This is a genomic window from Sinobaca sp. TMA16-18 (assembly GCF_059510535.1).
The window spans coordinates 170,512-285,854 of sequence record NZ_JCAKFM010000001.1 but is presented as its reverse complement, the minus strand read 5'-3'; the positions used below and the strand labels follow the sequence as shown (position 1 = coordinate 285,854).

The 115,343-nt window shown below is 46.4% G+C and carries 116 protein-coding genes and 1 other annotated feature (1 of these 117 running past the window's edge); of the genes, 113 read left to right on the top strand and 3 right to left on the bottom strand.

The window, feature by feature from the left end:
* The first annotated feature begins 56 nt into the window (after positions 1-56).
* The 31 genes from mraZ (at position 57) to pyrE (ending at position 34,397) form a co-directional block, all read left to right on the top strand.
* On the top strand, positions 57-488 hold the full coding sequence (gene mraZ / locus AC5W14_RS01465; protein ID WP_496059380.1) for a division/cell wall cluster transcriptional repressor MraZ: 432 nt from the start codon (positions 57-59) through the stop codon (positions 486-488).
* 36 nt (positions 489-524) lie between these two features.
* Entirely contained in the window at positions 525-1,481 is a 957-nt protein-coding gene (rsmH, locus tag AC5W14_RS01460; protein WP_496059381.1) for a 16S rRNA (cytosine(1402)-N(4))-methyltransferase RsmH, read from the top strand.
* Positions 1,474-1,839 (top strand): cell division protein FtsL, encoded by a 366-nt coding sequence (gene ftsL, locus AC5W14_RS01455; RefSeq protein WP_496059382.1) that lies wholly within the window; start codon positions 1,474-1,476, stop codon positions 1,837-1,839. Before rsmH ends, ftsL begins: the two co-directional genes overlap by 8 nt.
* Positions 1,840-1,960: 121 nt before the next feature.
* Positions 1,961-4,303: a penicillin-binding protein gene (locus AC5W14_RS01450; RefSeq protein ID WP_496193534.1), complete on the top strand. Its 2,343-nt coding sequence runs from the start codon at positions 1,961-1,963 to the stop codon at positions 4,301-4,303.
* A gap of 156 nt (positions 4,304-4,459) precedes the next feature.
* Entirely contained in the window at positions 4,460-5,929 is a 1,470-nt protein-coding gene (locus AC5W14_RS01445; protein ID WP_496193533.1) for a UDP-N-acetylmuramoyl-L-alanyl-D-glutamate--2,6-diaminopimelate ligase, read from the top strand.
* Between the two features lie 34 nt (positions 5,930-5,963).
* Positions 5,964-6,932: a phospho-N-acetylmuramoyl-pentapeptide-transferase gene (gene mraY / locus AC5W14_RS01440; RefSeq protein WP_496193532.1), complete on the top strand. Its 969-nt coding sequence runs from the start codon at positions 5,964-5,966 to the stop codon at positions 6,930-6,932.
* Positions 6,932-8,287, top strand: a complete 1,356-nt coding sequence (gene murD / locus AC5W14_RS01435; protein WP_496193531.1) for a UDP-N-acetylmuramoyl-L-alanine--D-glutamate ligase — start codon at positions 6,932-6,934, stop codon at positions 8,285-8,287. Before mraY ends, murD begins: the two co-directional genes overlap by 1 nt.
* A gap of 40 nt (positions 8,288-8,327) precedes the next feature.
* Entirely contained in the window at positions 8,328-9,428 is a 1,101-nt protein-coding gene (murG, locus tag AC5W14_RS01430) for an undecaprenyldiphospho-muramoylpentapeptide beta-N-acetylglucosaminyltransferase (RefSeq protein ID WP_496193530.1), read from the top strand.
* Positions 9,429-9,444: 16 nt separating this feature from the next.
* Entirely contained in the window at positions 9,445-10,359 is a 915-nt protein-coding gene (gene murB, locus AC5W14_RS01425; protein WP_496059388.1) for a UDP-N-acetylmuramate dehydrogenase, read from the top strand.
* Positions 10,360-10,417: 58 nt separating this feature from the next.
* On the top strand, positions 10,418-11,422 hold the full coding sequence (locus AC5W14_RS01420; protein WP_496193529.1) for a cell division protein FtsQ/DivIB: 1,005 nt from the start codon (positions 10,418-10,420) through the stop codon (positions 11,420-11,422).
* 229 nt (positions 11,423-11,651) lie between these two features.
* Positions 11,652-12,983: a cell division protein FtsA gene (gene ftsA, locus AC5W14_RS01415; protein WP_496193528.1), complete on the top strand. Its 1,332-nt coding sequence runs from the start codon at positions 11,652-11,654 to the stop codon at positions 12,981-12,983.
* 38 nt (positions 12,984-13,021) lie between these two features.
* Positions 13,022-14,221, top strand: a complete 1,200-nt coding sequence (gene ftsZ, locus AC5W14_RS01410) for a cell division protein FtsZ (RefSeq protein ID WP_496193527.1) — start codon at positions 13,022-13,024, stop codon at positions 14,219-14,221.
* 71 nt (positions 14,222-14,292) lie between these two features.
* The gene (pgeF, locus tag AC5W14_RS01405) at positions 14,293-15,129 is read left to right on the top strand and encodes a peptidoglycan editing factor PgeF (RefSeq protein ID WP_496193526.1); all 837 of its coding nucleotides are present in this window, start codon (positions 14,293-14,295) and stop codon (positions 15,127-15,129) included.
* A gap of 15 nt (positions 15,130-15,144) precedes the next feature.
* Positions 15,145-15,837 carry a YggS family pyridoxal phosphate-dependent enzyme gene (locus AC5W14_RS01400; protein WP_496193525.1) on the top strand — a complete coding sequence of 231 codons (693 nt, stop codon included), beginning with the start codon at positions 15,145-15,147 and terminating at the stop codon, positions 15,835-15,837.
* 35 nt (positions 15,838-15,872) lie between these two features.
* Positions 15,873-16,307, top strand: a complete 435-nt coding sequence (locus tag AC5W14_RS01395) for a cell division protein SepF (protein ID WP_496193524.1) — start codon at positions 15,873-15,875, stop codon at positions 16,305-16,307.
* A gap of 12 nt (positions 16,308-16,319) precedes the next feature.
* Positions 16,320-16,574: a YggT family protein gene (locus AC5W14_RS01390; RefSeq protein WP_252313860.1), complete on the top strand. Its 255-nt coding sequence runs from the start codon at positions 16,320-16,322 to the stop codon at positions 16,572-16,574.
* 11 nt (positions 16,575-16,585) lie between these two features.
* Positions 16,586-17,365, top strand: a complete 780-nt coding sequence (locus AC5W14_RS01385) for a YlmH family RNA-binding protein (protein WP_496193523.1) — start codon at positions 16,586-16,588, stop codon at positions 17,363-17,365.
* A 21-nt stretch (positions 17,366-17,386) separates the two neighbouring features.
* Entirely contained in the window at positions 17,387-17,872 is a 486-nt protein-coding gene (locus AC5W14_RS01380) for a DivIVA domain-containing protein (protein WP_496193684.1), read from the top strand.
* 48 nt (positions 17,873-17,920) lie between these two features.
* Positions 17,921-18,134 (top strand) — a binding site (T-box leader).
* A 96-nt stretch (positions 18,135-18,230) separates the two neighbouring features.
* Positions 18,231-20,999, top strand: a complete 2,769-nt coding sequence (ileS, locus tag AC5W14_RS01375) for an isoleucine--tRNA ligase (protein ID WP_496193522.1) — start codon at positions 18,231-18,233, stop codon at positions 20,997-20,999.
* 134 nt (positions 21,000-21,133) lie between these two features.
* The gene (lspA, locus tag AC5W14_RS01370; protein ID WP_496059659.1) at positions 21,134-21,637 is read left to right on the top strand and encodes a signal peptidase II; all 504 of its coding nucleotides are present in this window, start codon (positions 21,134-21,136) and stop codon (positions 21,635-21,637) included.
* Positions 21,603-22,517 (top strand): RluA family pseudouridine synthase, encoded by a 915-nt coding sequence (locus AC5W14_RS01365; RefSeq protein ID WP_496059397.1) that lies wholly within the window; start codon positions 21,603-21,605, stop codon positions 22,515-22,517. The genes lspA and AC5W14_RS01365 overlap by 35 nt, the downstream gene beginning before the upstream one ends.
* Positions 22,518-22,736: 219 nt before the next feature.
* Complete coding sequence (gene pyrR / locus AC5W14_RS01360; RefSeq protein WP_120192313.1) at positions 22,737-23,288, top strand: bifunctional pyr operon transcriptional regulator/uracil phosphoribosyltransferase PyrR; 552 nt, start codon at positions 22,737-22,739, stop codon at positions 23,286-23,288.
* Between the two features lie 149 nt (positions 23,289-23,437).
* The gene (locus tag AC5W14_RS01355) at positions 23,438-24,769 is read left to right on the top strand and encodes a solute carrier family 23 protein (protein ID WP_496059398.1); all 1,332 of its coding nucleotides are present in this window, start codon (positions 23,438-23,440) and stop codon (positions 24,767-24,769) included.
* A gap of 42 nt (positions 24,770-24,811) precedes the next feature.
* Positions 24,812-25,756: an aspartate carbamoyltransferase catalytic subunit gene (locus tag AC5W14_RS01350; RefSeq protein WP_496059399.1), complete on the top strand. Its 945-nt coding sequence runs from the start codon at positions 24,812-24,814 to the stop codon at positions 25,754-25,756.
* A complete protein-coding gene (gene pyrC / locus AC5W14_RS01345) occupies positions 25,753-27,036 on the top strand; it encodes a dihydroorotase (protein ID WP_496193521.1) in 1,284 nt (427 codons plus the stop codon). Before AC5W14_RS01350 ends, pyrC begins: the two co-directional genes overlap by 4 nt.
* 1 nt (position 27,037) lies before the next feature.
* The gene (locus AC5W14_RS01340) at positions 27,038-28,126 is read left to right on the top strand and encodes a carbamoyl phosphate synthase small subunit (RefSeq protein ID WP_496059401.1); all 1,089 of its coding nucleotides are present in this window, start codon (positions 27,038-27,040) and stop codon (positions 28,124-28,126) included.
* 17 nt (positions 28,127-28,143) lie between these two features.
* The gene (gene carB, locus AC5W14_RS01335) at positions 28,144-31,368 is read left to right on the top strand and encodes a carbamoyl-phosphate synthase large subunit (RefSeq protein WP_496193520.1); all 3,225 of its coding nucleotides are present in this window, start codon (positions 28,144-28,146) and stop codon (positions 31,366-31,368) included.
* On the top strand, positions 31,365-32,141 hold the full coding sequence (locus AC5W14_RS01330) for a dihydroorotate dehydrogenase electron transfer subunit (RefSeq protein WP_496193519.1): 777 nt from the start codon (positions 31,365-31,367) through the stop codon (positions 32,139-32,141). Before carB ends, AC5W14_RS01330 begins: the two co-directional genes overlap by 4 nt.
* Entirely contained in the window at positions 32,138-33,058 is a 921-nt protein-coding gene (locus AC5W14_RS01325; protein ID WP_496059404.1) for a dihydroorotate dehydrogenase, read from the top strand. The genes AC5W14_RS01330 and AC5W14_RS01325 overlap by 4 nt, the downstream gene beginning before the upstream one ends.
* Complete coding sequence (gene pyrF / locus AC5W14_RS01320; protein ID WP_496193518.1) at positions 33,055-33,765, top strand: orotidine-5'-phosphate decarboxylase; 711 nt, start codon at positions 33,055-33,057, stop codon at positions 33,763-33,765. Before AC5W14_RS01325 ends, pyrF begins: the two co-directional genes overlap by 4 nt.
* The gene (gene pyrE, locus AC5W14_RS01315; RefSeq protein ID WP_496059406.1) at positions 33,765-34,397 is read left to right on the top strand and encodes an orotate phosphoribosyltransferase; all 633 of its coding nucleotides are present in this window, start codon (positions 33,765-33,767) and stop codon (positions 34,395-34,397) included. Before pyrF ends, pyrE begins: the two co-directional genes overlap by 1 nt.
* 54 nt (positions 34,398-34,451) lie before the next feature.
* Here the strand turns inward: pyrE and AC5W14_RS01310 are convergent, their stop codons facing one another.
* Positions 34,452-36,203, bottom strand: a complete 1,752-nt coding sequence (locus tag AC5W14_RS01310) for an Rqc2 family fibronectin-binding protein (protein ID WP_496193517.1) — start codon at positions 36,201-36,203, stop codon at positions 34,452-34,454.
* A gap of 166 nt (positions 36,204-36,369) precedes the next feature.
* Here AC5W14_RS01310 and AC5W14_RS01305 point away from each other — a divergent pair, with 166 nt between their 5' ends.
* The 13 genes from AC5W14_RS01305 (at position 36,370) to rpe (ending at position 49,306) form a co-directional block, all read left to right on the top strand.
* On the top strand, positions 36,370-37,248 hold the full coding sequence (locus AC5W14_RS01305) for a YicC/YloC family endoribonuclease (protein ID WP_496193516.1): 879 nt from the start codon (positions 36,370-36,372) through the stop codon (positions 37,246-37,248).
* Between the two features lie 74 nt (positions 37,249-37,322).
* A complete protein-coding gene (gene remA, locus AC5W14_RS01300) occupies positions 37,323-37,583 on the top strand; it encodes an extracellular matrix/biofilm regulator RemA (protein ID WP_120192302.1) in 261 nt (86 codons plus the stop codon).
* Between the two features lie 31 nt (positions 37,584-37,614).
* Positions 37,615-38,229, top strand: coding sequence for a guanylate kinase (gmk, locus tag AC5W14_RS01295; protein WP_496059409.1), 615 nt, complete (start codon positions 37,615-37,617; stop codon positions 38,227-38,229).
* Position 38,230: 1 nt separating this feature from the next.
* Positions 38,231-38,461 (top strand): DNA-directed RNA polymerase subunit omega, encoded by a 231-nt coding sequence (gene rpoZ / locus AC5W14_RS01290; protein WP_120192300.1) that lies wholly within the window; start codon positions 38,231-38,233, stop codon positions 38,459-38,461.
* A gap of 42 nt (positions 38,462-38,503) precedes the next feature.
* Positions 38,504-39,736, top strand: a complete 1,233-nt coding sequence (gene coaBC, locus AC5W14_RS01285; protein ID WP_496193515.1) for a bifunctional phosphopantothenoylcysteine decarboxylase/phosphopantothenate--cysteine ligase CoaBC — start codon at positions 38,504-38,506, stop codon at positions 39,734-39,736.
* Positions 39,733-42,144 carry a primosomal protein N' gene (gene priA / locus AC5W14_RS01280; RefSeq protein ID WP_496193514.1) on the top strand — a complete coding sequence of 804 codons (2,412 nt, stop codon included), beginning with the start codon at positions 39,733-39,735 and terminating at the stop codon, positions 42,142-42,144. The genes coaBC and priA overlap by 4 nt, the downstream gene beginning before the upstream one ends.
* Positions 42,145-42,232: 88 nt before the next feature.
* Positions 42,233-43,180 (top strand): methionyl-tRNA formyltransferase, encoded by a 948-nt coding sequence (fmt, locus tag AC5W14_RS01275; RefSeq protein ID WP_496059660.1) that lies wholly within the window; start codon positions 42,233-42,235, stop codon positions 43,178-43,180.
* A complete protein-coding gene (gene rsmB, locus AC5W14_RS01270; protein WP_496193513.1) occupies positions 43,170-44,516 on the top strand; it encodes a 16S rRNA (cytosine(967)-C(5))-methyltransferase RsmB in 1,347 nt (448 codons plus the stop codon). Before fmt ends, rsmB begins: the two co-directional genes overlap by 11 nt.
* A 16-nt stretch (positions 44,517-44,532) precedes the next feature.
* Positions 44,533-45,615, top strand: a complete 1,083-nt coding sequence (gene rlmN / locus AC5W14_RS01265) for a dual-specificity RNA methyltransferase RlmN (protein ID WP_496059413.1) — start codon at positions 44,533-44,535, stop codon at positions 45,613-45,615.
* 14 nt (positions 45,616-45,629) lie between these two features.
* Positions 45,630-46,385 carry a Stp1/IreP family PP2C-type Ser/Thr phosphatase gene (locus AC5W14_RS01260; protein ID WP_496193512.1) on the top strand — a complete coding sequence of 252 codons (756 nt, stop codon included), beginning with the start codon at positions 45,630-45,632 and terminating at the stop codon, positions 46,383-46,385.
* A complete protein-coding gene (pknB, locus tag AC5W14_RS01255; RefSeq protein ID WP_496193683.1) occupies positions 46,385-47,767 on the top strand; it encodes a Stk1 family PASTA domain-containing Ser/Thr kinase in 1,383 nt (460 codons plus the stop codon). Before AC5W14_RS01260 ends, pknB begins: the two co-directional genes overlap by 1 nt.
* A gap of 11 nt (positions 47,768-47,778) precedes the next feature.
* The gene (rsgA, locus tag AC5W14_RS01250; RefSeq protein WP_496193511.1) at positions 47,779-48,657 is read left to right on the top strand and encodes a ribosome small subunit-dependent GTPase A; all 879 of its coding nucleotides are present in this window, start codon (positions 47,779-47,781) and stop codon (positions 48,655-48,657) included.
* A gap of 4 nt (positions 48,658-48,661) precedes the next feature.
* Positions 48,662-49,306: a ribulose-phosphate 3-epimerase gene (gene rpe / locus AC5W14_RS01245; protein ID WP_496059417.1), complete on the top strand. Its 645-nt coding sequence runs from the start codon at positions 48,662-48,664 to the stop codon at positions 49,304-49,306.
* A gap of 93 nt (positions 49,307-49,399) precedes the next feature.
* On the opposite strand, the gene rpmB is transcribed toward rpe, so the two are convergent.
* Complete coding sequence (gene rpmB / locus AC5W14_RS01240; protein ID WP_120192291.1) at positions 49,400-49,588, bottom strand: 50S ribosomal protein L28; 189 nt, start codon at positions 49,586-49,588, stop codon at positions 49,400-49,402.
* Positions 49,589-49,835: 247 nt separating this feature from the next.
* Between rpmB and AC5W14_RS01235 the strand changes: the two genes are divergently transcribed.
* From AC5W14_RS01235 to rnc, 9 genes are all read left to right on the top strand, one after another.
* The gene (locus AC5W14_RS01235) at positions 49,836-50,198 is read left to right on the top strand and encodes an Asp23/Gls24 family envelope stress response protein (RefSeq protein WP_496059418.1); all 363 of its coding nucleotides are present in this window, start codon (positions 49,836-49,838) and stop codon (positions 50,196-50,198) included.
* Between the two features lie 21 nt (positions 50,199-50,219).
* Positions 50,220-51,893, top strand: a complete 1,674-nt coding sequence (locus tag AC5W14_RS01230; RefSeq protein WP_496059419.1) for a DAK2 domain-containing protein — start codon at positions 50,220-50,222, stop codon at positions 51,891-51,893.
* Between the two features lie 248 nt (positions 51,894-52,141).
* Positions 52,142-54,190 (top strand): ATP-dependent DNA helicase RecG, encoded by a 2,049-nt coding sequence (gene recG / locus AC5W14_RS01225; RefSeq protein WP_496193510.1) that lies wholly within the window; start codon positions 52,142-52,144, stop codon positions 54,188-54,190.
* Positions 54,191-54,260: 70 nt separating this feature from the next.
* Positions 54,261-54,815: a transcription factor FapR gene (gene fapR, locus AC5W14_RS01220; RefSeq protein WP_496059421.1), complete on the top strand. Its 555-nt coding sequence runs from the start codon at positions 54,261-54,263 to the stop codon at positions 54,813-54,815.
* Positions 54,816-54,837: 22 nt separating this feature from the next.
* Positions 54,838-55,836: a phosphate acyltransferase PlsX gene (gene plsX, locus AC5W14_RS01215; RefSeq protein ID WP_496193682.1), complete on the top strand. Its 999-nt coding sequence runs from the start codon at positions 54,838-54,840 to the stop codon at positions 55,834-55,836.
* Positions 55,833-56,774, top strand: coding sequence for an ACP S-malonyltransferase (gene fabD, locus AC5W14_RS01210; RefSeq protein WP_496193509.1), 942 nt, complete (start codon positions 55,833-55,835; stop codon positions 56,772-56,774). The genes plsX and fabD overlap by 4 nt, the downstream gene beginning before the upstream one ends.
* Positions 56,774-57,514 (top strand): 3-oxoacyl-[acyl-carrier-protein] reductase, encoded by a 741-nt coding sequence (gene fabG / locus AC5W14_RS01205; RefSeq protein ID WP_496059423.1) that lies wholly within the window; start codon positions 56,774-56,776, stop codon positions 57,512-57,514. Before fabD ends, fabG begins: the two co-directional genes overlap by 1 nt.
* Positions 57,515-57,620: 106 nt before the next feature.
* Positions 57,621-57,854 (top strand): acyl carrier protein, encoded by a 234-nt coding sequence (gene acpP, locus AC5W14_RS01200; protein WP_120192284.1) that lies wholly within the window; start codon positions 57,621-57,623, stop codon positions 57,852-57,854.
* A gap of 242 nt (positions 57,855-58,096) precedes the next feature.
* A complete protein-coding gene (gene rnc, locus AC5W14_RS01195) occupies positions 58,097-58,825 on the top strand; it encodes a ribonuclease III (protein WP_496059662.1) in 729 nt (242 codons plus the stop codon).
* A 54-nt stretch (positions 58,826-58,879) separates the two neighbouring features.
* Here the strand turns inward: rnc and AC5W14_RS01190 are convergent, their stop codons facing one another.
* Complete coding sequence (locus tag AC5W14_RS01190; RefSeq protein ID WP_496059424.1) at positions 58,880-59,107, bottom strand: DUF1128 domain-containing protein; 228 nt, start codon at positions 59,105-59,107, stop codon at positions 58,880-58,882.
* Between the two features lie 205 nt (positions 59,108-59,312).
* Between AC5W14_RS01190 and smc the strand changes: the two genes are divergently transcribed.
* From smc to AC5W14_RS00890, 60 genes are all read left to right on the top strand, one after another.
* A complete protein-coding gene (gene smc, locus AC5W14_RS01185) occupies positions 59,313-62,876 on the top strand; it encodes a chromosome segregation protein SMC (RefSeq protein WP_496193508.1) in 3,564 nt (1,187 codons plus the stop codon).
* 20 nt (positions 62,877-62,896) lie between these two features.
* Positions 62,897-63,874: a signal recognition particle-docking protein FtsY gene (ftsY, locus tag AC5W14_RS01180; protein ID WP_496059426.1), complete on the top strand. Its 978-nt coding sequence runs from the start codon at positions 62,897-62,899 to the stop codon at positions 63,872-63,874.
* Between the two features lie 109 nt (positions 63,875-63,983).
* A complete protein-coding gene (locus tag AC5W14_RS01175; protein WP_496059427.1) occupies positions 63,984-64,328 on the top strand; it encodes a putative DNA-binding protein in 345 nt (114 codons plus the stop codon).
* Positions 64,310-65,659, top strand: coding sequence for a signal recognition particle protein (gene ffh / locus AC5W14_RS01170; protein ID WP_496059428.1), 1,350 nt, complete (start codon positions 64,310-64,312; stop codon positions 65,657-65,659). Before AC5W14_RS01175 ends, ffh begins: the two co-directional genes overlap by 19 nt.
* 83 nt (positions 65,660-65,742) lie before the next feature.
* Positions 65,743-66,027, top strand: coding sequence for a 30S ribosomal protein S16 (gene rpsP, locus AC5W14_RS01165; RefSeq protein ID WP_496193507.1), 285 nt, complete (start codon positions 65,743-65,745; stop codon positions 66,025-66,027).
* A 28-nt stretch (positions 66,028-66,055) separates the two neighbouring features.
* Positions 66,056-66,286 carry a KH domain-containing protein gene (locus AC5W14_RS01160; RefSeq protein ID WP_496059429.1) on the top strand — a complete coding sequence of 77 codons (231 nt, stop codon included), beginning with the start codon at positions 66,056-66,058 and terminating at the stop codon, positions 66,284-66,286.
* Between the two features lie 103 nt (positions 66,287-66,389).
* Complete coding sequence (locus AC5W14_RS01155) at positions 66,390-66,806, top strand: YlqD family protein (RefSeq protein WP_496193506.1); 417 nt, start codon at positions 66,390-66,392, stop codon at positions 66,804-66,806.
* Positions 66,793-67,293 carry a ribosome maturation factor RimM gene (gene rimM / locus AC5W14_RS01150; RefSeq protein ID WP_496059431.1) on the top strand — a complete coding sequence of 167 codons (501 nt, stop codon included), beginning with the start codon at positions 66,793-66,795 and terminating at the stop codon, positions 67,291-67,293. Before AC5W14_RS01155 ends, rimM begins: the two co-directional genes overlap by 14 nt.
* Positions 67,293-68,003 (top strand): tRNA (guanosine(37)-N1)-methyltransferase TrmD, encoded by a 711-nt coding sequence (gene trmD, locus AC5W14_RS01145; protein WP_496059432.1) that lies wholly within the window; start codon positions 67,293-67,295, stop codon positions 68,001-68,003. The genes rimM and trmD overlap by 1 nt, the downstream gene beginning before the upstream one ends.
* 115 nt (positions 68,004-68,118) lie before the next feature.
* Entirely contained in the window at positions 68,119-68,463 is a 345-nt protein-coding gene (rplS, locus tag AC5W14_RS01140; RefSeq protein WP_120192273.1) for a 50S ribosomal protein L19, read from the top strand.
* 104 nt (positions 68,464-68,567) lie between these two features.
* Entirely contained in the window at positions 68,568-69,431 is an 864-nt protein-coding gene (gene ylqF / locus AC5W14_RS01135; RefSeq protein WP_496193505.1) for a ribosome biogenesis GTPase YlqF, read from the top strand.
* Positions 69,432-69,477: 46 nt separating this feature from the next.
* A complete protein-coding gene (gene rnhB / locus AC5W14_RS01130; RefSeq protein ID WP_496193504.1) occupies positions 69,478-70,242 on the top strand; it encodes a ribonuclease HII in 765 nt (254 codons plus the stop codon).
* A 21-nt stretch (positions 70,243-70,263) separates the two neighbouring features.
* The gene (locus AC5W14_RS01125) at positions 70,264-71,970 is read left to right on the top strand and encodes a hypothetical protein (protein ID WP_496193503.1); all 1,707 of its coding nucleotides are present in this window, start codon (positions 70,264-70,266) and stop codon (positions 71,968-71,970) included.
* The gene (locus AC5W14_RS01120; protein ID WP_496059436.1) at positions 71,967-72,254 is read left to right on the top strand and encodes an EscU/YscU/HrcU family type III secretion system export apparatus switch protein; all 288 of its coding nucleotides are present in this window, start codon (positions 71,967-71,969) and stop codon (positions 72,252-72,254) included. The genes AC5W14_RS01125 and AC5W14_RS01120 overlap by 4 nt, the downstream gene beginning before the upstream one ends.
* Positions 72,255-72,441: 187 nt before the next feature.
* Complete coding sequence (sucC, locus tag AC5W14_RS01115) at positions 72,442-73,602, top strand: ADP-forming succinate--CoA ligase subunit beta (protein WP_496059437.1); 1,161 nt, start codon at positions 72,442-72,444, stop codon at positions 73,600-73,602.
* An 18-nt stretch (positions 73,603-73,620) separates the two neighbouring features.
* A complete protein-coding gene (gene sucD, locus AC5W14_RS01110; RefSeq protein ID WP_496193502.1) occupies positions 73,621-74,538 on the top strand; it encodes a succinate--CoA ligase subunit alpha in 918 nt (305 codons plus the stop codon).
* Positions 74,539-74,625: 87 nt separating this feature from the next.
* Positions 74,626-75,504, top strand: a complete 879-nt coding sequence (gene dprA / locus AC5W14_RS01105; protein WP_496059439.1) for a DNA-processing protein DprA — start codon at positions 74,626-74,628, stop codon at positions 75,502-75,504.
* A 186-nt stretch (positions 75,505-75,690) separates the two neighbouring features.
* Complete coding sequence (gene topA / locus AC5W14_RS01100; protein WP_496059440.1) at positions 75,691-77,769, top strand: type I DNA topoisomerase; 2,079 nt, start codon at positions 75,691-75,693, stop codon at positions 77,767-77,769.
* Between the two features lie 124 nt (positions 77,770-77,893).
* Positions 77,894-79,201 carry an FADH(2)-oxidizing methylenetetrahydrofolate--tRNA-(uracil(54)-C(5))-methyltransferase TrmFO gene (gene trmFO, locus AC5W14_RS01095; RefSeq protein ID WP_496059441.1) on the top strand — a complete coding sequence of 436 codons (1,308 nt, stop codon included), beginning with the start codon at positions 77,894-77,896 and terminating at the stop codon, positions 79,199-79,201.
* 69 nt (positions 79,202-79,270) lie between these two features.
* Positions 79,271-80,194, top strand: a complete 924-nt coding sequence (gene xerC, locus AC5W14_RS01090; RefSeq protein ID WP_496059442.1) for a tyrosine recombinase XerC — start codon at positions 79,271-79,273, stop codon at positions 80,192-80,194.
* Positions 80,195-80,197: 3 nt separating this feature from the next.
* Positions 80,198-80,755, top strand: coding sequence for an ATP-dependent protease subunit HslV (gene hslV, locus AC5W14_RS01085; protein ID WP_496059443.1), 558 nt, complete (start codon positions 80,198-80,200; stop codon positions 80,753-80,755).
* A gap of 32 nt (positions 80,756-80,787) precedes the next feature.
* A complete protein-coding gene (gene hslU / locus AC5W14_RS01080; RefSeq protein ID WP_496059444.1) occupies positions 80,788-82,185 on the top strand; it encodes an ATP-dependent protease ATPase subunit HslU in 1,398 nt (465 codons plus the stop codon).
* Positions 82,186-82,205: 20 nt separating this feature from the next.
* Positions 82,206-82,988 carry a GTP-sensing pleiotropic transcriptional regulator CodY gene (codY, locus tag AC5W14_RS01075; protein WP_496059445.1) on the top strand — a complete coding sequence of 261 codons (783 nt, stop codon included), beginning with the start codon at positions 82,206-82,208 and terminating at the stop codon, positions 82,986-82,988.
* Between the two features lie 277 nt (positions 82,989-83,265).
* On the top strand, positions 83,266-83,664 hold the full coding sequence (gene flgB, locus AC5W14_RS01070) for a flagellar basal body rod protein FlgB (RefSeq protein ID WP_496193501.1): 399 nt from the start codon (positions 83,266-83,268) through the stop codon (positions 83,662-83,664).
* A 3-nt stretch (positions 83,665-83,667) separates the two neighbouring features.
* A complete protein-coding gene (flgC, locus tag AC5W14_RS01065; RefSeq protein ID WP_496059447.1) occupies positions 83,668-84,120 on the top strand; it encodes a flagellar basal body rod protein FlgC in 453 nt (150 codons plus the stop codon).
* A gap of 18 nt (positions 84,121-84,138) precedes the next feature.
* A complete protein-coding gene (gene fliE, locus AC5W14_RS01060; RefSeq protein WP_252313813.1) occupies positions 84,139-84,441 on the top strand; it encodes a flagellar hook-basal body complex protein FliE in 303 nt (100 codons plus the stop codon).
* Positions 84,442-84,468: 27 nt separating this feature from the next.
* The gene (gene fliF, locus AC5W14_RS01055) at positions 84,469-86,058 is read left to right on the top strand and encodes a flagellar basal-body MS-ring/collar protein FliF (RefSeq protein WP_496059448.1); all 1,590 of its coding nucleotides are present in this window, start codon (positions 84,469-84,471) and stop codon (positions 86,056-86,058) included.
* Positions 86,059-86,076: 18 nt separating this feature from the next.
* Positions 86,077-87,090: a flagellar motor switch protein FliG gene (gene fliG, locus AC5W14_RS01050; RefSeq protein WP_496059449.1), complete on the top strand. Its 1,014-nt coding sequence runs from the start codon at positions 86,077-86,079 to the stop codon at positions 87,088-87,090.
* Position 87,091: 1 nt separating this feature from the next.
* On the top strand, positions 87,092-87,871 hold the full coding sequence (gene fliH, locus AC5W14_RS01045) for a flagellar assembly protein FliH (protein ID WP_496193681.1): 780 nt from the start codon (positions 87,092-87,094) through the stop codon (positions 87,869-87,871).
* Positions 87,846-89,165 (top strand): flagellar protein export ATPase FliI, encoded by a 1,320-nt coding sequence (gene fliI / locus AC5W14_RS01040; protein WP_496059450.1) that lies wholly within the window; start codon positions 87,846-87,848, stop codon positions 89,163-89,165. The genes fliH and fliI overlap by 26 nt, the downstream gene beginning before the upstream one ends.
* On the top strand, positions 89,162-89,608 hold the full coding sequence (fliJ, locus tag AC5W14_RS01035) for a flagellar export protein FliJ (protein WP_496059451.1): 447 nt from the start codon (positions 89,162-89,164) through the stop codon (positions 89,606-89,608). The genes fliI and fliJ overlap by 4 nt, the downstream gene beginning before the upstream one ends.
* Positions 89,609-89,611: 3 nt before the next feature.
* Entirely contained in the window at positions 89,612-90,214 is a 603-nt protein-coding gene (locus tag AC5W14_RS01030) for a MotE family protein (RefSeq protein ID WP_496059452.1), read from the top strand.
* 33 nt (positions 90,215-90,247) lie between these two features.
* A complete protein-coding gene (locus AC5W14_RS01025) occupies positions 90,248-91,990 on the top strand; it encodes a flagellar hook-length control protein FliK (protein ID WP_496193500.1) in 1,743 nt (580 codons plus the stop codon).
* Between the two features lie 7 nt (positions 91,991-91,997).
* A complete protein-coding gene (flgD, locus tag AC5W14_RS01020; RefSeq protein WP_496059454.1) occupies positions 91,998-92,477 on the top strand; it encodes a flagellar hook assembly protein FlgD in 480 nt (159 codons plus the stop codon).
* A gap of 15 nt (positions 92,478-92,492) precedes the next feature.
* On the top strand, positions 92,493-92,882 hold the full coding sequence (locus tag AC5W14_RS01015; protein WP_496059455.1) for a TIGR02530 family flagellar biosynthesis protein: 390 nt from the start codon (positions 92,493-92,495) through the stop codon (positions 92,880-92,882).
* A gap of 79 nt (positions 92,883-92,961) precedes the next feature.
* Positions 92,962-93,753, top strand: coding sequence for a flagellar basal body rod protein FlgG (flgG, locus tag AC5W14_RS01010; protein ID WP_496059456.1), 792 nt, complete (start codon positions 92,962-92,964; stop codon positions 93,751-93,753).
* 57 nt (positions 93,754-93,810) lie between these two features.
* Positions 93,811-94,026 carry a flagellar FlbD family protein gene (locus tag AC5W14_RS01005; RefSeq protein WP_496059457.1) on the top strand — a complete coding sequence of 72 codons (216 nt, stop codon included), beginning with the start codon at positions 93,811-93,813 and terminating at the stop codon, positions 94,024-94,026.
* Positions 94,027-94,470: a flagellar basal body-associated protein FliL gene (gene fliL, locus AC5W14_RS01000; RefSeq protein ID WP_496059458.1), complete on the top strand. Its 444-nt coding sequence runs from the start codon at positions 94,027-94,029 to the stop codon at positions 94,468-94,470. It abuts the gene before it with no gap.
* Positions 94,471-94,490: 20 nt separating this feature from the next.
* Positions 94,491-95,480: a flagellar motor switch protein FliM gene (gene fliM / locus AC5W14_RS00995; protein ID WP_496059459.1), complete on the top strand. Its 990-nt coding sequence runs from the start codon at positions 94,491-94,493 to the stop codon at positions 95,478-95,480.
* Positions 95,473-96,588 (top strand): flagellar motor switch phosphatase FliY, encoded by a 1,116-nt coding sequence (fliY, locus tag AC5W14_RS00990; RefSeq protein WP_496193499.1) that lies wholly within the window; start codon positions 95,473-95,475, stop codon positions 96,586-96,588. The genes fliM and fliY overlap by 8 nt, the downstream gene beginning before the upstream one ends.
* A 507-nt stretch (positions 96,589-97,095) precedes the next feature.
* Positions 97,096-97,686, top strand: a complete 591-nt coding sequence (gene fliO, locus AC5W14_RS00985) for a flagellar biosynthetic protein FliO (RefSeq protein WP_496193498.1) — start codon at positions 97,096-97,098, stop codon at positions 97,684-97,686.
* Positions 97,683-98,363 (top strand): flagellar type III secretion system pore protein FliP, encoded by a 681-nt coding sequence (gene fliP / locus AC5W14_RS00980; protein ID WP_496059462.1) that lies wholly within the window; start codon positions 97,683-97,685, stop codon positions 98,361-98,363. Before fliO ends, fliP begins: the two co-directional genes overlap by 4 nt.
* Positions 98,364-98,376: 13 nt before the next feature.
* A complete protein-coding gene (fliQ, locus tag AC5W14_RS00975) occupies positions 98,377-98,646 on the top strand; it encodes a flagellar biosynthesis protein FliQ (protein WP_120192242.1) in 270 nt (89 codons plus the stop codon).
* A gap of 10 nt (positions 98,647-98,656) precedes the next feature.
* A complete protein-coding gene (gene fliR / locus AC5W14_RS00970; protein WP_496059463.1) occupies positions 98,657-99,430 on the top strand; it encodes a flagellar biosynthetic protein FliR in 774 nt (257 codons plus the stop codon).
* 1 nt (position 99,431) lies between these two features.
* Positions 99,432-100,511 (top strand): flagellar biosynthesis protein FlhB, encoded by a 1,080-nt coding sequence (gene flhB, locus AC5W14_RS00965; RefSeq protein ID WP_496059464.1) that lies wholly within the window; start codon positions 99,432-99,434, stop codon positions 100,509-100,511.
* A gap of 18 nt (positions 100,512-100,529) precedes the next feature.
* Positions 100,530-102,572 carry a flagellar biosynthesis protein FlhA gene (gene flhA, locus AC5W14_RS00960; protein WP_496059465.1) on the top strand — a complete coding sequence of 681 codons (2,043 nt, stop codon included), beginning with the start codon at positions 100,530-100,532 and terminating at the stop codon, positions 102,570-102,572.
* 18 nt (positions 102,573-102,590) lie between these two features.
* Positions 102,591-103,643, top strand: coding sequence for a protein-glutamate methylesterase/protein-glutamine glutaminase (locus tag AC5W14_RS00955; RefSeq protein WP_496193497.1), 1,053 nt, complete (start codon positions 102,591-102,593; stop codon positions 103,641-103,643).
* Positions 103,644-103,669: 26 nt separating this feature from the next.
* Positions 103,670-104,299, top strand: coding sequence for a chemotaxis protein CheC (locus AC5W14_RS00950; protein ID WP_496193496.1), 630 nt, complete (start codon positions 103,670-103,672; stop codon positions 104,297-104,299).
* Positions 104,292-104,798: a chemotaxis protein CheD gene (locus AC5W14_RS00945; protein ID WP_496193495.1), complete on the top strand. Its 507-nt coding sequence runs from the start codon at positions 104,292-104,294 to the stop codon at positions 104,796-104,798. Before AC5W14_RS00950 ends, AC5W14_RS00945 begins: the two co-directional genes overlap by 8 nt.
* Positions 104,799-104,822: 24 nt before the next feature.
* Positions 104,823-105,602 (top strand): FliA/WhiG family RNA polymerase sigma factor, encoded by a 780-nt coding sequence (locus AC5W14_RS00940; RefSeq protein ID WP_496059468.1) that lies wholly within the window; start codon positions 104,823-104,825, stop codon positions 105,600-105,602.
* Positions 105,603-105,805: 203 nt separating this feature from the next.
* Complete coding sequence (rpsB, locus tag AC5W14_RS00935) at positions 105,806-106,555, top strand: 30S ribosomal protein S2 (protein WP_496193494.1); 750 nt, start codon at positions 105,806-105,808, stop codon at positions 106,553-106,555.
* Between the two features lie 116 nt (positions 106,556-106,671).
* On the top strand, positions 106,672-107,553 hold the full coding sequence (tsf, locus tag AC5W14_RS00930) for a translation elongation factor Ts (protein WP_496059470.1): 882 nt from the start codon (positions 106,672-106,674) through the stop codon (positions 107,551-107,553).
* 102 nt (positions 107,554-107,655) lie between these two features.
* Positions 107,656-108,372 carry a UMP kinase gene (gene pyrH, locus AC5W14_RS00925; protein ID WP_496059471.1) on the top strand — a complete coding sequence of 239 codons (717 nt, stop codon included), beginning with the start codon at positions 107,656-107,658 and terminating at the stop codon, positions 108,370-108,372.
* A gap of 2 nt (positions 108,373-108,374) precedes the next feature.
* Positions 108,375-108,932: a ribosome recycling factor gene (frr, locus tag AC5W14_RS00920; RefSeq protein WP_496059472.1), complete on the top strand. Its 558-nt coding sequence runs from the start codon at positions 108,375-108,377 to the stop codon at positions 108,930-108,932.
* A 237-nt stretch (positions 108,933-109,169) separates the two neighbouring features.
* Positions 109,170-109,934: an undecaprenyl pyrophosphate synthase gene (gene uppS / locus AC5W14_RS00915; RefSeq protein ID WP_496193493.1), complete on the top strand. Its 765-nt coding sequence runs from the start codon at positions 109,170-109,172 to the stop codon at positions 109,932-109,934.
* Positions 109,935-109,948: 14 nt separating this feature from the next.
* Positions 109,949-110,749 (top strand): phosphatidate cytidylyltransferase, encoded by an 801-nt coding sequence (locus AC5W14_RS00910; RefSeq protein WP_496059474.1) that lies wholly within the window; start codon positions 109,949-109,951, stop codon positions 110,747-110,749.
* Between the two features lie 43 nt (positions 110,750-110,792).
* Positions 110,793-111,938 carry a 1-deoxy-D-xylulose-5-phosphate reductoisomerase gene (locus AC5W14_RS00905; protein WP_496059475.1) on the top strand — a complete coding sequence of 382 codons (1,146 nt, stop codon included), beginning with the start codon at positions 110,793-110,795 and terminating at the stop codon, positions 111,936-111,938.
* A gap of 13 nt (positions 111,939-111,951) precedes the next feature.
* A complete protein-coding gene (gene rseP, locus AC5W14_RS00900) occupies positions 111,952-113,217 on the top strand; it encodes an RIP metalloprotease RseP (protein ID WP_496059476.1) in 1,266 nt (421 codons plus the stop codon).
* Between the two features lie 164 nt (positions 113,218-113,381).
* A complete protein-coding gene (locus tag AC5W14_RS00895; RefSeq protein ID WP_496193492.1) occupies positions 113,382-115,082 on the top strand; it encodes a proline--tRNA ligase in 1,701 nt (566 codons plus the stop codon).
* 111 nt (positions 115,083-115,193) lie between these two features.
* Positions 115,194-115,343, top strand: the 5' end (the start) of a protein-coding gene (locus AC5W14_RS00890; protein ID WP_496059478.1) for a PolC-type DNA polymerase III. The gene runs 4,149 nt beyond the window's last position; only the first 150 of its 4,299 coding nucleotides appear in the window; its start codon is at positions 115,194-115,196; its stop codon lies off the right edge, out of view.

Sequence of the window (115,343 nt, the reverse complement as noted above, 5' to 3'; positions counted from 1 at the left end):
AAAGTGGTGGAATGTGGTAACTTTAGGATAGACAGTGGAGGAAGAGGGTTGCAGCCATGTTTATGGGAGAGCATCACCACAATATTGATGACAAAGGAAGAATGATTATTCCTTCCCGTTTTAGAGAGTCCCTCGGGAAAACATTTGTTATCACTAGAGGAATGGATGAATGCCTGTTTGTTTACCCCATGGAAGAATGGCAGCTGCTTGAAAAGAAAATGGAAAACCTTCCTTTCACTAAAAAAGATGCAAGAGCTTTTACCAGATTTTTTTTCTCAGGGGCTTCCGAATGTGAATTAGACAAGCAGGGAAGAAGCATGATTCCTGCGACCCTTCGTCAATACGCCGGTTTATCAAAAGAGTGTGTTGTAATTGGTGTCTCAGCAAGAGTGGAGATTTGGAGTAAAGAAAACTGGGAGAGGTATTTTTCCGCTTCGCAGGAATCTTTCTCCGAAATAGCAGAAAATATTGCAGATTTCGACTTTTAAGCCAATGAAGGGAACAATGGAGGTGCCTGAAACGTTTTGAATAATTTCACCCATGAAACAGTCCTTTTAAAAGAAGCCGTGGAAGGACTTGCTGTAAAAAAGAACGGCATCTATGTGGACGCCACCCTTGGTGGAGGCGGACACAGCGAAGAAATAGTCAAACAGCTTGATGGAACAGGACATTTATATGCATTTGACCAGGATGAGCGGGCGATTGCCTCCGCTGAGAAAAGATTAGCTCCATTTAAAGAAAACATGACGATTATCCGGGCAAACTTTGCCTCCATTAAAGAGGAACTGCATCAGCTGGGTGTTTATAAAGTGGATGGAGTACTGTTTGATTTAGGTGTGTCATCGCCGCAGTTTGACGAGGCGGATAGAGGATTCAGCTATCGGTATGACGCACCGCTTGATATGAGAATGGACCAGCGCCAAAGCTTAACGGCATGGCACATAGTGAATGAATGGAGTTTTTCTGACATACAGCGAGTGATTTCCAGGTTTGGAGAAGAAAAATTTGCCAAGCAGATTGCCAGAAAAATTGAAGCGGCACGGGAATCAAAACCAATAGACAGCACATTTGAACTTATCGACATAATTAAAGATGCGATCCCGGCCCCGGCCCGAAGAAAAGGCGGACATCCGGCTAAAAGAACATTTCAGGGTATCCGAATGGCAGTAAATGGCGAACTCGATGTGATGGAAAAAGCGTTAATTGACAGTATTTCCATACTTCGAGAAGGAGGAAGGCTCAGCGTTATTACTTTTCATTCTTTAGAGGACCGTCTTTGTAAGCGGATCATTAAAGAAAAAAGTTCCTATCCCGAACTTCCGCGAGGCCTGCCGGTTATTCCTGAAAGCGCAGAACCCGAGTTGAAAAAAATAACAACAAAACCAATTATTCCAACGGAGCAGGAACAAGAAGCCAATAGAAGATCCCATTCTGCAAAACTAAGAATAGCTGAAAAAAATCAGGAGGTCAGCAATGGATAACTTAGCCAAACAAATTCAGCGGCAGAGACATCAAAAAGTAGAAATACATAAAGAAGCGCATGAACATGTGAAAAAGAGTATTACAAAAGGTGAAAAAATGATTATTAGTACAGCTGCTGTATTAATCATGGCTGCCTGCTTTTTCATTATCTCCAATTTCGCTGCAATTTATGGCCATGAAAGAGAAATATCTTCATTATCCCAGTCGGTCAGTCAACAGTCGGAAGTAAATCAAAGTTTGGAAGTTGAAATTTCCGAGCTGAGTGCTCCAGACCGGATTATGTATTATGCCAAAGAAGAACTTGGCATGAGCCTTCAGGATGATCAGGTAAAAGTAATTCAAAGCGTCAATCAATAATCGTAAATAGGAGGCTGGCTGCGGGGGGAATCTCCTTCATGCCAGCCTCTTTCGAGGATAAGAACAAAAAAACGGGGTTGCTCCGAAAGGCCCTGAGATCTTACAGGCGGTGAAAAGTGTTATGGCAGCACGAAGAAAAAGCACAATTATGAGAGCACTGATCCTATTAGGCATTGTCAGCTTATTTTTTATGATTTTCACAGCGAGAGTAGTATATGTGCAGGTCGGCAAGGAAGTCAGGGGGCAGGACCTCGAGGAAATGGCAGAATCCAGATGGACGACGACCCAGACGCTTCACGGAGAGCGCGGCACCATCTATGACCGCGGCGGAGAAGCGCTGGCTGAAGAAGTTCAGTCTTTTACAGCTTTTGCTATTCTGGATCAGGATTATGAAGACCATATCGAAGACCCCGCCCAGACTGCCAGAGACTTATCGCCTCTAATTAATATGGAAGAAGAGGAACTGGAGAATCTTCTTTCCCAGGACGATAGATTTCAGGTAGAACTTGGAGCAGGGGCAAAGTATTTAAGTCTTTCAGAAAAAGAAGCAATTGAAGAACTGGATATTAACGGTATTCAATTTACGACAGAGCCGAAACGGTATTATCCGAACCAGACGTTTGCTTCGCACGTGTTAGGATTTACAAACCGGGATATGACAGAATCTCTTATGGGACTCGAACGCGGTCTGAACGATAATCTGGAACCTGAAGATGGAGAGTTGAGTTATGAAAGAAACCGGCAGGGTGTTCCACTTCTTGATCCGAATGAATTAGTAGACGAGCCGGAAGATGGAGAAGATGTCTATCTAACGATTGATTCGAATATCCAGACCGTTTTGGAACAGGCTATGACGGAAGTAGATGAAACATACAACCCCAATAAACTTACGGCGGTTGTAGCGAATGCAAAAACCGGGGAAATACTCGGAATGAGCAATCGGCCAAGCTTTAATCCAAACGAATATGAGTCGATTACGAACTACACCAATTTTGCTGTCTCCGATAGAATTGAGCCTGGTTCAACGATGAAAATGTTTACTTTGGCTGCAGCAATTGAAGAAGGCGTGTACGATGGAGAGGAAGAGTATAAGTCCGGACGCTATGAAATTTTGGACAGCCGGATTTCCGATCATAACAACGGAGAAGGCTGGGGCGAAATTGATTATGATGAAGGCCTGAGGCGTTCATCCAACGTGGCGTTCGCCAAGCTGGTGTTGGAGAAGCTTGGCGCAGATACTTTTTTCTCCTATATTGATGCTTTTGGCTTCAGAGACATTACAGGCATTGATCTTCCAAACGAGGCAAATAGTTCAATAGCAGATTCTGATGATTTAGACGCTGGGGTTTCCGCTTTTGGCCAGGCATCCGCCTACACGCCAATTCAGCTCGTACAGGCAGCTTCAGCAATTGCAAACGACGGGGAAATGATGAAGCCTTATGTTTTGGATCGTATTCATGATGAACAGGAAGATGTAGACACGTACAAAGCGAGCCCCGAATCAGCAGGTAACCCTATCAGTGCTGAAACGGCAAAAGAAGTGAGAGATAAGCTGGAAACAGTTGTCTCAGCAGAAGACGGCACCGGGCGTCCTTATCAAATTGACGGCATTGATGTGGCGGGTAAGACAGGAACGGCTCAAATCAGCAGCGACGATGGATCCGGCTATTTATCCGGTGAAGACGAAAATATATTCTCCTTTATGGGAATGGCCCCTGCAGATGATCCAAGCATTATCGTGTATGTGGCGGTAGACCGTCCGGAACTGGACGGTTCCGAATCCGGTTCTGCTCCGGTGTCACAGATATTTAATCCGGTAATGAAGCAGAGTCTTTCGTACATGAACATCGCTCCTGATAATGATGTTGAAAATGAAGAAGTTTTTGATGAAACAGGGATTGAAACCGTGGATTTCACTGAAATGACGACACAGCAGGCTCAGGATAAAGTAGAGTCTCTTGGTTTAACTCCGGTTGTTGTGGGAGCTGGAAACGACATTGATTCCCAGCTGCCGGAAGCCGGAAGCAATGTTATTGCCGGTGAAAAAGTATTTTTAAGAACAAATGGTGAGGCGGTTATGCCGGATATGACGGGCTGGTCGATAAGAGACGCCAAGCGTTTCAGCGAGCTTCTCGACAAACCGCTGCGTTTTGAAGGATCCGGTTATGTAACCGAACAAAATATTGATCCGGAGGCAGTCGTCCCTGAAAAAGGTGGTATTACGATTACTCTTATGACTCCGGCTGAATTAAGAGAAGAAGAAGCAGCTGCTGCTGAAGAAGAACCTGAAGAAGTTTCAGAAGAAGAATCTGGAGAAGAAACCGCTGAAGAGACAGAAGAAGGTACCAACAGCGATGAAGCAGATGAGGATTCTCCGGAAGAGCAGGAAGAGCTTCAGGAAAACGATGAAGAGACCGTGCCTGAAGAAGCTCCTCTTGAAGAAGAGGCGGCTGACACAGAATAAATGAGGTCTTCGAGCGGAAATGATAAAAACAAGGGTGACAAACTTTTATAGGAAGCTTAAAATGAAAATGGTGAAACGGCCGGGGTATTTCCTTGGCCTGTTCATTTGTCAGCCGGTTTTTACAAACAAAAAACGCAATTCGCAGGAGAGTATAAAATGATAACCCTACATGATTTACTGCCGCCGGTATTGGTTCACGGCGCCCTTCCAACGGAAAATCCCAAGATAACATCCATTCATATGGATTCCAGAGAGGTGGTTTCCGGAGGGGTGTTTTTCTGCATTGAAGGCTATACTGTCGACGGCCACAAATACGCAGAACAGGCTGTAGGCAATGGTGCCTGTGCAGTAATAGCCAAATATCCGCTTGAGCTTTCTGTGCCGGTGCTGGTCGTCCGTGATACACAAAAAACGATGGCGATAGCGGCAAGCCGCTTCTATCAGCATCCAACGAAAGAAATCAGGCTGATTGGAATTACAGGAACCAATGGAAAAACGACTACAAGCCACCTCGTTGAAGCAATTTTAAAAGAAGCTTCTATCCAAACAGGTCTTATCGGAACGATGTATACCAAAATTAATGAAGAGATTTATGAAACGAAAAATACGACACCGGAATCGGTCACGATACAGAAAATATTCCGGGATATGAACGATCAGGACGTCGGCTCCTGCATAATGGAAGTGTCTTCCCATGCTCTGGATTTAGGAAGAGTGCGAGGCTGTGATTTTAACACTGTTGTTTTCACCAATTTGACCCAGGATCATCTTGATTATCACGAGACAATGGATAAATACATGCAGGCTAAAAGCTTATTATTCAGTCAGCTGGGAAATTCCTATGATGGCGAAGAGAAAACAGCAGTCCTGAACGCGGACGATAATGCTTCCGCATTTTTTGAAAGAGTCTGTTCCGCTCCGGTGATTACGTATGGAATAGAACAATCGGCAGACATCCGTGCGGAGAATATCTCCATGTCGCCGACCGGAACGTCCTTTACGATTGTAACCCCATGGGGAGAAGAGCCGCTTTCTCTTTCGATGGCAGGTAAATTCAGTATTTATAACGCACTGGCAGCAGCCGCGGCAGCTCTTGCAGAAGGAATTGCTCTTTCTACTATCGTGTCGGCGCTTGGAAAAGTAAAAGGAGTTGCAGGACGGTTTGAACTAGTAGAGTCAGAGGAAGATTTTGCAGTTATTGTTGATTACGCCCATACGCCGGACAGTTTAAAGAATGTGCTGGAAACGGCACGCGAAATGGCAACCGGCTCTATATACACAGTGGTAGGCTGTGGAGGTAACCGTGATAAGACGAAGCGTCCGGAAATGGCGCATATCGCGGTAACATTATCCGATATGAGTGTGTTTACCGCAGATAATCCAAGAGATGAAAACCTGTCTTCCATCATTGATGACATGACAATGGGTTTGACAAATACAAACTTTACAGTGATTGAAGACCGCAGGGCAGCCATTGAATATGCAGTGGAAAAAGCAGAACCTGGTGATCTTGTATTGATTGCAGGTAAAGGACACGAAACATATCAGATCATAAAAGATCAGGTATTCTCTTTTGATGATAGAAAAGAAGCAGAAACAGCAATAAAAAATAAAACACATAAGTAAAACTGTTTGTTTTTAATAGAAAGGACGTCCAATAATGGCGCTCAATGTAATAATAGCCTGCATTTTGGCTTTCGTATTTATGATTATTCTTACTCCCTTTTTTATACCGGCTTTAAAGAAATTTAAATTCGGGCAGAGTATCAGGGAGGAAGGGCCGGAGTCCCACATGAAAAAAGGCGGTACTCCGACAATGGGCGGCATTGTCATTCTTGTCTCTCTTGTTTTAACAATGATTGTTATGACCATCTGGACCGGTTTTAGTACAGAGCTTTTTCTACTGCTTTTAGTAACCGTTGGATTTGGTACTCTCGGTTTTCTTGATGACTTCATTAAAATTGTAAAAAAACGCAATCTCGGTCTGACTTCTAAACAGAAGCTGGCCGGCCAGGCAGTAATAGCCCTGATTTTTTTCCTCGTTATTTACTCAGGGGATTTCAGTACATCTGTGGCTGTGCCGGCGACAGATTTCAGCGTGGATCTTGGATTTTTATATTTCTTTTTAGTTATTTTTATGCTTGTCGGGGCATCAAACGCCGTAAACTTAACCGATGGACTGGATGGCTTGTTGGCAGGCACAGGAGCCATAGCCTTTCTTGCTTTTGCGATTCTGGCCTGGATTCAGGGTGCATCTGATATCGCTGTCTTCTCTTTTGCTATAGTAGGCGCTTGTTTAGGATTTCTTGTGTTTAACGCCCATCCTGCTAAAGTATTTATGGGAGACACTGGTTCTCTTGCACTCGGTGGAGCGATAGCTGCAATTGCTATTCTGCTCGGTGCTGAACTGATTCTGGTTATTATCGGCGGTGTTTTTGTAATTGAGACACTATCGGTTATTATCCAGGTGGCATCTTTTAAATTAAGAGGCAAGCGTATTTTTAAAATGAGTCCAATCCACCACCATTTTGAACTTTCCGGCTGGTCGGAGTGGAAAGTAGTCACCGTATTCTGGAGTGCAGGACTTGTTCTCGCAGTAGCAGGAATAATAATTGAGGTGCTGATATAATGGAGCAATCCCTGTATAACAATAAACATATATTAATTGTGGGCCTTGCTAAAAGCGGGATGTCCGCCGCAAGGCTGCTTCATCGTCTTGGCGCTCACGTAACAGTGAACAATGGGGCTTCTTCTGAAGGAACTGCAGAAGAAAAAGAGTTAACCCAATTAGATATCCCGCTTCACAGCGGCGGGCATCCATTGTCTTTGTTGGAAGAAAAAGTTGATATGGTCGTAAAAAACCCCGGCATCCGCTATGATCTGCCGCTGCTTGAAAAGGCAGCGGAGATGAATATTCCAGTTATTACAGAAATGGAAATAGCGGGCCATTTATGTAAGGGTACGATGATAGCCATTACCGGTTCCAACGGAAAAACAACCACTTCAAGTCTCCTTCATGCTCTGCTCGAAGAAGGTGGAAAAACCTCCTATCTGGCCGGAAACATTGGTACAGTAGCCTGTGAAGTAGCAGAAAAAGTAAAACAGGATGAGTTTATGGTGACGGAGGTTTCAAGTTTTCAATTAAAAGGAAGTCCCTCCTTTAAGCCTGCTATTGGTATAATATTAAATATTTTTGACGCTCACCTGGATTATCATGGCTCGAAAGAAGATTATGTAGAGTCTAAAGGAAAGGTATTTGCCAACCTTACAAAGGAAGACTACGCTTTATACAATGCGGATGATGCCGAAGTAACGGCGCTCGCTGAACAGTCGAATGGCCGGCTTTTTCCTTTCTCTACAGCAAAGCTGCTAACAGAGGGAGCCTGCATTAAAGACGGGTGGATGATGTTTAACAACGAGCCCGTTATGGAAATGAGCAGGGCTTCTCTGCCGGGCAGACACAATCATGAAAACATGCTTGCCGCCGCCGCGGCTGCAATGCTGAGCGGTGTCAGCGGTGAAGCAGTGAAGAACGTATTAACTACATTCCAGGGTATCAAGCACAGGCTTCAATACGTAGGAGATGTGAATAGCGTTCGCGTGTACAATGATTCAAAAGCGACTAATATTCTATCGACCCAAAAAGCCATTGAAGCTTTTTCAGACCCGGTCGTTCTGATTGCAGGAGGGTTGGATAGAGGAAATGAGTTTGACAGCCTCGAATCCGCCTTTACCGGCCTGAAAGCGGTAGTAGCCTATGGTGAAACAAAATACAAACTGGCGGATACCGCAGAAAAAGCGGGATTAAATATAGTGAAAATTGTAGATACCCTCGAGGAAGCAACCGCCGCGGCCGCAGATATTGCAGAGCCGGGAGAAGTTCTTCTTCTTTCTCCGGCGTGTGCAAGCTGGGACCAGTTTAAAACGTTTGAACAAAGAGGCGACCTTTTTATCCAGGAAATAAATAAACAAAAAAAGCAGTAATATGTTTTTCGACACCGGAAAAGCAAAAAGGAGTATTTGAATGAAAATAGTAATAACCGGAGGCGGGACCGGAGGCCATATTTATCCGGCACTGGCCCTTGTAAAGGAAATAAAAAGAATAGCGCCTGAGAGTGAATTTTTGTACATTGGTACAGAAAAGGGTCTGGAAAGCGATATCGTACCGCGGGAAGGTATTCCATTTCAAACGATCGAAATAACCGGATTCAAACGGAAGCTTTCCTTCGATAATGCAAAAACGCTCTGGCGGTTTGTTAACGGGACATCCAAAGCGAAAAAAATGATTAAAGAATTTCAGGCAGATATTGTAATCGGTACCGGCGGATATGTAGCCGGCCCGGTAGTATATGCGGGTGCGAAGCTGAATATTCCGTGTATCATCCATGAACAAAACAGCGTTCCGGGATTAACCAATAAATTTTTAAGCAGATATGCTGAAAAAGTTGGAATTGCTTTTCAGGAAGCAGCTTCATTTTTCCCTGCCAACAAGGTGGAATTTGTCGGCAATCCACGGGCGTCTGAAGTGGCAAACCATTCTCCGGTTAATCCTCTGGCTTCGATGGGACTCAAGCCGGACCGTAAAACCGTATTGATCGTAGGCGGCAGCAGAGGCGCAAAGCCGATCAATGAAGCATTTCTTGGTTCATTAAAGGAAACCGCCGGGCAGGAGTGGCAGTATTTATATGTAACCGGCTCCGTTCATTACGATAATGTGATGGAAAAGGTAAAAGAGGCCGGCAGTCCGGAAAATGTTTCCATCCAGCCTTTTCTCCATAACATGCCCGACGTTCTTCACCACATTGACCTGATTGTAACGAGAGCAGGAGCTACGACGATCGCAGAGATTACAGCGCTTGGCATTCCTGCTGTTTTAATACCAAGTCCATATGTCACGAATAATCATCAGGAAAAAAATGCGCTGGCTCTTGAAATAAATGGAGCGGCCATTCTCCGCAAAGAAAAAGATGTAACGAGTGAAGTGCTCATGCAGGATATTCAATCCATACTGGCAGAGGACAGCAAATGGCAGGAAATGAAAGAGGCATCACTCAGTCTCGGTGTACCGGATGCTTCCAGCCGCCTCTACAAAGTAATGGTCTCATTAATAAAGTCAAATGCATAAAGGAGGGAGCATTTTCATGACAGCAGTACTGCAGCGTCTTAAAGATAAACAGGTAGGATATGTTGCTGAAGCCGAACCATTATCCAAACACACCACCTGGAAAATCGGCGGACCGGCTGATTTGTTTATAGAACCGGATTCGGTAGAAGGCCTGGTAGCAGCTTTGGAAGAAATTAAAGAACAACAGCTTCCTTGGCGTGCTATTGGAAGAGGGTCCAACCTTTTGGTGGACGATAAAGGAATTGAAGGGGCCGTCATCAAACTTGGCAATCGATTGAGCGGGATGGAGCTGGATGAAGAAAACGGAGTTCTTACAGTCGATGCCGGCTATTCATTAATTAAGCTGGCCACCATTATAAGCAAAAAAGGATACTCCGGGTTTGAATTTGCAGGCGGCATTCCAGGCACAATCGGAGGAGCCGTCTTTATGAACGCTGGTGCACACGGCACGGAAATAGCGGATGTGCTGGTGAAAGCGAGAATACTGTATCCTGATGGCAGATTGGAATGGATCGCTAAGGAAGACATGGGATTTTCTTATCGGACATCAAGACTCCAGAAGGAAAAAGGAATCTGCGTGCAGGCAGTTTTTCAGCTGAAAACAGGAAAAAAAGAAGATATTGTAGCAGAGATGCAAAAGCATAAGAGCTACCGCAGAGAGACGCAGCCGTGGAATATGCCTTGTGCGGGAAGTGTCTTCCGTAATCCTCTCCCGCACCATGCCGGACAGCTGGTCGAATCTTCCGGTCTTAAAGGATATTCTCATGGTGGAGCGCAGATTTCCGAGCTTCATGGTAATTTTATCGTTAATACCGGAGAGGCAAAAGCAGAAGATGTGCTGGCCATTGTGGAACATGTGAAGCATACAGTTTGGGAAAAGTACCAGGTCGTAATGAATACGGAAGTAGAAATTGTGAAAAGGCGCGAGTAATGCGTTTTTTCACGATTTCTTTACATAGTATCCGGGGCAGGATTGGAGGATGAAAAAGGTGTCTGATAAGAAAGTAGTGCCGATTGAAGAACGGATTCCCACCCTACAGGAACAGCGAAGAAAGCGTTCGAATAGGCGTTTTATAATATACCTTACCATCTTTTTGATCTTAATTGGTCTGGTGATCTATTTCCAGTCTCCACTAAGCAATGTACGTGCAATAGAAGTGGAAGGAAATCAGATTGCAGAGGAAAATGCCATCGTTGAAACGAGCAGCATCGTGCAGGGGGAAAATATCTGGGCTATTGACCGCGGAGAAGCCGAAGCGCAGATAGAAGAGCTTGAAGAGGTTCAGGAAGCGTCAATCAGCCGTTCTCTTCCCGGAAGAGTAGTTATCGATATTACCGAACAGGAACGAGTCGGCTATATCGCTTCAGAAGGGATATATATTCCCGTGTTAACGACTGGTGCCGTGCTGCGTGATAAACCTTCCGAGCAGATCCCAAGCGATGCCCCGCTCCTGCAGGGGTTTTCCAATGAAAAAAAACTGGAAAATTTCTCAGCAGAGCTGAGCAATGCAGGAGATGGTATTAGAAACAGTATTTCCGAAGTGATTTTTTCACCGACAGAAGAAGATCCCAACGAACTGAGACTTTACATGAATGATGGCCTTGAAGTAGAAAGTACCATTCCTGGATTTGCTGAACATATGGCCTCCTATCCTTCGGTGTCTGCAGAAGTTGACCGGAGCATACCGGGAATTCTGCATATGAAAATGACGCCGTATTTTGAAAGCGATGAAGAAGCTGTGGAAGAAGAAGAATCAGATGAGCTTCCGGAGGAAGAAGGCGGAAATGAAGGAGCGCCGGAGGAAGCGGCGGCAGAGGAAGCAGGAGAAGCGGCGGAGTCCTCTGAAGAAGATGGGACAGAGGATGCTCCGGCAGAAGAGTCTGAAGCTGATGAAGATTCGGTGGAAGAAACCGAAGAATCAACTGAAGAGGCCGGGGATATTTCGGAAACGGAGCCTGAAAATGAAGAAACAGCGCCCGTTAATGAGGAATAACAGTGAATTTAATTCAACGTGCTCTTTTCTGCGGAGCATAATTCATGTAAACTAGACGTTATAGTGTAAATTACCTTTTCATTTTATATTAAAAAGTGATCTCATTAAAAAAAGTAAATAATTTTCTGTTAAGATACCACAACAGCGTGTTGCTCATGTAATATAAATAGAGTAAACAACTCGGAATCTAAAACAGAGACTTGGGTGTTAGCATAGGAGGTGCCGACTAGTGAATAATGAAGATATTTATGTAAGTTTAGATATTGGTACATCTGCCGTTAAAGTGATTATTGGGGAGATGTCAGGCAAATCTTTACAGGTGATTGGCGTAGGAACCGCACCTTCAAGAGGAATGAAAAGAGGAGCTATCGTCGATATAGATGAAACAGTTCATTCTATTAGAGAAGCAATTCAAAAAGCCGAACGTATGGTAGGCCTTTCTATTACCCGCGTTATTCTCGGAGTGAACGGCAATCATATTGAAATGAAACCATGCAGCGGAGTAGTGGCTGTATCAAGTTCTGACCGTGAAATCCGCGATGAGGACATTGACCGGGTGATGGATGCGGCCCAGGTGCTCTCCATTCCACCGGAAAGAGAAATTGTAGATACGATCCCGACACAATTTATTGTAGACGGACTGGAAGGGATAACCGACCCGCGCGGCATGATGGGTGTCCGCCTGGAAGTGGAAGCCACGCTGATTACCGGTGCAAAAACAACATTACATAACCTGCTGCGTTGTGTAGAAAAAGCCGGACTGGAAATCGAGGCACTCTGCCTTCAGCCTTTGGCAGCCGGTGATTTTGCACTTTCTAAAGATGAAAAAACGCTCGGTGTGGCAATGGTCGATATTGGAGGCGGTTCTACAACGATTTCCGTTTTCAAAGATGGTATGATGCAGGCACTTCGTGTGCTGTCTATCGGCGGAGACCATATTACAAACGATATTTCTGTTGGACTGCGTACAACTTCAGAAGAAGCTGAGCGCATAAAGAGACATCACGGCTATGCATTTATTGATGATGCTTCCGAAGATGTAACCTTCAGCATGAATACAATGGGAAATGATCATTCAGAAGATTATTCCCAGTATGAGATTGCCCAGATTATCGAACCAAGACTCGAAGAGATTTTTGAGCTGGTGCATGAAGAAATTTACCGGATGGGTTATTCTGATCTGCCCGGCGGCTATATCTTTACAGGCGGTTCTGTTATGATACCTGGAACGCTTGATCTGGCAGAAGATGTGCTGCGTCAAAACGTGCGCATGACCGTGCCGGATTACATCGGCGTCAGGGAGCCTATTTATACAACTGCGATCGGACTTATTGAATTTGCCCATGAACATGTTAAAATTCAAGATAAGGAAATGGCGGTTACGTCTGCTTCGGAAGAACAGTCTTTTCAGGCTGCCCCTCTTCCACCGGCAGAAACAAAGCCCAAGAAAGACCGTAAAGAAACCAGGGAACAGCGCGAAAAAGAAAATCAATCTAATCAGTCTGATCAGCCTACCGTAAAAAGCAAAATGAAGAACTTTTTCAAAGTGTTTTTTGAATAAAATAAAAGGTCAGAATTGATAAACTAGGAGGATCATTGATGTTAGAATTTGAAATGGATATGGACCAGCTCGCACAGATTAAAGTCATCGGAGTAGGGGGCGGCGGTTCCAATGCGGTTAACCGCATGATTGAAAACGGCCTTCAGGGGGTAGAATTTATTTCTGTTAACACAGACGCCCAGGCCCTTCAGCTATCCCAGGCAGAAACAAAGCTTCAGCTCGGCGGAAAGCTTACCCGCGGGCTTGGCGCAGGGGCTAATCCTGAAATCGGTAAAAAAGCTGCTGAAGAAAGCAAAGAGCAGATCGAAGAAGCGCTTATGGGCGCCGATATGGTATTTATTACTGCAGGTATGGGAGGCGGAACCGGAACTGGTGCTGCTCCGGTTATCGCAGAAATCGCCAAAGAAATTGGCGCTCTTACAGTAGGTGTAGTAACAAGACCGTTTACGTTTGAAGGCAGAAAGCGTTCAAGCCAGGCGGCAAATGGTATTATTTCTTTAAAAGAAAAAGTCGATACATTGATTGTGATTCCAAACGATCGTCTGCTTGAAATTGTAGACAAAAGCACTCCAATGCTTGAAGCATTCCAGGAAGCAGATAACGTTCTCCGCCAGGGTGTTCAGGGTATCTCCGACTTGATCGCAGTACCGGGACTTATCAACCTCGACTTCGCCGATGTAAAAACCATCATGAGTGAAAAAGGTTCTGCTCTTATGGGTATTGGTATTGCCACCGGCGAAAACAGAGCAGCAGAGGCGGCTAAAAAAGCCATTTCCAGCCCACTGCTGGAAACCTCTGTAAATGGGGCGCAGGGCGTCCTGATGAACATTACGGGCGGCGCGAACTTAAGCCTGTTTGAAGTTCATGAAGCAGCAGAGATTGTCTCTGAAGCCTCTGACCTTGAAGTGAACATGATCTTCGGTTCGGTTATTAACGAAAACCTTCAGGACGAAATAGTCGTTACGGTTATTGCTACCGGTTTTGAAGACAACGAAGATAAAAGAGCAAGAGTGAACCCAAGAGGTCAGGCTCAGCAGCAGAGTGCTTCTCCTAGAAGAAGCCAGCAATACAGCCAGCCGGCTTCTGCAAGAAGCCGTCAGACTCCGCCGCCAATCGCCGGACGTGAAGACGAATATGCAGAGCAGCCAAGAGAAAGAGAATCCCACTCTCCGGCTGAAGAAGAATCAGATGCGCTTGATATCCCGGCATTCCTTAGAAACCGCCGTAAGAAAAAATAAATTCTAAAGCCGGACGTGTTCAACGCGTCCGGCTTTTTTCAAGAAAGGCCCATTGGGAGGGAATATGATACATGCTAAACAGCAGGGAACCTTTTGAGCAGACAGCGGATCCGTTTTTGATGCTTGCATCCCCTTCGTTTTCTGCAGAAAAAGGTGTAACAGCAGGGTTTACAGTTAGATCCGGCGGGCACAGCCCGGCTCCTTTTTGCAGCAATAATATGGCGTTCCATGTAGGCGATGATACGGATAATGTAATCAAAAACCGGGAGAAGCTTGCAGCAGCTGCAGGCCGCCCGCTTTCCACGTGGACGGCTGCAGAGCAGGTCCATAAAGCAGATATAATCTATGCTGCAAAGCAGGATGCCGGAAAAGGTGCCTGGACGAGAGAGAGCCGGGTAGGTGAAGCGGACGGAATGTATACAAAGTCTGCCGATGTAACGCTTGTCAGCTTTTATGCCGACTGCGTTCCGCTCTATTTTCATGCGCCGGATAAAGGATTAGTCGGTCTGGCCCATGCTGGATGGAAAGGAACGGCTTTAGATATTGGGTCCCGCATGGTCGACACATGGAAAAAAACAGAGAACGTGGACCCAAAAGAAATATATGCAGTGATCGGTCCATGTATTTCAGCGCAGCATTATGAAGTGGACAGCACCGTTATAAACGCAATGAAACAGGTGCTGGACCCTTCTGCACCAGAGCCGTGGACAAAGAACAGCGGAGGCGGATATCAGCTGGACATGAAAGCGGTGAACCGTCAGCTGTTGGAGCAGGCCGGTCTACCTGCAGCACAGATAGAGGTTACTTCCTACTGTTCCTACGAGCATGAACAATTATTTTTTTCACATCGCCGGGACCAGGGAAAAAGCGGCCGGATGATGAGCTTTATTGGAAAGAGTGAAGACTAGAAAGGAGCCCGCACGTTGGGAGATGTAGAGAAAAATCTAGCAGCCATCAAACAAACGATTAAACAAGCATGCAGTAAGGCCGGGAGGAATGAAGATGAGGTCCATATTATTGCTGTGACAAAATATGTATCGCTGGAAACGGCTGAAAATGCAATAAAAGCAGGAATTTCCCATCTTGGCGAGAATAGAGTAGAAGGAGCACTGGATAAATGGGAAAAACTTCAAGATAAAGCCTCATTCCATTTTATCGGGCAGCTTCAATCCAAAAAAGCCAAAAAAATTATTGGCAAATATGAATATATTCACTCTTTGGATCGTATATCTTTAGCAGAGGAGCTGGAAAAAAGGCTGGAAGACGGAAATAAAGTAAAATGCTTTGTGCAGGTAAATGTATCTGGTGAGACGTCAAAGGCGGGACTGGACGCTGCAGAAGTGATTCCGTTTATTCAGGAACTGAAAGCCTTCTCCTCTATTGAAGTAGTAGGACTGATGACAATGGCACCGTTCGAAGAAGACCCGGAAAAAACGAGAGCCTGGTTCCGTGAGCTGAGGATGCTCAGAGACCGTGTGCAGGAACTCGGCCAGCCGAATGCCCCTTGTAATGAGTTGTCGATGGGAATGTCCAATGATTATGCTGTTGCAATCGAAGAAGGCGCGACGTATATTAGACTTGGAACAAGTCTGGTAGGTAACGAAACGAACGCCTGATAGGCATGATACTATGAATGGCAGGAGGAAAAACGATGGGTTTCAAAAAAAACTTTAAGCGTTTTTTTGAATTGGAAGATGGCACGGTCGAAGACAGGGATCCGATGATTAAATATGAAGAGGACCCGGTTCCGGAAGCAGTACCGCCTGCTAAAGAAAAGTCAAATGTCGTCAGTCTTCAGAGTCTTCAGCAGTCTGCGAAAATGATACTCATTGAGCCAAGAACCTATGAAGAAGCCCAGGACATTGCGGATCATTTAAAAAATAGAAAATCGGTTATTATCAATGTGCAGCGCCTTCAGCACGATCAGGCGAAGCGAATTGTTGATTTTCTCAGCGGCACTGTTTATGCTATAGGCGGAGATATTCAAAAAGTCGGTGAAAATATATTTTTATGTACGCCGGACAATATAGATGTTTCCGGTGCTATTTCAGAAGCACTGTATGAACACGATCAGAAACAACCTTAAAGGAGAGAAAAAATGGCGCAAATTGGAGCAATTTTAGCTGCAGGAATGCAGATTTATTCATTTATCGTACTCGCTTATATTCTTATGTCCTGGTTCCCGAATGCCCGGGAAACATCAATCGGACAGATGATCGGATCCATTGTAGAGCCATTTCTGGAGCCGTTCCGCCGCGTGATTCCACCGCTTGGCATGTTTGATATTTCTCCACTTGTTGCATTGCTTGTACTAAACATGGCAAGCCGCGGCGTTGCTGCGCTATTTATGTAAAAGGAGCAGCTATGGACTATACTGAACACTTTCGAAAAGAAGAACACCCATTCATCGAACAAGTACGGGATTGGAAGCAGGCAGTTGAAACGTATTATGAAACCAAACTCACTGATTTTCTCGATCCCAGGGAACAGGATCTGCTTTCGATGATTATTGGAAAAGATGAAACGGTACGTTATCAGTTTCATGGAGGAGCGAAAGGCGCTGAACGAAAAAGAGCCTGTATTTATCCTTTCTATGAAGAGATTACAGAAGACTCATTTAATCTGGCTTTGTATGAACTTTCTTATCCTGCCAAATTTGTGACCCTCCGTCACCCTGATATCCTGGGAACGCTGACGGGTCTGGGCATTAAAAGAGAAAAGTATGGAGATATTATTGCCGGGGAAGGCTTTTTTCATTGTATTGTCAGTGAAGAGGTCGGCATATATATGGAAATGAATCTTACTAAAGCCGGCAATGCGCCGGTGCAGCTTGAAAAGAAACCAATGCATGATGCGTTGGAGGCAGAGGAAAGCTGGGAAGAAGTAAGTTCTACTATTACTTCTTTCCGGCTTGACGTTCTTATTGCAGAGATGTACAGCGTTTCAAGAAGCAAAGCTCTTCCTTACATTGAAAAGGAAAAAGTGAAAGTGAACTGGAAAACAATCACCCAGCCGGCCTATCAGGTCGCTCCCGGCGATTATATTTCGGTCAGGGGAATGGGACGTCGTAAAATTTTAAGTGACGAAGGATTAACGAAAAAAGGACGCTACCGCTTGCGGTACGGAAAAAAGAAAGACCAATAAACAACAGCAGAGGTGAAGCCAGTGCCTATTACTCCTTTAGATATCCATAATAAAGAATTTACCAAAGGTTTTCGTGGTTACGATGAAGATGAAGTTAATGAATTTTTAGACCAGGTTATTAAAGATTTTGAAGCGGCGATCCGCGAAAAAGATGAATGGCAGACAAAAGCTAAAGATCTTGAAGAGCGGGTGGAGCATTTTTCCGCTATTGAAGATACGCTGAATAAATCGATTATGGTGTCTCAGGAAACAGCGGAAGAAGTAAGAAAAAGTTCCAATAAAGAATCCGACCTGATTATTCAGGAAGCGGAAAAAAACGCCGACCGCCTGATTAATGACGCCCTAAACCGTACGAAAAAGATGGAACTGGAAATGCAGGAGTTAAAAAAGCAGGCCAGCGTCTATCGGATGAGGTTTAAAATGCTGGTCGAAGCCCAGATGAATCTCTTACATAGCGAAGAATGGGAAGACATCACAAATGAATCGCCTGCAGCCGGGACGGAGTGAAATATTGACTAACCGTATTTTCTGAATTATACTTTTTACACAACATATAAAAAAACGAAGACAGGGACATACTTTATTGTACGCCGTCTGAACAGCGAGCTGTGACATGGTGGGAGCACAGTACAACGGCAGATAAAGACATCACCCTGTAGTTCCGATACTGAAATATAGTAGGTACCGGCGGTTGTTTACCGTTATACAAACCCAAAGTGGCTGTGTGTGCAGCTATTAGGGTGGTACCGCGAGCCTTCTCGTCCCTATCGGATCGAGAGGGCTTTTTTGTATGCGTAAAGGAAGTATTTGTAAAACAAAACGACTGAAAAAAACTGCACAATTAAATGAATGGGGGAAAAATGAAATGAGTTACAAAGAAACACTGCTCATGCCGAAAACGGATTTTCCGATGCGCGGCAACCTGCCGAACCGGGAACCGGAAAGACAAAAAGAATGGGAAAGCGAAAACATGTACCAAAAAGTGCAGGAACGCACAGCCGGACGTCCGCTGTTTGTTCTGCATGACGGCCCTCCATACGCTAATGGGGATATCCATATGGGGCACGCTTTAAATAAAGTATTAAAAGATTTTATCGTCCGTTATAAATCGATGTCCGGGTTTCATGCACCTTACGTGCCAGGCTGGGATACCCACGGCCTTCCTATTGAGACAGCGCTGACAAAAAATAAAAAAGTGAACCGAAAAAAAATGTCAGTGGCTGAATTCCGCCAGGCCTGCGAAGAGTATGCATTAAAGCAGGTGGACCGTCAGCGTGAACAGTTTAAAAGACTCGGTGTCCGCGGAGACTGGGATAATCCGTATATCACTCTTACAAATGATTATGAAGCCCAGCAGATTAAAGTATTTGGAGAAATGGCCAAGCGCGGCTATATCTATAAAGGCAAAAAGCCGGTCTACTGGTCGCCTTCTTCCGAATCAGCTCTGGCAGAAGCGGAAATTGAGTATCATGATAAAAAATCACCTTCTATCTACGTGACATTTGACGTAAAAGACGGTAAAAATGTTTTGGATGGGGATGAGAAATTTCTTATCTGGACAACAACTCCATGGACGATCCCGGCTAACCTGGCGATCGCTCTTCATCCAGAGCTGACGTATGCAACGGTAAAACAAAACGGTACAAAATATATTGTAGCGGAAGGTCTGTTGGAGCAGCTAAAGACCGAGCTGGAATGGGATGAAGCGGAAACACTTCGCACCTTTAAAGGGGAAGAACTGGAGCACGTGATGACGAGCCACCCTATCTATGGCAGGGATTCTCTCGTTATTTTAGGGGATCACGTTACCTTGGATGCCGGTACAGGCTGTGTTCACACAGCACCCGGCCACGGGGAAGATGACTATATTGTAGGCCAGCAGTATGGCCTGGAAGTGCTCTGTCCTGTTGACGATAAAGGGTATTTCACGGAAGAAGCACCTGGTTTTGAAGGCCTGTTTTATGATGAGGCAAACAAACAGATTACCCAGAAGCTTGATGAATTAAATGCCCTGGAAAAACTGAATTTTGTAAAGCACTCCTATCCTCATGACTGGCGCACGAAAAAACCGGTTATTTTCCGGGCGACTTCCCAGTGGTTTGCGTCTATCAAGGATTTCAGAGAGCAGCTGCTCGAAGAAGTAAAAAGTGTAACGTGGCTTCCGGAATGGGGAGAAACAAGATTATTTAATATGGTTCGTGACCGCGGAGACTGGTGTATTTCCAGGCAGCGGGCATGGGGCGTGCCGATTCCTGTATTTTACGGAGAAGACGGCGTGGAAATTGTAACAGATGAAACGATCTCGCACGTATCGGATTTATTTAGACAGCACGGTTCCAACATCTGGTTTGAATGGGATACAAAAGACCTTCTTCCGGAAGGGTATGAGTCTGACCAGAGCCCTAACGGAGTGTTCACTAGAGAAACAGATATTATGGACGTATGGTTTGACAGCGGTTCTTCCCACCAGGCAGTGCTGGAGGAACGAGAAGAGCTTCAGCGCCCTGCTGATGTTTACATCGAAGGTTCCGACCAGTACAGAGGGTGGTTTAACTCGTCGCTTTCCACCAGCGTTGCCGTAACTGGGAAATCCCCGTATAAGGCAGTAATCAGCCACGGGTTTGCGCTGGACGGCAAGGGCCACAAAATGAGCAAATCCATTGGAAACACCGTTATTCCTAATGATGTAATGAAACAGCTGGGAGCAGACATTCTTCGTCTATGGGTATCAAGCGTAGACTATCAGGCGGACGTTCGTATTTCCGATGATATTCTAAAGCAGGTAGCCGAAGTGTACCGTAAAATCAGAAACACTTTCCGCTTTATGCTCGGTAACTTAAACGACTTTAACCCTGCAGTGGACAGGGTCGCGGTAGAGGAGCTTCCTGAACTGGATCTGTTCATGCACGTGAAGCTTCAGGACCTGATTAAGAAAGTGACGAAAGGCTATGAAGAATATCAATTTGCAGCCGTCTATCATGCCATTCATAACTACTGCACGGTAGAGCTGAGCTCTTTTTATATGGACAGTGCCAAAGACACTTTATATATTGAAGCGGCAGACAGCAAAAAGCGCCGGGCGATTCAAACGGTTATTTATGACACACTTCTCGCCCTTACCCGGCTTGCAGCTCCAATTATCCCGCATACGGCGGAAGAAGCATGGACCTATATTCCGGACACTTCAGCAGAAAGCGTGCATTTAACGGATATGCCAGAAGCTGTTAATACAGACAGCTATCAGGATTTAAAGAAAAAATGGAGTACGATCATGGATGTCCGTGATGACGTGTTAAAAACGCTGGAGCAGGCACGAGGCGAAAAGCTGATTGGCAAATCATTAACAGCAGCCATTCAACTATATCCCGTACCGGAGCTGAAAACGCTTCTGGAAGATACCGAAGACCTGGAAAAACTATTCATCGTATCCAAAGTTGATATTGAAGGCAGCAAAGAAGAAGCGCCGCCGGAAGCAGACGTGTATCCATCCATTGCCATTACGGTTCAGGCAGCAGATGGAGAAACATGCGGCCGCTGCTGGACGGTTTCAGAAACAGTAGGAGAAGATAAAGATCACCCTACGCTTTGCAGCAAGTGCAGCAGTATCGTTAAAGAACATTATTCAGAAGTATAATAAAAAGGGCTTTTCTCCTTAGGGAGGGAAGCCCTTTTAAGATACGGCCTGCCGATGCTTCTTTTCTAACGGGCGCCGGTATGCTAAAATGCATAAGTACGTACAACTTAAGATGAGCCGGAGGAAAATAGATGATGATATTTTATTATTTGCTGGCCCTGTTTATCATTGCTTTGGACCAGCTGACAAAATATGCAGTCGTTATTTATATGGATATAGGAGAAAGCATTGAGCTGATCCCGGATTTTTTATACCTTACTTCCCACCGGAATGAAGGGGCCGCCTTTGGTATTCTTCAAGGGCAGATGTGGTTCTTTTATATTATTACCGTGGTCGTAGTCGCAGCGATTATTTATCATCTGCATAAATACGGGAAAACAAGTCTTATGATTGGCCTGCCGCTGGTCTTCATACTGGGCGGGGCGCTCGGTAATTTTATTGACCGGGTGCTGTTTGGTGCAGTCGTGGACTTTGTGGACACGTATTTCTGGGGATACAGCTATCCTATCTTTAACGTAGCGGATTCTGCTTTAGTCGTAGGCGTAGGTTTATTAATTATAAAAATGATGAGTGACGAATGGAAAGAAAAGAGGAAAAGCAAACATGGAAGTAATGCAGTGGATCACAACAACAGATGAAGAAGGATCAAGAATCGATCAGTTTGTAACCAAGCAAGGGGAGGACTGGTCCCGGTCTATGGTACAGCAGTGGATTAAAGAAGGCCAGGTGCTCGTTAATAACAAAACGGTGAAAAGCAATTACAAACTAAACGCAGAAGACGAAGTCGAGGTCAGCGTGCCGGAAGCCGTTGAACCGGATATTCTGCCGGAGAATATTCCGCTTCAGGTTGTTTATGAAGATGCGGATGTTATCGTTATTAACAAAGAACGGGGGATTGTCGTTCACCCTGCACCGGGACATTACAGTGGAACGCTGGTCAATGCTCTTATGTATCATTGTAATGATCTATCCGGCATCAACGGAGAGAAGCGTCCGGGCATTGTCCACCGTATTGATAAAGACACAACCGGCCTGTTGGTAGCGGCCAAGCACGATAAAGCACATGAGCAGCTGAGCCGCCAGCTTCAGGATAAATCAATGAAGCGCGAGTATGCAGCGATTGTACACGGCGTGGTGGAACATGATAAGGGAACCATTGACGCACCGATCGGGCGCGACGAAAGAGACCGCCAGAAAATGAAAGTAACCCAGCGCAATGCGAAAGATGCGGTTACGCATTTTGACGTGCTTGAGCGCTTTGCTCATTATACGTATATTCATTGTGAACTGGAAACAGGAAGAACCCATCAAATCCGTGTCCATATGAAATATATTAACCACGTGATTGCGGGAGATCCGAAGTACGGTAAGAAAAACACGCTGCCGATTGATGGACAGGCTCTTCATGCCCATACGCTCTCCTTTATCCATCCTATGACCCAGGAGCGGATGACATTTAAAGCACCACTTCCAGAAGAAATGGAGTCTCTGCTGGAAAGTCTTCGAAAAATAACTTGACCCGGACAGCCGCTGTTTGTCATAATAGCAACAGATCAACAATCGAATAGTTATTCCTTTAACGACAGTCCCGTGAGGCTGAGAAGGACTTTGCCCTGCATAACAGCTTTCCTGTGAGAAGTCTGTTTTGTTATGACGCAGTAAATCCATCCTCTCATCCCACCGGACGAGGGGATTTTTTGTACGCTGTAAAGTGGAAGATAACAGGAGGTGCAGGCAGTGGAAACGACAGAGCGGGTGCTATTGGATGAACAAGCCGTAAGAAGAGCGTTAACACGGATTTCACATGAAATGATTGAAAAAAATAAAGGAATGGATGAATGCATTCTTGTCGGCATCAAGACGCGAGGCGCTCATATTGCAAACCGCATTGCTGAGCAGATCGAAAAAATCGAAGGCCGGCCGGTAGCGGTGGGAGAAGTGGATATAACGCTGTACAGAGACGATCTCAGCCACCGGAGCCAAAATGAGGAACCAGAACTTAAAGGGACCTCTATTCCGCACACTGTTAAAGATAAGCGGGTCATCCTGGTTGATGACGTTTTGTATACCGGAAGAACCGTTAGAGCAGCGATGGATGCCGTTATGGACATTGGGCGTCCTTCTCTTATCCAACTTGCTGTCCTGATTGACCGGGGACATCGTGAGCTTCCGCTCCGTCCTGATTATATCGGAAAAAATGTGCCTACTTCCAAAGATGAAATTATTGCTGTAAAGCTTAAAGAAAGTGACCAGGCAGACGAAGTAAGCATTCGCCATCAAACTTCATAAAGTACTCTTTAAATCAGTCCAGTGAGACAGGTAAGAGGCGATTGGAACGAAGCAGGCCCGATAAGGAAGCCTGCTTGCTCCTGCGCACCTCTTTGTCTGACGATAAAGAGGTTTTTTGTATAAATTAAATCAAAGCGGGGGTAACCACCATGAATAACGATGTGAAATTAGATGTACAGGAAAAACCAAAATGGAATCAGTGGCTGATACTCAGCATGCAGCATTTGTTTGCGATGTTCGGCGCGACCGTGCTTGTGCCGATTCTCACCGGACTCAGTCCATCGGTTGCTTTAGTATCAAGCGGACTCGGCACGCTTGCCTATCTTGTTATTACAAAAGGCCAGGTGCCGGCCTACCTTGGCTCCTCTTTCGCCTTTATTATGCCGGTCATTGCAGCGATGGCGATCGGAGGGCCGGAGGGCGTGATGATTGGAACCTTTACCGCCGGCATCATATACGGCATTACCGCCCTCATCATTCAGCGTACCGGAGTAAACTGGCTCATGAATGTACTGCCGCCGATTGTTGTCGGTCCGGTCATTATCGTTATCGGACTTGGGCTGGCCGGCACTGCAATTGATATGGCGATGAACTATGACGAAGCATCTGGTTCATATATTAATCCGGCTCTGCATTTTTCGGTAGCGCTCGCTACGTTGTTTATTACAATCATTGCTTCCGTATTCTTCAAAGGGTTTCTGAATTTGATTCCGATTTTGCTCGGAATTACGGGTGGATACCTGGTAGCAGTTGCAGCAGGGCTTGTGTCCTTTCAAAGCGTTCTTGATGCCCCCTGGCTGCATGTGCCCGACTTCGTCATCCCATTTGCAACATTTACCCCGCAGTGGTCGTGGACGATCGTGCTGATTATGGCGCCGATCGCCGTCGTTACGCTGGCAGAGCATATAGGAGACCAGATGGTGCTTAGTAAAGTAGTAGGCCGCAATTTTATCAAAAAACCCGGCCTGCACCGTTCGATTATGGGGGACGGTGCTGCGACGATCGTTGCTTCGCTCCTCGGGGGCCCGCCCAACACGACGTACGGAGAAAATATAGGCGTACTCGCGATTACAAGAGTATTCAGCGTATATGTCATCGGAGGAGCAGCGCTTATGGCGATAGCCTTTGGATTTGTAGGGAAAGTAGAAGCACTGATCGCTACAATTCCCGGGGCTGTTATGGGAGGCGTCTCTATCCTATTATTTGGAATTATCGCCTCCTCGGGCCTGCGGATGCTGATTGACAATCAAATTAATTTTGGCATCAAGCGTAATTTAATTATCGCTTCCGTTATTTTAGTAACCGGAATCGGCGGAGCATTCATTGAAGTAGGCGACCAGCTGGAAATCGCCGGCATGGCGTTTGCGACCTTTATCGGTATTCTGCTGAATGCAGTACTTCCTGGAAAAGAGCATGGGTTTGGAAACAGGGCAATGTTTAAGTCTCTTGATAAAGCAGCCAATGAAGACGACGCGGCCTGACCAACTGGATTCTGCGTTTCGATATGAATAGGAGGACTGGTGATGAAGAGTATGGCGGAAGAACAAAAAAGCACAGCAAAATCCGGGAAACAGGGACATTTTTTAACCCTTGATGAGTGCAGCATAGAGGAAATTGAAGCTCTTCTCCAACGAGCACAGGCTTTTGCCGAAGGGGAAAGATGGGAGCCTGAAGGAAAAGTGTTTGCAGTCAATCTTTTTTTCGAGCCGAGCACAAGAACAAAAATCAGTTTTGAAGCAGCAGAAAAAAGACTCGGGCTCGATGTCCTGCAGTTTGATGCAGATACATCAAGTGTTAAAAAAGGAGAAACGCTCTACGATACGGTACGAACGCTGGAAAGCATCGGAGCGGATGTAGCAGTGATCCGCCACAGCAAAGAACGCTATTTCGACGAACTGAGAGAACAGATTGGAATTCCGATTATCAATGGCGGCGATGGCTGCGGTCATCACCCGACCCAGTCAATGCTTGACCTGCTCACGATTAAACAGGAATTTGGATCGTTTACCGGCCTGAATGTTGTGATCGCAGGGGACATCCGCCACAGCCGGGTCGCCCGTTCCAATATAGAGGTGTTGGAGCGTCTTGGTGCGAATGTATACGTAAGCGGGCCGGAAGAATGGATGGATAAAGAAATGATCCGCCGTTTTCTTCCGATAGAAGATGCAGTGGAACAGGCAGATGTAATGATGATGCTTCGTATTCAGCATGAAAGGCACACTGTGAAAATGGTGGCAGGCGCATCGGAGTATCACCATTTATACGGCCTGACACCGGAGCGGGAAGCGAGAATGAAGCCAAACAGTATCATTATGCATCCCGCTCCGATTAACCGAAATGTGGAAATTGCAGACGAACTGGTGGAGTGCAGACGCTCTCGTATTTTTAAACAAATGACTAACGGCGTGTACTCCAGAATGGCTGTGCTGGAAAAAGCCCTTACTACGCAGAAGGAGAGATCAATATGAATGGATGGATAACAAACGCTAAGGTAATGGATGAAACAGGAGAGCTTCATACAAAAGATGTACTAATTAAAGATAAAAAGATTGCCGCAATTGGCAGCAGGCCGGAGGCAGAAGAAGCGGTGGTTGATGCAAAAGGAGCCTTTCTTTCCGCCGGCCTCGTAGATGTCCACGTTCACTTGAGAGAACCAGGTGGGGAAAAGAAGGAAACGATTGAAACAGGAACAAAAGCGGCCGCAAAAGGCGGATTCACCACGGTATGCCCCATGCCCAACACCAGGCCGGTACCGGACTCCGCTGAACATATGGATGCCCTCCAGCAAAAAATCGCTGAAACAGCGGTAGTGCGTGTGCTGCCATATGCTTCGATCACGATACGGGAGCTCGGGAAAGATATCGTTGATATGAAAGATCTTAAAAGCCGCGGAGCGTTTGCCTTCACGGATGACGGAGTCGGCGTACAGGACGCCTCGGTTATGCTTGACGCAATGAAACAGGCAGCGGCTTTAAACATGCCGGTTGTGGCCCACTGTGAAGAAAATACATTAATCAACAAAGGCAGCGTACATGAAGGAATATTTTCAGAAAAACACAGCCTGCGGGGCATTCCATCGGTATGCGAATCCGTACATATTGCAAGAGACGTGCTGCTGGCAGAAGCTGCAGGAGCCCATTATCATGTCTGTCATGTAAGCACTAAAGAATCCGTCCGGGTGATTCGTGACGCCAAGCGCGCCGGCATTCACGTAACGGCCGAAGTAACGCCGCATCACCTGATTTTGTGCGAGGATGACATTCCTTCTGTGGATGCCCAGTACAAGATGAATCCACCGCTGCGCGGCAAAGAGGACCGTGACGCACTGATCGAAGGACTGCTTGATGGCACCATTGATTGTATTGCAACCGATCATGCCCCACATACAGAAGAGGACAAAAACCAGCCCTTGGAAAAAGCACCATTTGGAATTACGGGAGCGGAAACCGCCTTTCCCCTGTTGTATACGTACCTGGTGAAAAAAGGAACGCTGACTTTTAAGCAGCTGGTGGACGGCTTAACGAAAGACCCGGCCGGAGTGTTCGGGCTGGAGTCCGGCATACTTGCACAGGGGGCAGCCGCAGATCTTACTTTGATTGACCTGGAAAAAGAAGACAAGATCCGCCCGGAAACATTTGTCTCCAAAGGAAAGAATACACCGTTCAAAGAGTGGAAGGCGAGCGGCTGGCCGATATGGACCATGGTAGATGGAACCGTAGTATATCAAAAAGAAGGAGTGTTCCAGTAGGATGAAAAGAAAACTAATCTTAGAAGACGGCACGGTATTTACCGGCCATGCAATAGGAAGCACAAAAGAAACGACCGGAGAAGTTGTGTTTAATACGAGTATGACAGGGTATCAGGAAATCCTCTCCGATCCTTCCTACTGCGATCAGATTATTACTTTAACCTATCCGCTTATCGGAAACTACGGAACAAACCGCGACGATTTTGAAACGCTGCTTCCGTCAGCGGGCGGCCTTATTGTAAAAGAATCAGCCATCCATCCAAGCAACTTCCGCAATATCGGGACGTTGGATGACTGGTTGAAAGAACATGATATTCCAGGTCTCACAGGAATTGACACAAGAATGCTCACCCGCCTTATCCGGGACCGCGGCACGATGCACGGCAGGCTGGCTGCCGAAACAGCGGATGAACAGTCGATTATTGACTCCCTGCAGTCGTTCGTACCATCAAAAGATAAAGTGGCAAAGGTTTCTACAAAAAACGCCTACCACGCACCGGGAGCAGGGCGCCGGGTTGTATTAATGGATTACGGTGCCAAACACGGCATTGCGAGAAATCTGATTAAACGAAACTGCGATGTGTTTGTACTGCCTTACAATGCGACGGCTGAAGAAATTCTAAAACTGGATCCTGACGGCGTTATGCTGAGCAATGGCCCGGGAGATCCGGAAGATGTTCCGGAAGCGGTACAGACTGTGAAGAACCTTCTCGGCAGGGTGCCGGTCTTCGGCATTTGTTTAGGCCATCAGCTGCTGAGCCTGGCGGGGGGCGCGACCTCCTCCAAATTGAAATTCGGCCACCGCGGCGCGAACCATCCGGTAAAAAACATTCGTACCGGCAAAGTTGATATCACTTCTCAAAACCACGGGTATACGATTGACCGGGATTCACTAATGGGAACGGATTTAATGCTGACGCACGTTAACGTCAATGACAATACGGTAGAAGGCGTCGCCCATGAATATTATCCGGCATTCAGCGTGCAGTACCACCCGGAAGCATGTCCGGGACCGAATGATTCCAATGAACTGTTCGATCAATTTATGAGCATGATAGACAAACATAAAAAAGCATCTACAGCCGTTTAAGAGAAGGGGAGACTATAATGCCGAAAAGAACAGATATTCATAGAATTTTAGTGATTGGATCAGGACCGATTGTCATTGGACAGGCAGCTGAATTTGATTATGCAGGGACACAGGCCTGCCAGGCACTGCAGGAGGAAGGATACGAAGTTATTCTAATAAACTCCAATCCGGCAACGATTATGACAGACACGAATATGGCAGACCGGGTGTACATCGAACCGATTACGCTCGAGTTTGTGAGCCGGATTATCCGCAAAGAACAGCCGGATGCCCTCCTGCCGACACTTGGAGGACAAACTGGATTAAACATGGCAATGGAGCTTCACCGCGAAGGCATTCTGGAGCGCTACAATGTAGAACTGCTCGGGACAAAGCTTGATTCCATTGAAAAAGCTGAAGACCGGGACGAATTCCGGAATCTGATGTATGAATTAAATGAGCCGGTGCCGGAAAGCCGCATCGTAAATAAACTCGAAGAGGCCCAGGCTTTTGTAGAAGAAATCGGATTTCCAATTATCGTACGTCCAGCCTACACGCTTGGCGGCACAGGAGGCGGACTGGTTGATAACGAGGCAGAGCTGATTGAAATCGTTACATCCGGCCTGAAATACAGCCCGGTTACCCAGTGCCTGATTGAAAAAAGCATCGCCGGCTGGAAAGAAGTAGAATACGAAGTAATGCGCGATAAAGACGACCAGGCCATTATTGTGTGTAACATGGAAAATATTGATCCCGTCGGCGTGCACACCGGAGACTCGATTGTGACAGCTCCGAGCCAGACGCTTTCCGATCGCGAGTACCAGATGCTGCGCGAGTCCTCCTTGAAAATCATCCGGGCCCTCAAAATTGAAGGAGGGTGCAACGTTCAGTTTGCACTGGCAACCGACAGCTTTGACTACAATATTATCGAAGTGAATCCAAGGGTAAGCCGATCCTCGGCACTTGCTTCAAAAGCGACCGGGTATCCGATCGCCAAGCTGGCAGCCAAAATTGCAGTTGGCTATCATCTGGATGAATTAATCAATCCGATCACTGGTAAAACGTATGCCAGCTTTGAACCAGCGCTTGATTATATCGTAACGAAAATACCAAGATGGCCTTTTGATAAATTTGAAGCGGCCAACCGCCGTCTCGGCACGCAGATGAAAGCAACCGGCGAAGTGATGGCAATTGGACGTTCGTTTGAAGAGTCCATTATGAAAGGGATCCGCTCACTCGAGCTTGGGAAAAATCATTTGTATGATGACACGCATAAACACTTGAGCGATGACGAAGTGGAAAGCCAGCTTCGATACGCGGAAGACGAGCGTTTATTCATTATCGGGGAAGCCCTCCGCCGCGGCTGGTCGTCGGAACGAATTCATGAAATCACAAAAATTGATATGTTCTTTATTGAAAAGTTTCTCGGTATCGCCCGGGTGGGGGAAATGCTGCAGGGTAACACCGGAGATTTTGATATTTTAAAGATGGCTAAAGAAACAGGCATCGTTGATGAAGTAGTCGCACAGAGCTGGGGCTGGACTGTCGATGAAGTCGAAACATTCCGCCGTCAGGAAGGGCTGGTGCCGGTCTATAAAATGGTCGACACGTGTGCAGCTGAGTTTGAATCGGCTACTCCGTACTATTATTCTTCCTACGAACAGGAAAATGAAAGCATTCGAACAGACAAGCCCTCTGTGCTCGTGCTGGGCTCGGGACCTATTCGAATCGGCCAGGGTATTGAGTTTGATTACGCCACGGTACACACCGTCTGGGCGATTCAGCAGGCAGGCTATGAGGCGATCATTATGAACAATAACCCGGAAACGGTTTCCACGGACTTCAGCATCTCCGATAAATTGTATTTCGAGCCGCTGACAATTGAAGATGTCATGCACGTGATCGACCTGGAGCAGCCGATGGGCGTGATCGTGCAGTTCGGCGGCCAGACCGCCATTAACCTGGCAGAAGACCTGGACCGCAAAGGAGTAAGAATCCTTGGAACATCGATGGAGGATATGGACCGGTCGGAAGACCGCGATAAATTTGAAGCTGCCTTAAGAAAGCTTGAAATCCCAATGCCGCTGGGACAGACAGCTGTCTCGTCAGAAGATGCAGTAAGAACAGCTTCAGAAATTGGTTACCCTGTTCTTGTCCGGCCTTCTTATGTTCTCGGCGGACGGGCCATGGAAATTATTGAAAAAGAAGAAGAACTGCTTTCGTATATGAAACGGTCGGTGAAAGTAAATGAGAAGCACCCTGTGTTAATTGACCGTTACATGGTTGGAAAAGAAATTGAAGTGGATGCGATCTCCGACGGGGAGACCGTGGTCGTTCCGGGAATTATGGAACATATCGAACGGGCGGGAGTACACTCCGGTGACTCTATCGCCGTCTATCCGCCTCAGTCGCTCTCCGAGTCCATAAAAGAGAAGCTTATCGAACGTACGATAGCGATCGGAAAAGGGCTTGGCATTATCGGACTGCTGAACATCCAATTTGTTATCCACGAAGACGAAGTGTACGTATTGGAAGTTAATCCGAGAGCAAGCCGGACGCTGCCTTTCCTAAGTAAAATTACAGGGGTTCCGATTGCAGCGGCAGCAACAAACGTTATGCTGGGCACTTCTTTGAAAGAGCAGGGCTATAAAGAAGGCGTGCTTCCGGAAAAGGACGAAGTGTTTGTAAAAGTGCCGGTGTTCTCTTTTGCCAAGCTGCGCCGGGTGGATATTACGCTCGGTCCGGAAATGAAGTCAACCGGAGAAGTAATGGGACGTGACGTCACGCTTGAGAAAGCCTTGTACAAAGGACTTATTGCCTCCGGCATGAACATACCGGAGCACGGCTCGGTGTTGTTTACGATTGCAGATGACCGTAAGGCGGAAGCACTCTCGCTCGCTCACCGTTTCCATAAAATCGGCTACACGCTGATGGCAACAGCCGGAACGGCAGAAATGCTTCATAAAGAGCACATTCCTGTTAAAACGGTCAGCAAGGTAGAAGAAGCATCACCAAATATTCTTGATGTGATCCGTGAAGGCCGGGCCCAGTTCGTTATTAACACGATGGATAAAGGCAAACAGGCGGCTAAAGACGGATTCCGCATCCGCCGGGAGGCCGTTGAAAACGAAGTCGTCTGTATGACATCGCTTGATACAGCAGGCGCTCTTCTATCGGTACTGGAAATGATTACCTTCTCGGCAGAAGCTATGCCTGCCATGATAGAAACAAAGGCACCGGCCCCAGAGGTGAGCCATAAATGATCAAAGAAAATATGCGGGTCGAATCCCAGCAGGAAATTGCCCCGGCTATTTACGAAATAACACTTTCCGGCGAGCTGGTGACCCACATCAGCGCTCCCGGGCAGTTTCTTCATATTAAACCGGCACCTGGAACTGAGTTTACGCTGCGACGGCCTTTAAGCATCAGCCACGTAAACGAAGCCGACAAAACGCTGACGGTTATTTACCGCGCAGATGGACAGGGAACAAAACGAATTTCAGAAAGACGGCCGGGAGATGAAATAAATGTGTTCGGTCCACTTGGCAATGGCTTTTCCACGAGCGGAATCCAGCCGGGCGATAAGGTGCTGATCGTAGGAGGCGGGGTCGGCATCCCCCCTCTGTACGGCCTTGCAAAAGAGATTTTAAAAAAAGGCGCTTCCGTTACTACGGTGCTTGGGTTTGCAGATAAATCCGCCGTATTTTATAAAGACGTGTTTGAAGCACAGGGCCGGTTGTTTATCAGCACGATGGACGGCAGTGAAGGAACAAAAGGTGTTGTCACGGATGTGATCCGCGAGCAGGGTCTGAGCTTTGATTACTTGTTTGCATGCGGGCCGAATCCGATGCTGCGCGCGTTAAATAAAGACTATTCCAAAGCCCGTGGATCGGTGTCGCTGGAAGAGCGGATGGGCTGCGGTATTGGTGCCTGTTTTGCCTGTGTGTGTCATCCAACGGATGACCCGACTGGAACCGGCTACCGTAAAATATGCAGCGACGGCCCGGTATTTAACTGGGGAGAGGTGATCATATGAACCGAACAGCTGTCAATCTTCCAGGACTGCCGATGAAAAATCCAATCATGCCGGCTTCCGGGTGCTTTGGATTTGGACGGGAATTTGCCAAGCTTTATGACTTAAACAAGCTCGGTGCCATTGCCATTAAAGCGACTACCCGGGAATCCCGCTTTGGAAATGAAACCCCGCGGGTGGCGGAAACGTCTGCCGGGATGCTGAATGCAATCGGCCTGCAGAATCCGGGAATGGAAAAAGTCACGGCAGAAGAAATCGACTGGCTGACAAGCCGGTATGAGACGCCGCTTCTCGCTAACATTGCGGGATCGACGATGGAAGATTACGAAGCCGTAGCGGCGCACCTGTCCGAAAACAACAAAGTATCTGCGTTCGAACTGAACATTTCCTGCCCGAACGTAAAAGAAGGCGGAATTGCATTCGGTACAGATCCAAAACTGGCCTATGAGCTGACAAAACGAGTGAAAGCTCTCTCTTCGGTGCCTCTTTATGTAAAGCTTTCGCCGAACGTAACCAATATTAAAGAAATTGCAGACGCGGTGGAGACGGCGGGAGCAGACGGACTCAGTATGATCAATACGCTCTCCGGTATGAAACTCGATGTGAAAACAGGGCGTCCCGTACTAGCCAACCAAATTGGGGGGCTGTCCGGTCCGGCCATTAAACCGGTAGCGGTAAAAATGGTCTATGAGGTACGCCAGCAGACCAATCTTCCGATTATCGGAATGGGAGGGGTAACCACACTGGATGATATTATTGAGTTTTTTATGGCAGGAGCGGATGCAATCGCTGTGGGCACAGCCAATTTCACCAATCCGTTTGCCTGCCCGGAGCTGATTGATGAGTTTGAAATGTGGATGGAACAGAAAGGCTACAGCAGTCCGGCCGACATCCGAAAAGGGGTGGAGGCATTATCATGATAAACCAGCCAATCGTAGCCGTCGATGTTGAAAATGCGGATAAAGCGGGAGAGCTTCTGGCAAAGCTTCCTCAGGAGCCGTTATTTTTAAAAGTAGGCATGGAGTTGTTTTATCAGGCCGGCCCGGCGTTTGTAAAAGAGTTAAAAAAACAGGGCCACCGTATTTTTCTTGATTTAAAGCTGCACGATATTCCCCACACCGTAGAAAAAGCGGCTTTGCAAATTGCTGCGCTTGATGTAGATTTGTTTACGGTGCATGCCGCCGGCGGGCAGGCGATGATAGAGGCTGCCGTCCGAGGGGCTGAAAAAGGGACCCGGGAAGGAACTGCCCCTCCTGTTTGCCTGGCGGTTACACAGCTGACCAGCACAACAGAGAAGGTTATGCACGAGGAGCTTCTTATTAGAGGGTCCCTGGCAGACGCAGTTCGTCATTTTTCCAGACTTGCGGCGGATGCCGGTGCCGGCGGAGTCATCTGCTCTGCATGGGAAGCGGCTGTCGTCCGCCGGGAGCAGTTTCCGGACTTTATGGCGGTTACGCCTGGTATCCGTATGAAAGATGATGACACCGGGGACCAGAAACGGGTGGCTGATCCAGCCCGGGCAAGAGAGATAGGAAGCAGCGCGATTGTCGTCGGCCGAAGCATTACCGGTGCTGCTGATCCAGCCGCAGCTTATCATACAATTGAGAAAGCTTGGAGGAATGCCTGATGGAACATGAAATTGCAAAAGAATTATTAAAAATACAAGCAGTCTCCTTAAGTCCGGCCGCTCCTTACACCTGGTCTTCCGGAATGAAATCACCGATTTACTGCGATAACAGACTGACTTTATCATATCCTTCACTGCGCACAGCCATAGCAGAAGGGCTGGCAGAGAAAATAACGGCTCATTTCCCGGAAGCAGAAGTGCTGGCGGGTACTGCTACAGCCGGTATTGCCCATGCCGCGCTTACTGCAGATAAAATGGAGCTTCCTATGGTCTATGTACGCAGCTCTTCAAAGTCACACGGCAAAGGCAATCAAATTGAAGGGCAGATTAAAAAAGGACAGAAAGTAGTCATTGTGGAAGACCTGATTTCTACAGGGAAAAGTATTATTGAAGTCCAGCGGGCTCTTGAATCGGCAGGTGCGGTTGTTCTTGGGGCAGCAGCGATCTTTACATACGGCCTTCAAAAAGGAACAAGCCAGCTCCAGGAAGCAGGCCTTTCGGTAGAAGTGCTGACTGGATTTGATGCACTGGTGGAAGCGGCAGAAAAAGAAAACTACATTGAAGCCTCTGATATGGAGCGACTGAAAAAATGGAAACAGAATCCAGAGTCGGAAGACTGGATGAATGCATAATTTATTTACTGCAAAAAAAAGAGGAAGCCCAGTCGATGCTGGCTTCCTCTTTTTTTAGCTTTCCTGTTTGGATGGATTATCCCGGTGCTGCTTCTCGTTTTCACGAAGCTGGAGCACCAGTTCTTCCGTTGGGGTAACAAACAGGGTGGACTGGTTGTCATAGGTTACAAAACCTGGTTTAGCTCCGCTTGGTTTTTTCACATGCCGGATCAGCGTGTAGTCGACCGGTACGGAGCCGGATTCGCGTGCTTTGGAATAAAAGGCAGCAATAGAAGCGGCTTCTTTGAGCGTCTGTTCGGAAAAGTCCTCTGCCTGAATCACTACATGGGACCCGGGAATATCTTTTGTATGGAGCCATGTATGGGAGGCGCGGGAGAGTCTATTCGTTAAATATTCGTTTTGTTTGTTATTTTTGCCGACAAAAATCAAGGTGCCGTCTGTGGAAAGATATTTCTCAATAACCGGTGCAGCAGGTTTTTTGCGCTTCTGGCCTTTTTTCATCTTTCGTTTCATATAGCCCTGTTCCGCAAGTTCTTCGCGGATATCTTCAATATCTCCAGGAGAAGCGGATGCAAGCTGCTGGAGAATTTGATCCAGGTAGTTCATTTCCCGTTTGGCATCCCTGATCTGTCGTTTTACAAAGCTCAGCGACGTTTTCGCTTTGTTGTAGCGCTTGAAATATTTCTGCGCGTTTTCAGAAGGCGACAGTCTTGGGTCCAGAGTCAAAGTAAGAGAAGCACCATCCGGATCATAGTAGTCCATTACTTCAATTTCCTTTTCGCCTCCTTTAATCAGGTGAAGGTGAGCCGTCAGCAGTTCGCCGTATTTTTGGTAGTCCAGCGAATTTTCCGATTGCTGCAGCGTTTTTTCGAGTTTTTTTATTTTTTTCTTATTTTTCTGCCATTCGTTCTGCAGAAACCTCTGCATATCATGGGACTGCTGTTTCACACGGTCCCGTTCTGCTTTTCCGGTATGAAAGCGTTCGAGCAGTTCACTTGTTGAAGCAAACCTCGTAACGTCCCCTTTTAAATGGTCAAGAGGAAGGACAGAATAATATTCCTTACCGCCGGCAACAATCATCTGCGGCTGAAAGCGCAGATGGGAAACGTCGTCCATCATCCGGACAAAGGTGTCTGCCACCTGGGAAACAGAACCAAGGCCTGCCTGGTGGATCACTTCTTTTGTTACCTGCGGGGAAATGCCGGTATACGCCTGGAGAAGCTGCTTATCAAGGCGTCCCTGATTGGAGTCGAGGTGCCGGAGCACATCATCCCGGTCCGCTGCGAGCGGGTCGGCTTTTTCCTGGGAAGGAGGTTCTATATAAGGGCGTCCCGGGAGAATCGTACGATAGCTGTTTACTGAAGGCGGAAGGTGCTTCAAACTGTCGAGAATCAGATTGGACCCGGCATCCAGCAGAATGATATTGCTGTGTTTGCCCATTATCTCCACAATCAGCTTTTTTTCCTGCTTTTCTCCTATTTCGTCTTTTCCTTCGATATAGAGAGTAATAATCCGTTCCATTCCATGCTGTTCTATCCGACGGATAAATCCGCCTTCAAGGTGCTTTCTTAAGAGCACACAGAACATCGGCGGCTCAGGCGCATTTTCATAGCGCTGGGAAGTGAAGTGAAGCCTTGCAAAATTGGGATTTGAAGATAAAAAAAGCTGATGATTTACGCGCTCGGCACGAATCGTCATGCTGATATCCATTTTATACGGCTGTTTAATTTTAGAAATACGACCGTTCAGGACGGTGTCGTTTAATTCTGCTGTAATGGCTCTTGCCATAATTCCGTCAAAGCTCATCTTACCTACATCCTTTCATCTTTTACAGTATATCACGCACGTGGAACCGGAAGATACCGGCAGGACCGGTGGAGCTGTTCGTTTTTAATGGAAATAAGCTTTATTATTTCCCTTAGTTGTTAGGAATGATAAAATTAGGTAGAATATATGAGCGGATGTGATAAAAATGGCTGTAAGCATGACAGGGTTTGGAACGTCAGCAGTATCTATTGGAGACGCCACCATACATATTGAAATAAAAACAGTGAACCACCGTTACAGTGATACTGTGCTCCGTATGCCCGGCGTCTTTCATTCGGCGGAGCACGTAGTCCGGAAACATATAGCCGCAGGCATCAGCCGGGGCAAGGTCGACGTGTTTATGTCGATTGAAGGAATTCTTCCCTCCGCCAAAAAAGTCTTCGTAGACTGGGGACTTTTAGCTGATTATCTCAGTGTTGCCGAAAAAATGGACCGGATGGAAATGTTTAGGCCGGCGCTGTCAGCAGAATCGTTTATCCTGCATTCGGATGTAGTGCATGTGACGGAAAATCCACAGCTTGGCGAAGCGTGGCAGGAAGCCCTTCTTTCCGGGGTTCAGCAGGCGCTTGATGCCGTTGTGCTGATGAGAACACATGAAGGCCATGCGCTCACGCAGGATCTTCAGGACCGGCTTTACCTGCTTGAAGATTTTACAAAGCAGCTTGAGGAAAGAGTGCCGGCTATCGTGGAAGGATACCGTTCCAGGCTGGAGCAGCGTTTAAAGGAAGTCGATACCTCCCACCTTCCCCATGAGGACCATCTGTACCGGGAAGTGATCCTGTTCGCTGAGAAAATCAGCATAGCGGAAGAGATCACCAGGCTGTACGCCCATATTAAGCAGTTTACCTACATTTTAAATGAGCAGACGGCGGTGGGAAGAAAGCTTGACTTTCTGCTGCAGGAAATGAACAGGGAAATGAACACAATCGGCTCCAAAGCAAGCGATGCCCCATCAAGCCACATTGTGGTGGAGATGAAGAGTGAGCTTGAAAAAATGAGAGAACAAGTTCAAAATATAGAGTAGATATCGAACGCATTTTCGTCTATACTCAAACAAGCAGGAAAGAGCACGGTTGACCAGAATAGGGGGGTAACACATTGAGCATAAAACTAATAAATATAGGTTTTGGCAATATTGTTTCAGCAAATAGAATTATATCCATCGTAAGCCCTGAATCGGCACCGATTAAACGAATCATTCAGGAAGCGCGCGACCGGAGCATGCTGATTGATGCTACGTACGGCAGAAGAACAAGAGCGGTCATTATTACAGACAGCGATCACGTTATTTTGTCAGCCGTACAGCCTGAAACGGTTGCACAGAGGCTTCACACGAAAGAAGAACTCTCCGAAGATTAATTTTTGAACAGAAGGAAGGACGTTGTGTACTATGAAAGACGATAAGGGGCTGCTCATCGTATTATCGGGCCCGGCCGGTGTAGGCAAAGGCACGGTCTGCAGCGCTTTGAGAAAAAAAGACAGCAGCATTGAATATTCTGTGTCCGCTACAACAAGAAAGCCGCGTGAAGGAGAAATAGATGGCGTAAACTATTTCTTTAAGACCCATGAGGCTTTTGAAGAGATGATAGCGCAGGATAAGCTGCTGGAGCATGCCAAATACGTAGATAACTATTATGGTACACCGATTGATTACGTACTGGATACGATTGAAGAAGGACGCGACGTCATTCTTGAAATTGAAGTCCAGGGCGCAAAGAAAGTAAGGGAAAAACATCCGGAAGGGATATTTATTTTCCTGATTCCGCCGAGTCTGGCTGAACTTCGTGATAGAATTACAAAGCGGGGGACGGAAACCGCGGATATTATCAACAAGCGCATGGATATCGCGAAAGAGGAAATCGAGATGATGGACTATTACGATTATGTCGTGCAAAATGATGAAGTAGAGAAAGCAGTTGAACGTGTGCAGTCGATTGTCACTGCGGAGCACTGCAGAAAAGAACGCCTTATAGACAAATACAAAAAAGCAGTGGAGGTCGAATAATATGTTATACCCATCAATTGATACACTTATGACTCATATTAATTCAAAATATACGCTATGCACTATCTCAGCAAGACGGGCAAGAGAACTTCTGGAACTTGAAGAAGCGGTGCCGATGATTGATAACATCAAGTCTGCGAAGTACGTAGGCGTGGCTCTGGAAGAAATTGAACGTGGAAAGCTGGACTATACAGCTTCGGACGATCCTTCCAAACAGCAGCAGGATAAGTAAAACACAGCGGCCTTCTTCACAGGGGGCGGCTTTTTTTTTCAAATGGATGAACGGCAGGAGGAAAACCAGATGCAGGGAAAAAATATAGTACTGGCAGTAAGCGGTGGAATTGCTGTTTTCAAAGCAGCCGCCCTGGCCAGCAGGCTTAAGCAGAGCGGGGCTCATGTGAAAGTGATGATGACCGGCCACGCCCAGGAATTTGTTACGCCGCTGACGTTTCAGGCGTTAACGAGAGAGCGGGTCTATACCGATACGTTTGCTGAAAAAGAACCGGAAGTGGTCGCCCATATCGATATCGCCGACTGGGCGGATATTTTTATTGTGGCACCGGCAACATCCAATATTTTAGGGAAGCTTGCCAATGGAATCGCGGACGACATGGTCACGACCACCGCGCTCGCTACGAAAGCTTCCATGTATGCAGTGCCGGCGATGAACGTAAACATGTACAATCATCCCGCAGTACAGCGCAGCATGAATCAGCTGAAGCAGGACGGCTATCGTTTTGTCGAGCCGGGTGAAGGTTATCTTGCCTGCGGCTGGATCGGCAAAGGACGCATGGCGGAGCCAGAAGATATTATTGCGTTTTTAACCTATCAGGAAAAAAACAAACAAACGCTCTCCGGACGGCGTGTACTTGTAACAGCGGGACCAACGCATGAGTACATTGATCCCGTGCGTGTCCTGACGAACCCGTCCAGCGGTAAAATGGGGTTTGCGTTTGCAAAAGCCGCCGCAGACATGGGAGCAGACGTAACGCTGGTCGCAGGCCCGGTTAAGCTGGATACACCGCCGGGAGTCAAGCGGATGGATGTAACGTCTGCCGCAGATATGCACCGTGAGGTGATGGCAGCAGCCGGCAGTCAGGATATTATTGTGAAGGCGGCCGCTGTCAGTGACTATCGTGCAAAAGAACGGCTGGCCCATAAAGAAAAGAAAACAGCGGGCAGCCATCAGATAGAAATGGAACGCACGGCAGATATTCTGCAGGAATTAGGAAAGCTTGCCGTAAAACCGTATCTTATTGGTTTTGCAGCAGAGTCGGAAAATATCGAATCCTATGCGCAGGAAAAATTGAACCGGAAAAACGTAAATATGATTGTGGCCAACAATATCGCTTCCGCCGGTACCGGATTTAATACGGACACAAATGAAGTATTTGTTGTACAACAAGAAAAACCGACCGTGCACCTGCCGCTGCAGAGCAAACAGGCGATAGCTGAAACCATTCTTTCGATGGCGGTTGATCAGTTAGAGGATGCGGATAAGAAATGATCGCTAAAGTGATTGTGGATGTGCCTACCGGCCAGACGAACAGATTGTACGATTATAAGATTCCGGAGGGAATGGAGGAATTTATCCAGCCCGGAATGAGAGTGAACGTGCCTTTCGGACCCCGCCAGATTCAGGGGTTTGTAACGCAGACCACAGACGCTACGGAAGTAAAAAGGATTAAAGAAATCACCTCTCTGCTTGATCCCTCGCCGGTATTAAGCAGAGAGCTTCTCCAGCTGGGCCAATGGATTGCAGAAGAAACGGTGTGCTTTTTAATTACCGCCTATCAGTCGATGGTTCCTTCGGCAATCCGCGCCAAGCCGAAAAAAAGACTGTTTCTCGCTGAAGATCCTGAAAACGTACCTGCTGAAATTGCAGCCGTGTTTGCCGGAAAAACGATGGTGGACTGGGAAGCTTTTCCGGCAGAAAAGCAGGTAATGAAGCTGTTAAATGAAGAAATTCTGGCAGGGCGAGTTATCGTTGATTATCTGCTGAAGAACCGGACCGAAAAAAAGATGCAGACAGTATTGTCTTTAACGAAGGAATATCAGGCAGTCGGAGCCGAACATAATCTGTCCGCGGGCGCCAAAAAGCAGCAGCAGATCGTTGAGTGGATGCAGCAGAAGCTCGGGGATAAAGAAATTGCCCAGCCGGAGCTGCTCGTCAATACCGGTGCCGGGCGCCAGGCGGTACGCGCTTTAGTCGATAAAGGACTGCTCGTTGAAAAGAAGACAGAGTTTTACAGGGATCCGTTTAAAGATAAAACGTTTCAACAGTCCAAGGCGCTTCCGTTAATGGAAGAACAACAGGCGGCGGTAGACAGTATTCTCGGCAGTCTCCATGCCGGCCGGACAGACTCCTACCTGCTGCACGGCGTTACAGGCAGTGGAAAGACGGAAGTGTATCTGCAGGCTATTGATGAGGTTATTTCGCAGGGAAAAGAAGCCATTGTCCTTGTGCCGGAAATATCATTGACCCCACAGATGGTTAATCGATTTAAAGGAAGATTCGGATCCGAAGTGGCCGTGCTGCATAGTGCGCTTTCCGCCGGAGAAAAATATGACGAGTGGCGGAAGATTCATAGAAAAGAAGTGAAGGTGGCAGTCGGCGCCAGATCGGCTGTGTTTGCCCCATTTGAAAACCTGGGATTAATTGTGATGGATGAAGAGCATGAAGGAAGCTACAAGCAGGAAGACCATCCGCGCTATCATGCCAAACATGTTGCCATCTGGCGGGCGGAACACCATCACTGCCCAGTCGTATTCGGAAGCGCGACACCGAGCCTTGAATCCTACGTGCGTGCTGAAAAAGGTGTCTATACGCTGCTCGAGCTTCCGCAGCGTGTGAACCGCAAAGCAATGCCGGAAGTGACCATTAAAGATATGCGAGAAGAGCTCCGGCAGGGAAACCGCTCCGTTTTTTCCACGCTTCTGCTCGATAAACTAAAAGAGCGGCTGGAGAAAAAGGAACAGAGCGTCCTGTTTTTAAACCGGCGCGGCCATTCGACATTTGTTATGTGCCGGGACTGCGGGTTTACGCCTTCCTGCCCGCACTGTGAAATTACGCTCACTTATCATCATACGAACCGACGCTTGAAATGCCATTACTGCGGGCACGAGGAGCAGATGCTGCATACATGCCCTTCCTGCCAAAGCAGCCAGATTCGTTTTTTCGGTACGGGAACCCAGAAGGTGGAAGAAGAGCTGACGAGGCTTCTGCCGGAAGCACGCATCATCCGGATGGATATGGATACGACGAGCCGGAAAGGATCGCACGAGAAACTGCTTGATGCGTTTGGAAACGGGGAAGCGGATATTCTGCTTGGTACGCAGATGATCGCAAAAGGACTCGATTTCCCGAGAATCACGCTGGCAGGAATACTGGCCGCAGATACGATGCTTCACCTTCCTGATTTCCGAGCAGCGGAACGAACGTTTCAGCTTCTGACACAGGTCAGCGGACGGGCCGGAAGGGATAAGCTGAAAGGTGAAGTAGTGGTGCAGTCGTACACGCCTGAGCATTACAGCATTCAGCATGCCAAAACCCATAATTACAAAGCGTTCTATCAGGAAGAGATGCTGCAGCGCAGGCGCGGCGGCTATCCGCCGTTTTATTATTTAACGATGGTGAACGTAGCACATGAAGATTTAGCCGAAGTGATGAAAATATCCGATAAAATTACCGGGTATATCCGCAGTTCCCTTTCCGAAAAAGCAGTAGTACTCGGTCCTACGGTTTCTCCTATTGCAAGGATTAAAGATAGATATCGGTATCAATGCATGATAAAATATAAAAATGAACCCGAGCTTACGAAAGTGCTTCAGTCTGTAGCGGAGCGCTACAATCAGGACATTGCAAAAGGGAAGCTTCAGCTTTCCATGGATATGCACCCTTATATGTTTATGTAAATAGAGCCCCGCGGACCATCGTGACAAATGGAGAGCGGGGTTGTTTGTTTGTTACAAGTACTCATCGTAATTAGAAAGGAAGACACAGCTGATGAAGATCGTTTTTATGGGAACACCCGATTTTTCCGTGCCGGTTCTGCAGGGACTGCTGGAAGAAGGGTACATGATCACCGCTGTGGTTACACAGCCGGATCGCCCGAAAGGAAGAAAAAAAGTTCTTGCGCCGCCGCCGGTAAAAGTAGAAGCGCTAAAGCAGGGACTGAAAGTGCTGCAGCCGGAAAAGCTGAAAGGAAGCCCGGAGTTAAAAGAAATTATTTCCCTTCAACCGGATCTGATTGTTACTGCGGCTTATGGACAAATCCTGCCAAAAGAGCTGCTTGATACACCGGCTCTTGGAGCAGTTAATGTTCATGCATCTCTGCTTCCAAAATACAGAGGAGGCGCGCCGATTCACCAGGCGGTTATGGACGGGGAAGAGAAAACGGGCGTAACGATTATGTACATGGTGCCAAAGCTTGATGCCGGAGATATGCTGACTCAAGTGGAAGTGGCAATCCAGGAAGACGATACGACCGGCACGATGCATGACAAATTAAGTGAAGCCGGGGCCCGGCTGCTGCTGGAAACCATTCCGCTTTTGGAGGCAGGAAAAGCTGTTCCCCGCAAGCAGAATGAAGCAGAAGCAACGTTTGCCTCCAATATTACAAGAGACCAGGAAAAAATAGACTGGAACAGGACCGCCCGGGAAATCCACAATCAAGTGCGGGGTCTGTTTCCATGGCCGATTGCTTACACAATGTATGAAGATAAGTTATATAAAATCAGAAAAACCATCCGCCTGAATGAGAAGCACGAAGGAAAACCCGGAGAAATTGCAGCTGTTAAGGAAGATGCACTCTGGATTACAGCAGGCGATGGCCTGCTTCTTGCGGTGACGGAACTTCAGCCATCCGGAAAGAAAAAAATGGCAGTAGAAGAACTGCTGAGAGGCAGGCATCCATTTGCAGAGGGGAAGCGTTTCACGAGTGAAGACTAAACAGCCGAATGACGTCAGAAGCATTGCCGTTTCTTTAATAGAGAGAGTGGAAAAGGAGGGCGCATACAGCCATTTAGTGCTTGATGCGGCCATTAAAGACCGGCTCGTGCCGGAGCGTGATACCGCGCTTCTTACCGAGCTTGTCTACGGAACGATCAAACGAAGGAATACATTAGACTACTGTCTGAATGCCCATGTAAAAAAAGGGGTAGGCTCCTTACAGACGTGGGTTGCGTCGCTGTTGAGAATGTCGCTGTATCAAATGATTTATCTGGATCGGGTGCCGGAAAGAGCTGTTTTGTATGAAGCCGTCCGCATTGCCAAAGAAAAAGGACATGAAGGCATCGGCAGTCTCGTGAACGCCGTGCTCCGTTCCTATCAAAGAGCCGGTTTTCCTGAACTCCCGGAGCAAATGAACCGGCTCGAAAAGCTGTCGATAGAATACAGCCACCCGCTGTGGCTGCTCAAAGAGTGGGAAGCAGCCTACGGCAAAGAGAATACCGAGGCAATGGCGGCGCAGAATCTGGTGCCCCCGCGCACGAACATCCGGATAAACCGTATGAAAGGTTCCAGAGAAGACGTGATGGACAAGCTGGAGCGTGAAGGCTGTGAAACCGAACCCGGCTCTTTATCCGAAGACGCACTTGTCGTGCTGTCTGGAAATGTGCTGATGACCAAAGCATACAACGAAGGTTTTTTTACCATACAGGATGAAAGCTCTATGCTTGTTGCCAGAGCACTTGACGTCTCACCGGGCATGACGGTGCTCGACGCGTGTGCGGCTCCTGGCGGAAAAACCACTCACATTGCTGAACGGATGGAAAATCAGGGAACGGTGCACGCCTTTGATCTTCATCAGAAAAAGCTGAGGCATATTGAGGAACAGGCAGACAGACTCGGTCTGTCGATTATTACCACAAAAAAGCTGGATGCCAGAAATATTCTTACCGAGGCAGAAGAGCAGCAGTATGACCGGATTTTAATAGACGCGCCGTGCAGCGGCATGGGCGTTATCCGCAGAAAACCGGAATTAAAATGGAACAAACAGCCGGATGACTTAAACTCCCTGCCTTCGATACAATATGATATATTAACAGAAGCAGCTAAAACCTTGAAAATAGGCGGCAGGATCGTGTATAGTACATGCACAGTGCGTCCGGAGGAAAACGAACAGGTAGTGGAGGCATTTTTAGAAGCCCATCCTTCCTTTGTTCGGGATGATTCCATGAAAAGGCGCTTCACTCAGGACACGGAAAGCGGAAGTGATTGGACGATTCTTCCGCATGATTACGAGACGGACGGTTTTTACATTGCGGCACTTGAAAGAAAAGGGTAAGAAAGAGGGATTTTAAATGCAGGAATTAAAAAAAGAAGTACAAGCGGAAATCGCAGGGAAAAAAGGTTCTATCTACACGCTCCAATTCGATGCTTTAAAAGCATGGCTCCAAGAAGAAGGAGAGCCGTCCTTCCGGGCGGACCAGATTTTTTACTGGCTTTATGATAAACGGGTGGAGCAGTTTGATGAAATGACGAACCTCTCCAAGCCGCTTAGAGAGAAACTAAGCAGTACGTTTTCGATTACCCCGCTGAAAGAAGTGGCTAAGCAGGAATCAGTAGACGGAACGGTTAAACTGTTGTTTGAACTTGAAGACGGCAACACGATCGAAACGGTTGTTATGAAGCATGGCTATGGCAACAGCGTATGTGTGACCAGCCAGGTAGGCTGCAGACTGGGCTGTACGTTCTGTGCCTCCACGCTCGGCGGCTTAAAGCGTAATCTGGAAGCCGGAGAAATCACGGCCCAGGTGCTCGCTTCCCAGCGTGCGCTTGATGAAAAAGGCGAGCGGGTCAGCTCTGTCGTTGTTATGGGAATTGGAGAACCATTTGATAACTATAATGAACTGATTGGCTTTTTAAAGGTTATTAATCATGACAAAGGCTTAAACATTGGTGCCCGTCATATAACGGTTTCCACAAGTGGTGTCGTACCAAAGATTTATGATTTTGCGGATGAAAAACTGCAGATTAACTTCGCGGTTTCCCTGCATGCACCGACTACAGAAATAAGAAGCCGCCTGATGCCGGTAAACCGTGCGTGGCCGCTTGATAAATTAATGGAATCTATTAAGTACTATCAGGAGACGACCAATCGCCGGGTCACGTTTGAATACGGCCTGTTTGGCGGCGTCAACGATCAGGTGGAACATGCAAAACAGCTTGCAGAACTGATAAAAGGCCTTAAATGCCACGTGAACTTAATACCGGTTAACTACGTGCCGGAGCGGGATTACGTACGGACAAAGCGTGAAGACATTTTTGCCTTTGAGAAAACACTCAAAGAAGAAGGAGTCAATGTAACAATCCGCCGTGAGCAGGGCCATGATATTGATGCAGCATGCGGTCAGCTCCGTGCGAATGAAGGAAAAAAGAAGTGAGGTGAACCGCTCCCTTGAAGCAGGCGTATAAAACCATTACCGGCAGAGTGAGAAGACACAATGAAGATGCCGCAGGTATTTTTGAAAACCAAAGCGGCGAGTATTTGGCAGTCGTTTGTGATGGAATGGGCGGACACCAGGCAGGAGACACAGCAAGTGCAGCCGCTCTGGACATACTAAAACGGGAGTGGGAGAATGAACCGCTCCCGCTGTTTCCTGAAGAAGCCAGAGCCTGGCTTGTGAACCGTATGGAGAAAGTAAATACGGCTATCTTTGAACTGTCCCGGCAGAGTACCTATCTGCAGGGCATGGGAACAACCGCCGTGGCTGCAATATGCACCCCGGGGTTTATAGCAATCGGCCATGTGGGAGACAGCCGCGCCTATTTATTTGATGAGCACGGCGTATACCAGAAAACCCAGGATCACTCACTTGTGAATGAACTTCGCCTGAGGGGTGAACTGACGGAAAAAGAAGCCGAAAACCATCCGCGAAAAAATGTGCTTACCCGTGCACTCGGCACAGAAAAAACCGTTAAATGTGATGCTTCGGTCATAGAATGGGATAAAGGGGAAGGCGTCTTTTTATGTTCAGACGGCCTTTCCAATAAAGTAACAAGCCTGGAAATCGCTGACTTTCTGCAGAATAAAGATTCTGTAGAAGAGGCGGTGGAAGGGATTGTACATAAAGCAAACGACCGGGGCGGAGAAGACAATATTACGATTGCTGCTGTTATTAATTCCTTTTCTATGGAAAGGAGGACCCAGTGATGAACCTGATCGGCAAACGAATGAATGACCGTTATGAAATCATCAGCCTTATCGGCGTCGGCGGAATGGCCCATGTGTATAAAGCCAATGACATCATCCTGGAACGGTTTGTCGCTGTTAAAATCCTTCAGCCCCAGTATAACGCAGACAATGACTTTATCAGACGCTTCCACCGGGAAGCACAGGCCGCGACGAGCCTGCATCACCCCCATATTGTGAATATTTATGATGTAGGCGAAGACGAGGATACCTATTATATCGTGATGGAATACGTAGAGGGCATGACTCTGAAAGAAAAGATGATACAAGAAGGACCGCTGCCAATAGACGAGGCCGTAGAGATTATGAAGCAGGTCCTGGGCGCCATTGAGCAGGCCCATGCCAATAGAGTGGTGCACAGAGACCTGAAGCCGCAGAACATATTAATGAAAGGCCATACTGCTAAAGTAGCTGACTTCGGGATTGCCCGGGCGGCATCTTCAGCTACAATTACCCACACCAATTCTGTACTTGGCTCCGTCCATTATTTATCACCGGAGCAGGCAAAAGGAAGCGTCATCACCCACCGTGCGGATATATACTCCCTCGGCATTCTTTTGTTTGAAATGGTTACGGGAGGGCTTCCATTTAAAGCGGAGTCGGCCGTAAGCATTGCGCTCATGCACATTCAGGAAAGTATACCGATGCCTTCAGACAGCCGGAGGGGTCTGCCGCAGAGTATAGAAAATATTATCCTGCGGGCGGTGGAAAAAGATCCGGATGACCGGTACCAGACGGCCTTTTCCATGAAAGCAGACCTGCAGACGTCGCTCCAGGAAGCCAGGAAAAACGAAGCGCCGTATATCGGATTTTATCAGACGCTGGCAATGGCTTCTGTGTATACTGGTCCTGCTGCGGAAAATGAAGAAACCAAAATACTGCCGGTTCAGGCTGTGACAGGTCCAAGAGAAGACAGCGGCGGACGCAAAAAAAGCCCGCCTAAAAAAACCAGCTGGTTTTTTTCTTTTCTCATTGTGGCGCTCCTGGTGTTTGCATCGATTATTGCCGCGTTTACGTTTGTTCCTGAAATACTAAGCGTAGAAGATGTTGATGTTCCCGAGTTGGAGGGACTGCACGCTGAGGAAGCGCTGGAGCGGCTTGATAATACAGGCCTTGCTGCAGTGCCGGAAGAAGTTGCAATTGAAGATAGAGCCAGCGGAGAAACGACCGGTCAGCAGCCAACAGCAGGCTCTTCTGTGAAAAAACATTCGGAAGTAACGATTTACATTAATGATCTTTCCACAATGGAAATGGCTGAAGACAGCAGCACCAGGCAGGAAAGCGGCTGGGCCTCTATTTGGACAGAGCTTTTGCTGCCGGGCATTGTGCAGGCAGAAGATTAAGAGGAGGAAGCATGCGAGAAGGACTTATTATAAAAGCACTCAGTGGGTTTTATTATGTAAAAAATGAGGACGGCGTGTTTCAATGCAGGGGCAGAGGATTATTTCGAAAGCAGAAAATCTCGCCTCTTGTAGGAGACCGGGTGGAGTTTGATGCCGATAATGACAAAGAAGGCTACGTTCAGGAAATTAAAGAACGCAAAAATGAGCTCGTTCGTCCATCGGTTGCAAATATCGATCAGGGAATACTCGTTTTTTCAGCAGTCGAGCCTGTATTTTCGACTATGCTGCTGGATCGCTTTCTCGTCCATTTGGAAGCCCACGATATAGAGCCCGTTATCGTAGTGACTAAAAAAGATCTGGCCTCTCCAACCGAACAGGAAAAAATAGAAAAATTTGCTGATATGTACCGCAATATCGGGTATCCGGTATATTTTCTGAGCGTCCAGACACCGGAGAGCCTCGAACAAATTTCTCATTTGTTTGCGGGCAAACTTTCCATCTTTGCAGGCCAGTCAGGAGTCGGCAAGTCTACGCTGCTTAATTATTTAAACCCGAAGCTTCAGCTGGAAACAGGTGTCATATCCGATCATTTAAAGCGCGGCAAGCATACGACACGTCACGTGGAGCTCGTGGAAGTATTTGATGGACTGGTAGCAGATACGCCGGGGTTCAGTTCTCTGGAGTTTACCGGCCTGCTTAAAGAAAACGTGGACATCTATTTTCCGGAAATGGCAGAACGGCTGCCGGACTGCAAGTTCAGGGGCTGTACGCATGTGAAAGAACCAGGCTGCGCGGTGACAGCTGCCTGGAAAGAAGGCGATATCGCCGATCATCGTTACCAGCACTACTTGCAATTTTATAAAGAAATCTCAGACATCCGGAGGTACTAAAACAATGACAAAAATAGCACCGTCTATTCTAGCCGCAGATTTTGCACGTTTGAAAGAAGAAATTGAAGAAGTGGATAAAGGAGGGGCGGAATATATTCATATCGATGTAATGGATGGGCACTTTGTACCAAATATTACTATCGGCCCGCTGATCGTAGAAGCTGTCCGCCCCCATACAAATAAAGTACTTGATGTCCACTTAATGATTGCGCAGCCGGACCAGTACATTGAAGCATTTGCCAGGGCGGGAGCCGATATTATTTCTGTCCACGTAGAAGCCTGTCCGCACCTGCACCGTACGATCGAGCTGATTAAGCAATCCGGTAAGAAAGCCGGCGTCGTATTAAATCCGGCCACCCCGGTCCAAAGTATCCTGCCGATTTTAAAAGAAGTGGACCTTGTATTGTTTATGACAGTCAATCCCGGTTTCGGCGGTCAGGCTTTTATTCCGGAAGTAATGGATAAAGTAAGAGAGCTCCGCAGTATTATTGATGAAAAAGAATATAAGGCGGAGATCGAAATTGACGGCGGCGTAAATGAAAAAACTGCAAAGCTCTGTGTAGAAGCGGGAGCCGATGTGCTTGTGGCAGGATCAGCCATCTATAATCAAAAAGACCGTGCCCGAGCAATAGCAGCTATCCGCGGCTAGTATTTCATAATAATATTATGTAAACAAAAAACGAACCAAAAAGAACAGCGGCTGTTAGGCCGCTGTTCTTTTTAATGCGCAGGCAATATATGATTATACGCGCTGCACTTTGCCGGATTTAAGAGCACGAGCAGAAACGTATACACGTTTTGGTTTGCCATCTACTAGGATTCTAACTTTCTGAACGTTAGCATTCCAGCGTCTTTTCGTAGCATTATTAGCGTGGGAACGGTTGTGGCCGGATTTAGGACCTTTACCGGTAATAAAACATTTGCGAGCCATGAAACGCACCTCCTTTATGTTTCTCTGTACCAATTAATTCATACTAAATGATTTTAGCACAACCCTTTCCGCAATGCAATCCTTGTTAAGAAAAGATCTTGACAAGCATTGCAGTGAACAACAAGTGCCGGCTATTTTACAGCTGTGTTCTATAAATATACGGCATCGTTTGTCCAACGCTTTCAAAAACCGCGGGCCTATAGTAAACTAAAAGGCAGAATGTTTAATAGACGGAGGAGGAATATGTATGGCAATAGAAGTTTCATCAACGCATGGAAAAATTGAAATCTCGGATGATGCAATATCCACTGCCGCCGGCGGAGCTGCTGTTGACTGCTACGGTATTGTAGGCATGGCTTCCCAAAAGCATTTTAAAGACGGCATTTCCGATCTGCTCAAAAAAGAAAATGTAGAAAAAGGAATTGTTCTGCGAAGAGAAAAAGAAGAAGTACATATTGATATGTACATTATAGTAAGCTATGGCATTAAAATATCCGAAGTGGCCTCCAATGTACAAAGTGCTGTGAAATACCAGGTCAAGCATATGCTCGGATTAGATGTGAAAGCTGTTAACGTATATGTACAGGGTGTTAGAGTGATTGATGCGTAATAGAAATGAGGAGGAAGCAGCGTGTTGGAAAATGAGTTAAAAGCTTCAAAACTTGCGGACATGCTTGGAGAAGGAGCAGCAATGCTTCACAAGCATGCCCAGGAAGTAGATGCATTAAATGTGTTTCCGGTTCCTGACGGTGATACAGGAAAAAACATGAACCTTACGATATCTTCCGGAATGAAGGAAGTACTGGCATCAGACAACAGTGAATCCGCCGGGAAAACCGCGAAAGCATTTTCCAAAGGCCTGCTTATGGGAGCCAGAGGGAATTCAGGTGTTATCTTATCTCAGCTTTTCCGGGGGTTCAGTCAAGTTCTTGATAAAGAAACGACCGTAACAGCTCAGAAGCTCGCTGCTGCATTTAATGAAGGGGTCCATACCGCCTACAAGGCTGTTATGAAGCCGGTGGAAGGCACTATTCTGACGGTAGCCAGAGAAGGTGCAGCTTATGCCCAATCCCGTCTGGAGGAGAGCACAACGCCGGTAGAATACTTTCGTCACTTAGTGGAAGGTTCGGAGCAGTCACTGGCGGGAACGCCTGAACTGCTTCCCATTTTAAAAGAAGTAGGGGTAGTTGATTCAGGAGGCCAGGGACTCGTTTATATTTATACAGGTATGTACAATGTACTAGCCGGTCTGGCATCGACAGATTCGAGGGAAACGGTGCCTTCTTTGGATGACCTCGTGAAGCTGGAGCATCACCAGCAGGCGCAGACTCAGCTTTCCACCGAGGACATGGAATATGGCTACTGTACGGAAGTCATGATCTGTTTTGAAGAAGATAAATTAAAGAAAATCCCATATGACGAAACAGCCTTCAGGGAAGAACTCTCTGAATGGGGGGATTCTTTATTAGTCGTGCACGATGAGGAGCTGCTGAAGATACATATTCATGCAGAGTATCCGGGTGAAGTAATCAATAAAGCCCAGCGGTATGGCTCCCTGCGTCATATCAAAGCAGAGAACATGCGCGAGCAGCACCAGGCTATCGTAGAAAAAGATGCCGGGCGTAAAACGCAGCCGGTCAGGCCGAAAAGCCGCTACGGGGTAGTAGCTGTATCCGCAGGCCCGGGAATGGACGAGTTGTTTCAAGGCATGGGGGCCCACGAGATTATCAGCGGCGGGCAGACAATGAATCCAAGTACGGAAGATTTTCTCCAGGCGATAGAACGGGTCAATGCCGAGCACGTTTTTCTGCTTCCTAACAACGGCAACATTATTATGGCAGCCGGCCAGGCTGCAGAAGTATCTGAAAAGCAGGCCACGGTCATTGAAACAAAAACGATACCGGAAGGACTAAGCGCGCTTTTGGCTCTAGATGAGTCGAAGGATGCTTCTGTAAACAGCCGGGCTATGACCGAGGCTAAAAGCCATGTAAAAAGCGGAGAAGTTACTTTCTCCGTTCGGGATACGGTTATCAATGGCCGAACGATCGCAAAAGATGACTATATGGGTATTTGCGGGAAGAATATTATCAGCGCAGGATCCGATATAAAAACAGTCACAAATGAGCTTCTTGCCAGCATGATTGATGAGGAGACAGAAATCGTTACCATCATTGAGGGAGAAGACAGCGATGAAGCGACATCGGATGCTGTCCAGGCTTTTATTGAAACGCATTACGAAGAAGCAGAAGTGGAACGCCACCGCGGCGGACAGCCGCTTTATCCTTATATAATTTCTGTCGAGTAGAAAATATATCCAAACAGCAGCAAATGAAAGCCTTTTTGTTAAAGAAAAGGCTTTTTTGCTGTGAGCGTGGTTTCTCCTGTAAAACAGAGGATAGAGAGTGCTATAATAAAGGCGAACGTACATTTCCACTTTTACTTTTCCGCAGTCCTGGAAAAGCAGGGAGGCTGACTAATGAATATGCAAATTCATTTATTATATAAAAATAAAAAAGGCTGTACCTCCAACCAAAAAGAAAGCGGGTGGGTACAATGAGCACGATTCATTTAAATGATCCGGTCGCTGTACTGCATGGAGTCGGGAAAGAAAAAGAGCTGGAACTCCAGCAGATCGGCATTCATACTGTACAGCAGCTGATTGAGCACTTTCCATATAGATACGAAAACCATGAAATTGTTCCGATTCACGAACTCGAGCATGACCAGAAAGCCACCATTACCGGGATGGTGCAGGGAGAACCGCTGCTTCGTTATTTCGGCAGGAAAAAATCAAGACTGACGGTTCGTCTCGTGTGCGACGGTATCCTCGTGACGGCCACTTTTTTTAACCGCGCCTTTTTAAAAAATAAAATCAAACAAGGAGAAGCGGTGACCCTCACAGGAAAATGGGACAAGCACAGGCTCACAATGACTGTTCAGGGGTTTCAGGAAGGGGAACCGGATCCTTCCAAAAGCCTGGCCCCGGTGTACTCCATCGGCGGCAACCTTTCCATGTTTCAGCTGAAAAAGTTCATTCAGACAGCGCTGAAAGAGTACAACAGCGGGATAACAGAAGTACTGCCGGAAGCCTATTTAAAAAAGTACAAGCTGCCCGGAAAACAGAGCGCCTACTGGAGCATCCATCAGCCGGGAAGCCATGAAGAATTAAAGCATGCCAGGCGCCGAATTGTATACGAGGAGCTGCTGTTATTTCAGCTTGGGATGCAGGCATTAAAGCGCTCCAAACGGATGGCAGCCCAGGGAAATAAATTAAGCTACGATAAGCAGCAGTTAAAAGAGTTTATTCAAACGATCCCGTTTTCTTTAACGGGCGCCCAGAAAAGATCCGTAAATGAGATCGTTACCGATATGCTTCAGCCGGGAAGAATGAACCGGCTTCTGCAGGGAGACGTAGGGTCCGGAAAAACAGTGGTAGCTCTTATTGTTATGTATGCCCAGTATTTGGGAGGGAATCAGTCCGCGTTAATGGTGCCGACTGAAATCCTTGCTGAACAGCATTTTCAATCGCTGCAGCCTTTTTTTGAACATACCGGAGTAAAGGTCGGTCTTTTAACAGGGTCTGTTAAAGGAAAGAAAAGGGAGGCAGTATATGAGGCCATTCAAACCGGCGGTGTTGATATTGTCGTAGGTACGCATGCGTTAATTCAGGAAGGAGTGGAATTCCAGAAGCTCGGACTTGTGATTACTGATGAGCAGCATCGGTTTGGGGTAAACCAGAGGCGGACGCTGCAGAATAAAGGCGAAAAGCCGGATGTTCTTTTTATGACAGCGACGCCTATCCCGCGGACTATGGCTATTTCCGTATTCGGCGATATGGATGTATCCGTCATTGATGAGATGCCGGCGGGCAGAAAGCCGATCCAGACGTTTTCAGCGAAACACACGATGCTTGAACGGGTCCTCGGCTTTATGAAAAAAGAATTGGACCAAGGGAGACAGGGATACGTAATCTGCCCGCTGATCGAGGAATCGGAAATGCTCGATGTGCAGAATGCGATTGACGTGCATGCCCAACTTAGTGCCTACTACACAAATTACGAAGTAGGGTTAATGCACGGCCGCCTGTCAGCAGATGAAAAAGAAGCCGTGATGGCTGCCTTTGCCGACGGGCAGGTGTCGGTTCTCGTCTCAACGACGGTAGTCGAAGTCGGCGTAAACGTGCCGAATGCTTCGGTGATGGTCATATATGATGCAGACCGGTTCGGGCTCGCCCAGCTCCATCAGCTGAGAGGAAGAGTCGGACGTGGAGAGGACCAGTCCTACTGTATCCTTCTGGCCGATCCCAAATCAGAAACAGGCAAAGAAAGAATGCGTATTATGGAAGACACCAACGATGGGTTTATCGTCTCAGAGAAAGACCTGGAGCTGAGAGGTCCCGGCGATTTTCTCGGCAGCAAACAAAGCGGCCTTCCTTATTTTAAACTAGCCGATGTTGTTCTGGATTACCGTGCGCTGGAAACCGCCAGACAGGATGCCCAGGACCTGATTAACAGCTCTGCGTTCTGGGAAGAAAAAGAATACAGTCCACTTCGTGATTATCTTCACAACCGGGGCGCCTTAAGAGGTGAAAAGCTCGACTGACGGTTGCAAAAACAAACCTGGAATTATATACTACCTTTATTACCTAGTCATAACATTGGATGGTGTCCTGATGAAATACACTAAAAAGCAGCGCCAGGAAAAATTAAAAAATAAAATTGTAGAAGATCCATTTATCACGGATGAAGACCTGGCTGACTTTTTCAGCGTCAGCGTCCAGACGATCCGCCTGGACCGTCTGGCCTTATCGATCCCTGAACTAAGGGAGCGTATTAAGCATGTCGCCCGTGAGCATTTAGATGATATTAAAGCACTGCCCGAAGAAGAAGTAATTGGGGAAATTATCGACCTTCAGCTTGATAAGGAAGCTATTTCTCTTCTTGATATAGGAAAAGAGCATGTGTTTTCGCGAACCGGCATTGCGCGCGGCCATTATTTATTCGCCCAGGCAAACTCGCTGGCGGTTGCCATTATTGACGAGGAAATGGCACTGACAGCTAAAGCCTCTGTCCTTTTTCACCGCCGGGTAAAAGAGGGAGAACGTGTTATCGCAAAAGCCGAAGTGAAAGGCACAAAAGATGGAAAAACCATTGTACACGTAGTAAGCAATGTGAAAGAAGAAATGGTATTTTATGGAGAATTTTCCATGTACCGTTCAGGAAAATAAATTAATTAAAGGAGCCGGTACAATGAGAATTGCTATTGATGTGATGGGAGGCGACCATGCGCCGAAAGCGCAGATTGCCGGGGCCATGGCAGCCGTCCGCTCTTTTAAGGATATAGAGTTCACTCTCATTGGAGACGAAACAGAGATTTTGAAACATCTATCCGATAAAAAGCAGATGACGATTTTACATACAACAGAAATGATTGACGACAACGATACCCCTACAAAAGCAGTCCGGAAAAAGAAAGATTCGTCGATGGTGCTTGCGGTCCGCGAAGTGAAAGAAGGACGGGCAGATGCATGCATTTCGTCAGGAAATACCGGTGCGCTGATGACGGCAGGCCTGCTTCATATTGGTCGGATTCCCGGAATTGAGAGACCGTCTTTGGCGCCAATGCTACCAACGATCAGCGGCGAAGGCTTCCTGCTTTTGGATGTTGGGGCAAACATGGATGCAAAAGCCTCCCATCTGCTGCAAAACGCCATTATGGGAAGTATCTATATGGAAAAAGTTAAAAAAATGGACCGGCCGAGAGTCGGCCTTGTTAATGTGGGCACGGAGGAAGGCAAAGGGAACGAGCTTACCAAGCAGGCCCACCAGCTCTTATCAACTGCTCCGATCAATTACATCGGAAGCGTGGAAACAAGAGGACTTCTTGAAGGCGGCTGTGATGTAGTAGTTTGTGACGGCTTTTCCGGAAATCTGCTGTTAAAGTCTATAGAAGGTACGGCAAAAACGATTTTTAACCTTCTGAAACAGGAGATGAACTCCAGCTTAAAAAACAAACTGGCAGCTGGTGTGTTAAAGAGCAGCTTTAAAGGTATCGGAGAAAAAATGAATTACGTTCATTACGGCGGGGCGGCGCTGTTTGGTTTAAAAGCACCCGTCATTAAAGCGCACGGTTCTTCGGACCATATTGCCATTTTTCATGCGATACGACAGGCAAGGCAGATGGTAGAAGAAAGTGTAACAACGGTCATTCAGAAAGAAGTCCAGCAGCAACAGGAGGAATCACAATGAAAAAAACAGCCTTTTTATTTCCAGGCCAGGGATCCCAGTATATAGGGATGGGAAAAGAATTGTACGATAGCTCCACAGATGCTAAAAACCTGCTCAATCGGGCGGATGAAGTGCTCGGCTACTCGCTGACAAATTTAATGTTTAACGGACCGGAAGAAGAACTAAAGCAGACGCAGAATGCCCAGCCGGCTCTTTTGGCAGCAAGCATTATTGCATGGAAAGAGCTGGACAAACTAGGAGTGACTGCTGACTTTACCGCGGGACACAGCCTGGGGGAATATTCAGCAGCAGTAGCATCCGGCGTTCTTTCTTTTGAAGATGCCGTACAGGCTGTGCACCAGCGCGGTCTTTTCATGGAAGCGGCCGTGCCGGAAGGAAAAGGCGCGATGGCTGCAGTGATGGGAATGGAACGGGAGGCGCTGGAAGCAGTGACCCGCTCTGTTACGGTAGGAAATGTACAGCTGGCCAATATTAATGCTCCCGGACAAATTGTTATTTCAGGTGATAAAGAAGCCGTTGATCAAGCAGGAGAAGCCGCTAGAGAGCAGGGAGCCAAGAAGGTTATTCCTCTTTCCGTCAGCGGACCGTTTCATTCAAAAGGAATGGAGCCGGCAAAAGAAAAGCTAGCAGACGTTCTGGCTGCGATTGCATTCACCGATGCAGCCACTCCCCTTGTATCCAACGTAACGGCTGAACCTGTTACAGATAAAGAACGAATAAAATCCCAGCTGATTGAACAGGTCACCTCTCCCGTACTTTGGGAAGATTCGATGAACAAACTGATCGAAGAAGGCGCCGTGACGTTTATTGAAATTGGACCTGGCAAAGTGCTGAGCGGCCTGATGCGCAGAATTCAGCGCCGCGGCCTCGACGTTATGGCAGCAGAAGATACGGACACGATAAATAAAGCAGCAGATTCATGGAAAGGAGAGGTATAATGCTAAAAGGCCAGTCCGCCCTTGTAACCGGAGGGTCCAGAGGAATTGGAAAAGCAATTGCGATTGAACTTGCCAAGCAAGGTGTTAATGTAGCAGTAAACTATTCAGGAAACAGGGAAAAAGCAGAAGAGGTGGCCAATTCGTGCCGGAAGTATCAGGTGGAAGCGTTCACCTGGAAAGCAGATATTTCCAAAGAAGACGAAGTAAAAACCATGCTTAAGGAAGTAACTTCGGCTTTTGGAGGGCTCGATATTCTCGTCAACAATGCAGGTATTACCAGAGACAATCTGATGATGCGGATGAAAGAAGACGATTGGGACGACGTGATGAATATTAATCTGAAGGGCGTCTTTTTCTGTTCTAAAGCTGCCGCGCGTACGATGTCGAAGCAGCGCAGCGGAAAGATTATTAATATCGCCTCTGTCGTAGGTATTACCGGAAATCCGGGACAGGCGAATTATACGGCTGCAAAAGCAGGAGTGATTGGACTGACTAAAACCATGGCAAAAGAATTTGCTTCACGTAATATCCAGGTAAATGCTGTAGCGCCGGGCTTTATTGCAACGGATATGACCGAACAAATGTCAGAGGAAGCACGTGATGCTGTTCTGGCACAAATCCCCGCGTCCCATCTTGGGAAGCCGGATGATGTGGCACATGCTGTAACGTTTCTGGCGTCCAGTCAGGCAGGCTATATTACCGGACAGACAATTAACGTCGATGGCGGCATGGTAATGTAAGGTTTCTATCCGCCCTTGCAGAAAAAGGGTGGTTTTTTCAGGGGACATCTTCTATAATGTCTAATAGTGTGTGAGAATGATATATTCTCTCGAGGAGGTGAAAAGCATGGCAGATGTAGAAGAACGCGTAAAAGGTATTGTAGTGGAACGCCTTGGGGTAGAGGAAACAGAAGTAACCAGAGAAGCTAGATTCAAAGAAGATTTAGGCGCTGACTCATTGGATGTAGTCGAGCTTGTAATGGAACTTGAAGATGAGTTTGACCTGGAAATTTCTGATGAAGATGCAGAAAAAATTGTTACTGTGGCTGATGTAGTAGATTACATACAGGCTCAGCAATAACATCCCTGATGATTATCCTTTTTATTAATAAAAGGTATTTGGTATGATATATATGAATAAGCCAAGTTCTTTTAGGAACTTGGCTGTTTCTATATAAGCCTGGAGAAAATGAAAAGGAAACATAGCTGCTTATCGGGCGCTGATGTTTCGCAGAGGAGAAAAGAGTGATGCCAAAAGATATGTCACATTCATCAAGCCAAAAACCGCCGGTATCAAAAAAAAGAAAAAAAACGGGGGCAAAAATGGTGTTTCCTCCTGAACAAAAGCAGCGCATTAGAGAGAAAATGACGCAGCTTGGATTTACATTTAAGACAGAACATTTGTTATTTCAAGCTTTTACGCATTCATCCTATGTGAATGAGCATCGGATCCGGTCTGTACAGGATAATGAAAGACTGGAATTTTTAGGAGATGCAGTAGTCGAACTGGCTGTTTCCCGGTATTTATTTACCCACTTCCCGGATATGAGCGAAGGGGAAATGACGAAGCTCAGAGCGGCAGCTGTTTGTGAACCGTCCTTATCGAAGCTTGCAAAAGAACAGGGATTCGGCGAACTTGTCTTCATCGGAAAAGGAGAAGAAATGACGGGAGGACGACTCCGCCCGGCACTGCTTGCCGATGTGTACGAATCGTTTCTAGGTGCTTTGTATCTCGATCAGGGAATGGAACAGGCTCAGTTATTTCTAAACGAGTCGATGTTTACAAAGCTGAAAAACGGTGCTTTTTCGCATATGATGGATTTTAAAAGCCAGCTTCAGGAAACGATTCAAAAAGAAAACGGGGGCACCCTTCTTTATGAAATTCAGGATGAACGAGGACCTGCCCACAGCCGGGAATTTTTTGCCGTGCTTAAACTCGATAATACGGTACTTGGTGAAGGCACCGGCCGCTCTAAAAAAGAAGCAGAGCAGCAGGCAGCTGAAAATGCCCTGAAATACCTGGAGCAGAACCACGGCAGCGGCTCCAAGTAAAAAAAGACCGCCACTCTTTCCCGGGAAAGAGTGGCGGTCTTCTATTCAGGCAGCTTATCTGCTTTTAGTCAATTTTCCAAGTTCGGATACGATAGCGTCCATTTCACTTACGCTGATCTTGCTTTTAGTGCTTACCATATCGTACAGTTCTTTGATTTCATCATAACGGTTCAGATCAAAGTTTTCAGCGTCAAGTGCTGCCGGGTTTACAATTTGAAGCTTCATTCTCATAACGTCCATCATTTCATGAACATTTTCTGTCGTTGGTTCTTGTAAACTCACACTATCTCCTCCAGATTGTTCGATAATTATTTATTGTAGGGGTTTTTCCCAAAAAGAGCAAAGGTAAATTACAGGATGAATGCTTCTGAACCCTGAAAGAATATGATAAAATAAAGTGTTGCAGTGAAATATCAGCGCAGACTCTGGACAAAAATCCAAAACGTGCCGGCTGAAATAAAATACGAAATAATAGAGGGGGAATTGGATGTTCCTCAAACGATTGGAAATTCAAGGATTTAAATCCTTTGCTGAAGAGATGGACATAGAATTCACACCGGGAATGACAACCGTAGTTGGTCCCAATGGAAGTGGAAAAAGCAATATTGCAGATGGGATACGCTGGGTGCTCGGCGAGCAGTCGCCCCGGTCTTTACGTGGTGCAAAGATGGAAGATGTTATTTTTGCAGGAAGCGATACGAGAGCTCCGCTGAATATGGCTGAAGTAACGCTTGTACTCGACAATGAGCAGGAAGAGCTTGGAATGGAATGGGGAGAGATCAGCATTACACGAAAGCTTTACCGCTCCGGGGAAAGTGAATACTTAATGAACCGGCAGCCCTGCCGGCGCAGGGATATTGTTGATTTGTTTATGGACTCCGGAATGGGAAGAGAAGCTTTTTCCATTATCGGGCAGGGCAGAGTGGAAGAAGTGCTCTCGAGCCGACCAGAAGACAGGCGCTCCATATTTGAAGAAGCAGCCGGTGTTCTTAAATACAAACAAAGAAAACAACAGGCAGGCCGGAAGCTCGAGGACACAGTGGAAAACCTGCAGAGAGTCGAAGATATTCTGCATGAACTTGAAAGCCAGATCGAGCCATTGAAAGAACAGGCATCGCTGGCAAAAGAATACTTGGAAAAATCTGAAGAACTCGAGCAGCAGGAAGCCGCTCTTACAGTTTATGAAATAGAAGAACGGCATGCAAAATGGGAAACACAGGTTGCTAAAGCCGAAGAATTAGAAAAAAAATATAAACAAACGGAAAAAGAATGGACCGGTCTGCAGGAAGAACGCGAGCGGTTAACAAGCAGGATGAAAAAACATGCCATTGACCTGGAAGAAAACCAGCAAAAATATATGATGCTCCGGGAGCAGCTGGAAAAAGAAGAAGGAAGACGCCTGCTGTTTCAGGAAAAAGAAAAAAATATCGAAGAAAAAAAAGCGGAGCTGCAGCAAAGAATAGAACAGCTGCATGGACAGTCTGACTCCACCCGAAAAGACTGGGAAGCGAGAAAAGAAGAGCTGGAGCAGCTCAAAGCTAAAGAAGAGCAGGTAAAAGAGTCCTTGTCGCTCATTCAAAAGCAGCTTGCCGAAAATATGAATTCTCTGCAGCCGCAGATAGAAGACATGAAATCGGATTATATCGAAAAGCTCAATGCCCGTGCAGCGATCCGTAATGAAGAAAAATACCTTCAGGATCAACAGGCGGGAATGCGCCGTAAAGCCGGGTCCGCTGATGCCGAAAATGAAGCTTTTCTAAACGAGCGCAAAGAAGCCGAAGCCGTATTTGCAGAAAAGCAGAAAGAAAGCAGCGAATGGAGCAGCCAGGATCTGGCCTGCAAAGAAGCCGAAGAACAGGCCGAAAAAAACAGCCGGCTGATAAGCGCTGAGGCATCGGAAAAAGAAAAGCAGATGTACAAAGCCTACCGCTACCTGGATGAGGCTAAATCGAGGCTTTCGCTGTTAAAAGAAATGGAAACCGATTATTCTGGTTTTAATCAAGGTGTAAAAGAAATATTACAAGCGCGCAGTGCAAAGCTCAAAGGCATTATCGGAGCCGTGGCGGAACTGATAACAGTGCCGGAGAAATATGTAACGGCCGTGGAAACTGCTCTTGGCGCTGCCATGCAGCATATTGTCGTAGAAGAGGAAGCAGACGCACGTGCGGCGATTGCCCATTTGAAGCAGCAGAAAAAAGGAAGAGCAACCTTTCTTCCGATCACCTCCATCCGCCGAAAAGAAGTACCGGCAAATACAAAAAAACAACTTGAGCAAATGACCGGCTACGAAGGAGTGGCAGCGGAGCATATTGCGGCAGATGATACCTACCACGCGATCGTCCATTCCCTTCTCGGTCATGTAATTTTAGCGGCAGATCTGGAAGCGGCCAATCAAATGGCGAGACAGTCCGGATTCCGTGTGCGAATCGTCACGTTGGAAGGCGATGTAGTGAATCCGGGCGGTTCAATGACCGGCGGGGCTCTGCAGCGTCAGGGCTCGGCTCTGCTCGGCAGAAAACAGGAAAGAATCAAGCTGGAAGAATCGTTAAAAGACATGCAGAAAAAGACCGTGCAGCTTGAAAAAGAAGCAGAGCAGGCAAAACAGGAAGCTGCAAAACAATATGAAGACTGGCAGGTTGCAAAATCAAAACGGGAACAAGCCCGCTTAAAAGCGGAAGAGGCAAGAGGACTTGCCCATGAAGCAAAAACAAAGCTGGACAGCGTCACTTCAAGGCTCTCTCATTATGACCGGGAAGCTCTTTCCCTGCAGGCGGAGCTGAACCGTATTCAGGAACGAGAAGCGCTGCTCCAGGAAAATAAAGAATCAGTGCAGGCGGCAGTTGAAAAGCTGGATGAAGATATTTCAGCAGCCGAACAGAAAGAAAAAGCCAGGACAGCTGCAGTAAGCGAAGCGAAAGAAAAAGAAACAGCCTGGAAAATGGAATGGTCGGCGCTGCACGAAACGGTCGTTAACCAGGAACGAGAAGTTGCCCGCCTTCAAAAAGAACATGAACAAAGAAAAACAGAGCTTCAACGCGCGGAAGAGGACCTGGAGTATTTTACAAATGATATTGTATCCATGCAGGGCGGCGAAAAACAGCTGCAGTCCGACATAAAGCAGGTAAAAGAAGCCATTGAAGAGCTTTCTGCAAAAATAGAAGCCGGTCGAATCGACCAGCAGCGCAGATCGGAAAAAAGTGAAGAGATCGAACAAACGCAGATAAGACTCCAAAAAAAGCAGACAGAAGAACAGAACAGCCACCATGAAGCAAAAGTACAGGTCAACCGTCTGGATGCCGAACTGGAAACAAGGCTTCAGTTCATTCAGGATCATCTGTCAATGAGCTTTGAGCGGGCAAAAGACACGTATACATTAGAAGGCGAGCCGGAAGCGGTCCGTGACCGGATTCACCTGCTCAAGCTCGATATTGACGAGCTAGGAACGGTGAACCTTGGTGCTGTGGAAGAGTACGAAAGAGTGTACGAACGATTTACCTTCCTTTCCGCCCAGAAGCAGGATTTGACCGGAGCCAAAGAATCCCTCGATGAAGTAATGGAAGAAATGGATGAAGAAGTAACCCGCAGGTTCAGCGAAACGTTTACAGCTATAAAAAAAGAATTCCACCAGATTTATGCGGAATTGTTTGGAGGCGGGGAAGCCGATCTGTACCTGACCAATCCGGACGAGCTGTTGACGACGGGAGTAGATATCATGGCACGGCCGCCGGGCAAAAAAAGGCAGCATTTATCCCTGCTGTCCGGAGGCGAAAAGGCACTGACCGCTATTGCGCTGCTGTTTGCAATTGTAAAGGTTAAACCGGCACCTTTCTGTGTGCTCGATGAAGTAGAAGCAGCTCTTGATGAAGCGAATGTAACGAGATTTGCCAAATACCTCCGGACGTTCAGCGAAACGACTCAGTTTATTGTAATCAGCCACCGTAAAGGAACAATGGAAGAAGCAGATGTGCTGTACGGGGTGACGATGCAGGAGTCCGGCGTTTCGAGAATGGTTTCTGTGAAGCTCGAAGAAGCTATGAAAGCAACAGTATAAGACAAACGAGGAGGAAGACGATGAGCTTTTTTGATAAATTAAAAGATAAATTTACCAATCAGTCAGACGGCGTGACGTCTAAATTTAAAGACGGCCTAAGCAAGACAAGAGATAATTTCACCGGGCGCATGAACGAACTATTTGCCCAGTACCGCACCGTGGATGAAGACTTTTTTGAAGAGCTGGAAGAGATTTTGATTGGAGCCGACGTAGGCGTAACAACCGTAATGGAGCTGGTCGAAGAGCTGGAACACGAAGCGCGCATCCAGAACATTACCGATACGAGGAAGCTGGCGCCGGTTATCAGCGAGAAACTGGCAGCAAAGCTGGAAAAGCGGGAAGACGATACCCGGCTTAACGTCCAGGAAGAGGGACTCACTGTCTTTTTATTTGTAGGCGTGAACGGAGTAGGCAAAACGACAACAATCGGGAAAGTCGCCCATTCCTTTAAACAGGAAGGAAAAAAAGTAATGCTTGCTGCAGGCGATACATTTCGTGCCGGAGCGATTGAGCAGCTTGAAGTTTGGGGAGAGCGGGTCGGTGTTGATGTCGTAAAGCAGCAGGCAGGATCTGATCCTGCAGCTGTAATGTATGATGCGATCCAGTCCGCGCGTTCAAAAAACGCGGACATTCTGCTCTGTGACACCGCGGGGCGTCTGCAGAACAAAGTAAACCTGATGAATGAGCTGGAAAAAGTAAAACGCGTGATCAGCAAAGAAATTCCGGATGCACCGCACGAAGTGCTGCTCGTGCTGGATGCAACGACAGGCCAGAACGCGCTGAGCCAGGTGAAAACATTCAAGCAGGCAACAAATATCAGCGGTATTGTGCTGACGAAACTGGACGGAACGGCAAAAGGCGGTATTGTCCTGGCTATTCGAAACGAGCTCGATGTGCCGGTGAAACTAATCGGCCTGGGAGAAAAAGTGGAGGACCTGCAGCCATTTGATGCCGAGCAGTTTGTATACGGGCTTTTCAAGGAGCTCGTTGAAGCATAGACTGTTAAGTTTTTAACTTGACGGAATATATTTGATGCGTTAAAATAAAATCGTCCTTTCCATCCAAAAGCTTAAAGTAATAGATATTTTGCAGAAGAAGGTGGAGACCATGTTAGAAAAAACGGTCCGAATTAATGCCCTGTTTGATTTTTACCAGCTTCTTTTAACCGACAAACAACAAAAATATGTAGAACTTTACTTTTTAGATGACTACTCACTAGGTGAAATTGCAGAGTGGTTCAAAGTGAGCCGCCAGGCTGTTTTTGATAATATCAAGCGCACAGAGGCAATGCTTGAAGAATACGAACAGAAGCTTGGTTTATACAGTAAGTATATAGCAAGGTCTGAACTGTATGAAAAGATCAAAACAGACAGCGCCCGCGTACTGCAGTATGTAGAACAGCTGGAAACAATGGAAGAGGGGGGAATAAGCGAATGGCATTTGAAGGATTAGCTGAACGACTCCAGGGAACCTTTGACAAAATAAAAAGCCGCGGCGTCGTCACGGAAGCAGATGTAAAAGAAATGATGCGCGAAGTAAGGCTTGCGCTGCTTGAAGCCGACGTTAACTTTAAAGTTGTTAAAAAGTTTGTCAACGACGTTAAAGAGCGGGCAACGGGCCAGGAAGTAATGAAAAGCCTGACACCCGGCCAGCAGGTTATTAAAGTAGTTAACGAAGAGCTGACCAACCTGATGGGAAAAGAACAGAGCAAAATTGCAGTTTCCTCCAAGTCACCGACCGTTGTTATGATGGTCGGCCTGCAGGGTGCAGGTAAGACAACGACGACGGCAAAGCTTGCTCAGTTTCTCCGTAAAAAAAATAATCGTAATCCGCTTATGGCAGCGGCCGACGTATATCGTCCGGCCGCCATTAAACAGCTGGAAACGCTAGGCACCCAGCTGAGCATGCCTGTGTTTTCCATGGGAGACCAGATAAGCCCGGTGGAAATTGCGAAACGATCTGTAGAACAGGCAAAAGAAGATCATCAGGATTATGTGCTGATTGATACAGCCGGCCGTCTGCATTTGGATGAAACGCTGATGGATGAGCTGGTTAATATTAAAGAAGCAGTAAATCCCGATGAAATTCTGCTCGTAGTTGACGCGATGACGGGTCAGGATGCAGTCAATGTGGCAGAAAGTTTCAATGAGCAGCTCGGTATTACGGGAGTGGTGCTGACAAAACTGGATGGCGATACACGTGGAGGCGCGGCAATATCGGTTAAGGCTGTTACAGATAAACCGATCAAGTTCGCCGGTACCGGTGAGAAAATCGATGCGCTTGAAGCGTTTCATCCGGAACGGATGGCTTCGCGGATTCTAGGAATGGGAGACGTGTTGTCACTTATTGAAAAAGCGGAGTTCTCGGTGGACGAGGAAAAAGCCAAGGAAATGGAACGAAAGATGCGCACGGCTGATCTGACGTTCGATGATTTCCTGGAACAGCTCGAACAGGTTAGAGGCATGGGGCCGCTCGATGAATTGTTAAACATGATTCCCGGCGCCGGAAAAATGAAAGGCCTTAAAAACGCCCAGGTCGATGAGAGCCAGATCGGCCGTGTGGAAGCCATTGTGCGTTCGATGACCAAAAAAGAAAAATCAGAGCCTTCCATAATCAACGCAAGCCGGAAACGGCGTATTGCAAAAGGCAGCGGTACGACAATTCAGGATGTGAACCGCCTGCTTAAACAGTTCGAAGATATGAAGAAAATGATGAAGCAGATGAGCACAATGAACAAAGGAAAGAAAAAAGGAAAAGGCAATATGTCCTTCCCATTTATGTAGTGAAAAGGAAAACCCCTTTACAGCGTTACAATTTTTTATTATAATAAGCAAATGTGCGAAAATAATCTAGGAGGTGCCTATATATGGCAGTTAAAATCAGACTTAAAAGAATGGGTTCAAAAAAGAGACCTTTTTACCGTGTAGTAGTGGCGGATTCCCGCGCTCCTCGTGATGGACGTTTTATTGAAGAAATCGGAACGTACAATCCTTTGGAGAAGCCGGCAGCTGTAAAGCTTGACGAAGACAAAGCTCTTGCATGGATGCAGGATGGTGCAAAACCTTCTGACACAGTAAGAAACTTGTTCTCCCGTGAAGGCCTTATGCAAAAGCTTCATGAAGCAAAAAACGAAGCAAAAAAAGCGAAATAGTTTATGAAGGCAGAAAGGCGGTAACAGGATGAAAGAACTTGTGGAAACAATTGCGCGAGCTTTAGTTGACCACCCTGAACATGTAACTGTGAGCGAAGAGCAGCAGCGCCAGACCAGAGTGATTACCCTGTCTGTACACAAAGAAGATATGGGGAAAGTAATCGGAAAGCAAGGCAAAGTAGCTACCGCGATCAGGTCTGTCGTGTATGCTGCAGCGTCGCAGCAGCATCAGCATGTCCGTCTCGAAATTGCGGATTAAACGAAACGACTGGAAAAGGGCGGGGGAGACTCCGCTCTTTTTTTGTATTTACATAGAAACAAAAGGAAAAAACCTATATAATTTTAATAGAAGAGGTGAGCTAATGAATATAATAAAAAAAGTAACAGTCAAACACGTTTTAACAGAATCTCTGCGGGAAAAAATGCTTGCGGATTTTGGAAAGCAGAAAAAAAAGCTTCAGACAGAAATTGAACAGCTGCGTTTTCAGCTGCAGAAATATAAAAAATCAAACGGCCAGGCCAACCAGCAGGCGGTAGGACGCCTCGGCCAGGAAGCGAAAAAGCGGGAAGACAAAAATGATAAACTCGATAAACAGATCACAAGGCTTAAAGATCTGGCAGTTGGTACAGAGATATCTTTCGGCCAGGTGGACCAGGTGAAGGATGTTCAGGTTGGAGATGCATGGATCGGCGGAAGCCGGGAGGAAATCATTGTAAAAGACCAGCGTGTGATCGAGATTAGAGCAGTGGAGGCAGAAGATACGAATGGAATGGTTTAATGTAGGCAGAATTGTTAATACACATGGCGTAAGAGGCGAAGTACGGGTGATCCCGGTAACTGATTTTGAAGAAGAGCGGTTTCGTACCGGCAATGTGCTTTACGTCGGCGACCGCCCCCTTACTATTAAAGCAGTGCGGCCCCATAAACAGTTTCAGCTGTTAACGTTTGAAGAAATCACTTCCCTGGACCAGGCCCGGGAAATAAAAGACACCGTGCTCAAAATTCCGGAAACCGAACGCGGAGAGCTGGAAGATGGAGAGTTTTACTACAGCGATATTATTGGATGCGGCGTCTGGAGTGATGAGGGGGATTATTTAGGAAAAATTAAAGAAATTCTCTCTCCAGGTGCAAATGACGTCTGGGTCATATCTGCCGGCCAGAATAAGAAGGACATTCTGCTTCCGTATATTGACGATGTAGTCAAAAAAATAGACATCGAATCGAAACGAATTGATGTTCATGTGATAGAGGGGCTGCTTTCCTGATGCGGATCGATTTTCTTACATTATTTCCGGAAATGTTCGAAGGCGTGCTGCATTCTTCCATGCTTAAAAAAGCACAGGAAAAAAACGCCGTTCAGTATGTTCTTCATAATTTCCGGGAGTACACAGAGAATAAACACAATCGCGTAGATGACTATCCATATGGAGGAGGAGCGGGAATGGTACTTGCCGCCCAGCCTGTCTACGATGCTCTGGAGGCTGTTAAAGAGGCGGCCGGGGACACAAAGCCGCGGATTGTTCTCTTATGTCCGCAGGGAGCCCGCTACACCCAGGAAAAAGCAAGAGAGCTTGCCGGGGAGCAGCACTTGATTCTCGTATGCGGACATTATGAAGGCTATGACGAGCGTATTCGGGAACATATGGTGACCGACGAAATCTCGATCGGAGATTTCGTCCTGACGGGAGGAGAACTGGGAGCTATGGTCATTGCAGACAGCGTAACCCGCCTGCTTCCTGAAGTATTAGGCAACGAGGAATCGGCACAAAAAGATTCGTTTGAAGAAAACAGGCTGGAACATCCCCACTATACGAGACCGGCGGAATTCAGGGGCTGGAAGGTCCCGGATGTACTGTTGTCCGGCCATCATAAAAATATTGAAGCGTGGCGCCGGGAAGAATCATTAAAGCGCACGCAGGAGCGGCGCCCGGATTTACTGGACGGTAAAATGGACTGCGAAAATAATAAAAAATAGCATTGAAGTGAAGCTTTCGCTGTGCTATGATGTAATTTGTGGCGAAAGCCGATTGAATACGATGTTCCGCTGCCGTTGAACGGGCAAGAGCATGGGGAAAAGGAGGCGAATACAAATGCAAGAACTTATTCGCGAAATTACAAAAGACCAAATTAAAACGGATTTACCAGAATTTCGTGCGGGTGATACGGTTGTCGTACACGTGAAAGTAGTTGAGGGAACGCGTGAGCGTATCCAGCTGTTTGAAGGTGTCGTTATCAAAAGACGCGGCGGCGGAATCAGCGAAACATTTACAGTTCGTAAGATTTCTTACGGCACTGGTGTAGAGCGTACATTCCCAGTCCATTCACCACGTATTGATAAGATTGAGCGTAAACGCCGTGGTAAGGTTCGTCAAGCGAAACTATTCTACTTGCGCAAACTACGCGGAAAAGCAGCCCGTATTAAAGAAATTCGTTAATAGGATGCATGTAAAGACTGCAGCGGTATACCGCTGCAGTCTTTTTTCCAATAGGCACATATACATAGAAAACCAAATGTAAGTTAAAGAGAGTAGGAATAGAGATGCATATTCAATGGTATCCCGGCCATATGGCGAAAGCGAAACGAGAAGTAACCGAACAACTGAAAAAAGTAGATATTATTATAGAACTGGCTGATGCGAGAATCCCATTTTCATCAAGAAACCCGATGCTGGATTCGATCACGCAGCATAAACCACGGCTTATTATTTTAACGAAAAGCGATAAGGCAGATCCCGTATTGACATCAAAATGGACGGATCTGTGGAAAAATGACCATACCGAAGTGCTGTCGATGAATGCGCTGGAACAGCGGGGAGTAAAAGAATTAACCAATGCCGCTCAGCGTCTGGCGGCGCCTATGTTTGAAAAAATGAGAAAAAAGGGAATCCGTCCCCGTGCAATCCGGGCAATGATTATCGGCATCCCTAATGTCGGGAAGTCAACGTTAATTAACAGGCTCGTGGGAAGAAAGACGGCGAAAACAGGCGACCGCCCTGGTGTTACGAAAGCACAGCAGTGGCTCAAAGTAGGCAGTGACCTGGAACTGCTTGATACCCCCGGTATCCTCTGGCCTAAATTTGATGACCAACGTGTCGGGTATCATTTGGCTGCGACAGGCGCCATTAAAGATGAACTGCTGGATTTTCAGGATATTGCCCTATTTATTATTAAAGAATTAAGAGCAAAGTACCCGGATGCCCTTCAGAGACGCTACAACCTTACAGAAGAGCTTCCTGAGGAAAATACGGAGCTGTTTGAAATGATCGGCCGAAAGCGCGGCTGTCTGCTTCAGGGAGGCTTTGTAGACTATGATAAGGCTGCAGAGCTGATTATTAACGACCTGCGCAAAGACAAACTGGGCGCGATTACGCTGGAGCATCCGGAAGACCTTCCCGAGGCGTAAATAAAAGTTAAAGTTATAAAGCCGGAGCCGATATAAGGAGTAGAAGATGACAGAATCCACGATAGCCCAGATAAAAACATTACTGAAAACAAACAATGCGACAAGCGAACAGCTGGAGACCTGGAAGCACGATAAACGAGCGGGTGTCCAGCATGCATTGAAAAGCTATGAAAAAAAGCAGCAGCTCATGGAAAAAGAGCGGCAGATGTATACAGATATGAGTCAATTCGAAAAAGAATACTATCAGCAGGGCATCCGATTTATTGCCGGAGTGGATGAAGTTGGCAGAGGGCCGCTGGCCGGACCGGTTACGGCAGCCGCAGTAATCCTTCCGGAAACATTAGTTATTCCGGGTCTTACGGATTCTAAAAAATTGTCAGAGGCTAAACGAAATTATTATAGTGAGATAATAAAAGAGGAAGCGATTGCTTACTGTATCCGGCACGTGGGAGCTGCGGATATTGATAAATATAATATATATCAGGCTTCCAAAATGGCGATGACGTGGGCGGTCGAAGGACTCGATGTCAAAGCGGAAGCACTGCTTGTTGATGCGATGGAGCTGCCGGTTTCACTGCCGCAGAGGTCTTTAATCAAAGGGGACTCGAGAAGCGTATCGATTGCGGCGGCTTCCGTTATTGCCAAAGTAGAACGGGACGGGGCCATGAAAAAAATGGCAGAAGCCTATCCGGGCTATTTTTTTGAAGACCATAAGGGATACGGGACAAAGGCTCATTTAGAAGCATTAAAAGCACATGGACTGACAAGGCACCACAGAAAAAGTTTTAAACCGGTCAGCGATTTATTATAAAAAGGGGAGGGCAGGAATGGCATGGTTGTACAACATATTACAGGCAGCAGTTTCCAAAGCCGGCCTGCCGCCACAGGTCTCCCCTCTCTGCAGAAAGGGGACTTGTTTCAAGCGAAAGCGGCAAAGCTTCTTCCCAATCAGCAGGTGATTCTTCAAATTGGAAAAAATAGTATATCGGGAAAGTTATCCGCGCCTTTGAATGTAAATGTAAATTACTTGTTTCGTGTAGAAAACAATCAAGAAACACTGCATTTGAAAGTGATCGGTCCCCTGCCTGCCGAAGGCCGCGGGAAAACCCCGGAGGTGATGACGCCGCTTCTCCAGAAAGCAGGCATGACCGGTCCGAAAACAACGCAGATGCTCGTGCAGTCCCTTTTGCAAAAAAATATCCCCTTTTCCCAGGCGTTTGTCGAACAAAGCACCCGGCTTTTAAAAGAAACCGGTGGAGCAGCTGCGGACAAAAGCGTAGAAGCGTTGACCGCCATGGCCGCTAAAAAAATTATGCCGGACAGGTCGCTTCTGGCTGCCGCACTCAGCCCGAAGAATACGGCGTCCGTTTTCCGTGATACACAGCAGGCCATGCAGAACATACAAAACCAGGCGGCTCCAGACAGTCGGCCTGCCGGGGCTCTTCAGCAGCAGCTTAAAGAGGTCGAAGCCCTGCTTCAGGTAAATAAAAACCAGACCCCTGTTTCTCCCGGACTTCTCGATGCAGCAAAAGCGGTCCTTTCGAAAGAATCCGACGCAGCCCTTAAAGCAGGCGCTTTTTCTCTGCTTGTGAAAGCAGGAGCCGCTGCTCCGGGACAGACACCGGCAGGATGGACGGCTGCTTTATATCGGGCAGCGGTGCCCGAATCTTCCGCTCCGGCCCAGTCTCCCGCCATGCAGCAGCAGTTTTTACATACATTTTTAAAATCGCTCGAATCCCTGCCCGCGGAAGCGCAGGCGGCACGGGCCGGAAGGTTGTTTTCGGCTGTTACGTCCAGTGAAGCCAGGCCCCTGCAGACCCTTATTCAACCGGGAAGTCCTGCCCTGCAGCCGGTAGAACAAGAAGCAATGGCGCGGCTGTTTCATGCAAAAGCGTCAGCGGATACGTTTTGGAATCCGTCGTTTGATTCGCTTTCCAAACAGTGGCTGCAGCTGCAGCAGAAGCTGGGATTATTTCACGAATCTGTACTAACCCATACTTCTGCCCAATCCCGGGAAGGGGCTGCAGAAGGGGAAGCAAAGCAGTGGCTGCTGCAGGCCCAGGCCGAGCTGAGTTCTTCAGGCAGACAGCAGCTGGATCCTCTGCTTGGACGGATTACTTCCCAGCAGCTTCAGGCATTGGAACAACCCGGCATTCTTCAGCAGCTGCAGACACAGATTCCTTTATTTCTCGGAACTTTTGCGGCTGATTTAACTATTGACTGGGAAGCCAAAAAAACACCGGAAGGCAAACTCGATCCCGATCACTGCCGGATGCTGTTACACGTAACCTTAGAAAGACTCGGGGAAACGGCGGCGGATATTACGATTCAAAACCGAAAACTGCAGCTGACGATTTTTAACGGGCAGGCGAAGCCGGAAGGTCTGTTTGAGATGCTTAAACCTTTTCTGGAAACAGAGCTTAATAATATGGACTATGAGCTGTATGCGATAAGCTGGAAGCAGACTGAAGAAATAAAAAAACAAATCCAGCCTTCTGTTATGCGGCTTGATAATAAAGGGGTGGATGTTAGAGTATGAACAGCAGAAAACCGGAAGCAAAGAAAATGGCAGCCGCTTTAAAATATGATCCGGCTCTTTGGCAGTCCCCTGTTATAAAAGCAAAAGGAAAGGGGCAGACCGCGGAAGAAATTCTGGCGCTTGCCCATGCTAATGGCATTCCGATCCAAAAAGATCCGATGCTCGTTGAAATGCTGGCGCAGCTGGAGATCAATCAGACCATCCCGGGAGAGCTGTATGAAGTGGTTGCTGAGGTGTTTTCTTTTCTATACCGCCTGGACCGGCAGTCCTATACAAAAAAATGAATAAACATTCATAAAAAGAAAATAAATAAAGTTTTGACGAATTGTTGAATTTATTGCGTTTTTTTTATACGATAATACATGTGTGCGAGATATTGTTTGTATAATTCAATGTTTCCGCCCAGTCCTTGCCCACAGGATAAATGAATGTGGTACTTCGTACAGAATCGTTAAGGAGGATGGAGAATACATGAATATTCATGAGTATCAGGGAAAAGATCTCCTCAGAAAATACGGCGTCGCTGTACCTAACGGAAAAGTGGCTTTCTCAGTGGAAGAAGCTGTAGAAGCTGCAAAAGAATTAGGAACAGAAGTCAGCGTAGTGAAAGCCCAGATTCATGCGGGCGGCAGAGGAAAAGCTGGTGGAGTAAAAGTAGCAAAAAACCTGGATGAGGTTCGTGAATACGCGAATGAAATTCTTGGTAAAACACTTGTTACGCATCAGACGGGACCAGAAGGCAAAGAAGTAAAGCGCTTACTTATTGAAGAAGGCTGCGATATTAAAAAAGAATACTATGTAGGCCTTGTGCTTGACCGTGAAACGTCTAAAGTTGTCATGATGGCTTCTGAAGAAGGCGGAACGGAAATTGAAGAGGTGGCAGAAAAAACACCTGAGAAAATTTTCAAGGAATATATTGATCCTGCTGTCGGCATGCAGGCTTTTCAGGCACGCCGTTTAGCTTTTAATATTAACATTCCTAAAGAGCAGCTTGGACAGGCAGTTAAATTCATGCTCGGCCTGTATCAGGTATTTGTTGAAAAAGACTGCTCGATTGCTGAAATCAACCCTCTTGTTACCACAGGAGACGGCGGCGTCATGGCACTTGATGCAAAGCTGAACTTTGATTCCAATGCGTTATACCGTCAAAAGGATATCGTGGAATACAGAGACCTTGATGAAGAGGATTTAAAAGAAATCGAAGCATCCAAGCACGATTTAAGCTACATTGCGCTTGATGGAAACATCGGATGCATGGTAAACGGAGCCGGTCTTGCTATGGCTACAATGGATATCATCAAGCACTATCACGGTGATCCCGCCAACTTCCTTGACGTTGGGGGCGGTGCGACTGCTGAAAAAGTAACAGAAGCCTTTAAAATCATCCTTTCCGATGAGCAGGTAAAAGGTATTTATGTAAACATTTTCGGCGGCATCATGAAGTGTGACATCATTGCAGATGGTGTTGTGGAAGCAACTAAACAGATTGGACTTGAAATCCCGCTCGTTGTCCGCCTTGAAGGTACAAACGTAGAACGTGGAAAAGAAATTCTTAAAGAATCAGGTCTTAATATTACCGCGGCTGACTCCATGGCTGATGGCGCACAAAAAATTGTATCTCTAGTAAAATAGAAAGGCGGGTCAATAATCATGAGTATTTTTATCAATAAAGATACAAAGGTAATTGTTCAGGGTATTACAGGCGCAACCGGCTTGTTTCATACCAAACAGGCTGTTGAATATGGCACGCAGATCGTAGGCGGTGTAACCCCTAAAAAAGGCGGTACAGAAGTAGAAGGCATCCCTGTTTTTGATACAGTGACAGATGCTGTTAATGCTACAGGTGCTACTGCATCCGTAATATATGTTCCACCAGCTTTCGCAGCAGACGCCATTATGGAAGCTGTCGATGCAGAACTTGATCTGGCTATCTGCATCACAGAAGGCATTCCTGTATTGGATATGACGAAAGTGAGACGTTACATGGAAGGCAAAAAAACCCGTCTCGTCGGGCCTAACTGCCCGGGTGTTATCACACCTGATGAATGTAAGATTGGTATTATGCCGGGCTACATTCATAAAAAAGGCCATGTAGGTGTTGTTTCCAGATCCGGCACCTTGACGTATGAAGCGGTTCATCAGCTTTCTACAGCAGGTGTAGGACAGTCAACTGCCGTAGGAATCGGCGGCGACCCTGTTAACGGTACGGACTTCATTGATGTTCTTAATGCGTTTAACCAAGATGATGATACAGAGGCTGTCATCATGATCGGCGAGATCGGCGGAACTGCAGAAGAAGAAGCTGCAGAGTGGATCAAAGCGAACATGAAAAAGCCTGTTGTTGGATTTATCGGCGGTGCAACAGCCCCTCCAGGCAAAAGAATGGGCCACGCAGGCGCTATTATTTCCGGAGGAAAAGGAACAGCTGAAGAAAAAATCAAAACACTTGAAGCATGCGGTGTCAGTGTAGCGGCAACGCCGTCTGATATGGGCGATACGCTTCTAAAAGCACTTAAAGAAAACAATTTGTATGATAAGTGTCTGACTCATGAATCTACAGCAAAATAAATAAAAAAAGCGGCGCTGTTTCGACAGCGCCGCCTTATTCATTATTATTCCCCGCTCGGCCACTCCCCGATAAGAAAGGAACAACCCATGACATTAACTCCTTCCGAACGACTGCTTCATTTGCATGCGGCTCCATTTATGACGTGGCACAGGCTGCGTACTTTATATTACATAGATTCATCGTTTTCGTCGGTTTATACATTCAGTCCCACCCGTCTGCAGGAAACGCTCAAGCTCTCCAGCGCACAGGCCGCGGGTCTTTTTAAGTATTTTCAGGACACAGAGCCTCACCAAATGGCAGCCTATTACGAGTCATGTAACATTCAAACTATAACCTGTCTCGATCCAACCTATCCGGAACGCCTGCTATCAATATACGATCCTCCCTGGGTGCTGTACTTTTTAGGGGACAAAGAGCTGTTTTATTCGCCTAAAATGCTGGCAATTGTTGGGTCGCGTACCCCGACGGCTTATGGGAAAGAAGTTATTTCAACGTTTATGCCCGAATTGACCAGAGACAACATCACCGTTATCAGCGGTCTCGCAGCAGGAGTCGACGGTGCTGCTCATAAAGCGTGCATCGCAAACGGCGGCCGGACAATAGCCGTTCTCGGTTCCGGATTTGAGCACATTTATCCGAAACAGCACGTTGAGCTTGCCAGGCTGATAAAAAACAGGCATTTACTTGTGAGCGAATATCCTCCGGCGGTTTCTCCGCAGAAATGGCAGTTTCCGATGAGAAACCGGATTATCAGCGCATTATCGGATGCAGTGTTTGTGGTGGAAGCAAAAGAAAGAAGCGGATCCCTAATCACTGCTTATCAGGGTCTTGAACAGGGAAAGGATATTAAAGCACTTCCTGGTTCGATTTTGTCAAAAGAAAGTGCAGGCACGAATCAGCTGATCGCAGAGGGCGCGGAACCGGTCCTGAAATATGAGGATTTAACAGCTTCCGGCTGGAAGTAATCCCAGCTGTAAATGTAAATAGCTAGACAGCTTTTAATAACTGTGCAAAAATGATGATACTTTGTAATCCTTCACTATATTAAATAGAAGAAAAACGATTTTTTTAAAAGATGTTTGACAAAGATATCTAAAGTGTTTGATAATGGTGAAGATTTTAAAAGGGAAAAGGGGGAGGAAACTCCAACTATGGCAGATTATCTAGTAATCGTTGAATCTCCCGCTAAAGCGAAAACAATCGGGAAATATCTTGGCAAAAAATATACGGTGAAAGCTTCGATGGGGCACATTCGGGATCTTCCGAAAAGTCAAATGGGAGTAGATACAGAAAACCGCTATGAGCCCAAGTATATAACGATACGCGGGAAAGGGCCTGTGTTAAAAGAATTAAAAACAGCCGCAAAGAAGGTTAAAAAAGTGTATCTCGCAGCTGACCCCGACAGAGAAGGGGAAGCGATCGCGTGGCATTTAGCGCACAGCTTGAACATTGATGAAACCTCACCTTGCCGGGTTGTTTTTAACGAAATAACAAAAACGGCCATTAAAGATGCATTTAAAGACCCAAAACCAATTAACATGGATTTAGTGGATGCGCAGCAGGCAAGACGAATTCTTGATCGACTGGTCGGGTACAATATTAGTCCCCTGTTATGGAAAAAAGTAAAAAAAGGACTCAGTGCCGGACGTGTGCAGTCCATTGCCGTCAAAATGATTATTGATAGAGAAAAAGAAATTCAGGCGTTCATTCCGGAAGAATACTGGAGTATTGAAGGAACATTCAGCACAGGAGAAGAATCTTTTGATGCCAAGTTCCATCAGCTGGATGGTAATAAAGCAACCCTTCAGACGCAGGAAGACGTTAATGAAGTAACCGGCCGGATGAAGGGCGATAATTTTACGATCCAGAAAGTAACCAAAAAGGAAAGAAAACGAAATCCCGTTCAGCCTTTTACGACTTCTTCCCTGCAGCAGGAAGCCGCAAGAAAACTTAACTTCCGTGCAAAGAAGACCATGATGATTGCCCAGCAGCTCTATGAGGGAATCGACTTGGGGAAAAAAGAAGGAACGGTTGGTTTAATTACCTATATGAGAACGGATTCAACAAGAGTTTCCGACACTGCCAAAACAGAAGTGAAGTCGTTTATTGAAGAAAAATACGGCGAGGAATACACCCGGAAAGATACGCCGCAGCCGGCGAAAAAGAAAAACAACACACAGGACGCCCATGAGGCCGTCCGTCCAACTTCTGTCACGTACGAACCTAAAAATGTAAAACCAAACTTATCAAGAGACCAGTACCGCTTGTATAAACTAATCTGGGAGCGTCTTGTAGCAAGTGAGATGGCCCCCGCTGTGATGGATACCATGAGTGTGGATCTGGAAAACAACGGCGTAATGTTTAGAGCGACTGGTTCCAAAATTAAGTTTGCCGGTTTTATGAAGGTGTATGTTGAAGGCAGAGACGATGGCAAAAAAGAAGAAGACCGGCTGCTTCCGGACTTAAAAGAAGGCCAGGAAGTACAAAAAGTCGAAATAGAAGAAAATCAGCATTTTACGCAGCCGCCTCCACGCTATACGGAAGCAAGGCTCGTAAAAACAATGGAAGAATTGGGGATAGGCCGTCCGTCCACCTATGCGCCGACCCTGGATACGATCCAGCGCAGAAATTACGTTTCCCTGCAGGACAAGCGTTTCGTTCCTACAGAACTGGGAGAAATTGTCCTGGAGCTCGTAGTGGAGTTTTTCCCAGAAATTCTGGACGTTGCTTTTACTGCCAAAATGGAAAGTGACCTGGATTTTGTGGAAGAGGGCAGTGAAAATTGGATCGAAATTATTGATGCCTTTTACCAGGGATTCGATAAGCGCTTAAAAGTAGCTGAGGAAGAAATGCGTGAAGTAGAGATAAAAGACGAACCGGCAGGTGAAGACTGCGAACTCTGCGGAAACGCGATGGTATACAAAATGGGCCGCTACGGAAAATTTATGGCCTGTTCCAATTTCCCGGACTGCCGTAATACGAAAGCAATCGTTAAAGACATCGGCGTAAAATGCCCTACGTGTAAAACAGGAAATGTGGTTGAAAGAAAAAGTAAAAAACAGCGTACATTTTATGGGTGCGACCGCTACCCTGAATGTGAATTTGTATCGTGGGACAAGCCGATTTCAAGAGAGTGCCCGAAAGGCGATCATCTGCTTGTTGAAAAGAAAACGAAAAAAGGGGTACATGTTGAATGTACCGTATGTGATTATAAAGAAGAGCCGAACTAAATCATGAAGCAGAACCACACAAGAGCAGACACCCCTTTGAAAAAAGGGGTTTTGCTATGCAGTATGTACAATGGAAGAAACACGTCGATAGTAAAAAAATGAAACGAAGAAAGGAATGGGGCGTATGAATAAAGAGCATACAGTTACGGTAATAGGGGCAGGCCTGGCAGGAAGTGAAGCAGCCTGGCAGCTGGCTAATAGAGGCATAAACGTGAAATTATATGAAATGAGACCGGTTAAACAGACGCCGGCTCACCATACAGACAAATTTGCCGAACTGGTCTGCAGCAACTCCCTGCGCGGAAACAGCCTGGCCAACGCGGTAGGCGTACTGAAAGAAGAAATGAGACAGCTTGATTCGGTTATTATTAAAGCAGCGGACTACTGCGCCGTTCCGGCAGGAGGAGCCCTTGCGGTTGACCGCCATGAATTTGCAGCTAAAGTTACGGAACTTGTCAAAGAGCACGAGCTCGTTGAAGTCCACCATGAAGAAATTACGGAAATTCCCGATGGACCTGTCATTATTGCCACAGGACCGCTCACTACCGAGAAACTGTCAAAGCAGATTCAGGAGTTAAGCGGACAGGAGCATTTGTATTTTTATGATGCAGCCGCTCCTATTATTGAAACAGACAGTATCGACATGAACAAAGCGTATTTGAAATCCCGCTACGATAAAGGGGAAGCGGCCTACATTAACTGTCCGATGACAGAAGAAGAATTCGAACGGTTTCACAAGGCACTCACCGAAGCAGAAACCGTTCCTTTAAAAGAGTTTGAAAAAGAAATTTTCTTTGAAGGATGCATGCCGGTGGAAGTGATGGCAAACCGCGGCAAAAAAACGCTTTTGTTTGGCCCGATGAAACCGGTAGGGCTTGAGCATCCGGAGACAGGGAAACGTCCGTATGCGGTTGTGCAGCTGCGCCAGGACAATCAGTCGGGTACACTTTATAACATTGTAGGCTTTCAAACCCATTTAAAGTGGGGGCCGCAAAAAGAAGTCCTGCGCCTTATACCGGGTCTTGAAAATGCAGAAGTAGTGCGCTATGGCGTAATGCACCGTAATACGTTTATTAATTCACCAAATCTAATGGAACCGACGTACCAGACGAAAGCAAGAAAAGACTTGTTTTTTGCCGGTCAGATTACAGGCGTAGAAGGATATGTGGAATCTGCAGCGGCAGGACTGGTGGCCGGTAGAAACGCAGCTCATTTAGTCAAAGGCGAAGAACCGGAAGTTCTTCCTCATGAAACGGTCATTGGCGCACTGGCTCATTATATTACGACCGCAGATCCGAAGAATTTCCAGCCGATGAATGCCAACTTTGGCCTGTTATCCCCGCTGGAGCCAAGAATCCGTAAAAAACAGGAACGAAATGAAAAGCTGGCTGATCGGGCATTGGAATCCATTCAGAATTTTATGAAAAAATAATATATTGGGTTGCGGTTACATTCTCTCCTGTGATAAGATTTAATAGCTTTTGTCAATGAGGTGACGTGAATGCAGGAATCAGCATTACACCAAGAGGTTCAATCATTTATTCGCTATTTGCAAATAGAAAAAAATGCTTCTTCTTTGACGATCAAAGCGTATAAAGAAGATATTGCGGCTTTTTTTGCATTTTTGCAGCAGGAAGGCCTTCATTATGGCGACCAGATAGATACAGCTGTTGTGAGGCAGTATTATACGCATTTGTTTTCCAAAAATTATGAAAGAGCAACGCTCGCCCGCAAAATTTCCGCTCTCCGGACATTTTATAAATATTTAAAACGTGAAGAAAAAGTAGCGGTTAACCCTTTTCAGGCAGCAGTGCTGCCAAAAAAACAGCAGAAACTGCCGCGGTTTTTGTACACAAAAGAACTGGAAAAGCTGTTTCAGTCTTTTGATACATCCAAACCTGCCGGACAAAGGGATCTGGCCTTGTTTGAACTGCTTTATTCGACGGGAATGCGTATCAGCGAGTGCACATCACTAACGGAAGCGGATGTGGATAATGCGACGCAGATGATCCTGGTGGAAGGAAAAGGCCAGAAGCAGCGCTATATACCTGTCGGCTCTTTTGCTCTTGAGGCAGTTACCAGTTACCGGGAGCAGGGCAGAAAACTGCTCGCCGCTAAAAACAACGGGGAAGATCAGGCTTTGTTCTTAAATAATAGAGGAAAAGCTTTAACAGATAGAGGCTGTCGTTACATTGTGGAGAAAAGGGTAAAAGACGTCTCAAATACTTTAAAGCTCTCTCCCCATGACCTCAGACATACATTTGCCACCCATATGCTTGATAATGGAGCAGACTTGAGAAGTGTACAGGATCTGCTTGGTCACGAACATTTATCCACCACGCAGATATATACACATGTGACGAAAGACCGTTTAAAACAGGTGTATGACAAAGCTCATCCCAGAGCGGAGAAAAGAGAGGACTGACTTATGGATCAATCTTTTCATGCAACAACTATTTTTGCAGTCAGGCATAACGGCCGCAGTGCGATGGCCGGTGACGGCCAGGTAACGTTCGGACAGGCAGTGGTCATGAAACATACGGCTAAAAAAGTAAGAAAAATTTATAACGGCCAGGTACTGGCAGGTTTTGCAGGCTCCGTTGCAGATGCATTTACTTTGTTTGATATGTTCGAAGGAAAACTCGAACAGTGGAAAGGCAACCTGCAGCGTGCAGCGGTGGAAGTTGCAAAAGAGTGGCGCAGCGATAAGGCGCTTAGAAGACTGGAAGCCATGCTGATTGTAATGGATAAAGATACGCTGCTTCTTGTAGCCGGCACCGGCGAAGTCATTGAACCGGATGACGATATGATTGCTATCGGCTCGGGCGGAAATTACGCCCTTGCAGCCGGGCGCGCCCTAAAAAATTATGCTCCGAATATGGAAGCAAAGGCTATTGCAGAGGCGGCTCTCCGGACAGCTGGAGAAATCTGCGTCTTCACAAATGACCAGCTGACAATGGAAGAAATTCACGAAGCATCTGAATAATAATGAGTTAAGGCTGGAAGGGAGAACAGAGCATGAGCATATCGCTTACCCCCAAAGAAATAGTTGAAAAACTGGATCAATATATCGTAGGACAGCACTCTGCCAAACGCTCCGTAGCGGTAGCGCTTCGTAACCGTTATCGCAGAAGCAGGCTGACTGAATCCGTCCAGGAGGAAATCACTCCAAAAAACATTCTTATGATCGGCCCCACCGGCGTTGGTAAAACCGAAATTGCCCGCAGGCTTGCTAAATTGGCCGGAGCACCGTTTGCAAAGGTGGAAGCAACAAAATTTACAGAAGTAGGCTATGTCGGCCGTGATGTGGAATCAATGATCCGTGATCTGGTGGAAACATCAGTAAGGCTTGTAAAAGAAGAAAAGATGACGAGTGTTCAGGGAGAAGCAGAGCGCGAGGCAAACAAAAGGCTCGTTAAGCTGCTCGTGCCCGAGAAAAAGAAAAACAACTCCTCTGTAAAAAACCCATTTGAAATGTTCTTTCAGCAGCAGAATGGAGAGGAGGAGGAAGAACCGGAGCAGGAAGATCAGACAATTGCGCAGCAGAGACGACAGACAGAGCATAAGCTGCGCATGGGAGAACTTGAAGACCATATCGTTGCAGTGGAAGTAGAGCAGCAGTCTTCTTCCATGGCAGATATGTTCCAGGGTGCCGGTATGGATCAAATGGGAATGAACATGCAGGAAATGATGAGCAGCATGCTTCCGAAGAAAAAGACCTCACGCAAGCTGACTGTAAGAGATGCGAGAAAAGTAATAACGGAGCAGGAAGCCCAAAAGCTTGTAGATATGGATGAAATAGGCCAGGATGCTGTATTTAAAGCAGAACAGCTCGGCATTATTTTTATAGATGAAATAGATAAAGTAGCAGGCAAGCAGCAGAGCAGCAGTGCAGATGTATCACGGGAAGGCGTGCAGCGTGATATTCTTCCCATTGTAGAAGGATCAACCGTCACGACGAAATACGGCCCTGTAAAGACCGACCACATTCTATTTATTGCAGCCGGAGCCTTTCATATGTCGAAGCCTTCCGACTTAATTCCGGAGCTCCAGGGGCGCTTTCCTATCCGTGTGGAGCTGGACAGCTTAAATATAGAAGACTTTATTAAAATTTTAAAAGAACCCGATCACGCGTTGTTGAAACAGTACCAGGCACTGCTTGCAACAGAAGGCATCAATGTGGAGTTCACCGATGCGGCCATCAGAAAGATCGCAGAGCTTGCCCTGGAAGTAAACCAGCAGACTGAAGATATAGGTGCAAGAAGGCTTCATACGCTTCTGGAGCGGCTTCTGGAGGACCTTTCCTTTGAAGCCTCGAGTATTACAATGGACAAAATAACAATAACCCCGGAATATGTAGAAGAAAAATTGGACTCAATAGCTAAAGATAGAGATATGAGCCGATATATTTTATAGGGGACAAGGAGGATGCATCAATGGATTTACTAACGAAAACCAGAAAAATTAATGAGATGCTTCAAAAAACAACAGGAGACCATGTGAATTTTAAGGATATGGCAGAGACGCTTCAGGAAGTTATCGGGGCCAACGTATTTGTAGTCAGCCGCCGCGGAAAGCTGCTCGGTTTTTCTATTAAGCAGGAAATTGAAAACGAAAGAATGAAAAAAATGCTTGAAGAAAGACAATTTCCGGAAGAATACACCACCGGCCTTTTCAAACTCGAAGAAACGTCCCCGAACCTTGATGTAGACAGTGAATACACGGCTTTTCCAGTTGAAAACAAGGAATTATTTAAATCGGGACTTACCACTGTCGTGCCAATCAGCGGCGGCGGCCAGCGTCTTGGCACACTTGTACTGGCAAGACTGAATGAGTCATTTAATGATGATGACCTGATTCTGGCTGAATACGGCGCAACCGTTGTAGGCATGGAAATTCTTCATGAAAAAACACAGGAAATCGAAGAAGAGGCAAGAAGCAAAGCGGTCGTACAAATGGCTATCAGCTCTTTGTCTTACAGTGAATTAGAAGCTGTTGAGCATATCTTTGAAGAATTGGACGGCAAAGAAGGACTGCTTGTTGCAAGTAAAATTGCAGACCGCGTCGGTATTACAAGATCGGTTATCGTTAACGCACTAAGAAAGCTGGAAAGTGCGGGAGTTATTGAATCAAGGTCGCTTGGCATGAAAGGTACGTATATTAAAGTGCTTAATGATAAATTTCTAATAGAATTAGACAAAATTAAATCCAGTAACTAAACGTTACCCCCTCCTCAACCAGGCGGGGCTTTTTTTTATGCCAAAATAGCAGTGCTTCTAAAAAACGTAGTACTAAAGGGTGGTAAATAGGACTATATATTTAAACTGGGTATTTATTAGCGACTTTATAAATAACTAAAACTCTATTAGACAAACGTCCTATTTTTTTATACAATTTGAATAGTTATCCTAGTTAAATGTAATTATTTGGAATAAATACTGTCAAAATGTCTTGATATAAAAGTTTGTTAATAACAATAAAAAAGGAGGAATGAGTATGGGATTGTTTGATTCCACCACAATTCAACAGCTGGAAAGAGGATTATCAGGAGCTGCCAATGAGCAGAAAGCTATTTCGCAAAACATAGCAAATGCTGATACACCGGGATATAAAGAGAGAAGAGCCTCATTTAAACAAAGCCTGGAACAAGCTTCTGCCGAGCAGGGTCTTCAGGCTCATAAAACAAATGCCAAACATATAAACTTTAGTAATGGGGATAAAGATTCATACATAAACGAAAAGACCCAGGAAATGTATCATGCTAATGGGAATGGTGTGGATATTGATAAAGAAATGTCCGAGCTTGCTAAAAATCAGCTTTACTTTAATGCTGTGACAGATCGTCTCAGCGGAAAATACAGCAGTTTGAAAACAGCTGTACGGGGAGGATCCTGATAAATGGGATTATTTGATGGTATTAATGCATCAGCAAGTGCATTGACGGCTCAGCGGCTGCGCATGGATGTTACTTCTGCCAACGTAGCAAACGCGGATTCCACGCGGGGCAGGCTGGTGGACGGAGAGTGGGAACCTTATAGAAGAAAAATGGTTGCTTTTGAGCCGCAGGAAAATTTTTCTTCCCACCTGTCACAGGCGATGAAAGAGGGCGGCACGGATCAGGGCGGTGTCAACGTGCGAACGATTCAGGATGACACGACGCCTTTCCGTGAAGTGTATCAGCCTGAGCATCCTGAGGCTGACGAAGAAGGATATGTGCAGCTGCCAAACGTTGACCCATTAAAAGAGATGGTAAACATGATGGGGGCCACAAGATCATATGAAGCCAACGTTACAGCAATGAATGCGACAAAAAATATGATGCTCAAAGCACTTGAAATTGGAAGAAACTAATAGAAACGAGGCAGAAAAATGAATATAGAATCCGTTATGCCTAATAGTGCCTCTGGTGCGCTGCAGCAAAAGCCGGCTGAAAATACTCCGGCGGAAGCGATGAATTCATTTAAAGACGTATTAAACGACGCCGTATCAAATGTAAATAAAGCGTCCCTGCATTCAGATGAAATGACAACAAAACTTGCAACAGGAGAAACAGACAATCTGCACGAGGTCATGGTGGCCGCAGAGAAATCAAGTGTGATGCTGCAAACGACAGTTGAAGTAAGAAACAAAGTAATTGAAGCTTATCAAGAAATTATGCGCATGCAGGTATAAGAAAGCAGGGCGAGAGCTGGGGGAGCTATGAAAGAACAATTTTCAACATTAAGAGCGAGATGGAAAGAGTACTGGTCTGCTAAAACAAAAAAGCAACGGGTAGTATTAATAAGCGGCCTTCTTGCTATTATTCTATTTTTCTTTTTGCTGCTTTTCTTCACGATGAGAACCAATTACGTTACGTTGTATACGGATCTCCCAGCCGCTGAAGCAGGGCAGATAAAAGAAAGCCTGGACGCCAAAGGCGTAAAGTCCGAGATTACAAACGATGGAACCAGCATAAGCGTGCCTAAAGAACAGGCGGATGCGCTTAAAGTAGAACTCGCCTCGGAAGGGATTCCGGAAAGCGGCGCGATCGATTATACCTTCATTGAAGACCAGATGGGCTTTGGTATGACAGATAATGAATTTTCCGTCATGGAACGGGCTGCTATGCAGACAGAGCTTCAGGGACTCATTCAAAACATAAACGGCGTGGAAGCGGCGAGCGTGATGATCACGCTGCCGGAAGAGTCAACCTGGCTTGCCGATGAAGCCGGAACAGCCACGGCTTCTATTGTTGTGGAAATGGGAACGGCAACGCTTGAAGAAGCAGAAATCAAAGCACTTTATCACCTGGTCTCCAAAAGTGTACCGAACCTCCCCGTGGAAAATGTAGTCATTATGAACCAAAATTCAGAGCAGTTTGATTATGACGGCGGCGGTTCCGGAGGAACAATGAGTGCCTTTGAAGAACAAAACGAGATCCAGAAGCAAATTGAAAAGGATCTTCAGCAGCAGCTGCACCAGATGCTGGGTACGATGATGGGAAATGATAAAGTGGTCGTTTCCGTGACCACCGATATTGACTTCACCCAGGAAAACCGGGAAGAAGCACTCGTAGAACCTGTTGATGAAGAAAATATGGAAGGGCTGGAAGTAAGTGCAGAACGAATCACCGAGACGTTTGAAGGCGCCGATCTTGAAGAAGGCGGCGTCGTTGGAGCCGGTGAAGAAGACATTGCTAATTATCCTGCAGGAGCTTTCGGCGCAGCCGGAGATTCCGAACGCACGGAAGAAAGAATTAATACAGAAGTAAACCGGATTCATAAAGAAATTGCAGAAAGTCCTTATAAAATAAGGGATCTGGGGATACAGGTAATGGTGGAACCGCCGGATCCGGAAGATCCCAACTCGCTGCCGGCTGAAAGCATAGCCGATATTGAGGATATTCTTACAACCGCCGTAAGTACGAGCATCGATGAAGAATTCCTGAATGAAGAAAATGCCGGAGATGTTGAAGACAAAATCTTTGTGTCTTCCCAGGTATTTAATGGAAAAGCAGAAGTAGAAGAAGCTGGAAACGGCCTGCCATGGTGGGTTTATGTAGTAGGAGGGGTTCTTGCTGCCGCAGTCGTTGTTCTTGTCATTATTCTCGTCCGCCGCAGAAAAGTGGAAGAAGAAGAGGAAGCAGACATTGATGAACTGGAAGCGGCCGCAGGACCTGAAGCTGTTCTGCCGCTTGAAGAACCACAGGAGTCGCCGGAGAAGGCTAAAAGAAAACAGCTGGAAAAGCTCGCTAAAGAAAACCCGGATGAATTCACAAAGTTATTAAGAACGTGGCTTTCTGATGATTAAAAGAGAGGAGGCAGTGCAGTGGTGAAAACAAAAGACAAATTAAACGGCCGGCAAAAAGCGGCCATTCTTCTTATCTCTATGGGACCGGATGTCAGTGCCGGCGTGTATAAGCACTTAACAGAACAGGAAATAGAAAAATTAACGCTTGAAATTGCGAACGTGCGCCGGGTGGAAAATGATGTGAAAGATACCATAATGGACGAATTCCATCACATTGCCATGGCCCAGGAGTACATTACGCAGGGTGGTATCGGATACGCCAAAAATGTTCTTGAAAAAGCACTTGGAGAAGATCACGCGATGAAGATGATTGAAAGGCTTACTTCGACACTGCACGTCAAACCATTTGACTTCGCCAGAAAAGCAGATGCGGGCCAGATTCTTAACTTTATTCAAAATGAACACCCCCAGACCATTGCGCTCATTCTTTCTTATCTTCAGTCCGAGCAGGCCGGGCAGGTTTTATCGGCACTGCCCGAAAAACTGCAGGCAGATGTAGCAAAACGTATTGCGACAATGGACAGTACATCCCCTGAGATTGTCAGCCAAGTGGAACACATTCTGGAACAGAAGCTTTCTGCGACCGTAACGCAGGACTATACGGAAGCCGGCGGCATTGAGTCAGTGGTGGAAGTATTAAACAGCGTAGACAGGGCAACCGAACGAACGATACTGGAAGCACTGGAAGCAGAAGATTCTGAACTGGCTGAAGAAATTAAAAAACGGATGTTTGTATTCGAAGATATAGTAACGCTTGATAAACGTTCCATCCAGCGTGTAATAAGGGATGTAGAAAATGAAGACCTGCAGCTCAGCCTGAAAGTTGCAAGCGAAGAAGTAAAGGCGATTATATTTCAGAACATGTCAGATCGTATGGCAGACTCCTTTAAAGAAGAAATGGAATTTATGGGCCCTGTTCGTGTGAAAAGCGTGGAAGAAGCGCAGACGCGTATTGTTAATACGGTACGCCGCCTGGAAGAAAGTGGAGAGATTGTTATTACAAGAGGGGGAGGAGACGATATCGTTGTCTAGAGTGATTAAAGAAACACACGCGCTTTATGAGACATCTGAACGATCTATCGCTATTCACGCCTCTTTTATCCCTGAGAAACAAGTAGAACAGGGCTCGGCGATGCCGGACATTCACCGGAAAAGACTACGCGCGCGCCAGGTAGAAGCGGACGCCCGCGCCAAACTGGAACAGGCAGAGCGGGAACTCGAGGAGGTACGTTTTCAGATAAGCCGGGAAGAAGAGGATTCTAAAGCCAGAATCCAGCAGGCATTTGAAGAAGCGAAACAGGCCGGTACGGCAGAAGGCTTTGCAGAAGGCTACGAAGCTGGAAAAAAAAGCTGGAACGAAGAGATAGAAAAAGCAGAGCGTGTTGTTCATTCCTCCCGTCAGGAGAAAGAAGCCTATCTGGAAGCGTCGGAAGGGACGATCCTTACACTTGCCATGGCCGTAGCGGAACGGATGCTCGGCCGCTCTATTCTGCAGGAGGAAACGCTGTGGGTGGACCTGGTAAAGCAGGCGCTCGTGGAAGTAAAAGAGGAAAAAGAAATAACCATTTATGTAGCGCCTGATCAATATGATATTACGATCAGCCGCAAAGAAGAAATAGAAACTCTGCTTTATCAAAACCAGCAGCTCTGGATTGTACCGAGCCACCAACTTGAACAGAATCAATGTTCCATCGAAACGCCATTTGGAAGAGTAAATGCCTCTGTTGATACGCAGCTTGCCGAAATAAAACAGCAGCTGGAGCAGCTTCTGGCAGAAGGGGCTGCTGATGAAAGCCATTCAACTGCTTCCTAGCATCGAAAAGATCAACCCATACCTCCGTTATGGAAAAGTCACGAAAGTTGTCGGTTTAACGATTGAATCAAAAGGACCAAAAACATCGATAGGTGATCTCTGCTACATTCATCATGCTGATCATTCAACACCGATTACAGCAGAGGTGGTCGGATTTAAAGAAGAAAACGTGCTGTTGATGCCTTTGAAAAAAGGAACAGATATCAGTCCGGGAAGCCTCGTGGAAACGACGCGCAAACCGCTGCAGATATTAGCAGGACAGGGCCTTGTAGGCAGAGTGATTGACGGAATGGGTCAGCCCATGGACGGCAGGCCGCTTCCGTCAGGCCTGATGAAAGTAAATACGTCAAAAGAACCACCGAATCCCTTGTCGAGGCCCAGAATTACAGCACCAATGTCGCTTGGCATTAAAGTAATAGACGGGCTGCTGACAGTAGGGGAAGGACAGCGCGTAGGAATATTTGCAGGAAGCGGAGTCGGGAAGAGCACGCTCCTTTCCATGATTACGCGTTATTCGGAAGCCGATATTAATGTTATTGCGCTTATAGGAGAACGCGGACGCGAAGTGAAGGATTTTATTGAAAGAGATCTTGGAGAAGAAGGAATGAAGAAATCGATTGTCGTAGCTGCTACTTCTGACCAAACGGCTTTGATGAGAATAAAAGGGGCGATGACCGCCACGGCTGTTGCTGAATATTTCAGGGATCAAGGAAAAAAGGTAAATTTAATGATGGATTCGGTGACCCGTTTTGCAATGGCTCAGCGGGAAATAGGGCTCGCCGTAGGAGAACCGCCGACAACAAAGGGCTATACGCCTTCTGTATTCGCTATGCTGCCAAGTTTATTGGAACGGTCCGGGACAAGCAGAGAAGGATCGATTACCGCCTTTTACACCGTTTTGGTTGATGGAGACGATTTTAATGAACCTATTGCAGATGCAGTACGAGGTATACTGGACGGTCACTTTGTACTCGACCGCAGCCTTGCTGATAAAGCCCACTATCCATCCATCAATGTATTAAAAAGTGTCAGCCGGGTGATGAATGAGGTCGTTTCGCCCAGTCATGCAAAAGCTGCCAGGAAACTAAGAGAAATGCTGGCAACCTACACAGAAGCAGAAGATTTAATTCAAATTGGTGCCTACAAAAGAGGTTCTTCGCAGAAAATTGATGAAGCTGTTGCCATGAGAGAGCAAACATTAAAGTTTGTTCAGCAGGGGGAAACAGAACGTTTCAGCCTATTGGATGCAGAAGAGCAGTTATTAAAAGACTTTGGTGAAGGAGAGCAGCAATGAGTAAAACAAGAGATGTCTTTGAAAAAATGCTGAAGTGGCATGAGCAGGAAAAGCAGGCAAAAACAAAAGAATATCAGCAGGCGCTTACTTTTTTTGAAGAAACAGCTACAAAATTGTACGATCTTCTCCGAAAGAAAGAAGAGCAGGAAGGAAAAGATACGGAAGCGCTGAGAGCGGGAGTGCCGGTCCGCCACCTACAACATCATGGAAAAATAATGAAGTTTATGCATCAGGATATACATACACTCACGTTGGAAACAAACAAAGCGCGGTTTAAAATGGATACTGCCAAAGATGAACTGGCTGCGTCATTTCAGGAGTTCAAGAAATATGAAAAGCTGCTGGAAAAAAAGAAAGAAGAGGAAACGAAGCTTATAAAACAAGCCGATGCAAAATTAATGGATGAACTTTCTGCACGGGCCTTTGCTTTTAATGGGAGTTAACCCATGGCTAAAAATAAAAAACCACCCGTGGAAGAAAAAGAGAAAGAAAAAAAAGGCGGCATGCTGCAATGGTTCATACTGATTGTACTCGTGCCGGTTACCTTTGCAATCATTATCGGCGTCGTGATTTTATCAATGATGGGTGTTCCTCTTGCGGATATGGGTAAAAATGCCGCTGCCGGGATACCTGGGATTTCCACACTGATAGAAAATGAGCCGGAAGAAACGGCTGGAGGTTCGCCGGAAGATGCAGAGACGATCGCAGCGCTGGAAGAAGAAATACAATCGATGGAACAGCAGCTGATTGAAAAAGACGATGAACTCATTTCCCTGCAGGAAGAAGCGGAGGCCGCAGGAGAAGAAACGGATGCAGAAGAGGAAGAAATGGAAGCAAACCCTGAACTCGCTGAACTGGCTTCGATGTATGAAGAAATGTCCGCCAAAAATGCAGCAGCGATTTTAAATGAAATGGAAGATGCTCAAGTGATTCGTCATATGCAGGAAATGAATACAGAAAACCGCTCCGCTATATTAGAAAAAATGGAAGTGGAAAAAGCAGCAATAATCATGGGCGCCTTTGAAGAGCCGGCTGCAGAAACCGGATGACCATCATCGGCTCCCGGGAAAGGAGGTGAAATAGTGCAGGCGATTCAACAATTGCTCAACAATCCTGCTGTTAAATCAACAGGGCTCCCGCTGCAGCCGAAAGGAACCGGTACAGGTTTCATGGAAATGCTGGGAAAAGCGGGGAAAAATTATAATGAACTGCAGACAGCTGATCAGGATAATGTAAAAGAAGAATCAAAAAACAACACCGAAGAAGCGGAAGCGTCGTTGGAAAACATTCTGGATAAGCTCAAAGAGGTGTTCGCATCAAATCCGGAAGCATCTGTTTCTTCATCTGCGGCTTTGGAACTGCAGGCACGCCTGGAAGAACTTTCGTCTCCTCACTCCGGCATGTCAGATAAAGAGCGTATGGAGGAAATAAATACCCTTTTTCAGACATATGATGCCGAGCTTCTTGAAAACGAGCTCCATGTGTTCTTTGAACACAAGGAAATGCAGATGGAATTAACAGAGGTGGAGTGGGAGAAAGCTGAAGCTGAAGCTTTTCAGAAACAAGAAGCACATATAGAAGCAGCGGCAAGAACGCTGGAGCTTAATAAACGAGCTAAAGAAGAACTGGTTGTCTCAGCTGTGACAGCTCTTATTACTCTAAATAACGCCACAGAAAAAACTGCTTCTCTTTCAAAAGAAGACCTTTTGAAGCAGATGAATGTTCTGCAGCTAAAGATAGAAGCAGCGGCTGCCGGAAGTGAAGCAACAGCTGAGCACGATGGCCGGAAGATGCTGGAATATATATCTACAAAAGTGCCTCTGCTTAAAGAGCAGCCTGGGGTAAAAGAAGCCGTTTCAAATTTGGAGAAAGCAGTGCAATCCGGCACTGAACCTTCTGTTATAAAAAAAGCATTATCCGTTCTGGCTTCAGCATTGGACACATTAAAAGCATCTTTAAGTGATACACCGGCAAAGGAGTTTGGCAGCCCTGCTCTACAGGGGCTGTCCAGAAATATCGCAGCACGACCGCCTGAATGGTTGAAAACAACGCCGACAGGCAGCTCTTTTATACCTGCAGAAGAAAAGCAGACGGATACAGTAAAAGTACCGCCACTGTTCCTGAAAGATCAGGGGACGGCAGGCAATAGAAAAACGACAGAAGGTTATAAAGTGATTACAGATCCTGTCCGATTCGTACAGCTTTTATCCGATAAAAACGGAAGTGCCTCCACCCAGCCTGGAAAGCTGGAAGGAATACAGGTTGAAATGAGCACTATCCCGGTGTCGAGAATGGAAATGGGCACGGAACTAAATCAGCTTTTGGCAAAACCTGTATTGGAAACGGGGCCGCTTCCTCAGGTGCAGCAGGCGTTAATCCAGCTTGGGGAAGCAAAAACCGCTCATGGACGCCAACAGGAATTTATTAAACAGTTTCAAGACATATTGAATAGATCCTCTCTTCAGGCATTTAAGAACGGTACCCAGCAGCTTACTCTCATATTAAGACCTGCCCATTTGGGACGTATTGATATGAAAATCAGTTTAAAAGACGGCCTGATGACAGCTCAGCTTACTGCTTCTTCCAAAGGAGCAAGAGAAGTAATGGAACAGAACCTTCCTTCGTTAAGACAGAGCTTCGCCTCCCAGCAGCTGCAGGTGGAACGCATTGAAATCACCGAGCAGCAGGAGAGCCTCTTAAAAGAAAAAGAGGAACAGCAGGAACAGAGACGACGGATAATGGAACAGGCCGAGCCTGAATCTGATCTTGAAGAAGCGGCTTTTTCGGATGTTCTGGAAAACATAATCTTTAACGAGAAAGTGTAGGGATAAAATGAATAATGTAGACATGAATCATCTGCTTCCTCAGGACAATAAAGTGGCAGTTAAAAATGCAAAAGACGGTGCGCTTGGTAAAGACGAATTTTTGAAAATACTCATCGCCCAGCTGCAGAATCAGGATCCAATGAATCCAATGGAAGACAAAGAATTTATTGCGCAGATGGCTTCTTTTTCATCGCTCGAGCAAATGACAAACATGAATCAGTCACTGCAGAAGTTTACAGAGGCACAGGAAAGCGGATCGCTTGTACAGCACAGTCAGCTGATTAACAAAGAAATAACCTGGCAGTCTAAAGGAGACGAAGTAAACGGTTTTGCGGAAACGAAAGATCATCAAAACACGGTAACATCCGTTCAAAAAGACAGCAAAGGTTCCATCCGTTACCTGCTTGACAATAACAGCTGGATTGACAGTTCCCAGCTTGTACAGGTAAGAGCAGACAAAGAAACGGAAGAATCCCCAACTTTATAGAGAGGATCCTATCATATGATTCAGGATATTGGAAAGCAGAGCTGGAACCGGCTTCCGCATCCGGCAGGAGCGGCCGGGCAGTCCACGGACAAAGTGCGTACAGCTTCATTTGCTGATCTGCTCCACTCCCAGCAGGCAGAACCTCTGAAAATCAGTCGTCATGCTGAGAAAAGAATAATGGAGCGGGACGTGAGGGTATCAGATGGCGAATGGAAGGCAATAGAAGAAAAAATGCCGGAAGCCAAGCGGCAGGGCGTTAAAGATTCTGTCGTGTGGACAAGTCGGGCAGCGCTCGTCGTAAGCGCTGAAAACCATACCGTTATTACGGCTATGACTCATAAAGAAGCAAGCAATCACGTGTTCACCAATATTAACGGCACAATGTTCGTTAATGATGAAGCCTGACCTTACGAGGAAGCTTCAAGCATCAGGCCGACGCTTCTGATGCTCCCAAACTAAAACAAAAAAACCAGGAGGAATTATTATGATTAAATCCATGTATTCAAGTATTGCAGGTATGAAGAACTTTCAACAGAAGCTGGACGTAACGAGTAACAACATTGCCAACGTCAACACGTTTGGGTTCAAAAAAGGCAGAGCGACATTTCAGGATATGGTCAGCCAGCAGATGGGAGCAGCACAGGGCGCAGGAAACGGCCAGGGCGGGATTAACGGTAAACAGGTAGGTTCCGGTTCGAAAGTGGGAAGCATTGATACGGTTCATACGCAGGGAAGCCTGCAGAATACAGGGCGCCAGCTTGATCTCGGTATTTCCGGAGAAGGATTTTTCCAGGTGAACAACGGGCAGGAAGATTTGTATACTAGATCAGGTAACTTCTATCTGGACGAAGGCGGCACGATTGTAAACGCCGAGGGCATGATTCTTCAGGCTGAAGGAGGCGGACCGATTAATATTCCTGCGGATGCCCAGAGCTTCAGCATCAGCACAAATGGAACAGTAAATATTACAAATGCCGGCGGCCAGCAGGAAGAAGTCGGGCAAATAGCGCTTACTACGTTCAATAACCCGGAAGGCTTGGAAAAAGCCGGGGGCAGTACGTATAGAGCAACTGATAACTCCGGAGCAGGAGCCCAGGATATTCCTGGAGCAGACGGCAGAGGGGACCTTATTTCCGGCACGCTTGAAATGTCCAACGTGGACCTGGCAGATGAATTTACCGAAATGATCGTAGCACAGCGTGGTTTCCAGGCAAATACACGTGGTATTACTACAGCAGATGAGATACTGCAGGAACTGATGAGCCTGAAGCGTTAATTCTAAGAAAAGGAGAGCAGGCCGGATCAATCAGGTTTTCGGCCTGTTATATTACATATGATCACATTAACCAGGTTAACCGGCGACACGTTTTTATTAAACGTGCCCTTTATTGAACAGATTGAAGCCCGGCCCGACACAACGATTACGTTGTGGAGCGGGAAGAAAATTTTTGTGAAAGAGTCCCTGACAGAGGTGAAACTGCTCTGCGAAGAAGCATACCGTAAGATTGGCCTGGTGGGATCGATTATAAACCCGGAAAGGGAGAGCTAAGTGAAGAACAAAAAAGTGATGGGAATGCTGCTGATTTTTATAGTGACCGTTGGAGTGATTGGGGCTGGAGCGTTTTACTTTATAGATAATATGAGTTCAACAGCGGAAGCAGATGAGACCGAAGCAGAAGCCCTGTCTGCAGAAGAAATGGCGGAGAATTCCTGGGAATTGGAAGAATTAACAACAAACCTTGCGGATGATCATTTTATTAAAGCCTCTTTTAAAATTCAGCTGGACTCAGAAAAAGGCAGAGAAGAGCTGGAAAAAAGAGACTATCAAGTAAAAAATGCGATCATTATGGATTTATCCTCGCGTTCTGCAGAATCCCTGCAGACGACGGACGGACTTAAAGAAATGGAGCAGGCGCTTCAGGAAACCATTAACAAAGAAATGACAAAAGGCAAAGTGGTCAAAGTATACATCACCCAGCGCTTAATTCAATAGAAATAAAAGGAGGGGAGCAAGTGGCTGATGTATTATCCCAGGGAGAGATAGATGCCCTGATGTCTGCCCTTTCCACAGGAGAAATGAGTGCAGATCAACTAAAGCAGGAAGAACACGATAAAAAAGTGCGCACGTATGATTTTAAGCGGGCCCTTCGATTTTCTAAAGATCAAATACGAAGTCTTTCCAGGATTCATGAAAACTTTGCCCGGCTGCTGACGACGACTCTGTCCGCCCAGCTGCGGACGTTCGTTCAGATTTCTGTTTCTACGGTAGACCAGCTGCCCTACGATGAATTTATTATTTCCATACCGAAAATGACATTGTTGAACGTATTTGAAGCCCGGCCCATGGAAGGCCGTCTGCTGATGGAAGTCAATCCCAACATTGCCTATGCTATGATGGACCGCCTGCTCGGCGGACGCGGCAGCAGTGTGAACAAAATCGATAACCTCACTGAAATTGAAACGATCATAATGACGAGGCTTTTTCAGACAATGCTCGATTCATTTCAAGGGGCATGGGAGTCGGTTATGGAAATTGACCCGGTAGCAGAAGAAATGGAAGTAAATCCACAGTTTCTGCAGATGGTATCTCCTAATGAAACCGTCGTTGTGATTTCATTGTCAACGACGATAGGGGAAACAACAGGCATGATTAATATCTGTCTGCCCCACGTAGTCATGGAAGAAATACTTCCCGATATTTCCGGGCATTACTGGATGCAGACAGCTAAAAAAGAGACTAATCAAGATGAATACCTTAAGCTCTCCAATCAAATAAAAACAGCTCCGCTCAGCCTTCAGGCGGTACTCGGTCATTCGAGTATTACGATTGAAGAATTTCTACAGCTGTATGAAGGAGATGTTATTGAGCTTGACCAGAAGATTACGGATCCGCTCACTGTATTAACAGAAGGTGTACCAAAATATAAAGCCCAGCCGGGACGGCGCGGAAAGAAGCTGGCCGTGCAGATTATAGAAGACATAAAGGAGGACAAAAATGAGTGATGAGATGCTTTCCCAGGACGAAATTAATAAACTGCTGAAACGTGTGGCAGAAGAAGAGAGCAGCAGCGAAGAAGAAGAGCAGGAAACGCTGCAGCTGGATTCTATTGAAAAAGATGCGCTCGGGGAAATTGGAAATATTTCTTTTGGCAGTGCGGCGACCGCCCTATCAACATTGTTAAATCAAAAAGTGGAGATTACTACACCGGAAATTTCTGTCATTGACAGCTTGGAGCTGAATGAAGAATTTCCGGTTCCGCACGTCGCGGTAAACGTGGATTATACAGTAGGCTTTGAAGGCACCAACTTATTAGTCATTAATTCAACAGATGCAGCAATTATTGCAGACCTGATGATGGGCAACGACGGGACGTCTCCAGAAGCGATATTAAGTGACATGTATTTGAGTGCCATGCAGGAAGCGATGAATCAAATGATGGGTTCGGCCTCTACTTCGATGTCGACTATTTTTAATAAAAAAGTAGACATTTCCCCACCCGGCATTGAAGTCATGGACGTAGGAAATCAAAAAGGCACAAGTCATATTCCGACAGATAAAAAATTAGTGAAAATTGCTTTTAATATGAAAATCGGTACGTTGATAGATTCATATTTAATGCAGATTGTAACGATCCCATTTGCCAAGAAAATGGTGGAAGAATTGATGGGAAGCCCTGAAGACGATAAAACGGTGGAAGAGCAGGTCCCGGAAAGCAAGGCACCGCCTGCTGCCCCTGTGAGGGAGAACACGTCCAGACCTGTTTCTGAGCCAAAAGCACAGCCGGTTTCCAACCGGGTTGAAAATGCAGCCTTTTCTTCATTTGAAGAAATAGAGCGCGACACATCGGAGCCGAAGAATCTTGATATGCTTCTGGATATTCCACTCGAGGTTACCGTAGAGCTCGGGCGGACCAAAAAGTCGATCAAAGATATTCTCCATTTTTCGCAGGGGTCTATTATAGAACTGGATAAGCTGGCCGGAGAACCGGTGGATATTTTAGTGAACCAAAAACTGGTGGCACGTGGAGAAGTAGTTGTGATTGATGAAAATTTCGGCGTGCGTGTAACAGATATTGCAAGCCGGGAAGACCGTATCCGTCATATTCAATAAAATAGTTACCTGTCAGTGCGCGTTATCTCTATATAGAGATAACGTGTTTTTGGTATGGAGAAAAGCCGGGAATTTAAACTAGTTCTTTATCCCCTCCACAGAGAAACATCTTTTGGGGGATTTTAAACAGCCGTTCTAGTGCATGATGTGTGCAAGCCCCACTGGGGTAGTTATATAAAGAACTATAAAATTAAACTGGGCATTTATTACTAACATATTCAAAAACAAAAAGACTGTTAGACAAACGTCCTAAATTTTTGTACAATTTTATTAGTTGTCCTGATACTTTGTCATAAAATGGAATAAAAATTGTTAAAAAGTCATAAATAACCCGTAAAAAGAAGGAGGTTTTAAAAAATAGAGGAGCCTTCGACCCAAATATAAAAAATATTTGGATATAAATGCCTATGCTGTGAATCTGAGTCCACATGTTCTATTTGCAGCCATTCTGCATAACACACAAAACCTGCACACTATTTTACATACATAAAGATAAGAGGCGAAGCAATGATTAAAAAAACATGCAGCGTATGGCTTGTCGTTCTACTGTTTTTTCTTGGGATGGCCACAGTTGTTCAGGCGGAGGAAAATCGAACGTTAGACGATGCGCTTGAAGAAGGAACACCGCCGGCTGAAGAAACGGATGCTGCAGAAGAGGAAATTGCTCTTGTAGAAGAAAGAAGCGCGGTTATGATCTTCGGTCAGATGATTCTGGCACTGGCTGCTGTTATTACAATTATGTACCTGCTGCTGAAGTTCATTAATAAACGAACAAAAAAATACTCTGCCACCCAGACGATGCAGAATCTCGGCGGCGTTCCTCTCGGCCAGAACAAATCCGTTCAGCTTGTGAAAGTAGGGGACAGACTTCTAGTCGTCGGAGTCGGAGAATCCATTCAGCTTTTAAAAGAAATAGAAGATGAAGAAGAGAAAGAAAACTTATTGGAACAGCCGGATCCCGAACCATCCTTTTTCTTCAAGAAGAAAAATAACAAGGAAGACCATGAAGGCTTTCAATTTAAATCCATTTTGGATAAAAGACTGGAAGAAATAGAAAAAAACCGTAAGCCGGGAAGCGGAAGGGACGAAGGCTCATGATACTGATGTTTCCAAGTATTGATTTTGGTGCCTTTACAAGTGATGACCCGGAAAACATGGCAACGACGCTGCAGCTTGTAGCGCTTATGACGGTCTTATCTTTAGCACCCGCTATTCTTATTCTAATGACGAGCTTTACCCGAATTGTGATTGTACTCAGCTTTGTACGAATGGGACTGGCTACCCAGCAGATGCCGCCGAACCAGGTTCTTATCAGCCTGGCATTATTTATGACTTTCTTCATCATGGCCCCGGTGTTCTCGGATATAAACGAATCAGCGCTGACGCCGATGCTGGATGGGGAAATGACCCAGGAAGAAGCCTTTACTGAAGGAACGGAACCGTTAAAAGAATTCATGTCCCAGCATACAAGGGAAAAAGACCTGGCATTGTTTATGGGATATGCCGGACTGGAACGGCCGGAAACGCTTGAAGATGTTCCTCTGTCGGCTCTGATTCCCGCTTTTGCAATCAGTGAGCTGAAAACAGCATTCCAGATAGGGTTTCTTATATTTATCCCGTTTTTAGTTATCGATATGATTGTCGCGAGTATTCTCATGTCCATGGGTATGATGATGCTGCCGCCGGTTATGATTTCCCTGCCGTTTAAAATTCTGTTGTTTGTGCTCGTGGATGGCTGGTATTTAATTGTAGAATCGCTTTTATTAAGTTATTAGAGGGTGGAACGTTATGACGCCGGAGACGGTCATTAATATAGCAGAAAGCGGTGTCTGGATGGTATTCATTATTGCCGGTCCGCTGTTGGTTGTGGCTTTAGTTCTTGGATTTGGTGTAGCAATTTTTCAGGCTACGACACAGATCCAGGAACAGACGCTGGCATTTATACCGAAGATTTTTGGAGTACTGATCTGCCTGATATTGTTCGGGCCGTGGATGCTTTCCCAGATGGTGCATTTTACGTACCAGCTGCTTAGTAATTTAAACGACTTTATTGGATAGGGAGAACTATATGGAATGGATAGAGCAGCTGCCTGCATACTTATTGGTCCTGGCCAGAGTCCTGGCTTTTTTTACAACGATGCCTCTATTCTCTTATCGGAATGTTCCTTCCTACTTTAAAGTTGGACTGGGTATTTTCTTTGCTTTTTTTATCTTGTTCAGCATCGACGCGCCGGTAATGGAAGTAGACAGTACCTTCATACTTATTCTGTTTAAGGAGATACTCGTAGGCTTGAGTATCGGTCTGCTGGCGGGCATGCTTTTATACGCTGTTCAGACGGCAGGAATGTTTCTGGACACGTCACTTGGGTTTTTAATGGCCAATGTGATTGATCCGCAGACCGGCGCCCAGACGCCGCTGACAGGAGGGTATCTTTATACGTTTACGCTTCTGTTGCTTCTTGCACTCGACGGCCATCATATGATGCTCGATGGGATGTTTTACAGCTATAACTTTATTCCGATGGAGCAGGTGACACTTCCTTTCGGGGATGAAGAAGTCGTGCGGCATGTGGCGAAATCATTTGCGCTGATGTTTATGATCGCCTTCCAAATGGCGTTTCCTGTCATGGGGGCACTTTTTTTAGTGGATATAGCGCTGGGCATGATGGCGCGGGCAGTTCCGCAGATGAACGTATTTGTTGTAGGACTGCCGCTTAAAATATTTGCAGGGATGCCGCTTCTGGCTATCGGCCTGCCCAGCTTTTACTTAGTAGTGGAAAATCTTTTTGACCACACATATGAGGCGATGCGTGTGTTAATGACTTTGCTGGGGAGTGCATAATATGAAACTTCGTCTGGATCTGCAGTTTTTTTCGGGAGAAAAAACGGAAAAAGCTACCCCGAAGAAAAAAGAAGAGTCAAGAAACAAAGGTCAGGTGGCCAAAAGTAATGATGTTAATACGGCGCTCATGATGCTCGGTTTTTTCCTGTTTTTGTTCTTTTATGCCGGAACGGTAGGAGAATACCTTATGGACATGATGCGCCACGTTTTTACAGAATACCTGCTTCGGGACATTACAATTGCAAGCGTAGAGGACATCATGTTTGAAATGACGGTGGAATCGTCCATCGTGCTGCTGCCGTTGATGGCCGTGGCGGTCATGATCGGCACCGCCGCCGCTGCGATGCAGGTCGGGCTGAAGTATACACCGGAAGCGATAAAAATGAAGCTGGAGAAAATTGATCCGCTGAAAGGCTTCAAACGGATATTTTCCGCCCGGGCAATAGTTGAACTGTTCAAGTCCCTGTTTAAGATTACGCTCGTTGGGGCCGTCGTGTTTACTATCATTTATATTCACCTGGACGAGCTGCTGATGATGTACCAAAAGCATCCGCTGGACGGGTTTTACTTAATAGCCAGGCTCACCGGCCTGATTGGGGTCGCAAGTGCCATTCTGCTCGTTATTCTGTCAGTACCGGACTATATATACCAGCGTTATGATCACGAAAAACAGATGAGAATGTCCAAGCACGATGTAAAAGAAGAACACAAAAAGATGGAAGGGGATCCGCGCATTAAGTCGAAAAGGCGCCAAAAGCAGATGGACATGGCGATGAACCGGATGATGCAGGAAGTACCGAAAGCGGATGTTGTTATCACAAACCCGACCCACTTTGCGATTGTGCTCAAATATGAAGAAGGCTCGATGGCAGCTCCGATAATTACAGCTAAGGGAGCAGATTTTGTCGCTAAAAAGATTAAAGAGCTGGCCCGTGACAACCATATTCCAACGGTGGAAAATAAACCGCTCGCCCGGGCATTGTTCAGCCAGGCAGAAATCGGGGACGAAGTACCGGAAGATTTATTCAAAGCCGTGGCGGAAGTGCTCGCGTATATTTACCGGCTCAAACACAAAATATAAAAGGAAAGGAGGAAGTAAATGAAGATTAGAGAGTTTTCCGTATTGTTCGGCGTCATCATGATTGTTGTCATGCTGATTATTCCTCTTCCTACCCTGATATTGGATTTATTGATCATTTTAAATATTTCCCTGGCCCTTCTCATTATTCTTGTTGCAATGAATACAAAAGAGCCTCTGGAATTTTCTATATTTCCTACCCTTCTTTTGCTCGTCACGTTATTCAGGCTGGGACTGAACGTTTCCACCACCCGTTCAATACTTAGCAATGCCGACGCCGGCAACGTTATTGAAACATTTGGAAACTTCGTAATATCCGGAAGTGCGTTGGTCGGATTTGTAGTATTTCTTATTTTGATTATCATTCAGTTTGTCGTAATCGTAAAAGGGGCCGAGCGGGTCTCCGAAGTAGGTGCGAGATTTACGCTTGATGCGATGCCGGGTAAGCAGATGAGTATTGATGCCGATTTAAATGCAGGCATGATTTCCGATCTGGAAGCCAAGCAGCGCCGCGAAAAAATTGAACGTGAAGCCGACTTCTACGGATCCATGGACGGGGCGAGTAAATTTGTAAAAGGGGATGCCATTGCAGGTATTGTCATCGTCATCATTAATATGATCTTTGGTATCGTGATCGGCATGACCGAGCACAGTATGGATGTGGGTACCGCAGCGAATACGTTTACGCTTCTTACCGTAGGAGACGGGCTTGTCAGTCAAATACCCGCCCTGCTTATCTCGACGGCCACCGGTATTATCGTTACGAGAGCCGTATCAGAAGGGAATCTTGGATCCGACGTTACCCGTCAGCTGCTTGCTTTTCCTACGATGCTCTATATTGCAGCGGCCTCCATTTTTTCCCTGGGAGTATTTACGCCAATTAATTTCTTTTTAACGTTTTCCATTGCTTCGCTGCTCTTTGTGTTAGCCTGGTTTGCCAATAAGACGCTTAAATCGGAAGCTCTCGAAGCAGAAGAGGCGGCGGCCGCAGGCCAGAAGGAAGAGGAAGTGGACATGAAATCTCCGGAAAATGTGGTTCATTTACTTACGGTTGATCCGATTGAATTTGAGTTTGGGTACGGACTGATTCCATTGGCCGACACGAACCAGGGAGGCGACCTGCTTGACCGGATTGTAATGATCCGCCGCCAGCTGGCGCTTGAAATGGGAATGATTGTGCCGGTTATCCGTATTAGGGACAATATCCAGCTGCAGCCCAACGAATACGTAATAAAAATGAAAGGCAATGAAGTAGCGGGAGGAGAAATGCTTCTCGACCATTACCTGGCAATGAGTCCTGGAATTGAAGACCCTGCCGTGCAGGGAATTGACACGGTGGAGCCTGCATTCGGCCTGGCGGCGCTCTGGATAACCGAGGATATGAAAGACACAGCGGAAGGTTCCGGCTACACAGTTGTTGATCCGCCTTCAGTTGTATCCACTCATTTAACAGAAGTCGTAAAGGCGCACGCCCATGAACTGCTTGGACGTGAAGAAACGAAACAATTAGTGGACCATTTAAAAGAAACCTACCCAACGCTCGTGGAAGAAGTAACGCCTTCTCCGCTCCAGCTTGGGGAAATTCAAAAAGTCCTTTCCAATCTGCTGAAAGAAAAGATATCAATTCGCAACCTGCCGACTATCTTTGAGATTCTCGCCGAATACGGGCAGATGACAAAAGATATGGACCTCATTACAGAATACGTGCGGCAGGGCCTCTCCAGGCAGATAACCAAACAGTTTGCCCAGGAAGGAAGCGCCATGCAGGTAATTACAATCAGCGGGGGCATTGAAAAACAGATTGCGGACAATATTCAGCAGACCGAACACGGAAATTATCTGGCAATGGATCCGGCAGTAAGCCAGCAGATATTAGAATCTATCAGCCGGGAAACAGAACGGGCGGCAGCGGGGGGCCACCAGACCGTGCTGCTTTGTTCTCCGGCGGTTCGTATGCACCTGCGCCAGCTGATTGAGCGCTACCTGCCCCAGGTACCGGTTCTTTCCTACAATGAATTGGAACCAAGCCAGGAAGTCCAAAGTATTGGCATCGTTCAACTATAGAAAAAAGGGGGCCGTTCATTGATCAATGTACTGGTAGTAGATGATTCAGCTTTTATGAGAAAAATGCTTTCAGAATTTATAAACAGCCAGACGGACATGACAACAAAAGCGGTCGCAAGGAATGGGAGCGATGCTTTGGAAAAAGTCGCTTCCGGTCAATATGATGTCATGACCCTTGATGTGGAAATGCCGGTGATGACAGGAATAGATGTATTAAAAAAACTTCCATCGGAGCAGCCTGCAGTCATTATGGTGAGTTCAAAGACGCAGCGCGGATCCGATATGGCCGTTCAGGCATTTGAACTGGGGGCGGTAGAAGTCGTCGCAAAGCCCTCGGGGTCCATATCACTGGATATAGAAAAAATAAAAGAAGAATTTCTGTCCAAAGTAAGAATAGCGGCTGCGGCAGGAGCAGGGAAGCGGCTGCAAAACAGAAAGAGTTTCCGTGCAGCAGTTCCGCTGCCATCCGTCGCGCCTAAACGATTGATTGCTTCAGGTTCGAGAAGCGTACTGGCAATCGGCACATCCACGGGGGGGCCGAAAGCTCTTCAGACGGTTGTACCGGCGCTGCCGGCCTCTCTTGGCGCTCCGGTCTTTATTGTTCAGCATATGCCGCCATCTTTTACAGAATCGCTTGCTAAACGGCTCAATCAGCTTTCTGCTCTGCAGGTAAAAGAAGCCGTACATAATGAAACCGCAGAAAACGGCGTGGTTTATATTGCGCCGGGAGGCAGGCAGATGCGTGTAGGAAGAAAAGAAGGAAGGTTGTTTCTTTCGGTTACAGACGAAGAAGCTAACGAAGGACACCGTCCTTCTGTAGATGTTCTTTTTAAATCTTTGGCCGCGTTAAATCATGTATCTGTTAGTGCGGCGGTACTTACCGGAATGGGGAAAGATGGAATGGAGGGCGTAAAGCGCCTGCTTGAAAACAACACCGGCCGGATTGCCGCTGAATCAGAGGAGACTGCCGTTATCTACGGTATGCCAAAAGCAGCGGCACAGCTGGATGGGGTGGAGAGTCTGCCGCTCGAGCACATATCAGCGTTTCTTACACGTTCAGCCGCCCATTAAGGGTTACTACAGAAAGGATGCAGAGAATGAACCAGTTACTGGATGAGAAATTTGCGGACATGCTCAAAGAAGCGGCCAATATTGGTTCCGGCCACGCTGTAAGATCGTTGTCGATTCTGCTTGGAGAACCAGTTACAATGCAGCCGGTCCATTTGAAAGTGGTTTCTTTTCAGGAGCTTATGTCTGAGTACGGAGAGAAAGAAGAAGTGATGGCTGCTTCTCTGCTTCCTTTTTACGGCGATATGGCGGGCATTGTGTATCTGCTTTTTTCACAGGAAGATATTAATGCGTTAGCCGGTTCACTCATAGGACGGCCGGTAACAATGAAAGAACTAAAAACAGATCCGTACCTGCATTCAATGCTGATGGAGCTTGGTAATATTTTGTCGGGAGCGTATATTTCCGCTATTGCCGATTTCACCTCTTTAAACATGCAGACCGCTTCGCCATCTGCCGCAGTCGATATGGCTGTATCCTTATGGAATGAAGGATTGAGCTACATGCAGGAAGCCCGGAACGAGGTGCTGTTTCTGGAATCAGAATGGAAAAGCGCATCTATTCCCGGCGGATCGGCTTCAGGACGGTTTTTATTCCTTCCGGATGCCGCTTCCTACCAAGTACTGCTGCGCAGGCTGGAGGAGAAACTATATGAATAACATTTCAACACCGTTTTATATCCGTGTTGGCATGTCCGATTGGAAAGCATCAGCAGATAAAGAACTGCTCCGCACATCGGGACTTGGTTCCTGCATCGGTGTTGTCATTTACTCTCCTTCCGAGCCGCTGGCAGTGATGGCCCATATTCTTCTGCCCGGCTGCCCGGAGGAGCAGTGGGAGAACAAACAGCTCAGAACGAAATTTGCGGATACTTCTATAGAAGATATTGTTTATTTTTTCAGGCAGCACCATATTTCCCCCCGGAAACTGGCCGCAAAAATGGCAGGAGGAGCGCAGATGTTTGCCATATCTCCTGCCAAAGAAAACAAAAGTATCGGTTTCCGCAATGCAGAAGCGGTGAAAGAAGCGCTGCAGCAATACTCTGTCCCTCTGCTTGCTGAAGATACCGGCGGGGATAAAGGAAGAACGATAACATTTGATCCGGTCTCGGCCGGCCTGTACATACGAAAAGCCTACGGAGAAGAAAAAGTAATTTAAAACAATAAAAAAGGGGGAACTACAATGGCAAGAACAACCTTTCATGAACATCAGGAACTTTGGGAAAAGTGGATCGAGCATAAAGACATGGATGCCTGCAATCAGCTCATGCACGAATACCAGCCGCTCGTTCATTACCACGTTCAGCGGATCGGCGCCGGTCTGCCAAAAAGTGTACGGCGGGATGATCTGTGGAGCCACGCGATGGCAGGTCTCTATGATGCAATGAAAAAGTTCGACTTCAGCCGCGATTTGAAATTTGACACCTACGCGTCTTTTCGTATTAAAGGCTCTATTCTGGACGGTCTCCGGCAGCAGGATTGGATGCCGAGATCCTTAAGGGAAAAATCAAAAAAACTGGAAGAGACGACGGAGATGCTTGAGCAGAAACACGGCAGATACGTGACCGAAGAAGAAGTCGCCCAGCAGATGAATGTAACAACGGCGGAAGTTCGTAAAGTAAGCGCAGAAAGCTTTTTTGCGAACGTTCTTTCTATGGATGAAGAGAGTGCAGAGGGGGATAAGTCAGAAACTTTTAAAGTCGCGATACGTGACGAGAAAACCCTCAGCCCGGAAGATGTAATGATGAAGGATGCTTCCATCCAGGAGCTTGCCGAAGTCATTCAGTCTCTCACCGATAAAGAAAAAATGGTCGTCGGCCTTTTTTACACAGAAGAGATGACGCTCACTGAAATCGGGGAAATTATGAGCCTGTCCACGTCCCGGATTTCCCAGATCCATTCCAAAGCTCTTTTCAAATTAAAGCAGGCGCTGGAAAAAAGAAAACTGCAGAACAACGGATGAACACCGGCTTTACTGCTGCGGGCCAAATAAATAATTTACAAATAAATAAAGTCCATTATCTTGATTTGCCTATACGCATATGATATATTAATTGACGGTGTTAAATACACACGCTCGGCTGATCTGCAACAAGGTGGCTGCATATTGCAGCTCAATTGCAGAGAAGATGCAGGCGGAGGAAAAAACCTAAGGAGGAATAAATCATGGCAGTTATTTCCATGAAACAATTACTAGAAGCAGGGGTACACTTCGGTCATCAGACTAGACGCTGGAACCCAAAAATGAGCCGTTACATTTTCACTGAAAGAAATGGTATCTATATCATCGACCTTCAGAAGACGGTTAAAAAAGTAGAAGAAGCATACAACTACGTACGCGACATTGCTGCAGACGGAGGAAAAATTCTTTTCGTTGGAACGAAAAAGCAGGCACAGGATTCCGTCCGTGACGAAGCTATTCGTTCAGGCCAGTTTTATATCAATCAGCGCTGGCTCGGAGGAACTCTTACAAACTTTGCAACGATCCGTAAGCGTATTGCCCGCCTAAAAGAAATCGAAAAAATGCAGGAAAATGGAACATTCGAAGTCCTGCCTAAAAAAGAAGTAATGCTGCTAGTTAAAGAAATGGACCGTTTGGAAAAATTTCTTGGTGGAATTAAAGAAATGAAGAAGCTGCCTGCAGCCATCTTTATTATTGACCCGCGCAAGGAAAGAATTGCTGTTGCAGAAGCGCACAAGCTTAACATTCCAATCGTTTCTATTGTAGATACAAACTGCGACCCGGATGAAATTGACAAAGTAATTCCTGGTAACGATGACGCGATCCGCGCTGTACGCCTTTTGACTTCAAAAATGGCAGATGCTGTTATTGAAGCAAACAGAGCACAGGAGCAGGCTGAACTGGAGAAAGAAACAGAAGAAGAAGCTGTTGAAAATCAGGAAACAATTTCATAATCACAGCATTATAACAACGAGTGCTGTACACAAAAGGGTGGTATAAGGGGATTGCCCTTTATCATCCTTTTGTTATAGAAAAGAAACAGGCATTTATTCAGAGGAGGAATATAACAATGGCAATTACAGCTGGTATGGTAAAAGAGCTCCGCGCAAAAACAGGAGCCGGAATGATGGACTGCAAAAAGGCACTTACAGAAACAGACGGAGACATGGATCAGGCAGTTGATTATCTTCGCGAAAAAGGTATTTCCAAAGCGGCAAAGAAAGCAGACCGTGTAGCAGCAGAAGGACTTTCCTCAGTACTGATCGAAGGAAACAAAGCTGTTATTCTTGAAATCAATGCAGAAACAGACTTCGTTGCTAAAAACGAAAACTTCCAGAATCTAGTAAAAGACGTAGCGTCCTATCTTCTTTCCGAAGAGCCGGCAGACGTTGATACGGCGCTTGCTGCTGCTTTCAAAGAAGGAGTAACGCTTCAGGATTACCTGAATGACCAAATCGCAAAGATCGGTGAAAAGATTTCTCTCCGCCGTTTTGAAATTGTGAAGAAGAGCGATAACGACTCTTTCGGATCTTACCTTCATATGGGAGGACGCATCGGCGTGCTTACGCTTCTTGAAGGAACAACAGATGATCAGGCAGCTAAAGATGTAGCCATGCACATTGCCGCTATCAACCCAAGCTATACGTCCCGTGATCAGGTACCGCAGGAAGAAGCGGATCGTGAAAGAGAAGTTCTTAAGCAGCAGGCTCTTAACGAAGGCAAGCCGGAAAACATCGTTGAAAAAATGGTTGAAGGCCGCATTAACAAATATTTCGAGCAGATCTGCCTGCTGGATCAGGAATTCGTAAAGGATCCGGATCAGAAAGTCGGCAAGTTTGTAAAAAGCTTCGGTGCTGAAGTAAAAGGCTTCGTACGCTATGAAGTTGGAGAAGGCATGGAAAAACGTGAAGATAACTTTGCTGAAGAAGTTATGTCCCAAGTGAAAAAATAATGGTGCAAGCGGGTATGCTCCCTGGATATATCCAGTGGGGCAGGCCCTCTTTCCATGTTATAGAAGAATTGCACAATAATGCCTGACAATCGGGGGTAAATGATGGAAAAGTATAATAGAGTTGTACTGAAATTAAGCGGTGAAGCTCTTGCAGGAAAATTAGGGTATGGAATTGACCCGGAGGTTATCCAGTCGATAGCCATGCAGATCAAAGAGATTGTTGTTTATGATATAGAAATAGCTATCGTAGTCGGCGGCGGTAATATCTGGCGCGGGATGGCAGGAAGCGCTAAAGGAATGGACCGTGCCACAGCTGATTATATGGGAATGCTTGCTACCGTTATGAACTCGCTGGCCCTTCAGGACAGCCTGGAAGACAACGGCGTTCAGTCCAGAGTACAGACCTCAATCGAAATGAGACAGGTGGCTGAACCATACATAAGACGCAAAGCGATCCGTCATTTAGAGAAAAAACGTGTTGTTATTTTTGCAGCAGGTACCGGAAATCCTTATTTCTCTACGGATACAACAGCTGCTCTTCGCGCTGCTGAAATCGAAGCGGAAGTGATTCTTATGGCTAAAAATAAAGTAGACGGCGTATATGACGCAGATCCGTTTATTTATCCGGAAGCGAAAAAGTATCAGGAGCTTACCTACCTTGATCTGTTAAATGGCAACCTTGGCGTTATGGATTCGACAGCTTCTACGCTGTGTATGGACAATGATATACCACTTCTGGTATTTTCTATTATGGAAGAGGGCAATATTAAAAAAGCTGTATTAAAAGAAAAAATTGGTACAGTAATCAGGGGGAAATAAACATGGCAGAGAACGCAAAACAAGAAGCATCCGCGAAAATGAAAAAGTCGATCGAATCCTTTCACCGGGAGCTTGCAACACTAAGAGCGGGAAGAGCAAACCCTTCTATGCTTGATAAGGTTATCGTCAGCTACTACGGAGCAGAAACGCCGCTTAACCAGCTGGCTTCTATTTCTGTCCCGGAAGCACGCCTGCTTGTCGTAGCGCCTTATGATAAATCTTCCATCAACGATATGGAAAAAGGAATCCAAAAAGCAAACCTCGGCCTTACGCCAAGCAACGACGGCGAAGTGATTCGTATTGCCATTCCTGCTCTTACAGAAGAACGCCGTAAAGATTTATCCAAACTAATCGGAAAATACGCAGAAGAGGCTAAGGTGGCTATCCGTAACCTCCGCCGCGATGCAAATGATTCTCTTAAAAAGCAGCAGAAAGATGGAGATATTACAGAAGACGATCTCCGTCGCCAGCAGGATGACATTCAAAAGGTAACAGACCAGCACATTGCTGAAATTGATAAAGCAGCAGCGGATAAAGAAAAAGAAATTATGGAAGTTTAACGGTTCAGTAGATACAATAGAAAGAATGTAAAACCCTCTTCTTGCAGGAGGGTTTTTCCTTTTATAAAGCGAAGTAAAGAAAAGGGACGATGTCTTCGGAGGAAAAGTTTCCCTCATCTCTTGTGTTTGAGAGCACTAATGCTTTAAGATGAAAAAGGACTGCATAACTCTGCCGGCATAGAAGACAGGCAGAAAAAATAATAGGTTACATATTAAAAGAAGGCTGGTGCCCCAACCATGATTGATAGATTTTTAAAAAATCCAGAAGAACGCTCGCATCAAAAGGCCGACGCTGCTAAATCAGGGAATATACCGGCTCACGTTGCTATCATAATGGATGGAAATGGGCGCTGGGCTAAGGAAAGAGGCATGCCTCGCGTAGCTGGACACCGGGAAGGCATGAAAACCATTAATCGTATTGTCGAAAAAGCCCATCTAATGGGGATAAAATACATTACCTTGTACGCTTTTTCAACTGAAAATTGGAAGCGTCCGAAATCAGAAGTGGAGTTTTTGATGAGGATGCCGGAGAAGTTTATTACAAAGGAACTACCGGCACTTATGAAAAACAATGTCAAAGTACAAATGATGGGAAGTACAGAGCTGCTCCCGGCCCATACGCTGAAAGCTGTAAAAAAAGCGATCGATGATACAGCTGCCAATACAGGTATTGTCATGAATATCGCGATGAATTACGGTGGACGGGATGAATTGGTACGAGCTGTAAAAGCGCTTGGAGAAGAAGTGCAGAACGGCTCCATCCGTGCAGAAGATATAGCAGAAAAAGATATTAATGCCAGACTTTTCAGCAGTGATCTGCCGGATCCGGATCTGCTTATCCGCACGAGCGGAGAAATCCGCCTGAGCAACTTTATGCTGTGGCAGCTTGCCTACAGCGAGTTTTGGTTTACAGATGTTCTCTGGCCGGACTTTAATGGGGAGCACCTCGAAGAGGCTATTAAGGTGTTTCAGGAAAGGAAGCGGCGGTACGGGGGCGTTTAGATGGGGGAGACACGATGAGACAACGAATAGTAACAGCAGTAATTGGAGGCATTATTCTACTTGGCGCTGTTATTGCAGGCGGAGTGTTTTTTACTGCCTTTGTAGCACTTATCGCTTCAGCTGCGATGTATGAGCTGATTCGAATGAAACATATTAAAGCCAGATCTTTTATGGGTCTGGTCAGTATGCTGTTTATGTGGACACTCCTCATTCCCGCAGAGTGGCTGGACGTTGTCTTTTTAGATCACGTATCCAAATCAGAACTCTTCTTCGTTATGGTATTGTTTCTGCTCGCATGGACTGTAGTAACCAAAAATTCCTTTACGTTTGACGAAGCTGGTTTTGTGATTTTGTCAGCGGTATACGTCGGTTATGGATTTTATCACCTGATTATTACCCGTCATATAGACGACATCGGGCTGCTTGTTGTATTTTTCACCCTATTTATTATTTGGGCCACCGATTCCGGTGCTTACTTTATCGGGCGGAAATGGGGAAAGCATAAGCTGTGGCCGGACATCAGCCCCAAAAAAACAATTGAAGGATTTATAGGAGGAATTGGTGCCGCGCTTATCGTAGGGTGGGTATTTCACATGTTCTTTCCTATCTACTCTTCCGCATGGATTGTCACGGCATTTATTTTAACCGCGTCTGTTTTTGGACAGCTCGGGGATCTGGTGGAATCGGCACTGAAACGTCATTACGCCGTGAAAGATTCTGGAACGCTTCTGCCGGGACACGGTGGTGTGCTGGACCGCTTTGACAGCTTGATTTTTGTCATGCCGCTGCTGCACTTTTTCTATTTTTTATCGTAGGTTGTACATACTACAGACAGGCTGATCAATAAAGGAGACTATTATGAAAAAAATCTCACTGCTTGGGTCCACTGGATCTATCGGTACGCAAACGTTGGACGTTATAAAAGGCCATCCAGAAGAATTTTCGCTCGTGGCAATGACAGCCGGCAAAAATATCACTCTTGCGGCAGAACAGATAGCACTATTTAAGCCGTCGCTTGTTAGCGTAGCGCGAAAAGAAGATGCAGAGTGGCTGCAAAAAGAATTCCCGAAGGTGCGCATTCTTTTTGGCAGAGACGGATTAATTGAAGCCGCTTCCTGCAGCGAAGCGGATTTTCTCATGAACGCAGTCATGGGGAGTGTCGGGCTCGAGCCGACACTTGCAGCAATTAAAGCAGGAAAAGACATCGGGATTGCCAATAAAGAAACGCTCGTGACAGCTGGACATATTGTGACACAGGCAGCGAAAGAGCATCAGGTTCTTCTCCTGCCGGTCGACAGCGAACACTCGGCTATTTATCAATGTCTGCTGGGCAATCGAAGAGAAGACGTAGACCGTTTAATTATTACAGCTTCCGGGGGGAGTTTTCGTGATTTAAATCGGGACCAGCTGCATAATGTAACAAAAGAGGATGCGTTGAATCATCCCAATTGGTCAATGGGTGCCAAGATTACGATCGATTCAGCCACCATGATGAACAAAGGGTTTGAAGTCATAGAAGCCCACTGGCTTTTTGATATGCCGTATGAAGATATTGAAGTCGTTATCCACCGGGAAAGTATCGTGCATTCCCTCGTGGAATACAAGGATAAAAGTGTGATAGCCCACCTTGGATCCCCTGATATGAAAGTTCCTATTCAGTTTGCCCTGTCCCAGCCTAAAAGGCTTGAATTAAAAGATACAAACAGGTTAAACTTATGGGAAGCAGGAGCGCTTCATTTTTCAAAGCCCGATTTTGACCGGTACCGCTGTCTGCAGTATGCTTATGATGCAGGGAAAACCGGAGGTACCATGACAACTGTTTTAAACGCGGCAAATGAAATTGCGGTGGCCGAATTTCTGGCAGGCCGGATCTCATTTACAGCAATCGAAGACTATATAGAAAAAGCAATGCATCGGCACTCGTCCCAGCGTGCTCCTGATTTACAGACCATTCTTGAAGTGGATAAAGAAACAAGGGAATATGTGGCCTCTTTAATAGGGTAAAGGTGGGAAAAAATTGGATACATTAATTGCAATAATTATTATTTTTGGAGTGCTGGTGGCAGTCCATGAATGGGGGCATCTTTACTTTGCCAAAAAAGCCGGTATTTTATGCCGGGAATTTGCAATAGGCTTCGGCCCGAAAATATTTTCAACAAAGCGTAACGAAACACTGTATACAGTCAGGCTGCTTCCGCTTGGAGGCTATGTGCGCATGGCCGGTGAAGAACCGGAGCAGGTGCAGATTAAGCCTGGATATGAAGTAGGGCTGGTCTGGAATGACGCCGGCAAAGTTAAAGAAATCATCGTTAACAATAAATCAAAGCATCCTGAAGCAAAAGTAGTGTCTGTCGAGCGTATAGACCTGGATAAACAGTTGTTTATAGAAGCCTACACAGATGACGAAGAAGAGCTGCAGCGTTTTGAGGTAGATGATGCCTGCAATATGATCGTAGATGAAAAGCCGGAACAGATTGCCCCGTACCACAGACAGTTCGGCTCCAAAAAGCCGGGTCCCAAGTTTCTTACCATATTTGCTGGACCTGCGATGAACTTTATTTTAGCCTTTGTGCTGTTTATGACGTTTGCGCTTATAAACGGCGTGCCGACTGAAGAAGCTTCCATGGGAGAACTCGTTGATGGAAGTCCCGCAGAGGAAGCCGGACTGGTAGAAGGCGATGAAGTAAACGCCGTGGACGGCCAGCAGGTCGACACATGGCAGGAAATGACGGCAGTCATTCAGCAGAATCCAGGCGAGGCTGTTCCATTTGAGATCGTACGTGACGGACAAGAACAGACCATCACGGTGGAACCGGACAGCGTGTATGATGAAATGGCAGAACAGGAAATCGGTCAGATCGGCGTCAACGCGCCGGCTCCTGAACATTCTTTCCTTGGCTCGATAGAATACGGTGCAACTAGCGTATACAACGTAGCCACACTGATTTTTCAGGTGCTGAGCACAATCTTAACCGGACAATTTTCACTTGATGATCTGGCCGGCCCTGTAGGTATCTATAACGCCACAGGCGAGGTTGCCTCACTCGGTATTCTTGTGCTCGTTCAGTGGGCGGCGATGCTGAGTGTAAACCTCGGTATTGTCAATCTACTGCCGCTTCCGGCATTGGATGGTGGAAGGCTGATCTTTATCGGGCTGGAAGCGATCCGCCGTAAGCCGATCGATCCGCAGAAAGAAGGCCTGGTCCACTTACTCGGATTTGCGCTGTTAATTCTGCTGATGCTTGCTGTGACGTGGAATGATATAAACCGTTTCTTTTTATAATAATGCTGCAAGGCTTCAGTGCCCGAGCTTTCTCGATGGAGATAACGACTCAAAAGGTAAGCCTTTTGTCGGGAGCGGGTACTGGTGCCTTTGTTTTATCCAAAAACGATACCGGCAGAACAACATCTGTCTGTTTAACTTGAAGAAAGAGGGTTCCTACTACTATGAGACAACAATCATTTTTCAGCCCCACAATGCGGGATGTACCGCAGGGAGCAGATATAACAAGCCATCAGCTGATGCTGCGGGCCGGTCTTATCCGCCAGACGGCTTCCGGCATATACAGCTACCTTCCGCTTGGTTACAAAGTACTTAGAAAAATTGAAAATATCGTAAGAGAAGAAATGAACAATGCCGGCGCACAGGAAATTCTAATGCCGGCTGTGCAGCCCGCAGAAATATGGGAAGAGTCAGGACGGATCGATGATTACGGACCGGAACTGATGCGCTTAAAAGACCGCCATAACCGCGATTTTGTTCTTGGTGCTACGCATGAAGAAGTGATTACCTCACTCGTGCGCGATGAGTTGAATTCCTATAAAAAACTGCCGGTGAACCTGTACCAGATTCAAAACAAGTACCGGGATGAAAGAAGGCCGCGTTTTGGCGTCCTGCGCTCCCGTGAGTTTTTGATGAAAGACGCGTATTCTTTTGACAGCAGTGAAGAAGGACTTGAAGAGAGCTATTGGAATATGTTTCGTGCCTATCAATCGGTGTTTAAGCGCTGCGGCCTTGACTTCCGTGCGGTGGAAGCAGATGCCGGCGCGATTGGCGGCAAAGGCGGCACCCATGAATTTATGGCTCTTTCCGACGTTGGCGAAGATACAATTGCTTATTCGGACGCCTCGGATTTTGCAGCAAATATCGAAGTGGCAAAGATTGCCGACGGCTATGAAAAGCCGGCAAAGCCGGAAGCTTCGATGGCGCCGGTTGATACACCGGAAATGAAAACGATTGACGAGCTGATGAAAGGTCTTTCATTAGAAAGCACTTCCATCATTAAATCTGTCCTATTCATGACGGAAGAAGAGCCTGTGCTTGTGCTGGTCAGGGGAGATCACGAAGTAAATGAGATTAAAGTAGCCAACCTGCTGGATACCTCAGAAGTCAGACTGGCAGAAGATGCCGAAGTTGAGCAGGTGATGGGATGCAGAACAGGCTTTATCGGCCCGGTCCGTGCCCCGGAAAACGTAAAGATCCTGGCTGATTTTGCTGTGCGCGGCATAGCGGAAGCGGTAACCGGAGCAAATGAAGCAGATAAACACTTTATGAGCGTGCATCCGGACCGTGATTTTAAAGTCAGCTCTTATGAAGATCTGCGCTTTATTAAAGAAGGAGATCCTGCTCCGGACGGAAAAGGAACGATCCGTTTTGCTAAAGGGATTGAAGTCGGCCAGGTATTTAAACTGGGAACCAAATATTCCAAAGCATTAAAAGCGGACTTCCTGGATGAACGGGGAAAAGCCCAGCCTTTAATTATGGGATGCTACGGAATTGGAGTAAGCCGGACAATTGCTGCAATTATCGAACAGCACCATGATGAATCGGGTATTATCTGGCCGAAGAATGTGGCTCCATTTGATGTGCACCTGCTTGCCCTGAACGTAAAACAGGAAGACCAGGCCGCACTCGGAGAGTCCGTGTACAAGGAGCTCCGCGAAGCTGGCTTTGATGTGTTATACGATGACCGCAAAGAACGCGCGGGCGTAAAGTTTAAAGACGCTGATTTATACGGTATTCCGGTTAGAATAGCCTGCGGTAAAAAAGCAGCTGAAGGCATTATTGAAGTGAAACTAAGAGAAGGCGGAGAAGCAGTAGAAGTGGCGGCATCCGGCCTTATGAACTATTTAAACGAACACGCATAATCAAAGAATCACGCTATTATCCCATGGGCCTTTGTTAGAAATGACACTTTCTAATCGAAGAAAACCATGGGATAATTTTATGAAGAAAGTAATGAAAAGGGGTGCTCTGCAGTGAGTTCAGACAACCGTATCAGAGAAGAAAGATTCCAGCTGCTGATGGAGCAGCTGGATGTCCCCTCTGACATAAAAGAAAGATATCTGCAGGAGGGGCGGATAGAGAAGCTTGAGATCAGCAAGCAGGAGAAAAAATGGCATTTTTAT

Excerpts from the sequence above, each read along its gene's own strand:
- trmFO (WP_496059441.1), top strand. The coding sequence starts at position 77,894 with ATGAATAAAGAGCATACAGTTACGGTAATAGGGGCAGGCCTGGCAGGA.
- rsgA (WP_496193511.1), top strand. The coding sequence starts at position 47,779 with ATGCGAGAAGGACTTATTATAAAAGCACTCAGTGGGTTTTATTATGTA.
- AC5W14_RS01030 (WP_496059452.1), top strand. The coding sequence starts at position 89,612 with ATGGCTAAAAATAAAAAACCACCCGTGGAAGAAAAAGAGAAAGAAAAA.
- AC5W14_RS01395 (WP_496193524.1), top strand. The coding sequence starts at position 15,873 with ATGGGTTTCAAAAAAAACTTTAAGCGTTTTTTTGAATTGGAAGATGGC.
- fliR (WP_496059463.1), top strand. The coding sequence starts at position 98,657 with ATGGAATGGATAGAGCAGCTGCCTGCATACTTATTGGTCCTGGCCAGA.
- AC5W14_RS00905 (WP_496059475.1), top strand. The coding sequence starts at position 110,793 with ATGAAAAAAATCTCACTGCTTGGGTCCACTGGATCTATCGGTACGCAA.
- AC5W14_RS01450 (WP_496193534.1), top strand. The coding sequence starts at position 1,961 with ATGGCAGCACGAAGAAAAAGCACAATTATGAGAGCACTGATCCTATTA.
- mraZ (WP_496059380.1), top strand. The coding sequence starts at position 57 with ATGTTTATGGGAGAGCATCACCACAATATTGATGACAAAGGAAGAATG.
- rpsB (WP_496193494.1), top strand. The coding sequence starts at position 105,806 with ATGGCAGTTATTTCCATGAAACAATTACTAGAAGCAGGGGTACACTTC.
- AC5W14_RS00940 (WP_496059468.1), top strand. The coding sequence starts at position 104,823 with ATGGCAAGAACAACCTTTCATGAACATCAGGAACTTTGGGAAAAGTGG.
- ylqF (WP_496193505.1), top strand. The coding sequence starts at position 68,568 with ATGCATATTCAATGGTATCCCGGCCATATGGCGAAAGCGAAACGAGAA.
- trmD (WP_496059432.1), top strand. The coding sequence starts at position 67,293 with ATGCGGATCGATTTTCTTACATTATTTCCGGAAATGTTCGAAGGCGTG.
- flgD (WP_496059454.1), top strand. The coding sequence starts at position 91,998 with ATGAATAATGTAGACATGAATCATCTGCTTCCTCAGGACAATAAAGTG.
- hslU (WP_496059444.1), top strand. The coding sequence starts at position 80,788 with ATGAGCATATCGCTTACCCCCAAAGAAATAGTTGAAAAACTGGATCAA.
- flgG (WP_496059456.1), top strand. The coding sequence starts at position 92,962 with ATGATTAAATCCATGTATTCAAGTATTGCAGGTATGAAGAACTTTCAA.
- lspA (WP_496059659.1), top strand. The coding sequence starts at position 21,134 with ATGATATTTTATTATTTGCTGGCCCTGTTTATCATTGCTTTGGACCAG.
- smc (WP_496193508.1), top strand. The coding sequence starts at position 59,313 with ATGTTCCTCAAACGATTGGAAATTCAAGGATTTAAATCCTTTGCTGAA.
- pgeF (WP_496193526.1), top strand. The coding sequence starts at position 14,293 with ATGCTAAACAGCAGGGAACCTTTTGAGCAGACAGCGGATCCGTTTTTG.
- carB (WP_496193520.1), top strand. The coding sequence starts at position 28,144 with ATGCCGAAAAGAACAGATATTCATAGAATTTTAGTGATTGGATCAGGA.
- fliQ (WP_120192242.1), top strand. The coding sequence starts at position 98,377 with ATGACGCCGGAGACGGTCATTAATATAGCAGAAAGCGGTGTCTGGATG.
- AC5W14_RS01235 (WP_496059418.1), top strand. The coding sequence starts at position 49,836 with ATGGCAATAGAAGTTTCATCAACGCATGGAAAAATTGAAATCTCGGAT.
- fliE (WP_252313813.1), top strand. The coding sequence starts at position 84,139 with ATGAATATAGAATCCGTTATGCCTAATAGTGCCTCTGGTGCGCTGCAG.
- rplS (WP_120192273.1), top strand. The coding sequence starts at position 68,119 with ATGCAAGAACTTATTCGCGAAATTACAAAAGACCAAATTAAAACGGAT.
- codY (WP_496059445.1), top strand. The coding sequence starts at position 82,206 with ATGGATTTACTAACGAAAACCAGAAAAATTAATGAGATGCTTCAAAAA.
- AC5W14_RS01155 (WP_496193506.1), top strand. The coding sequence starts at position 66,390 with ATGAATATAATAAAAAAAGTAACAGTCAAACACGTTTTAACAGAATCT.
- AC5W14_RS01350 (WP_496059399.1), top strand. The coding sequence starts at position 24,812 with ATGAAGAGTATGGCGGAAGAACAAAAAAGCACAGCAAAATCCGGGAAA.
- fliP (WP_496059462.1), top strand. The coding sequence starts at position 97,683 with ATGATACTGATGTTTCCAAGTATTGATTTTGGTGCCTTTACAAGTGAT.
- fapR (WP_496059421.1), top strand. The coding sequence starts at position 54,261 with ATGAAATACACTAAAAAGCAGCGCCAGGAAAAATTAAAAAATAAAATT.
- AC5W14_RS01365 (WP_496059397.1), top strand. The coding sequence starts at position 21,603 with ATGGAAGTAATGCAGTGGATCACAACAACAGATGAAGAAGGATCAAGA.
- mraY (WP_496193532.1), top strand. The coding sequence starts at position 5,964 with ATGGCGCTCAATGTAATAATAGCCTGCATTTTGGCTTTCGTATTTATG.
- AC5W14_RS01325 (WP_496059404.1), top strand. The coding sequence starts at position 32,138 with ATGAACCGAACAGCTGTCAATCTTCCAGGACTGCCGATGAAAAATCCA.
- AC5W14_RS01445 (WP_496193533.1), top strand. The coding sequence starts at position 4,460 with ATGATAACCCTACATGATTTACTGCCGCCGGTATTGGTTCACGGCGCC.
- rnhB (WP_496193504.1), top strand. The coding sequence starts at position 69,478 with ATGACAGAATCCACGATAGCCCAGATAAAAACATTACTGAAAACAAAC.
- tsf (WP_496059470.1), top strand. The coding sequence starts at position 106,672 with ATGGCAATTACAGCTGGTATGGTAAAAGAGCTCCGCGCAAAAACAGGA.
- rlmN (WP_496059413.1), top strand. The coding sequence starts at position 44,533 with ATGCAGGAATTAAAAAAAGAAGTACAAGCGGAAATCGCAGGGAAAAAA.
- AC5W14_RS00945 (WP_496193495.1), top strand. The coding sequence starts at position 104,292 with ATGAATAACATTTCAACACCGTTTTATATCCGTGTTGGCATGTCCGAT.
- fabG (WP_496059423.1), top strand. The coding sequence starts at position 56,774 with ATGCTAAAAGGCCAGTCCGCCCTTGTAACCGGAGGGTCCAGAGGAATT.
- AC5W14_RS00910 (WP_496059474.1), top strand. The coding sequence starts at position 109,949 with ATGAGACAACGAATAGTAACAGCAGTAATTGGAGGCATTATTCTACTT.
- AC5W14_RS01120 (WP_496059436.1), top strand. The coding sequence starts at position 71,967 with ATGAACAGCAGAAAACCGGAAGCAAAGAAAATGGCAGCCGCTTTAAAA.
- topA (WP_496059440.1), top strand. The coding sequence starts at position 75,691 with ATGGCAGATTATCTAGTAATCGTTGAATCTCCCGCTAAAGCGAAAACA.
- murB (WP_496059388.1), top strand. The coding sequence starts at position 9,445 with ATGACAGCAGTACTGCAGCGTCTTAAAGATAAACAGGTAGGATATGTT.
- uppS (WP_496193493.1), top strand. The coding sequence starts at position 109,170 with ATGATTGATAGATTTTTAAAAAATCCAGAAGAACGCTCGCATCAAAAG.
- AC5W14_RS01330 (WP_496193519.1), top strand. The coding sequence starts at position 31,365 with ATGATCAAAGAAAATATGCGGGTCGAATCCCAGCAGGAAATTGCCCCG.
- AC5W14_RS01015 (WP_496059455.1), top strand. The coding sequence starts at position 92,493 with ATGATTCAGGATATTGGAAAGCAGAGCTGGAACCGGCTTCCGCATCCG.
- AC5W14_RS01310 (WP_496193517.1), bottom strand. The coding sequence starts at position 36,203 with ATGAGCTTTGACGGAATTATGGCAAGAGCCATTACAGCAGAATTAAAC.
- AC5W14_RS01385 (WP_496193523.1), top strand. The coding sequence starts at position 16,586 with ATGGACTATACTGAACACTTTCGAAAAGAAGAACACCCATTCATCGAA.
- pyrC (WP_496193521.1), top strand. The coding sequence starts at position 25,753 with ATGAATGGATGGATAACAAACGCTAAGGTAATGGATGAAACAGGAGAG.
- coaBC (WP_496193515.1), top strand. The coding sequence starts at position 38,504 with ATGGATGAACGGCAGGAGGAAAACCAGATGCAGGGAAAAAATATAGTA.
- priA (WP_496193514.1), top strand. The coding sequence starts at position 39,733 with ATGATCGCTAAAGTGATTGTGGATGTGCCTACCGGCCAGACGAACAGA.
- ftsL (WP_496059382.1), top strand. The coding sequence starts at position 1,474 with ATGGATAACTTAGCCAAACAAATTCAGCGGCAGAGACATCAAAAAGTA.
- rpmB (WP_120192291.1), bottom strand. The coding sequence starts at position 49,588 with ATGGCTCGCAAATGTTTTATTACCGGTAAAGGTCCTAAATCCGGCCAC.
- pknB (WP_496193683.1), top strand. The coding sequence starts at position 46,385 with ATGAACCTGATCGGCAAACGAATGAATGACCGTTATGAAATCATCAGC.
- ffh (WP_496059428.1), top strand. The coding sequence starts at position 64,310 with ATGGCATTTGAAGGATTAGCTGAACGACTCCAGGGAACCTTTGACAAA.
- fliJ (WP_496059451.1), top strand. The coding sequence starts at position 89,162 with ATGAGTAAAACAAGAGATGTCTTTGAAAAAATGCTGAAGTGGCATGAG.
- flgC (WP_496059447.1), top strand. The coding sequence starts at position 83,668 with ATGGGATTATTTGATGGTATTAATGCATCAGCAAGTGCATTGACGGCT.
- ileS (WP_496193522.1), top strand. The coding sequence starts at position 18,231 with ATGAGTTACAAAGAAACACTGCTCATGCCGAAAACGGATTTTCCGATG.
- gmk (WP_496059409.1), top strand. The coding sequence starts at position 37,615 with ATGAAAGACGATAAGGGGCTGCTCATCGTATTATCGGGCCCGGCCGGT.
- fliI (WP_496059450.1), top strand. The coding sequence starts at position 87,846 with ATGAAAGCCATTCAACTGCTTCCTAGCATCGAAAAGATCAACCCATAC.
- sucD (WP_496193502.1), top strand. The coding sequence starts at position 73,621 with ATGAGTATTTTTATCAATAAAGATACAAAGGTAATTGTTCAGGGTATT.
- sucC (WP_496059437.1), top strand. The coding sequence starts at position 72,442 with ATGAATATTCATGAGTATCAGGGAAAAGATCTCCTCAGAAAATACGGC.
- hslV (WP_496059443.1), top strand. The coding sequence starts at position 80,198 with ATGGATCAATCTTTTCATGCAACAACTATTTTTGCAGTCAGGCATAAC.
- acpP (WP_120192284.1), top strand. The coding sequence starts at position 57,621 with ATGGCAGATGTAGAAGAACGCGTAAAAGGTATTGTAGTGGAACGCCTT.
- ftsZ (WP_496193527.1), top strand. The coding sequence starts at position 13,022 with ATGTTAGAATTTGAAATGGATATGGACCAGCTCGCACAGATTAAAGTC.
- fliF (WP_496059448.1), top strand. The coding sequence starts at position 84,469 with ATGAAAGAACAATTTTCAACATTAAGAGCGAGATGGAAAGAGTACTGG.
- AC5W14_RS01125 (WP_496193503.1), top strand. The coding sequence starts at position 70,264 with ATGGTTGTACAACATATTACAGGCAGCAGTTTCCAAAGCCGGCCTGCC.
- dprA (WP_496059439.1), top strand. The coding sequence starts at position 74,626 with ATGACATTAACTCCTTCCGAACGACTGCTTCATTTGCATGCGGCTCCA.
- flgB (WP_496193501.1), top strand. The coding sequence starts at position 83,266 with ATGGGATTGTTTGATTCCACCACAATTCAACAGCTGGAAAGAGGATTA.
- rnc (WP_496059662.1), top strand. The coding sequence starts at position 58,097 with ATGGTGTTTCCTCCTGAACAAAAGCAGCGCATTAGAGAGAAAATGACG.
- rpsP (WP_496193507.1), top strand. The coding sequence starts at position 65,743 with ATGGCAGTTAAAATCAGACTTAAAAGAATGGGTTCAAAAAAGAGACCT.
- recG (WP_496193510.1), top strand. The coding sequence starts at position 52,142 with ATGAGCACGATTCATTTAAATGATCCGGTCGCTGTACTGCATGGAGTC.
- AC5W14_RS01175 (WP_496059427.1), top strand. The coding sequence starts at position 63,984 with ATGTTAGAAAAAACGGTCCGAATTAATGCCCTGTTTGATTTTTACCAG.
- AC5W14_RS01005 (WP_496059457.1), top strand. The coding sequence starts at position 93,811 with ATGATCACATTAACCAGGTTAACCGGCGACACGTTTTTATTAAACGTG.
- fliY (WP_496193499.1), top strand. The coding sequence starts at position 95,473 with ATGAGTGATGAGATGCTTTCCCAGGACGAAATTAATAAACTGCTGAAA.
- fabD (WP_496193509.1), top strand. The coding sequence starts at position 55,833 with ATGAAAAAAACAGCCTTTTTATTTCCAGGCCAGGGATCCCAGTATATA.
- xerC (WP_496059442.1), top strand. The coding sequence starts at position 79,271 with ATGCAGGAATCAGCATTACACCAAGAGGTTCAATCATTTATTCGCTAT.
- AC5W14_RS01160 (WP_496059429.1), top strand. The coding sequence starts at position 66,056 with ATGAAAGAACTTGTGGAAACAATTGCGCGAGCTTTAGTTGACCACCCT.
- AC5W14_RS01340 (WP_496059401.1), top strand. The coding sequence starts at position 27,038 with ATGAAAAGAAAACTAATCTTAGAAGACGGCACGGTATTTACCGGCCAT.
- murD (WP_496193531.1), top strand. The coding sequence starts at position 6,932 with ATGGAGCAATCCCTGTATAACAATAAACATATATTAATTGTGGGCCTT.
- pyrE (WP_496059406.1), top strand. The coding sequence starts at position 33,765 with ATGGAACATGAAATTGCAAAAGAATTATTAAAAATACAAGCAGTCTCC.
- frr (WP_496059472.1), top strand. The coding sequence starts at position 108,375 with ATGGCAGAGAACGCAAAACAAGAAGCATCCGCGAAAATGAAAAAGTCG.
- AC5W14_RS01390 (WP_252313860.1), top strand. The coding sequence starts at position 16,320 with ATGGCGCAAATTGGAGCAATTTTAGCTGCAGGAATGCAGATTTATTCA.
- plsX (WP_496193682.1), top strand. The coding sequence starts at position 54,838 with ATGAGAATTGCTATTGATGTGATGGGAGGCGACCATGCGCCGAAAGCG.
- AC5W14_RS00895 (WP_496193492.1), top strand. The coding sequence starts at position 113,382 with ATGAGACAACAATCATTTTTCAGCCCCACAATGCGGGATGTACCGCAG.
- flhA (WP_496059465.1), top strand. The coding sequence starts at position 100,530 with ATGAAGATTAGAGAGTTTTCCGTATTGTTCGGCGTCATCATGATTGTT.
- pyrH (WP_496059471.1), top strand. The coding sequence starts at position 107,656 with ATGGAAAAGTATAATAGAGTTGTACTGAAATTAAGCGGTGAAGCTCTT.
- pyrF (WP_496193518.1), top strand. The coding sequence starts at position 33,055 with ATGATAAACCAGCCAATCGTAGCCGTCGATGTTGAAAATGCGGATAAA.
- flhB (WP_496059464.1), top strand. The coding sequence starts at position 99,432 with ATGAAACTTCGTCTGGATCTGCAGTTTTTTTCGGGAGAAAAAACGGAA.
- rpe (WP_496059417.1), top strand. The coding sequence starts at position 48,662 with ATGACAAAAATAGCACCGTCTATTCTAGCCGCAGATTTTGCACGTTTG.
- fliO (WP_496193498.1), top strand. The coding sequence starts at position 97,096 with ATGATTAAAAAAACATGCAGCGTATGGCTTGTCGTTCTACTGTTTTTT.
- rpoZ (WP_120192300.1), top strand. The coding sequence starts at position 38,231 with ATGTTATACCCATCAATTGATACACTTATGACTCATATTAATTCAAAA.
- AC5W14_RS01355 (WP_496059398.1), top strand. The coding sequence starts at position 23,438 with ATGAATAACGATGTGAAATTAGATGTACAGGAAAAACCAAAATGGAAT.
- murG (WP_496193530.1), top strand. The coding sequence starts at position 8,328 with ATGAAAATAGTAATAACCGGAGGCGGGACCGGAGGCCATATTTATCCG.
- rimM (WP_496059431.1), top strand. The coding sequence starts at position 66,793 with ATGGAATGGTTTAATGTAGGCAGAATTGTTAATACACATGGCGTAAGA.
- ftsY (WP_496059426.1), top strand. The coding sequence starts at position 62,897 with ATGAGCTTTTTTGATAAATTAAAAGATAAATTTACCAATCAGTCAGAC.
- AC5W14_RS01305 (WP_496193516.1), top strand. The coding sequence starts at position 36,370 with ATGGCTGTAAGCATGACAGGGTTTGGAACGTCAGCAGTATCTATTGGA.
- AC5W14_RS00950 (WP_496193496.1), top strand. The coding sequence starts at position 103,670 with ATGAACCAGTTACTGGATGAGAAATTTGCGGACATGCTCAAAGAAGCG.